Annotated in this window: 115 protein-coding genes, 1 tRNA gene and 1 pseudogene (1 of these 117 running past the window's edge); 60 read left to right on the top strand and 57 right to left on the bottom strand. The window is 72.2% G+C overall.

All coding sequences use genetic code 11. The annotated features are described in order from the left end of the window. From ACFYPH_RS01765 to ACFYPH_RS01805, 9 genes are all read left to right on the top strand, one after another. Nucleotides 1-129 carry the end of a WHG domain-containing protein gene (locus ACFYPH_RS01765; protein ID WP_355064523.1) on the top strand. It extends 447 nt beyond the left edge of the window, so only the last 129 of its 576 coding nucleotides appear in the window; its start codon lies beyond the left edge, outside the window; its stop codon occupies nucleotides 127-129. Nucleotides 130-190: 61 nt separating this feature from the next. Next, complete coding sequence (locus ACFYPH_RS01770; RefSeq protein ID WP_387178187.1) at nucleotides 191-1480, top strand: hypothetical protein; 1290 nt, start codon at nucleotides 191-193, stop codon at nucleotides 1478-1480. 34 nt (nucleotides 1481-1514) lie between these two features. Further along, a complete protein-coding gene (locus ACFYPH_RS01775; protein WP_387178190.1) occupies nucleotides 1515-2897 on the top strand; it encodes an efflux RND transporter periplasmic adaptor subunit in 1383 nt (460 codons plus the stop codon). Beyond that, nucleotides 2894-3766 carry an ABC transporter ATP-binding protein gene (locus ACFYPH_RS01780; protein WP_387178193.1) on the top strand — a complete coding sequence of 291 codons (873 nt, stop codon included), beginning with the start codon at nucleotides 2894-2896 and terminating at the stop codon, nucleotides 3764-3766. Before ACFYPH_RS01775 ends, ACFYPH_RS01780 begins: the two co-directional genes overlap by 4 nt. After that, the gene (locus ACFYPH_RS01785) at nucleotides 3763-4947 is read left to right on the top strand and encodes an ABC transporter permease (protein ID WP_354854513.1); all 1185 of its coding nucleotides are present in this window, start codon (nucleotides 3763-3765) and stop codon (nucleotides 4945-4947) included. Before ACFYPH_RS01780 ends, ACFYPH_RS01785 begins: the two co-directional genes overlap by 4 nt. A 212-nt stretch (nucleotides 4948-5159) precedes the next feature. Beyond that, entirely contained in the window at nucleotides 5160-5369 is a 210-nt protein-coding gene (locus ACFYPH_RS01790) for a helix-turn-helix domain-containing protein (RefSeq protein WP_007465625.1), read from the top strand. 214 nt (nucleotides 5370-5583) lie between these two features. Beyond that, nucleotides 5584-5685 carry a 30S ribosomal protein bS22 gene (locus ACFYPH_RS01795; RefSeq protein WP_007465623.1) on the top strand — a complete coding sequence of 34 codons (102 nt, stop codon included), beginning with the start codon at nucleotides 5584-5586 and terminating at the stop codon, nucleotides 5683-5685. 122 nt (nucleotides 5686-5807) lie between these two features. After that, the gene (locus ACFYPH_RS01800) at nucleotides 5808-6884 is read left to right on the top strand and encodes an NAD-dependent epimerase/dehydratase family protein (RefSeq protein WP_354854512.1); all 1077 of its coding nucleotides are present in this window, start codon (nucleotides 5808-5810) and stop codon (nucleotides 6882-6884) included. Nucleotides 6885-7224: 340 nt separating this feature from the next. Further along, entirely contained in the window at nucleotides 7225-8082 is an 858-nt protein-coding gene (locus tag ACFYPH_RS01805; RefSeq protein ID WP_354854568.1) for a lysophospholipid acyltransferase family protein, read from the top strand. 9 nt (nucleotides 8083-8091) lie between these two features. Here the strand turns inward: ACFYPH_RS01805 and ACFYPH_RS01810 are convergent, their stop codons facing one another. The 3 genes from ACFYPH_RS01810 to ACFYPH_RS01820 all read right to left on the bottom strand — a co-directional run bounded on the left by ACFYPH_RS01810 (nucleotide 8092) and on the right by ACFYPH_RS01820 (nucleotide 11234). After that, nucleotides 8092-8967 (bottom strand): HAD-IB family hydrolase, encoded by an 876-nt coding sequence (locus ACFYPH_RS01810; RefSeq protein ID WP_363935436.1) that lies wholly within the window; start codon nucleotides 8965-8967, stop codon nucleotides 8092-8094. A 135-nt stretch (nucleotides 8968-9102) separates the two neighbouring features. Next, nucleotides 9103-9990 (bottom strand): DUF5667 domain-containing protein, encoded by an 888-nt coding sequence (locus ACFYPH_RS01815; RefSeq protein ID WP_354854508.1) that lies wholly within the window; start codon nucleotides 9988-9990, stop codon nucleotides 9103-9105. Nucleotides 9991-10271: 281 nt separating this feature from the next. Continuing rightward, a complete protein-coding gene (locus ACFYPH_RS01820; RefSeq protein WP_354854506.1) occupies nucleotides 10272-11234 on the bottom strand; it encodes an ECF subfamily RNA polymerase sigma factor, BldN family in 963 nt (320 codons plus the stop codon). A 574-nt stretch (nucleotides 11235-11808) separates the two neighbouring features. On the opposite strand from ACFYPH_RS01820, the gene ACFYPH_RS01825 reads away from it, so the two are divergent. Genes ACFYPH_RS01825 through ACFYPH_RS01835 form a run of 3 tightly spaced genes read left to right on the top strand, consistent with a single transcriptional unit; the run spans nucleotide 11809 to nucleotide 14346 of the window. Continuing rightward, the gene (locus tag ACFYPH_RS01825; protein ID WP_387178199.1) at nucleotides 11809-13416 is read left to right on the top strand and encodes an AMP-binding protein; all 1608 of its coding nucleotides are present in this window, start codon (nucleotides 11809-11811) and stop codon (nucleotides 13414-13416) included. Beyond that, nucleotides 13406-13660, top strand: coding sequence for a glutaredoxin family protein (locus ACFYPH_RS01830; protein ID WP_354854503.1), 255 nt, complete (start codon nucleotides 13406-13408; stop codon nucleotides 13658-13660). Before ACFYPH_RS01825 ends, ACFYPH_RS01830 begins: the two co-directional genes overlap by 11 nt. A gap of 20 nt (nucleotides 13661-13680) precedes the next feature. Beyond that, nucleotides 13681-14346, top strand: coding sequence for an HAD hydrolase-like protein (locus tag ACFYPH_RS01835; RefSeq protein WP_354854501.1), 666 nt, complete (start codon nucleotides 13681-13683; stop codon nucleotides 14344-14346). Here the strand turns inward: ACFYPH_RS01835 and ACFYPH_RS01840 are convergent. Both ACFYPH_RS01840 and ACFYPH_RS01845 read right to left on the bottom strand, forming a co-directional pair. Continuing rightward, on the bottom strand, nucleotides 14327-14980 hold the full coding sequence (locus ACFYPH_RS01840) for a response regulator transcription factor (protein ID WP_354854500.1): 654 nt from the start codon (nucleotides 14978-14980) through the stop codon (nucleotides 14327-14329). The genes ACFYPH_RS01835 and ACFYPH_RS01840 overlap by 20 nt on opposite strands. Before the next feature lie 40 nt (nucleotides 14981-15020). Then, nucleotides 15021-16316, bottom strand: a complete 1296-nt coding sequence (locus ACFYPH_RS01845) for a sensor histidine kinase (protein WP_354854498.1) — start codon at nucleotides 16314-16316, stop codon at nucleotides 15021-15023. A 385-nt stretch (nucleotides 16317-16701) separates the two neighbouring features. On the opposite strand from ACFYPH_RS01845, the gene ACFYPH_RS01850 reads away from it, so the two are divergent. From ACFYPH_RS01850 to hemB, 5 genes are read left to right on the top strand one after another with little or no spacing between them, the layout of a single operon-like run. Further along, nucleotides 16702-17472 carry a redox-sensing transcriptional repressor Rex gene (locus tag ACFYPH_RS01850; RefSeq protein ID WP_234582375.1) on the top strand — a complete coding sequence of 257 codons (771 nt, stop codon included), beginning with the start codon at nucleotides 16702-16704 and terminating at the stop codon, nucleotides 17470-17472. Further along, entirely contained in the window at nucleotides 17469-18845 is a 1377-nt protein-coding gene (locus tag ACFYPH_RS01855) for a glutamyl-tRNA reductase (RefSeq protein ID WP_354854496.1), read from the top strand. The genes ACFYPH_RS01850 and ACFYPH_RS01855 overlap by 4 nt, the downstream gene beginning before the upstream one ends. Beyond that, a complete protein-coding gene (gene hemC / locus ACFYPH_RS01860) occupies nucleotides 18842-19810 on the top strand; it encodes a hydroxymethylbilane synthase (protein WP_354854494.1) in 969 nt (322 codons plus the stop codon). The genes ACFYPH_RS01855 and hemC overlap by 4 nt, the downstream gene beginning before the upstream one ends. Next, complete coding sequence (locus ACFYPH_RS01865; protein ID WP_354854492.1) at nucleotides 19807-21387, top strand: uroporphyrinogen-III synthase; 1581 nt, start codon at nucleotides 19807-19809, stop codon at nucleotides 21385-21387. Before hemC ends, ACFYPH_RS01865 begins: the two co-directional genes overlap by 4 nt. 22 nt (nucleotides 21388-21409) lie before the next feature. Continuing rightward, complete coding sequence (hemB, locus tag ACFYPH_RS01870; protein ID WP_354854490.1) at nucleotides 21410-22393, top strand: porphobilinogen synthase; 984 nt, start codon at nucleotides 21410-21412, stop codon at nucleotides 22391-22393. A 72-nt stretch (nucleotides 22394-22465) separates the two neighbouring features. On the opposite strand, the gene ACFYPH_RS01875 is transcribed toward hemB, so the two are convergent. The 3 genes from ACFYPH_RS01875 to ACFYPH_RS01885 are packed head-to-tail and all read right to left on the bottom strand — an operon-like array spanning nucleotide 22466 to nucleotide 23391. After that, nucleotides 22466-22633 carry an MFS transporter gene (locus tag ACFYPH_RS01875; protein ID WP_355064529.1) on the bottom strand — a complete coding sequence of 56 codons (168 nt, stop codon included), beginning with the start codon at nucleotides 22631-22633 and terminating at the stop codon, nucleotides 22466-22468. Continuing rightward, the gene (locus ACFYPH_RS01880) at nucleotides 22633-22806 is read right to left on the bottom strand and encodes a hypothetical protein (protein ID WP_355064530.1); all 174 of its coding nucleotides are present in this window, start codon (nucleotides 22804-22806) and stop codon (nucleotides 22633-22635) included. Before ACFYPH_RS01880 ends, ACFYPH_RS01875 begins: the two co-directional genes overlap by 1 nt. A 9-nt stretch (nucleotides 22807-22815) precedes the next feature. Then, a complete protein-coding gene (locus tag ACFYPH_RS01885; RefSeq protein WP_354854487.1) occupies nucleotides 22816-23391 on the bottom strand; it encodes an NAD(P)H-dependent oxidoreductase in 576 nt (191 codons plus the stop codon). 57 nt (nucleotides 23392-23448) lie between these two features. Here ACFYPH_RS01885 and ACFYPH_RS01890 point away from each other — a divergent pair, with 57 nt between their 5' ends. Both ACFYPH_RS01890 and ACFYPH_RS01895 read left to right on the top strand, forming a co-directional pair. Then, nucleotides 23449-23796, top strand: a complete 348-nt coding sequence (locus ACFYPH_RS01890; RefSeq protein WP_354854485.1) for a MerR family transcriptional regulator — start codon at nucleotides 23449-23451, stop codon at nucleotides 23794-23796. 321 nt (nucleotides 23797-24117) lie between these two features. Further along, nucleotides 24118-24621, top strand: coding sequence for a helix-turn-helix transcriptional regulator (locus ACFYPH_RS01895; RefSeq protein WP_354854483.1), 504 nt, complete (start codon nucleotides 24118-24120; stop codon nucleotides 24619-24621). A 57-nt stretch (nucleotides 24622-24678) separates the two neighbouring features. Here the strand turns inward: ACFYPH_RS01895 and ACFYPH_RS01900 are convergent, their stop codons facing one another. The 3 genes from ACFYPH_RS01900 to ACFYPH_RS01910 all read right to left on the bottom strand — a co-directional run bounded on the left by ACFYPH_RS01900 (nucleotide 24679) and on the right by ACFYPH_RS01910 (nucleotide 30665). Next, a complete protein-coding gene (locus ACFYPH_RS01900) occupies nucleotides 24679-27957 on the bottom strand; it encodes a lamin tail domain-containing protein (RefSeq protein WP_387178209.1) in 3279 nt (1092 codons plus the stop codon). Nucleotides 27958-28049: 92 nt separating this feature from the next. Next, nucleotides 28050-29066, bottom strand: a complete 1017-nt coding sequence (locus tag ACFYPH_RS01905) for a GNAT family N-acetyltransferase (protein ID WP_354854567.1) — start codon at nucleotides 29064-29066, stop codon at nucleotides 28050-28052. 72 nt (nucleotides 29067-29138) lie between these two features. After that, nucleotides 29139-30665 (bottom strand): lytic murein transglycosylase, encoded by a 1527-nt coding sequence (locus ACFYPH_RS01910; protein ID WP_387178212.1) that lies wholly within the window; start codon nucleotides 30663-30665, stop codon nucleotides 29139-29141. 38 nt (nucleotides 30666-30703) lie between these two features. Between ACFYPH_RS01910 and ACFYPH_RS01915 the strand changes: the two genes are divergently transcribed. After that, nucleotides 30704-30916 carry a zinc ribbon domain-containing protein gene (locus tag ACFYPH_RS01915; protein ID WP_354854477.1) on the top strand — a complete coding sequence of 71 codons (213 nt, stop codon included), beginning with the start codon at nucleotides 30704-30706 and terminating at the stop codon, nucleotides 30914-30916. Nucleotides 30917-31069: 153 nt separating this feature from the next. Further along, a complete protein-coding gene (locus tag ACFYPH_RS01920) occupies nucleotides 31070-33913 on the top strand; it encodes an ATP-binding protein (protein ID WP_387178215.1) in 2844 nt (947 codons plus the stop codon). Between the two features lie 109 nt (nucleotides 33914-34022). Here the strand turns inward: ACFYPH_RS01920 and ACFYPH_RS01925 are convergent, their stop codons facing one another. Both ACFYPH_RS01925 and ACFYPH_RS01930 read right to left on the bottom strand, forming a co-directional pair. Further along, complete coding sequence (locus ACFYPH_RS01925) at nucleotides 34023-34559, bottom strand: phospholipase (protein ID WP_387178218.1); 537 nt, start codon at nucleotides 34557-34559, stop codon at nucleotides 34023-34025. A gap of 178 nt (nucleotides 34560-34737) precedes the next feature. Next, the gene (locus tag ACFYPH_RS01930) at nucleotides 34738-36402 is read right to left on the bottom strand and encodes a family 10 glycosylhydrolase (RefSeq protein WP_387178221.1); all 1665 of its coding nucleotides are present in this window, start codon (nucleotides 36400-36402) and stop codon (nucleotides 34738-34740) included. A 317-nt stretch (nucleotides 36403-36719) separates the two neighbouring features. On the opposite strand from ACFYPH_RS01930, the gene ACFYPH_RS01935 reads away from it, so the two are divergent. Then, nucleotides 36720-38216, top strand: coding sequence for an amino acid permease (locus ACFYPH_RS01935; RefSeq protein WP_354854471.1), 1497 nt, complete (start codon nucleotides 36720-36722; stop codon nucleotides 38214-38216). A gap of 52 nt (nucleotides 38217-38268) precedes the next feature. On the opposite strand, the gene ACFYPH_RS01940 is transcribed toward ACFYPH_RS01935, so the two are convergent. The 5 genes from ACFYPH_RS01940 to ACFYPH_RS01960 are packed head-to-tail and all read right to left on the bottom strand — an operon-like array spanning nucleotide 38269 to nucleotide 44034. Continuing rightward, on the bottom strand, nucleotides 38269-39294 hold the full coding sequence (locus ACFYPH_RS01940) for a glycoside hydrolase family 43 protein (protein ID WP_387178224.1): 1026 nt from the start codon (nucleotides 39292-39294) through the stop codon (nucleotides 38269-38271). Continuing rightward, on the bottom strand, nucleotides 39291-40148 hold the full coding sequence (locus ACFYPH_RS01945) for a carbohydrate ABC transporter permease (protein WP_387178227.1): 858 nt from the start codon (nucleotides 40146-40148) through the stop codon (nucleotides 39291-39293). Before ACFYPH_RS01945 ends, ACFYPH_RS01940 begins: the two co-directional genes overlap by 4 nt. A 10-nt stretch (nucleotides 40149-40158) precedes the next feature. Next, on the bottom strand, nucleotides 40159-41124 hold the full coding sequence (locus ACFYPH_RS01950) for a carbohydrate ABC transporter permease (protein ID WP_387178230.1): 966 nt from the start codon (nucleotides 41122-41124) through the stop codon (nucleotides 40159-40161). A 6-nt stretch (nucleotides 41125-41130) separates the two neighbouring features. Further along, entirely contained in the window at nucleotides 41131-42459 is a 1329-nt protein-coding gene (locus tag ACFYPH_RS01955; RefSeq protein ID WP_355064543.1) for an ABC transporter substrate-binding protein, read from the bottom strand. Nucleotides 42460-42519: 60 nt separating this feature from the next. Continuing rightward, on the bottom strand, nucleotides 42520-44034 hold the full coding sequence (locus ACFYPH_RS01960; RefSeq protein WP_387178233.1) for an alpha-N-arabinofuranosidase: 1515 nt from the start codon (nucleotides 44032-44034) through the stop codon (nucleotides 42520-42522). Nucleotides 44035-44180: 146 nt separating this feature from the next. On the opposite strand from ACFYPH_RS01960, the gene ACFYPH_RS01965 reads away from it, so the two are divergent. Continuing rightward, on the top strand, nucleotides 44181-45185 hold the full coding sequence (locus ACFYPH_RS01965) for a LacI family DNA-binding transcriptional regulator (protein WP_355064545.1): 1005 nt from the start codon (nucleotides 44181-44183) through the stop codon (nucleotides 45183-45185). On the opposite strand, the gene ACFYPH_RS01970 is transcribed toward ACFYPH_RS01965, so the two are convergent. Together ACFYPH_RS01970 and ACFYPH_RS01975 are read right to left on the bottom strand one after the other, a co-directional pair. Continuing rightward, nucleotides 45182-45907: a methyltransferase domain-containing protein gene (locus tag ACFYPH_RS01970; protein WP_355064547.1), complete on the bottom strand. Its 726-nt coding sequence runs from the start codon at nucleotides 45905-45907 to the stop codon at nucleotides 45182-45184. The genes ACFYPH_RS01965 and ACFYPH_RS01970 overlap by 4 nt on opposite strands. A gap of 143 nt (nucleotides 45908-46050) precedes the next feature. Continuing rightward, a pseudogene (locus ACFYPH_RS01975) lies at nucleotides 46051-46296 on the bottom strand (hypothetical protein); the annotation flags it as partial. A gap of 54 nt (nucleotides 46297-46350) precedes the next feature. Between ACFYPH_RS01975 and ACFYPH_RS01980 the strand changes: the two are divergent. The 3 genes from ACFYPH_RS01980 (at nucleotide 46351) to ACFYPH_RS01990 (ending at nucleotide 47729) form a co-directional block, all read left to right on the top strand. Beyond that, entirely contained in the window at nucleotides 46351-46761 is a 411-nt protein-coding gene (locus ACFYPH_RS01980; RefSeq protein WP_354859549.1) for a hypothetical protein, read from the top strand. 14 nt (nucleotides 46762-46775) lie between these two features. Further along, complete coding sequence (locus tag ACFYPH_RS01985) at nucleotides 46776-47234, top strand: SitI3 family protein (protein ID WP_354859551.1); 459 nt, start codon at nucleotides 46776-46778, stop codon at nucleotides 47232-47234. A 422-nt stretch (nucleotides 47235-47656) separates the two neighbouring features. After that, nucleotides 47657-47729, top strand: a tRNA-Arg gene (locus tag ACFYPH_RS01990). Nucleotides 47730-47966: 237 nt separating this feature from the next. Here the strand turns inward: ACFYPH_RS01990 and ACFYPH_RS01995 are convergent. The 4 genes from ACFYPH_RS01995 to ACFYPH_RS02010 form a co-directional block, all read right to left on the bottom strand. Continuing rightward, on the bottom strand, nucleotides 47967-48536 hold the full coding sequence (locus tag ACFYPH_RS01995) for an Ltp family lipoprotein (protein WP_387178239.1): 570 nt from the start codon (nucleotides 48534-48536) through the stop codon (nucleotides 47967-47969). A gap of 476 nt (nucleotides 48537-49012) precedes the next feature. Beyond that, nucleotides 49013-49273: a hypothetical protein gene (locus tag ACFYPH_RS02000; RefSeq protein WP_354859554.1), complete on the bottom strand. Its 261-nt coding sequence runs from the start codon at nucleotides 49271-49273 to the stop codon at nucleotides 49013-49015. 273 nt (nucleotides 49274-49546) lie between these two features. Then, nucleotides 49547-50512, bottom strand: a complete 966-nt coding sequence (locus ACFYPH_RS02005) for an aminoglycoside phosphotransferase family protein (RefSeq protein ID WP_354859556.1) — start codon at nucleotides 50510-50512, stop codon at nucleotides 49547-49549. A 563-nt stretch (nucleotides 50513-51075) separates the two neighbouring features. After that, complete coding sequence (locus tag ACFYPH_RS02010) at nucleotides 51076-51978, bottom strand: NADP-dependent oxidoreductase (protein ID WP_387178242.1); 903 nt, start codon at nucleotides 51976-51978, stop codon at nucleotides 51076-51078. Between the two features lie 105 nt (nucleotides 51979-52083). On the opposite strand from ACFYPH_RS02010, the gene ACFYPH_RS02015 reads away from it, so the two are divergent. Further along, nucleotides 52084-52482, top strand: a complete 399-nt coding sequence (locus tag ACFYPH_RS02015) for a helix-turn-helix domain-containing protein (RefSeq protein WP_355066711.1) — start codon at nucleotides 52084-52086, stop codon at nucleotides 52480-52482. Between the two features lie 47 nt (nucleotides 52483-52529). Here ACFYPH_RS02015 and ACFYPH_RS02020 read toward each other — a convergent pair whose 3' ends face one another. From ACFYPH_RS02020 to ACFYPH_RS02040, 5 genes are all read right to left on the bottom strand, one after another. Further along, nucleotides 52530-52880, bottom strand: a complete 351-nt coding sequence (locus ACFYPH_RS02020; protein WP_354859563.1) for a DoxX family protein — start codon at nucleotides 52878-52880, stop codon at nucleotides 52530-52532. A gap of 125 nt (nucleotides 52881-53005) precedes the next feature. Continuing rightward, nucleotides 53006-53776, bottom strand: coding sequence for a hypothetical protein (locus ACFYPH_RS02025; protein WP_355066712.1), 771 nt, complete (start codon nucleotides 53774-53776; stop codon nucleotides 53006-53008). A gap of 55 nt (nucleotides 53777-53831) precedes the next feature. After that, complete coding sequence (locus tag ACFYPH_RS02030) at nucleotides 53832-54431, bottom strand: ATP-dependent Clp protease proteolytic subunit (RefSeq protein WP_354859568.1); 600 nt, start codon at nucleotides 54429-54431, stop codon at nucleotides 53832-53834. Between the two features lie 136 nt (nucleotides 54432-54567). Next, complete coding sequence (locus ACFYPH_RS02035; protein ID WP_354859569.1) at nucleotides 54568-55155, bottom strand: helix-turn-helix transcriptional regulator; 588 nt, start codon at nucleotides 55153-55155, stop codon at nucleotides 54568-54570. Next, nucleotides 55134-55637 carry an RNA polymerase sigma factor gene (locus tag ACFYPH_RS02040; RefSeq protein ID WP_387178248.1) on the bottom strand — a complete coding sequence of 168 codons (504 nt, stop codon included), beginning with the start codon at nucleotides 55635-55637 and terminating at the stop codon, nucleotides 55134-55136. The genes ACFYPH_RS02035 and ACFYPH_RS02040 overlap by 22 nt, the downstream gene beginning before the upstream one ends. Before the next feature lie 261 nt (nucleotides 55638-55898). Here ACFYPH_RS02040 and ACFYPH_RS02045 point away from each other — a divergent pair, with 261 nt between their 5' ends. Beyond that, entirely contained in the window at nucleotides 55899-56912 is a 1014-nt protein-coding gene (locus tag ACFYPH_RS02045) for a potassium channel family protein (RefSeq protein WP_354859575.1), read from the top strand. A gap of 10 nt (nucleotides 56913-56922) precedes the next feature. On the opposite strand, the gene ACFYPH_RS02050 is transcribed toward ACFYPH_RS02045, so the two are convergent. Beyond that, nucleotides 56923-57402 carry a MarR family winged helix-turn-helix transcriptional regulator gene (locus tag ACFYPH_RS02050; RefSeq protein ID WP_354859578.1) on the bottom strand — a complete coding sequence of 160 codons (480 nt, stop codon included), beginning with the start codon at nucleotides 57400-57402 and terminating at the stop codon, nucleotides 56923-56925. 82 nt (nucleotides 57403-57484) lie between these two features. Here ACFYPH_RS02050 and ACFYPH_RS02055 point away from each other — a divergent pair, with 82 nt between their 5' ends. Continuing rightward, on the top strand, nucleotides 57485-58129 hold the full coding sequence (locus tag ACFYPH_RS02055; protein ID WP_387178252.1) for an FMN-dependent NADH-azoreductase: 645 nt from the start codon (nucleotides 57485-57487) through the stop codon (nucleotides 58127-58129). Nucleotides 58130-58200: 71 nt separating this feature from the next. Here ACFYPH_RS02055 and ACFYPH_RS02060 read toward each other — a convergent pair whose 3' ends face one another. The 3 genes from ACFYPH_RS02060 to ACFYPH_RS02070 all read right to left on the bottom strand — a co-directional run bounded on the left by ACFYPH_RS02060 (nucleotide 58201) and on the right by ACFYPH_RS02070 (nucleotide 62840). Beyond that, nucleotides 58201-59235: a 2-oxoacid:ferredoxin oxidoreductase subunit beta gene (locus ACFYPH_RS02060; protein ID WP_354855969.1), complete on the bottom strand. Its 1035-nt coding sequence runs from the start codon at nucleotides 59233-59235 to the stop codon at nucleotides 58201-58203. Beyond that, the gene (locus tag ACFYPH_RS02065; RefSeq protein WP_355066715.1) at nucleotides 59228-61075 is read right to left on the bottom strand and encodes a 2-oxoacid:acceptor oxidoreductase subunit alpha; all 1848 of its coding nucleotides are present in this window, start codon (nucleotides 61073-61075) and stop codon (nucleotides 59228-59230) included. The genes ACFYPH_RS02060 and ACFYPH_RS02065 overlap by 8 nt, the downstream gene beginning before the upstream one ends. Before the next feature lie 313 nt (nucleotides 61076-61388). After that, complete coding sequence (locus ACFYPH_RS02070; RefSeq protein WP_387178255.1) at nucleotides 61389-62840, bottom strand: hypothetical protein; 1452 nt, start codon at nucleotides 62838-62840, stop codon at nucleotides 61389-61391. Nucleotides 62841-62967: 127 nt separating this feature from the next. On the opposite strand from ACFYPH_RS02070, the gene ndhC reads away from it, so the two are divergent. Then, nucleotides 62968-63345 (top strand): NADH-quinone oxidoreductase subunit A, encoded by a 378-nt coding sequence (gene ndhC / locus ACFYPH_RS02075; RefSeq protein ID WP_354855966.1) that lies wholly within the window; start codon nucleotides 62968-62970, stop codon nucleotides 63343-63345. Between the two features lie 70 nt (nucleotides 63346-63415). On the opposite strand, the gene folP is transcribed toward ndhC, so the two are convergent. Beyond that, on the bottom strand, nucleotides 63416-64285 hold the full coding sequence (gene folP, locus ACFYPH_RS02080; RefSeq protein WP_387178259.1) for a dihydropteroate synthase: 870 nt from the start codon (nucleotides 64283-64285) through the stop codon (nucleotides 63416-63418). A 151-nt stretch (nucleotides 64286-64436) separates the two neighbouring features. On the opposite strand from folP, the gene ACFYPH_RS02085 reads away from it, so the two are divergent. Both ACFYPH_RS02085 and ACFYPH_RS02090 read left to right on the top strand, forming a co-directional pair. Further along, nucleotides 64437-65087: a DivIVA domain-containing protein gene (locus tag ACFYPH_RS02085; protein WP_387178262.1), complete on the top strand. Its 651-nt coding sequence runs from the start codon at nucleotides 64437-64439 to the stop codon at nucleotides 65085-65087. Further along, nucleotides 65084-65581: an SRPBCC family protein gene (locus ACFYPH_RS02090; RefSeq protein ID WP_354855963.1), complete on the top strand. Its 498-nt coding sequence runs from the start codon at nucleotides 65084-65086 to the stop codon at nucleotides 65579-65581. Before ACFYPH_RS02085 ends, ACFYPH_RS02090 begins: the two co-directional genes overlap by 4 nt. Here the strand turns inward: ACFYPH_RS02090 and ACFYPH_RS02095 are convergent. Further along, entirely contained in the window at nucleotides 65526-66419 is an 894-nt protein-coding gene (locus tag ACFYPH_RS02095; protein WP_387178266.1) for a sterol desaturase family protein, read from the bottom strand. The two genes, ACFYPH_RS02090 and ACFYPH_RS02095, sit on opposite strands and share 56 nt — an antisense overlap. Nucleotides 66420-66557: 138 nt before the next feature. On the opposite strand from ACFYPH_RS02095, the gene ACFYPH_RS02100 reads away from it, so the two are divergent. Together ACFYPH_RS02100 and ACFYPH_RS02105 are read left to right on the top strand one after the other, a co-directional pair. After that, entirely contained in the window at nucleotides 66558-67127 is a 570-nt protein-coding gene (locus ACFYPH_RS02100; protein ID WP_355132629.1) for a DNA-3-methyladenine glycosylase I, read from the top strand. A gap of 25 nt (nucleotides 67128-67152) precedes the next feature. Next, a complete protein-coding gene (locus ACFYPH_RS02105; protein WP_354855960.1) occupies nucleotides 67153-67776 on the top strand; it encodes a hypothetical protein in 624 nt (207 codons plus the stop codon). Here ACFYPH_RS02105 and ACFYPH_RS02110 read toward each other — a convergent pair. From ACFYPH_RS02110 to ACFYPH_RS02125, 4 genes are read right to left on the bottom strand one after another with little or no spacing between them, the layout of a single operon-like run. Continuing rightward, nucleotides 67773-69014: a DUF1501 domain-containing protein gene (locus ACFYPH_RS02110; protein ID WP_355132633.1), complete on the bottom strand. Its 1242-nt coding sequence runs from the start codon at nucleotides 69012-69014 to the stop codon at nucleotides 67773-67775. The two genes, ACFYPH_RS02105 and ACFYPH_RS02110, sit on opposite strands and share 4 nt — an antisense overlap. A gap of 16 nt (nucleotides 69015-69030) precedes the next feature. Then, nucleotides 69031-70329 (bottom strand): DUF1800 family protein, encoded by a 1299-nt coding sequence (locus tag ACFYPH_RS02115; protein WP_387178270.1) that lies wholly within the window; start codon nucleotides 70327-70329, stop codon nucleotides 69031-69033. A 59-nt stretch (nucleotides 70330-70388) separates the two neighbouring features. Next, on the bottom strand, nucleotides 70389-71180 hold the full coding sequence (locus tag ACFYPH_RS02120) for an enoyl-CoA hydratase-related protein (RefSeq protein ID WP_354855957.1): 792 nt from the start codon (nucleotides 71178-71180) through the stop codon (nucleotides 70389-70391). 4 nt (nucleotides 71181-71184) lie between these two features. Continuing rightward, nucleotides 71185-72003 carry a PaaX family transcriptional regulator C-terminal domain-containing protein gene (locus ACFYPH_RS02125; RefSeq protein WP_007455243.1) on the bottom strand — a complete coding sequence of 273 codons (819 nt, stop codon included), beginning with the start codon at nucleotides 72001-72003 and terminating at the stop codon, nucleotides 71185-71187. Between the two features lie 190 nt (nucleotides 72004-72193). On the opposite strand from ACFYPH_RS02125, the gene ACFYPH_RS02130 reads away from it, so the two are divergent. Both ACFYPH_RS02130 and ACFYPH_RS02135 read left to right on the top strand, forming a co-directional pair. Then, nucleotides 72194-72361, top strand: coding sequence for a DUF3117 domain-containing protein (locus tag ACFYPH_RS02130; RefSeq protein WP_007455245.1), 168 nt, complete (start codon nucleotides 72194-72196; stop codon nucleotides 72359-72361). Between the two features lie 148 nt (nucleotides 72362-72509). Further along, nucleotides 72510-73997, top strand: coding sequence for a leucyl aminopeptidase family protein (locus ACFYPH_RS02135; RefSeq protein ID WP_363941402.1), 1488 nt, complete (start codon nucleotides 72510-72512; stop codon nucleotides 73995-73997). A gap of 3 nt (nucleotides 73998-74000) precedes the next feature. Here ACFYPH_RS02135 and ACFYPH_RS02140 read toward each other — a convergent pair whose 3' ends face one another. Beyond that, complete coding sequence (locus ACFYPH_RS02140; protein WP_354855955.1) at nucleotides 74001-74588, bottom strand: O-methyltransferase; 588 nt, start codon at nucleotides 74586-74588, stop codon at nucleotides 74001-74003. Nucleotides 74589-74884: 296 nt separating this feature from the next. Between ACFYPH_RS02140 and ACFYPH_RS02145 the strand changes: the two genes are divergently transcribed. Next, nucleotides 74885-76216: a S1C family serine protease gene (locus ACFYPH_RS02145; protein ID WP_387178275.1), complete on the top strand. Its 1332-nt coding sequence runs from the start codon at nucleotides 74885-74887 to the stop codon at nucleotides 76214-76216. A gap of 76 nt (nucleotides 76217-76292) precedes the next feature. After that, on the top strand, nucleotides 76293-76715 hold the full coding sequence (locus tag ACFYPH_RS02150; protein ID WP_354855954.1) for a preprotein translocase subunit TatB: 423 nt from the start codon (nucleotides 76293-76295) through the stop codon (nucleotides 76713-76715). A gap of 71 nt (nucleotides 76716-76786) precedes the next feature. On the opposite strand, the gene ACFYPH_RS02155 is transcribed toward ACFYPH_RS02150, so the two are convergent. The 3 genes from ACFYPH_RS02155 to ACFYPH_RS02165 all read right to left on the bottom strand — a co-directional run bounded on the left by ACFYPH_RS02155 (nucleotide 76787) and on the right by ACFYPH_RS02165 (nucleotide 79928). Then, a complete protein-coding gene (locus ACFYPH_RS02155) occupies nucleotides 76787-77935 on the bottom strand; it encodes an Mrp/NBP35 family ATP-binding protein (protein WP_355066724.1) in 1149 nt (382 codons plus the stop codon). An 87-nt stretch (nucleotides 77936-78022) separates the two neighbouring features. After that, complete coding sequence (locus tag ACFYPH_RS02160) at nucleotides 78023-78649, bottom strand: DUF1003 domain-containing protein (protein WP_234584336.1); 627 nt, start codon at nucleotides 78647-78649, stop codon at nucleotides 78023-78025. Beyond that, the gene (locus ACFYPH_RS02165; RefSeq protein WP_354855952.1) at nucleotides 78642-79928 is read right to left on the bottom strand and encodes a magnesium transporter MgtE N-terminal domain-containing protein; all 1287 of its coding nucleotides are present in this window, start codon (nucleotides 79926-79928) and stop codon (nucleotides 78642-78644) included. Before ACFYPH_RS02165 ends, ACFYPH_RS02160 begins: the two co-directional genes overlap by 8 nt. A 33-nt stretch (nucleotides 79929-79961) precedes the next feature. On the opposite strand from ACFYPH_RS02165, the gene ACFYPH_RS02170 reads away from it, so the two are divergent. Both ACFYPH_RS02170 and ACFYPH_RS02175 read left to right on the top strand, forming a co-directional pair. Then, entirely contained in the window at nucleotides 79962-80837 is an 876-nt protein-coding gene (locus ACFYPH_RS02170; protein WP_355066725.1) for a PhzF family phenazine biosynthesis protein, read from the top strand. A 12-nt stretch (nucleotides 80838-80849) separates the two neighbouring features. Next, nucleotides 80850-81380: a hypothetical protein gene (locus tag ACFYPH_RS02175; RefSeq protein WP_363936702.1), complete on the top strand. Its 531-nt coding sequence runs from the start codon at nucleotides 80850-80852 to the stop codon at nucleotides 81378-81380. Between the two features lie 15 nt (nucleotides 81381-81395). Here ACFYPH_RS02175 and ACFYPH_RS02180 read toward each other — a convergent pair whose 3' ends face one another. Then, entirely contained in the window at nucleotides 81396-82121 is a 726-nt protein-coding gene (locus ACFYPH_RS02180) for an HAD-IA family hydrolase (protein ID WP_363936700.1), read from the bottom strand. A gap of 106 nt (nucleotides 82122-82227) precedes the next feature. On the opposite strand from ACFYPH_RS02180, the gene ACFYPH_RS02185 reads away from it, so the two are divergent. The 3 genes from ACFYPH_RS02185 (at nucleotide 82228) to ACFYPH_RS02195 (ending at nucleotide 85179) form a co-directional block, all read left to right on the top strand. Then, nucleotides 82228-83169: a DMT family transporter gene (locus ACFYPH_RS02185; protein WP_387178282.1), complete on the top strand. Its 942-nt coding sequence runs from the start codon at nucleotides 82228-82230 to the stop codon at nucleotides 83167-83169. A 97-nt stretch (nucleotides 83170-83266) separates the two neighbouring features. Continuing rightward, a complete protein-coding gene (locus ACFYPH_RS02190; RefSeq protein ID WP_387178285.1) occupies nucleotides 83267-83791 on the top strand; it encodes a SigE family RNA polymerase sigma factor in 525 nt (174 codons plus the stop codon). Continuing rightward, nucleotides 83788-85179, top strand: coding sequence for a hypothetical protein (locus tag ACFYPH_RS02195; protein ID WP_387178288.1), 1392 nt, complete (start codon nucleotides 83788-83790; stop codon nucleotides 85177-85179). The genes ACFYPH_RS02190 and ACFYPH_RS02195 overlap by 4 nt, the downstream gene beginning before the upstream one ends. Here the strand turns inward: ACFYPH_RS02195 and ACFYPH_RS02200 are convergent. Next, the gene (locus ACFYPH_RS02200; RefSeq protein ID WP_354855927.1) at nucleotides 85157-85432 is read right to left on the bottom strand and encodes a hypothetical protein; all 276 of its coding nucleotides are present in this window, start codon (nucleotides 85430-85432) and stop codon (nucleotides 85157-85159) included. The two genes, ACFYPH_RS02195 and ACFYPH_RS02200, sit on opposite strands and share 23 nt — an antisense overlap. Before the next feature lie 9 nt (nucleotides 85433-85441). Continuing rightward, nucleotides 85442-86266, bottom strand: coding sequence for an SDR family NAD(P)-dependent oxidoreductase (locus tag ACFYPH_RS02205; protein WP_355132654.1), 825 nt, complete (start codon nucleotides 86264-86266; stop codon nucleotides 85442-85444). 127 nt (nucleotides 86267-86393) lie between these two features. On the opposite strand from ACFYPH_RS02205, the gene ACFYPH_RS02210 reads away from it, so the two are divergent. Next, nucleotides 86394-87350: a CoA ester lyase gene (locus ACFYPH_RS02210; protein WP_354855926.1), complete on the top strand. Its 957-nt coding sequence runs from the start codon at nucleotides 86394-86396 to the stop codon at nucleotides 87348-87350. 76 nt (nucleotides 87351-87426) lie between these two features. Here the strand turns inward: ACFYPH_RS02210 and ACFYPH_RS02215 are convergent, their stop codons facing one another. Beyond that, a complete protein-coding gene (locus ACFYPH_RS02215) occupies nucleotides 87427-87924 on the bottom strand; it encodes a DUF4190 domain-containing protein (RefSeq protein WP_354855925.1) in 498 nt (165 codons plus the stop codon). 117 nt (nucleotides 87925-88041) lie between these two features. Here ACFYPH_RS02215 and ACFYPH_RS02220 point away from each other — a divergent pair, with 117 nt between their 5' ends. Continuing rightward, entirely contained in the window at nucleotides 88042-88947 is a 906-nt protein-coding gene (locus ACFYPH_RS02220; protein ID WP_363936685.1) for an SDR family NAD(P)-dependent oxidoreductase, read from the top strand. A gap of 13 nt (nucleotides 88948-88960) precedes the next feature. Here the strand turns inward: ACFYPH_RS02220 and ACFYPH_RS02225 are convergent, their stop codons facing one another. Next, nucleotides 88961-89497, bottom strand: coding sequence for a DUF4190 domain-containing protein (locus ACFYPH_RS02225; protein ID WP_355066730.1), 537 nt, complete (start codon nucleotides 89495-89497; stop codon nucleotides 88961-88963). Between the two features lie 176 nt (nucleotides 89498-89673). Between ACFYPH_RS02225 and ACFYPH_RS02230 the strand changes: the two genes are divergently transcribed. Continuing rightward, nucleotides 89674-90870, top strand: a complete 1197-nt coding sequence (locus ACFYPH_RS02230; protein ID WP_354855922.1) for an acyl-CoA dehydrogenase family protein — start codon at nucleotides 89674-89676, stop codon at nucleotides 90868-90870. Here ACFYPH_RS02230 and ACFYPH_RS02235 read toward each other — a convergent pair. From ACFYPH_RS02235 to ACFYPH_RS02245, 3 genes are all read right to left on the bottom strand, one after another. After that, nucleotides 90851-91591, bottom strand: a complete 741-nt coding sequence (locus ACFYPH_RS02235; RefSeq protein WP_387178295.1) for a hypothetical protein — start codon at nucleotides 91589-91591, stop codon at nucleotides 90851-90853. The two genes, ACFYPH_RS02230 and ACFYPH_RS02235, sit on opposite strands and share 20 nt — an antisense overlap. A gap of 166 nt (nucleotides 91592-91757) precedes the next feature. Then, complete coding sequence (locus tag ACFYPH_RS02240) at nucleotides 91758-92165, bottom strand: CoA-binding protein (RefSeq protein WP_355066732.1); 408 nt, start codon at nucleotides 92163-92165, stop codon at nucleotides 91758-91760. A gap of 26 nt (nucleotides 92166-92191) precedes the next feature. After that, entirely contained in the window at nucleotides 92192-94258 is a 2067-nt protein-coding gene (locus tag ACFYPH_RS02245; protein ID WP_387178298.1) for an intein-containing Rv2578c family radical SAM protein, read from the bottom strand. A 92-nt stretch (nucleotides 94259-94350) separates the two neighbouring features. Between ACFYPH_RS02245 and ACFYPH_RS02250 the strand changes: the two genes are divergently transcribed. Continuing rightward, nucleotides 94351-94770, top strand: coding sequence for a thiol-disulfide oxidoreductase DCC family protein (locus tag ACFYPH_RS02250; protein WP_387178301.1), 420 nt, complete (start codon nucleotides 94351-94353; stop codon nucleotides 94768-94770). Here ACFYPH_RS02250 and ACFYPH_RS02255 read toward each other — a convergent pair. From ACFYPH_RS02255 to trxA, 3 genes are all read right to left on the bottom strand, one after another. Beyond that, nucleotides 94734-95705 carry an MFS transporter permease gene (locus ACFYPH_RS02255; protein WP_387178303.1) on the bottom strand — a complete coding sequence of 324 codons (972 nt, stop codon included), beginning with the start codon at nucleotides 95703-95705 and terminating at the stop codon, nucleotides 94734-94736. The two genes, ACFYPH_RS02250 and ACFYPH_RS02255, sit on opposite strands and share 37 nt — an antisense overlap. After that, nucleotides 95702-96142 carry a hypothetical protein gene (locus ACFYPH_RS02260; protein ID WP_354855916.1) on the bottom strand — a complete coding sequence of 147 codons (441 nt, stop codon included), beginning with the start codon at nucleotides 96140-96142 and terminating at the stop codon, nucleotides 95702-95704. The genes ACFYPH_RS02255 and ACFYPH_RS02260 overlap by 4 nt, the downstream gene beginning before the upstream one ends. A gap of 153 nt (nucleotides 96143-96295) precedes the next feature. After that, entirely contained in the window at nucleotides 96296-96658 is a 363-nt protein-coding gene (trxA, locus tag ACFYPH_RS02265) for a thioredoxin (RefSeq protein WP_030329190.1), read from the bottom strand. Between the two features lie 548 nt (nucleotides 96659-97206). On the opposite strand from trxA, the gene ACFYPH_RS02270 reads away from it, so the two are divergent. The 11 genes from ACFYPH_RS02270 (at nucleotide 97207) to ACFYPH_RS02320 (ending at nucleotide 105934) form a co-directional block, all read left to right on the top strand. Further along, a complete protein-coding gene (locus ACFYPH_RS02270) occupies nucleotides 97207-97722 on the top strand; it encodes a MaoC family dehydratase (protein WP_387178306.1) in 516 nt (171 codons plus the stop codon). A gap of 104 nt (nucleotides 97723-97826) precedes the next feature. Further along, nucleotides 97827-98351, top strand: a complete 525-nt coding sequence (locus tag ACFYPH_RS02275; protein ID WP_354855914.1) for a hypothetical protein — start codon at nucleotides 97827-97829, stop codon at nucleotides 98349-98351. A 53-nt stretch (nucleotides 98352-98404) separates the two neighbouring features. Continuing rightward, nucleotides 98405-99028 (top strand): RNA methyltransferase, encoded by a 624-nt coding sequence (locus ACFYPH_RS02280; RefSeq protein ID WP_354855972.1) that lies wholly within the window; start codon nucleotides 98405-98407, stop codon nucleotides 99026-99028. A gap of 49 nt (nucleotides 99029-99077) precedes the next feature. Beyond that, entirely contained in the window at nucleotides 99078-99788 is a 711-nt protein-coding gene (locus ACFYPH_RS02285) for a DUF6758 family protein (RefSeq protein ID WP_354855913.1), read from the top strand. Nucleotides 99789-99904: 116 nt separating this feature from the next. Further along, on the top strand, nucleotides 99905-100063 hold the full coding sequence (locus ACFYPH_RS02290) for a hypothetical protein (RefSeq protein WP_007455302.1): 159 nt from the start codon (nucleotides 99905-99907) through the stop codon (nucleotides 100061-100063). Between the two features lie 6 nt (nucleotides 100064-100069). Then, the gene (locus ACFYPH_RS02295; protein WP_354855912.1) at nucleotides 100070-100945 is read left to right on the top strand and encodes a PH domain-containing protein; all 876 of its coding nucleotides are present in this window, start codon (nucleotides 100070-100072) and stop codon (nucleotides 100943-100945) included. Between the two features lie 103 nt (nucleotides 100946-101048). Next, nucleotides 101049-101939 (top strand): SigE family RNA polymerase sigma factor, encoded by an 891-nt coding sequence (locus ACFYPH_RS02300; protein ID WP_387178311.1) that lies wholly within the window; start codon nucleotides 101049-101051, stop codon nucleotides 101937-101939. A gap of 56 nt (nucleotides 101940-101995) precedes the next feature. Then, a complete protein-coding gene (locus ACFYPH_RS02305; protein ID WP_355066737.1) occupies nucleotides 101996-103198 on the top strand; it encodes a hypothetical protein in 1203 nt (400 codons plus the stop codon). A gap of 242 nt (nucleotides 103199-103440) precedes the next feature. After that, entirely contained in the window at nucleotides 103441-104313 is an 873-nt protein-coding gene (locus ACFYPH_RS02310; protein ID WP_387178314.1) for a PHP domain-containing protein, read from the top strand. 41 nt (nucleotides 104314-104354) lie between these two features. Beyond that, nucleotides 104355-104969, top strand: a complete 615-nt coding sequence (locus ACFYPH_RS02315; protein ID WP_354855908.1) for a MarC family protein — start codon at nucleotides 104355-104357, stop codon at nucleotides 104967-104969. Between the two features lie 137 nt (nucleotides 104970-105106). Then, complete coding sequence (locus ACFYPH_RS02320; RefSeq protein ID WP_354855971.1) at nucleotides 105107-105934, top strand: PD-(D/E)XK nuclease family protein; 828 nt, start codon at nucleotides 105107-105109, stop codon at nucleotides 105932-105934. Between the two features lie 95 nt (nucleotides 105935-106029). On the opposite strand, the gene ACFYPH_RS02325 is transcribed toward ACFYPH_RS02320, so the two are convergent. Together ACFYPH_RS02325 and ACFYPH_RS02330 are read right to left on the bottom strand one after the other, a co-directional pair. Then, nucleotides 106030-106893 carry an oxygenase MpaB family protein gene (locus ACFYPH_RS02325; protein ID WP_354855907.1) on the bottom strand — a complete coding sequence of 288 codons (864 nt, stop codon included), beginning with the start codon at nucleotides 106891-106893 and terminating at the stop codon, nucleotides 106030-106032. Between the two features lie 50 nt (nucleotides 106894-106943). Continuing rightward, nucleotides 106944-107372, bottom strand: a complete 429-nt coding sequence (locus ACFYPH_RS02330) for a Fur family transcriptional regulator (RefSeq protein ID WP_354855906.1) — start codon at nucleotides 107370-107372, stop codon at nucleotides 106944-106946. A gap of 203 nt (nucleotides 107373-107575) precedes the next feature. On the opposite strand from ACFYPH_RS02330, the gene ACFYPH_RS02335 reads away from it, so the two are divergent. Continuing rightward, complete coding sequence (locus tag ACFYPH_RS02335) at nucleotides 107576-108058, top strand: DUF2231 domain-containing protein (protein WP_354855970.1); 483 nt, start codon at nucleotides 107576-107578, stop codon at nucleotides 108056-108058. Between the two features lie 33 nt (nucleotides 108059-108091). Here ACFYPH_RS02335 and ACFYPH_RS02340 read toward each other — a convergent pair whose 3' ends face one another. Further along, nucleotides 108092-108421: a hypothetical protein gene (locus tag ACFYPH_RS02340; RefSeq protein WP_354855905.1), complete on the bottom strand. Its 330-nt coding sequence runs from the start codon at nucleotides 108419-108421 to the stop codon at nucleotides 108092-108094. Nucleotides 108422-108516: 95 nt separating this feature from the next. Between ACFYPH_RS02340 and ACFYPH_RS02345 the strand changes: the two genes are divergently transcribed. Further along, nucleotides 108517-108699, top strand: coding sequence for a hypothetical protein (locus ACFYPH_RS02345; RefSeq protein WP_354855904.1), 183 nt, complete (start codon nucleotides 108517-108519; stop codon nucleotides 108697-108699). Nucleotides 108700-108960: the final 261 nt, after the last annotated feature.

The raw sequence follows: 108960 nt of genomic DNA on the forward strand, positions 1-108960 counted from the left end.
CTGCACGGGTTCGTCGCCCTGGAGGCCGCCGGTGGCTTCGGCCTGCCGCGCGAGGTCGACCGCTCGTACCACCAGTTGGTCGCCGGCCTGGACGTGGCATTCCGCTCCTGGCCGGCTCGCGGAGCCTGACCCGGTCCGATCGGCCGGGTCGGCCTCGCCCGATCCGGTCTTTGGTCGTACCCTTCGGCGGGTGACTGACGGGGTGCAGCAGCCAGCACCGCGGCGGCTCTGGCCGCTGTGGACCGTGCTCGTCGTGGTGGTCCTGCTGCTGGGCTGCGGCCTTCCGGCGGCGTTGGTCGTCGGTGCGGTACGCGAGGCCGGCGGCCGGGCCACGGTCAGCCGGGCCGGCGCCACCGCGACCGACGACCCGGCCACCGCCGTCGCCCGTGCTCTGTCCGACCGGATGACCGCGCAGCTCCAGCGGCAGTCCACGGCGCTGCTCGGCGGCGACCGGCCCGCCTTCCTCGCCGTCGCGGACCCCGCCGCGCATCCCGACCTGCGCCGTCGTTTCGCCGCACTGCGCGCCCTGAAGGTGACGGTGTGGCGGGCCGAGCCGAGCGGCCTGCCCGTACCGGTCGTCGGCAGGCCGGGCGAGTGGCGGCTGCTGGTGCGCTTCCAGTACTGCTTCGTGGCGCCCGGCTGCCGACCGAGCCCGGTGCTGATCGGCACCCGCTGGCGGGAGAACGGCGACCAGCCGCGACTGGTCGCCCTGGAGGAGTCCAAGTCCGCCGAGACCGGCACCCGACCGTGGGAGATCAGCGAGCTGACCGTGGCGGTCGGCGCGCGGACCATCGTCGCCACCACGCCGGCGCTGCGCGGTAAGCTGCCCGGCCTGCTGACCCAGGCGGAGGCGGCCGCCGCCGTCGCCGACACGTACGCCGTGACCGGCTCGCCGCCGGACCGCTACCGGATCTTCTACGCCGGTCGGACGGAGTGGCAGCGCTGGTACGGCGGCGGACGCCCACAGTGGACCGGCGGCTACGCGGTGACCGTGGGCGGCGGCCACCACGAGGTGGTGCTCAACGCCGACGGGCTGTCCAGCAGCAGCACCGACGACCTGCTCCGGCACGAGCTGACCCACGCCGCCTCGCTGCCGGAGCGCGGTTACCCGGGCAAGACGACCTGGTGGCTCGTCGAAGGGCTTGCCGAGTTCGCCGGCTCGGGCGGTCAGCCGGTCGACCGGTACGAGGGGCTCGCGGAGGTGCGCAAGCTGGTCCGGGGCGGTTGGGACGGCCGGCTGGAGGGCGTCACGCCCGCCGACGACGCCCCCGCCGAGCGGGTCGGCGGCAGCTACGGCGTCGGCTACCTCGCCGTCCGGCACCTCGTCGACCGGTTCGGGCCGGAGCGGCTGCTGACCTTCTTCAAGGCCGTGGTGCACGAGCGCAAGACCCCCGCCGCCGCCGCCGAGCAGGCGTTCGGCGAGCAGTGGTCGACGTTGCACGACGAGTGCGTGGCGTACGTCCGCGCGACCTCCGCCTGACGGTCGGCGCGACGGTGCGCCGTACGATCGATGGGTGCGCCGCCCCCAGTTGCCGCGGCCCGCAAGCGCCACGCGGCCCCGCCTGCTCATCGCCCTGACCGCCGTCGCCGTCCTCACCGCCACCACCGCCGCCTCGTGCGGCGACGACCAGCCGCCGGTCGCGCTCGCCTCGGCCGCCCGCAACCCGGTCAGCGAGGTGATCGACGCCCCGGCGACGGTGACGGCCCGCGCCGCCGCCACCCTCACCGCGCCCGCCGACGGCACCCTGGCCAGCCTGCGCGTCCAACCTGGACAGCGGGTGAAGCGCGGTCAGGTGCTCGCCGTGGTCGCGTCCCCGTCGGCTCAGGCCCGGCTGCGCCAGGCGAAGGAGGCGCTGGACGCCGCCAAGCGCGCTGGCCGGGGTGTCTCCACCGGCAACCTGAGCAGCAGCCGGCGGGGCACCGACAAGGCGGCCGAGGAGGCGTTCGACGCCGCCCGCGAGGCCGCCGAGAAGATCGCCGACCCCCAGCTGCGCGACGCGCTGCTGACCCAGGTGACGTCCGCCCAGCGGCAGTACGCCGCCGCCGCGCGCAGCGCCGATGCGGCGGTCCGCGCGGTGCAGCGGGGGATCAGCGGGCTGAACTCCGCCGTCGGCTCGCTCTCCGCGGCGCAGCGGCTCCAGGCTCAGCAGGCGTACGACCTGGCGAAGGCGACAGTCGACGCGCTGACCCTGCGTGCCACGGTCGCCGGGGTGGTGCAGCCCGGCGGCACCCGGGCCGGCAGCGGTGCCAACGGCGGACTGGCCGGGCTGTTGGAGCAGGCCGGTGGGGCCGGGCTCGACCCGTCCGCGCTGGCCCCCGCCCAGGGCGGGCCGCCCGCCGGGGTCGACGACGCCGTCGCGGTCGGCGGTCAGGTCACCGCCGGCACGCCCGTGCTGACCGTGGTGGACACCGGGCAGTTGGGGCTGCTCGCCGAGGTGGACGAGACCGACGTGCTGCTGGTCAAGGCCGGGGTCGGCGCCACAGTCGAGTTGGACGCCGTCACCGGCGCCAGCTACGACGCCACGGTCCGCTCGGTCGACGTGCTCCCCACCAGCTCCGCGCAGGGCGGCGTCACCTATCGGGTACGCCTCACGCTGGGTCCCGGGAAGCTGGCCGAGGACGCGCCGGCCCCGACGCCCCGCCCCGGCATGAACGCGATCGTGCACCTGCGCGTACGCGAGGCCGCCGACGCGGTGACCGTCCCCGCCTCGGCGGTGTTCTCCGCCGACGGCCGGGACGCGGTCTGGGTGGTCCGCGACGGCAAGGCCGACCGGGCGCCGGTGACCGTGGGCGTCCAGGGGGCCGACCTGGTGCAGATCCTCAACGGGGTCCAGGCCGGCGACCGGGTCGTGGTGCGCGGCACCGACCAGGTGCGCGACGGCCAGGAGGTCCGGTGACCGACACCCCGCCGGCCATCGAGGCGGTGGACGTGTCGCGGACGTACCACCTTGACGGGGTGTCGGTGGAGGCGCTGCGCGGGGTGTCGCTGACCGTGCAGCCCGGTGACTACGTGGCGCTGGTGGGGCCGTCCGGCTCGGGCAAGTCCACGCTCATGCACCTGTTGGGCGGGCTCGACCGACCGACCGGTGGCCGGTTGGTGATCGGCGGGCGGGACGTCAACGCCCTCTCCCCGCCGGAGATGGCCGCCCTGCGCAACGAGACGATCGGGTTCGTCTTCCAGGCGTTCCACCTGCTGCCGCGTACGTCGGCGGTGGAGAACGTGGCGTTGCCCCTGGTCTACCGGGGTGTGTCGGCCCGGCAGCGCCGGGAGCGGGCGGCGGCGATGCTGGGCCGGGTGGGTCTCGGGCACCGGCTGGACCACCGGCCCAACCAGATGTCCGGTGGCGAGCAGCAGCGCGTCGCCATCGCCCGCGCCCTGGTCACCGAGCCGACGGTGCTGCTGGCCGACGAGCCGACCGGCAACCTGGACAGCGTCACCGGCGCGGCGGTCCTGGAGCTGCTGGAGCGGTTGAACGCGGAATCCGGGGTGGCGCTGGTGATGGTCACCCACGACCAGGAGGTGGCGGCTCGGGCCGCCCGTCGGATCACCATGCGCGACGGTGTGGTGGTGGCGGACAGCGCCACCGCACCTCATGATCGACCGCTGTCCGTCGATCACGGTCGACCTGAGACACTGGTCCCCGCTCCCAGCGCGGAGCCCCGGTCCGTGTCCGGAAGCGGCCCGGGGCACCCGTCCGGTGGCTCTGGTGGCGCCGCCGGAGCCACCGGGCGCCTTCCGCGCGAGCCCGGGGACGGTGCGGCGTGAGGGTCGCCGAGGCGTGGCGGGTCGCGCTGGACGCGCTCCGGGCCAACCGGCTGCGCAGCTCGCTCACCATGCTCGGCGTGATCATCGGGGTGGCCTCGGTGGTGCTGCTGGTCGCCATCGGCACCGGCACCAAGCAGAAGGTGGAGCAGCAGGTCGAAGGGCTCGGCTCCAACCTGCTGCTGGTCGTCCCCGGCAAGATCGAGGTGGGCACCGCGCCGGTCGTGTCGCCGTTGACGCTCAAGGACGTGGACGCGGTCTCCCGGGTCGTCGGCGATCCCGATCGGGTCGCGGTCACCGTCGCCTCCGGGGCGACCGCACGGGCCGGCGCCCGCTCCGACTTCACCACTGTCCAGGGCGTGCTGGAGACCACCCCGACGGTGTTCACCCGGTCGCTGGCCCGGGGCCGCTACCTCACCGGCACGGACGTCGACACCAGCCGGCGGGTCGCGGTCCTCGGTGACTCGGTGGCCCGCGCGTTGTTCCCCGACCGAGATCCCCTGGGTCAGCAGGTGACCCTCGCCGGGGTGCGGTTCCGGGTCATCGGCGTCTTCGCGCCCCTCGGGCAGAGCCTCGGCGTCGACCGGGACGACGAGGTGCACGTGCCGGTCACCGCGGCGCAGCGCCTGTGGGGCACCCAGCGGGTGGACGGCATCGCGGTGAAGGCGCCCGACCGGGAGCGCATCGACGAGCTGGGCGAGCGCATCGTCGCCGAGCTGAACCGCCGCCACCCCGACACCGAGTTCAGCGCGGTCACGCAGCAGCAGATCCTCGGTGTGCTCGGCGACATTCTCGGTGTCCTCACCGGCGTGCTCGCCGCCATCGCCGGCATCTCGCTGCTCGTCGGCGGCGTCGGCGTCTCCAACATCATGCTGGTCAGCGTTCGGGAACGGACCCGGGAGATCGGGCTGCGCAAGGCCGTCGGCGCTCGGCCCCGCGACATCGGCGTGCAGTTCCTGCTGGAGGCGGTGTTGCTCACCACGATCGGCGGGTTGACCGGGATGGCGCTGGGCGTGGGCACCGCCCTGCTGGTGGACGCGTTGTCACCGATCCCGGCGGCGATCACCTGGTGGTCGTTGGCGCTGGCCTTCGGTGTGTCGGCGGCGGTGGGGATCGTCTTCGGGGTGGTTCCCGCGCAGCGCGCCGGCCGGCTCGACCCGGTGGTGGCGCTGCGCGCCGAGTGAGATCGGGCCGGGCCAATCGGACGACCGGCGCAGGCGGGGGGATAGCGGGAGCGCGGATCGGGTGAACCGACGATCTGGGCATGATCAGTTGTACGAAGGGATCGCGCCGGTCACAGCCGCCCCGCTACCGTACTGGTAACACGCGCGTCGCCGCCCGGCCCGGAGCATCCGTCGGGTTGGCACGCGCCGGGCATGGGATGGGTCGGTGAGCCATGGCCGGGTCGCAGTCCGATGGACGGCTGTCGGAGGTCAAGTTCCTGACCGTCGCGGAGGTGGCGACGGTCATGCGGGTGTCAAAGATGACTGTCTATCGCCTCGTGCACAGCGGTGAGCTCACCGCCGTCCGGGTGGGGCGGTCGTTCCGGGTGCCCGAGCACGCGGTGCACGAATACCTGCGGGGCGCGTTTCAGGAAACCGCCTGAGCCACCGGTCCGCCGATCGAGTGCCACGTAGGCGGCATGGACGGGGGCGCGTTGGTCCTGCTGACGCTCTCCGGCTACCCTGGAGCCCGACCGAGACCCCACCGGTGCGCCCTGCCGCCCAGACCGGTCCGGTCCGTTGTCCGCATGCGGTCGCCGTCGCCACCTGCGTGGTGTCATCCGGTCCGCCCCGCACGTTGTATCGAAAGGCTGTCGTATGGGCTCGGTGGTCAAGAAGCGCCGTAAGCGCATGGCTAAGAAGAAGCACCGCAAGCTGCTGCGCAAGACCCGCGTCCAGCGTCGCCGTCTCGGCAAGTGATCGTCGCCGGGCACAGCGCCCGGCATAAGGCCTCACTTGCCAAACTGTCGACCCCCGGAGGCTCAGGTGATCAGGCCGTGGTCGTCCCGGCTCGATCCCTCCTGTCGGCGTAGGTGCGTCAGATGACCCCCGGAAGCACCTCAGGTGCTCCGGGGGTCGTCGTCGTCACCGGGGTCGGTCGGTACCTGGGCGCGCACGTGGCTGCCCGGCTGGCCGCCGACCCCCGCATCGAGCGGGTCATCGGCGTGGACGCGCCGGAGCCGGGCGCCGAGTTCACCGATCTGCTGGACCGGGTCGAGCGGATTCGCGTCGACCCGGGGTCGCTCGTCGGGCTCCTCGCCGACCTGGAGGTCGACGCGGTGGTGCACCTCGCGTTGGTCAGCGCCCCCGACCAGCAGCACGGCGGCCGGTCGGCCATGAAGGACCAGAACGTCATCGGCACCATGCAACTGCTCGCCGCCTGCCAACGGGCGCCCCGTCTGCGCAAGCTCGTGGTCCGCTCGTCGACCGCCGCGTACGGGGTGTCGTTCCGCGATCCGGCGGTGTTCACCGAGGAGACCGAGCCGCGCGAGGTGCCGCGCGGCGGTTTCGGCCGCGACATCCTCGACGTCGAGGGGTACGTTCGCGGCTTCCGCCGCCGCCGGGCCGACGTGACCGCCACGGTGCTGCGTTTCGCTCCGTTCATCGGTTCGACCGCCGACACGACGTTGACGCGCTACTTCGCGCAGCCGTTCGTGCCGACGGTCTTCGGCCGCGATCCCCGGTTGCAGTTCCTGCACTTCGACGACGCGTTGGAGGTGCTGCACCGGTCGATCGTGGAGGATCACCCCGGCACCTACAACGTCGCCGGTCCGGGGGTGCTGTCGCTGTCCCAGGCGATCCGGCGGGCCGGTCGGGTGGCCGTGCCGGTGCTGGAGCCGGGTCTCTCGGGCGCCGCTGCGCTGGCCCGCACCATGGGGTTCGGCCGCTACGGCCTGGACCAGGTCGATCTTTTCGTGCACGGGCGGGTCGTCGACACCACGCGCCTTGAACAGGAGTACGGCTTCACACCCCGCTCCACCGCCGCCGCGTTCGACGACTTCATCCGCGCCCACAACGGTGGGGTGGTGCTCAGCCGGGGTCAGTTGGCCGCCGCCGAGCAGTTGGTCCTGGACGGCATCCGGCAGGTCCGTGCCGCGGTGCGGGAGCGGTCGTCATGAGCGCGCGGCGTGCGCCGGTTGGGCGAGCCCCGCGGTCGCGAACCGAGGTGGCGTCATGACCGGGCCGACGCAGGGGCGCGAGCCGGCGGGCATGGGGCCGTTCGACGTACCGCCGGGGCCACCCGTGCCGGACGCGGAGCCGGCGCGGCGCAACGGCCACCGGCCGGCGAGCCGGCTCACGCCGGCCGGGACGCCGCGCGACGAGGTCGACACCGCGACCGACGAGCCGGCGGTGGCGGGCGGCGACCCGGCCGCCGACGAGGTCGACACGACGACCGACGAGCCGGCGGGCGGGGGCGTCCCGCCCACCGCGGGCGGGGCGGGCGGCACCGGTCCGGCGGTGCCGGATCGGCCCGGCGACCAGTGGGACCGCCGGGTCGCGAACGGGCTGGCGTTCCTGCGTCGGCGGCTGGCCGGTGACTACGAGGTCGACGAGTTCGGGTTCGACCCGGACCTGACCGACGCGGTCTTCCACCCGCTGCTGCGGCTGCTCTATCGGGACTGGTTCCGTACCGAGGTCAGCGGGGTCGAGCACGTCCCCGTCGACGGGCCCGCGCTGGTGGTCGGCAACCACTCGGGCACCGTGGCCCTGGACGCGCTGATCCTCTCGGCGGCGTTGCACGACAAGCACCCCGCTCACCGCTACCTGCGCCTGCTCGGCGCCGACCTGGTCTTCCGGATGCCGGTGGTGTCGGAGATCGCCCGCAAGACCGGCGGCACGGTGGCCTGCAACCCGGACGCCGAGCGGCTGCTCGGTGGTGGTGACCTGGTCGGTGTGTTCCCGGAGGGGTTCAAGGGCGTCGGCAAGCTCTACGCCGACCGGTACAAGCTGCAACGGTTCGGTCGGGGCGGCTTCGTCTCGGCGGCGCTGCGCACCGGCACGCCGATCGTTCCGGTCGCCATCGTCGGCGGCGAGGAGATCTACCCGATGCTCGCCGACATCAAGCCCGTGGCTCGGCTGCTCAAGCTGCCGTATTTCCCGGTCACGCCGACCTTCCCCTGGCTCGGGCCGCTGGGCATGGTGCCGTTGCCCAGCAAATGGCTGATCGAGTTCTGCCCGCCGATCCCCACCGCGCACCTGACCGACTCGGCGGACGACCCGCTGGTGGTCTTCAACCTCGCCGACCAGGTGCGGGAGACCATCCAGCAGACCCTGCACTCGCTGCTGGAACGGCGACCCGACCCCTTCGGGCCGTAGGGCCGACGGTCAGCTGGCGCGGCGGCGGCGCTGCAACGCCAGGCCGGCGGTGACCGCGCCGGCGACCAGACCGGCCGCCGCCGTCGACGGTACGGCGATCTTGACCGCCCGACGGCCGGTGCGGAAGTCCCGCACCTCCCAGCCGTGCTGCCGGGCCTGCCGCAGCAGGGTGCCGTCCGGGTTGACCGCCACCGCCCGGCCCACCGAGCGGAGCAGCGGCAGGTCGTTGGCCGAGTCGCTGTAGGCCGCGCAGCGGCTCAGGTCCAGCCCTTCCACGGCGGCGAGCTGGGTGACCGCCTCGGCCTTCGCCGGCCCGTGCATGAGGTCGCCCACCAACCGCCCGGTGTACGCCCCGGCCCGCACCTCGGCCACCGTGCCGATCGCGCCGGTCAGGCCAAGTCGGGTGGCGATCACCCGGCCGATCTCCACCGGGGCGGCGCTGACCAGCCACACGCGCTGACCGGCGTCCAGGTGGCGCTGGGCGAGCTGCCGGGTGCCGGCCCAGATCCGAGGGGCCATCAGCTCGTCGAAGATCTCCTCCGAGAGGCGTTCGACGTCGTCCACCCGCCACCCCTCGACGAAGGCGAGCGCGGCGTCCTTCGCCTGGGACATGTCCCCGGCGTGCTCGCGGGCGAGCAGCCGGAACCGGAGCTGCTGCCAGGCGAAGCGGGCCAGGTCGGCGGTCGTGAAGTAGTTCCGGGCGGCGAGCCCGCGGGCGAACCAGTAGATCGACGCGCCCTGCATCATCGTGTTGTCGACGTCGAAGAACGCCGCGGCGGCCGGGTCCGGTGCGGGTGGGGTCACCGGCGCCAGCGCGGTCTCCGCCCACCCGGCGGTGTGACCGTGAGCGTCGGTGCTGACCGTCACCTTGCGGCTGCGCGCCACGCGACTCCTCTCCTGACCAGGTACGACGGATGCCTCCAGCGAGGGTAGCCGGAGCGCACGGTCGACCGGCCGGACCACAGGGAACTGTGGCCCGGCCGGTCAGACGTGCGGTATGGCGGTCCCGGGGCTGGCGGGTCAGCGCTCGCCGGGGCAGGTGGTCGGAGTGGGTCCGAGCGCGTCGCTGCCGGTCGGTGCCGGCAGGCCGCAGGCGATCGCCGCGCGTACCGAGTCCGAGCGCTCACGGATGCTGTCCAGCAGGGCCAGCGACCTCCGGGTCCGTTCGCGGTCGGCCCGGCTGGCGCCGTCGAGCAGGTTGGTCACCGCCCGGCGCTGGCTGGCGACGAACGTGTTGACGGTGTCCAGGCTGGCCGGCTCGGCCCGCTGCACGGCGGCGGCGGTGAGCAGGCGGATACCCTGCCGGGTGTCGGCGTCCATGTCGTCGAGGACGGCGCTGTAGCCGATGCGGTCGCCGCGCAGTTCGGCTGCTTCGCCGAGCCTGGTCCGGGCGAAGTCCAGGAACAGCTGGCCGCGGCTGACGTCCGAGCTGGCCAGGGCGAGCTGGGCCCGCTCGGTGGAACGCTTCATGCCGTACAGCGCGTCGCCGGGAACGGCGTTCTCGCTGGCGGCGGAGATCCCGGAGACGGCGATGGCGCCGGCGGCGATGCCGACCAGGATCGCGCCCCGGGCGCGGGCCCGCCGGGCGGTGACCGCGGGTAGCAGAGAGCCGCGGCTCGTGGCCGCGGCCCGCGGGGCAGCCGGCTCGGCCGTCGCCGGTGGGGTGCCCATTCCCTCGCGCTCGGCGGTGGCGAGCAACATCGCTCGCAGGCCGGTGCGGAACTCGGGGTCCACCTCGGCCGTGGGGGGATCGACGCTGAGCCGCTGACCCACTGCGACGAGCGGGGCCAGTTGGCTGTCCACCCGGGACCGCACGTGGTGCCGCCGGCCGCCGTTGGCCTCGTCGAGAAGCTGCGCGAAGCGCTCGGCGCGCCGGCGGGAGAAGAGGATGTCGTCCACCGCAGGCACCTCCTCTCGCTGGTCACGGCCGGTCGGCCGCCATAATTGCCAGCGACCGGGCGGCGGTGTGACACCACGGAGGTGAGGTGCCGTCCGGCGTGCCGGTCGGACCTCGGTGCCCCGGGCCTGCCGGGACAACCACCGGTCGCACCCGGAGAAACGCGGCGGACCGGGCACGGGTTACGGGCCTGGCGGGGCGGAAATCACAGAAAGTGATCGCCGTCACCGGGTGCGACCGGGCCTGAGCTGCCGAGACATTGATCGACGCTCGTCGGCCCCGCCGCCGAGAATCACGGCTGGAAGCCGTCGGGCAGAAGCCGTGCCAGGGCGCGAACGGCCCGGTACTGCAGGGCCTTGATGGCACCCTCGTTCTTGCCCATCGCGCGGGCTGTCTCGGCGACCGAGAAGCCCTGGAGGAACCGGAGCACGATGCACTCCTGCTGCTCCGGGTTGAGCTGCTTGACGGCGGTGAGCAGGGCGACGTTGGTGATGTGTTCGACCACCGCGGCTTCCGGGCTGCCCTCCGGGCCCCGGTCCTCGCGGTCGGCGTCGAGCACGTCGCCGGTGGTGACCTCCAGCCGGTACCGGCCGGACTTGAAGTGGTCCGCGACCAGGTTGCGGGCGATCGTCACCAGCCAGGCGCCGAGGTCGCGGCCCTGCCAGGTGAAGCTGCCGATCCGCTTGAGAGCGCGCAGGAACGTGTCCGAGGTGAGGTCCTCGGCGAGTTGGCGGTTGCCGACCCGGAAGTAGACGAACCGGAAGACGGTGTCGACGTACCGGTCGTAGATGAGGCCGAACGCCTCGGACTCGCCAGCCTGCGCCCGCTCGACAAGCGTCCAGACCTCGGTGGCCGGGTCGGACGGGTCCGGGCGGCTGGGGAAGCCGGTCGGGGTGGTCGGGGTGGTCGGAGTGGCGGCCGGGACCGCCGGGATCACCGCCGTCTCGCCCGCCGTCGGATCGGTGGCCGCCGTCGGCGCGTCGCCGACCCGACGGCCCTGGGAGGGCATGGTCGGTCGGGCCGGTGCGGCGACACGGCCACCGGTCGGCATCGCGTTGCCACCCGGGACCGCCGGTCTCGGTGGTGGCTCGTTGGTGTGTGGGCGGTTGCGGGTCCGCTGGGCGGCGTTGTCGCCACGCATCGCGGCGTGCGGGTCGCCCAGCGGCGCGCGGGCCGCCGGTCGTTCGTTGACCGGGGAGCGGGTCGTCTGGCCAGTCAGGCCGACCGGGCGTTCCGCGTATCCGAAGGTGGTCACCGCGCGGCCCCCGTCCCGTTGGTGGCCGGCCGGGCTGGTTTACGGGTCGTCGGTGCGGACCGACCGGGCAACCGGTCGGGCAGGACGGTTCCGGGGTGTGCCGACGGGCGGCAGTTCCCCTTGAGGTGCTGGTCCAATGCGCTCACAGGCACGGGGGCCTCCTCGGGCTGAGGGGTGTCGACTCACGGCAAATGGGGTGAGCCGACCCGAGTGATAATAGGGCCAACGTCACCCGCGCGTGGCAAGTCCGTTACACAGGGCGGAAGTATTTCCCGCTGTGTCGCACCGGTGGCGGACCGGTTGTCCGTCGTGTGCGTTTGACTTTGACCCGGGCCGGTGGTCCTGGATGGATCCCCAGGTCGGGGGCAGTTTGGCCGATCGGCCGCGCCGTCCCGGCCGGCCGCCGCGTGGGCCGGGCCGAAGCGTCGGCCGGCCCACCACCCGTCCCATCGGCCGGACTCGATCGGAGTGTCGACGACACCGCGACTGTCCCATTGACGGGACGCCGGGCAGCCCTGGCGGCCCGACCGTCGGGCGTGGCCTGTCGACCGCCGCTGTGCCAGACTCGACCACCGTGCAGGACTTCTCGGCAGACCCCGCGCCGAACCTCGCCGACCGGGTCCATCGGGCGGCTCTCGACCACGGTGACCGGCCCGCGCTGTACTGGCGGGAGGGGCGCGTCACCTGGTCCGAACTGGACGCCGCCGTGACCGCCGCCGCGCACGGCCTCGCCGCCGCCGTGCCACCCACCGACCCGGGTGGCCCGCCGCCGCGGGTCGCGATCGGGCTGCACAACACCCCCGACTTCGTGATCGGCTGGCTCGGCGCACTGCGAGCCGGCCTGGTCGCGGTCCCGGTCAACCCCGGCTTCACCGCCCCGGAGCTGCGGCACGTACTGGCCGACTCCGGCGCGTCCGTGCTCATCGGCACCGAGCGGGTCCGCCGCCTGGTCGCCGAGGTGGCCGCCGACCTGCCCGCGCTCACCGCCGTGCACGACACACCGCCGACCGCCGACGCGCCCGATCCGCGCCCCCGTCCGCGCCGAGGCGCCGACGACCTGGCCGTACTGCTCTACACGTCCGGCACCGAGGGCCGTCCGAAGGGCGCGATGCTCTCGCACCGTGCGCTGCTGGCCAACCACGAACAGGTCGCGGAGATCGAGCCGCCGGTCGTCGGGCCGACGGACACCGTTCTCCTGGCGTTGCCGCTGTTCCACGCGTACGGGCTCAACTCGGTGCTCGGCGCCGTCGTCCACCACGGGGCCACCGGCGTGCTGCTCGACGAGCCGGGGCCTACGGCGGGGCTCGCCGAGATCGCCAGGCACCGGGTCAGCGTGCTGGTCGGCGTACCGTCGATCTTCCTGGCCTGGGCCGACGCCGACGCGGTCCGCGCGGCGACCGTGTCGGTGCGCGTGGCGGTGTGCGGCGCGGCGCCGCTGGATCCCGCGGTCGCGGCGCGCTTCACCGAGGTCACCGGTCATCAGGTGCACGTCGGGTACGGCCTCACCGAGACCGCGCCGGTGCTCACCTCCACCCTGGTCGGTCCGGTGGTCAAGCCCGGCTCGATCGGCCGGCCGCTGCCCGGCGTGGAGCTGCGCCTGGTCGGCCCGACCGGGGAGGACCTGTGGCGCGACGGCCAGGCGGTCCCCGACGACGACCCGGACGAGCTGGACATCTCCGATGTCGCCCCGGGCACCGACCCGGGGCAGATCGTCGTTCGCGGGCGCAACCTCTTCGGCGGCTACTGGCCCGACGGCCGCGACGGCCCGGACGACGACGGCTGGTGGGGCACCGGTGACATCGCGTACGCCGACGAGGACGGTGACCTCTTCCTGGTCGACCGGCTCGGGGAGTTGATCCTGGTCAACGGGTTCAACGTGTATCCCCACGAGGTCGAGCTGGTGCTCGCCGGGCACCCCGGGGTGGTCGAGTCGGCGGTACTGGGTGTGCCGCACCCGCGGACCGGCGAGACTGTGCGGGCGTACGTGGTGCCGGTGCAGGGCCGACCGGTGACCAGCGAGGAGCTGCTCGCCCACTGCGCACGCAACCTGGCCCGGTTCAAGTGCCCGACCGCTGTCGAGTTCGTCGACGCCCTGCCGCACTCGGCGATCGGCAAGGTACGCAAGACCCAGCTCCGGTCGGCGACGCCGACCGACCGCACGGAGGTAACCGATGGCCACTGACGCCCGACTCGCCCTGATCACCCGACCCGGCTGCCACCTGTGCGACGACGCCAAGGTGGCGCTCGACCGGGTGGTCGCGGTGACCGGCGACAAGTGGGTCGAGTGGGACGTCACCGGCGACGAGGAGCTGGAACGGGAGTACGGCGACCGCCTGCCGGTGGTGCTGCTCGACGGCAAGGAGCACGGCTACTGGCGGGTGGAGGAGGAGCGGCTGCTGCGGGACCTGACCACCCCGCAGCTCTGAGCGGTGCCTATGGTGCTCTGATGACCCCTGCGCAACCCCACCTGGTCTGGGACTGGAACGGCACCCTGCTCAACGACCTCAGCCTGGTGGTGGCCGCCACCAACGCCGCGTTCGCCAGCGTGGGCGGGCCGACGGTCACCCTCGACGAGCACCGGACGCGGTTCCGCCGGCCGATCGCCGACTACTACGCCGAGGTGCTCGGTCAGGCCGTCGACGACGACGCGTTCGGCCGCCTCGACCGGATCTTCCACGACGCGTACCGCAGCGGCCTGACGACCTGCGAGCTGGCTGCCGACGCGCAGTCCGCGATGGCCGCCTGGGAGGGCAGCCAGAGCCTGCTGTCCATGTGGTTCCACGAGGAGCTGGTGCCCACCGTGCACACCTACGGGCTGACCGGCCACTTCACCCGCGTCGACGGCCTGCGGGCCACGGTCGGCGGCGACCGCAAGGCCGAGTCGCTCCGGCGGCACCTGGCCGAGCTGGGCGTGGACGGCAGCGCGGTGGTGCTGATCGGCGACTCCATCGACGACGCGGACGCGGCCCTCGCGGTGGGCGGCCGGGCGGTGCTCTACACCGGCGGCTTCACCGACCCGGCCCGGCTGCGCGCCTCCGGCCACCCGGTCGCCGACACCCTCACCGACGCGGTGGCCCTGGCCGCCCGGGAGGTCAGTTCCGCAGGTAGGTGAGGACGGCCAGCACCCGCCGGTGCTGCTCGGTGTCCGGCGGGAGCGTGAGCTTGGTGAAGATGTTGCGCACGTGCTTCTCCACCGCGCCGTCGCTGACCACCAGGGCGCGGGCGATGGCCGTGTTCGACCGGCCCTCGGCCATCAGGGCGAGCACCTCCCGCTCGCGCGGGGTCAACTCGCGCAACGGGTCGTCGCGGCGGCGTCGGGCGAAGAGCTGGCCGACCACGTCCGGGTCGAGCACCGTGCCGCCGCCGGCCACCCGACGCAGCGCGTCCAGGAACTCGTCGATCGCGGCCACCCGGTCCTTGAGCAGGTAGCCGATGCCACCGCCGGCGCCGCCGGTGGTGGCCAGCAGATCATCGGCGTACGAGACCTCGACGTACTGGGAGAGCACCAGGATCGGCGTACGCGGCACCAGCCGACGCGCCTCCACCGCGGCCCGCAGCCCCTCGTCGGTGTGCGACGGCGGCATCCGGACGTCGACGATCGACACGTCCGGCCGGTGCTCCACCACCGCCTCGACCAGCGCGTCACCGTCCCCGACGGCGGCCACCACCTGGTGCCCGCTCTCGGTCAGCAGCCGCACCAGCCCCTCCCGGAGCAGGACGGCGTCGTCCGCGATCACGATGCGCATGGCTGTGGTGTCTACCACGTCCGGCCCGGCTCTCGTTGGTTCACAGCGGAAGTTCCGCACGGATCTCGGTGGGCCCGCCGCTCGGGCTCACCACGGCCAGCTCCCCGCCGGCCGCCCGGACCCGGTCGGCGATGCCGGCCAGCCCGTGGCCCTTGGCGAGGTGGGCGCCACCCTGCCCGTCGTCGCCCACCCGCACCTGGAGCTGGGCTTCCTGGCGGGCCACGGCGACCACGGCCTCGGTGGCCCGACTGTGCTTGGCGATGTTGGTCAACGCCTCGGCCACCACGAAGTACGCGGTGTTCTCCACCGCCGGATCGAGCCGGCCGCCAGGCGTGCCGAGCTGCCGGTCCACCTGGAGCTCGATGGGGATGAGCCCGCGGCCGGCGAGCGCGGCCAGGGCGCTGGGCAGACCCCGGTCGACCAGGATCGGCGGGGCGATGCCCCGGGACAGCGCCCGCAGCTCGGCCAGCGTCTCCCGGGTCTGGGTCACCGCCTCGTCGATCGTCCGGCCGGCGGCCTCCGGGTCGGAGGCGAGCTGCATCCGGGCCCGGCTGAGGTCCATCGCGAGCCGGACCAGGCGCTGCTGGGGGCCGTCGTGGATGTCGCGTTCGAGCCGGCGCAGCGCGGACGCCTCGGCGGACACGGCGGCCCGCTTCTGCTCCTCCAGCACGGTGATCCGGTCCCGCATCTCGGCCACCCCGGTCAGCAGGGCCTTGGCGAAGCTGGCCTGGAGCAGCGCGCAGCCCCGGACCACGATCGGCAGCGTGATCAGGAAGAACACCCCGATCGCGGTGGTCACCCCGATCCGGGCCGTGGTCGACTCGCCCAGGCCGAGCAGCTGGGCCAGGTCGCCGTCGCCCTCGCCGCGCGGCAGCGCCCAGTCGTACACCCAGTAGAGGGAGCCGGCAGCCGCGGCGATCCACCAGGCAAGCGTCAGCACGAAGGTGACCAGCGCCACGATCACCCGCAGGATGCCGTGCGCCAGATCGAGCCAGGACTGGGCGTCGCGCATCGGCAGGAAGATCCGCCGCCAGGCGTTCGCGCCCGCCTCGGGCAGTCGGTAGTGCGGGCGGATCCGGGGTTGCCGCAGCACGGCGGGCAGCCGCAGCCGCTCGATGTCGGCCAGCCCTCGGGCCGCGTACAGGGTGCCGCTGAGGATCGGCAGGCCGATCACGGTGACCACCAGGCCGACGCCGGCCACGAGGCCCGCGAGGAGGACGACGAAGCTGGCCACCGCCAGCGGGAGGCCGAGCAGCACGTACCCGGAGTCGACGAAGAGCTGGCGGGGGATGCTCGGTGCCAGCGTCGGATGGTCGCTGGCGGCAACGGCGGTCATAGCCCAAAGGCTAGGCACCTGGGCTCGGTGTCCCCATCCCGAAGCCCCGCCTCTCCCTCGTAGTGCTGTCCCTACCGTCGCCCGTGACCAGGGGCCCTACCGCCGTCGGGACCGGCCGACGCGGGATTGGTCAGAGAAGTCGGGATTGAGCAATAATCGCCCAGGTGGCGGGCGCGCAGGGCCGGTCAATCGATCTTGTGGAATGGAGGTGCTGGTGGGGTCGCGTCCCGGAGCGACAAGATCGCGATTTGTGCACGTCTTCACAAGCGCCTACTCTCTAGTTCCGACGCGCCCTGCTAGCACAGCCGGCAACCTCGGTCGCCAGCGGGAGTCCATAAGCGGCCGACCAGCGGAGTTGGCCGAGGATCGCACCGCACGGAGTCTCATGAGTCAGCACCGTCACCCAGGTGCGCCCGGCCGCGCCGGTGCCGTACCGGCGCTCCCGGACCTTCCCGAGGCGACCGTCGCTCGGCTCCCGGAATACCTGCGCGCGCTGCACAACCTCGCCGACGCCGGGCACGAGACGATCTCCAGCGAGGGCCTCTCGGCCGCCGCCGGGGTGAACTCCGCCAAGCTCCGCAAGGACCTCTCCCACCTCGGCTCGTACGGCACCCGGGGCGTCGGCTACGACGTCGCGTTGCTGATCGAGCAGATCGAGTACGTGCTCGGGCTCACTCAGCGTCGCGCGGTCGCCTTGGTCGGCGTGGGTAATCTCGGTCACGCTCTGGCCGGCTACGACGGCTTCGCCAGCCGGGGCTTCCGGATCGCCGCACTGCTCGACGCCGATCCCTCCCGGGTCGGCGAGGAGATCAACGGCCTGGTTGTCCGGCATGTCGACGAGCTGCCGGCGGTCGCCACGGAGGAATCCATCGCGATCGGCGTGATCGCCACCCCGGCCGCCGCGGCCCAGCGGGTCGCCGATCAGCTGGTCGCGGTCGGCGTGACGAGCATCCTCAACTTCGCGCCGTGCGTACTCTCTGTTCCGGAGGGGGTCGACGTGCGCAAGGTCGACCTCGCCATCGAGCTGCAGATTCTGTCCTTCCACGAGCACCGCAAGGCGTCGCTGACCGCGCTGCCCGCCACCGGCGGGTCCGCTCTCACGGCCCTGCCCGGCGGGCTCGCGGCCACCGACACCCAGGAGGCGATCGGCACGTGAAACTGCTCGTCGTCGGCGCGTCCTACCGGACCGCCCCGGTCGCCACGCTGGAGCAGCTGGCCGTGCCCCCCGCCGACCTCACCCGCACCCTGGACCGCCTGGTCGCCCAGCCGTACGTGAGCGAGGCGGTACTCGTCTCCACCTGCAACCGGGTGGAGGTCTACGCCGCCGTGTCCGGATTTCACGGCGGGCTCGGCGACATCTGCGCCGTCCTGGCCGAGCAGGCCGGCAGCTCGCCGGCGGCGCTCGCCAGCCACCTCTACGTGCACTACGACACCGCCGCCGTGGACCACGTCTTCCGGGTCGCCACCGGGCTGGACTCGATGGTCGTGGGCGAGGCGCAGATCCTCGGCCAGCTGCGTGACGCGTACCACTGGGCCACCGGCGCCGACTCGGCCGGCCGCCTGCTGCACGAGCTGATGCAGCAGGCGCTGCGCGTCGGCAAGCGGGCGCACGCCGAGACCGGCATCGACCGGGCCGGCCAGAGCGTGGTCACCGCTGCTCTGGAGCTGGCCGCCGGGCACCTCGACGGCAGCCTCGCCGGCCACCCGGCCCTGGTGATCGGGGCCGGCGCGATGGGGTCGCTCGGGGTGGCCACGCTGTCCCGGCAGGGCGCCGGGCCGCTCACGGTCACCAACCGGGGCGCCGACCGGGCCGTCCGGCTCGCCGAGTCGTACGGGGCGGACGCCGCGCCGATGACCGAGCTGGCCGCCACGCTCTCCACAGTGGACATCGTAGTGGCCGCCACCGCGTCGACTGAACCGGTCCTCACCCGGGCGGTGGTCAGCGCCGCGCTCGCCGAGCGGGGCCCCGCGCGGGGTCCGCTGGTCCTGCTCGACCTGGCCGTCCCCCGCGACGTCGAGGAGGGCGTCGCCGACCTGCCCGGCGTCGAGGTGATCGACATCGACCGGATGGCGGCGCTGCTCGCCGACGGCCCGGCCGCGGCGGACGCCGCCGCCGTCGAGCGGATCGTGCTCGGCGAGGTGGAGAGCTTCCTCACCTGGCTGCGCGGCGCCGACGTGGCGCCCACCGTGGCGGCGCTGCGCGGTCGCGCCGACGACGTCGTCACCGCCGAGCTGCGTCGTCTGGCCCAGCGCCGCCCCGACCTCGGCGACGACCTGCGGGCCGAGGTGGCCCGTACGGTGCACCGCGTGGTGCAGCGACTGCTGCACCAGCCCACCGTCAAGGTCCGCCAACTGGCGGCCGAGCCCGGTGGCGACCAGTACGCGGCGCTGCTGCGCGAGCTGTTCGACCTCCAGGTGCCGCAGACCTCGCCGGTGGACACCGTCCCCGACGTGCTGACTCCCGCCAACTACCCGGTGACCGGCGCCGACGCCACCGAGCAGATCCCGCCCACCGGAGGTGCGCGATGACCGCCCCCCTGCGCCTCGGCACCCGGGGCAGCGCTCTGGCGCTGGCCCAGTCCGGCCAGGTCGCCGAGGCGTTGACCGTCGCCACCGGCCGCCCGGTCGAGCTGGTCGAGGTGGTCACCGCCGGCGATCGCTCCAGCGCGCCGGTGCACCGGCTCGGCGTCGGGGTGTTCGTCTCGGCGCTGCGTGACGCGCTGACCGCCCGGACGATCGACTTCGCCGTGCACTCCTACAAGGATCTGCCCACGGCCGGTGCCGCCGGGCTGCACATCGCGGCCGTGCCGGCCCGACAGGACCCGCGCGACGCGCTGATCGCCCAGGGCGGGCGGACGCTCGCCGAGCTGCCGCCCGGCGCCACCGTGGGCACCGGCGCGCTGCGCCGCATCGCCCAGCTGCACGCTCTCGGGCTGCAACTGGAGGTCACCCCGATCCGCGGCAACATCGACACCCGCCTGGCGCGGGTGCTCGGCCCCGAGGCCGACCTCGACGCGGTCGTGCTGGCCCGGGCCGGACTGGCCCGGATCGGCCGGACCGACGCGATCACCGAGACGCTCGACCCGATGCTCATGCTGCCCGCGCCCGCCCAGGGCGCGCTGGCCGTGGAGTGCCGGGTCGACGACCAGGAGCTGGTCGAGCTGCTCGGGACGCTCGACCACGCACCGTCGCGCGCCGCGGTCACCGCGGAGCGCGCGTTGCTGGCAACCCTGGAGGCCGGGTGCAGCGCACCCGTCGCCGCCTATGCCGAACTCGCCGAAGGCGAGACCGGCGATGAGATCTACCTGCGCGGGGCGGTGATCAGCCCGGACGGCACTCGTGACCTCCGGCTGTCCCGCACCGGAACGCCCGCCGACGCGGCGGAGATCGGTAAGGCACTCGCCGCCGAACTCCTCGAACTCGGCGCCGACTCGATCCTCGGCCACGAAGGACACACCGGCCCGGGGACCCAGCAATTTGGGAGCACAGAATGACCCGCACCCGTAAGCCCGTCGGCCGTATCGCGTTCGTCGGGGCTGGCCCCGGTGACCCGGGCCTGCTGACCCGTCGGGCGCACGACGCCCTGGTCGACGCCGACCAGGTGATCTACGACCGGGGAGTCCCCGAGTCGCTGCTCGCCGTCGTCCGCGCCGAGGCCAGAGACGACGCCGAGTTCACCCCGGCCGAAGGCGCGCCGGGGGACGTGGCGAAGGTGCTGATCTCCGCGGCCCGGTCCGGGCTGAACGCGGTGCACCTGGTTGCCGGTGACCCGTTCGGCCACGACTCGGTGGTCAAGGAGGTGCAGGCGGTGGCCCGCACCGCCGCCCACTTCGAGGTGGTGCCGGGCGTCGGCCAGGCCGAGGGCGTCGCCACCTACGCGGGGGTCCCGCTGCCGGGTGTGCGTACCGCCGCCGACGTCGAGGACGTCAGCACGCTGGACTTCGAGGCGCTGGCCGCGGCCGTCGGCCGGGGTTCGCTCGCGCTCGCGGTGGACGCCGGTGACCTCGCCGCCGTCCGGGACGGCCTGCTGGCCGCCGGGGTCGACGGCACCACCGGTGTCGGGGTGACCGGCGACGGCACCGGCGAGACCCAGTACACGACCACGTCGACCGTGGACAGCTTCGTGGCCGCCGCGCTCGGCTTCACCGGCCGGGTGGTGCTCACCGTCGGCGCGGGTGTGGGCCAGCGCGACAAGATGAGCTGGTGGGAGAACCGCCCGCTGTACGGCTGGAAGGTGCTGGTGCCCCGCACCAAGGAGCAGGCTGGCGCGATGAGCGCCCGACTGCGGGCGTACGGGGCGATCCCGTGCGAGGTGCCGACCATCGCGGTCGAGCCGCCGCGCACCCCGGCGCAGATGGAGCGGGCCGTCAAGGGCCTGGTCGACGGCCGGTACGCCTGGGTGATCTTCACTTCGGTGAATGCGGTCCGCGCGGTCTGGGAGAAGTTCGCCGAGCACGGTCTGGACGCCCGGCACTTCGGCGGCGTCAAGATCGCCTGCATCGGCGAGGCGACCGCGGACGCGGTCCGCGCGTTCGGCATCCAGCCGGAGCTGATCCCCGCCGGGGAGCAGTCCTCCGAGGGGCTGCTGGCCGAGTTCTCGCCGCACGACGAGATCCTCGACCCGGTCGGCCGGGTGCTGCTGCCGCGCGCCGACATCGCCACCGAGACGCTCGCCGCCGGGCTCACCGAGCGCGGCTGGGAGGTCGACGACGTGACCGCGTACCGGACGGTGCGGGCCGCGCCGCCGCCCGCCGAGATCCGGGACGCGATCAAGTCGGGCGGGTTCGACGCGGTCCTCTTCACGTCTTCTTCCACTGTGCGGAACCTGGTCGGCATCGCCGGGAAGCCGCACGCGCGGACCGTTGTTGCCGTGATTGGGCCCAAGACGGCGGAGACCGCGACGGAGTTCGGCCTTCGGGTCGACGTTCAGCCACCGCACGCCTCGGTGCCCGACCTGGTGGAGGCGCTCGCCGCCTACGCCGTCGAGCTGCGCGAGAAGCTGGCCGCCATGCCGGCCAAGCAGCGCCGTGGCTCGAAGGTGCAGGGGCCGACCGCCCTCCGCTTCCGGTAGTCGTCTTCAGGAGGGCCCTCCCATGTCGTACCCCGAGATCCGGCCCCGCCGCCTGCGCCGCTCCCCGGCGATCCGTCGGCTGGTGTCCGAGACCCGGGTCGACCCGGCCGAGCTGGTCGTGCCGATGTTCGTCAAGGAAGGGCTGACCGAGCCCCGGGCCATCGGGTCGCTCCCGGGGGTGCTCCAGCACTCCCGGGACTCCCTGCGCAAGGCGGCCACCGAGGCGGTCCAGGCCGGCGTCGGCGGGATCATGCTCTTCGGGGTGCCCGAGCGGCGTGACCCGACCGGGTCCGGCGGCATCGACCCGAACGGCATCCTGAACGTCGCCATCCGCGACGTGGTGTCCGAGGTGGGTGACAGCACGGTCGTGATGAGCGACCTGTGCCTGGACGAGTTCACCTCACACGGGCACTGCGGCGTGCTCACCGCGGACGGTGCGGTGGACAACGACGCCACCCTGGCCGCGTACGCCGAGATGGCGGTCGCCCAGGCCGAAGCCGGGGTCCACATGGTCGGGCCGTCCGGGATGATGGACGGCCAGGTCGGCGTGGTCCGCCGGGCGCTCGACGCCGCCGGCCACCAGGATGTGGCGGTGCTGGCGTACGCGGTGAAGTACGCTTCGGCGTTCTTCGGCCCGTTCCGGGAGGCGGTGGAGTCGGCGCTGGAGGGCGACCGACGCGCCTACCAGCAGGATCCGGCCAATCTGCGCGAGTCGCTGCGCGAGGTGGCGCTCGACGTCGCCGAGGGCGCCGACCTGGTGATGGTCAAGCCGGCGCTGCCCTACCTCGACGTGGTGTCGGCGGTGCGGGCCGCGGTGGACGTCCCGGTCGCCGCCTACCAGGTCTCCGGGGAGTACGCGATGGTCGAGGCGGCTGCCGCGAACGGTTGGATCGACCGGGAGCGGGTCATGCTGGAGACGCTCACCTCGATCAAGCGGGCCGGCGCGCAGATCATCCTCACCTACTGGGCGGTCGAAGCCGCCGGTCTGCTCCGCCAGCGCTACTGACCGACTCCATGGGTCCCGCCGGGGTGGCCACCTCGTCGGCGCCCGCGACGGCGGCCGGAAGTCGCCGGCTGGTCAGCCAGGCGAGCGCCAACCGAGCCCCTGGAGCACCCGGAACGCGATCAGCGACCCGACGCCCCAGGCGGCCCCGGCCAACACGGAGCCGACCGTGAACATCAGCAGCGCGGTCAGGTAGGTGCGGCGGGCGCCGAAGCGGCCGATCGCCCAGGCGGCGGTCGGCATCACCGCGACCAGGGCGAGCGCATAGCCGCTGGTGACCCAGCCGATGTGGTGAGGTTGGTGTCGAGGTCGTCGACCAGCCTCGGCAGGGCCACCACGGTGACCGTGGTGTCGATCACCGCGAGCAGACCACCCAGGGTCAGGTACCAGCCGAGCCGTCGCGCGGAGGCGTCCATGTCGTCGGCTCAGGGCCGGACCCGGCGGGCGGTGCGCAGCGCCTCGGCCCACCAGGCCAGCTCGCTCAGCGTGGCGTCGGCGGCCTGCCGCAGCGGCTCGTCGTCGACCAGCCGACCGGCGACGTCGAGTCGCTCCCAGGGAGCCCGAAGCACCACCCCGGAGCGGGTCGTGGCGGCCTGCACCTCGGCGAAGACCAGCCGGAGCTGCTCGACCGCGCGGATGCCGCCGGAACCGGCGCCGTACGACACGAAGGCCACCGGCTTGCGGGCCCACTCCCGGTAGTGCCAGTCGATGGCGTTCTTCAGGGCGGCCGGGAAGCTGTGGTTGTACTCGGGTGTCACCACCACGAACGCGTCGGCGGCGGCCAACCGGGCACTGATCGGGCTGGCCGAATTGCCCCCGGGAGGGGTGTCGGCGAATGGCAGCGCCACCTCGGCGAGGTCGACGAGGTCCAGGTCGAGGTCCCGGCGGCGGCTCCCGTGGGCGACGAACCAGTCGGCGATCGAGCGGCCCACCCGAGGTTGCCGGACGCTCCCGACGAGCACGGCGACGGTCGGCGGTGCGGTGTCCTCTTGCGTAGTCATGCCTCGGACGCTAGGACTTGAACTAATGGTGAAGTCAATGGCGGCGGGGGAGTGGCGATGGGCACGTTGACGGTCGGCGAGGTGGCCCGGGAGAGCGGGGTCAGCGGCTCCGCGGTGCGGTTCTACGAGCGGCAGGGCCTGATCACGGCTGCCCGTACCGGCGGCAACCAGCGGCGCTTCGACGCCGACGCGGCCTGCCGGATCAGGGTGGCGCGGGTGGCCCAGCGCGTCGGCCTGACCGTCAACGAGATCCGTGACCTGCTCGCGGCCCTGCCACCCGACCCCCAGCTGGCCGACTGGCAGAGTCTGCACGATCGGCTGACCGCCGAGGCCGAGCGGCGCATCCGCGACCTGCACGCGGCACTGGACGACATCGGCTCCGGTCGCCGCCTCTGCGAGCTGTGACCTCGACCGGTCCGCGGTCCGCTGATCGTCGCCCGCGCGCCCTGACGATCAGGGCAGGTGCCCCGGCTGGTCAACCACGGCCATCCGGACGACGGCGGCGAGCAGCTCACCGGCATGGGCCCAAGGCCCAAGGCCCAAGGGCCACCTTGACGTCCTTTGCTCTGCTTCAGCGGAGGCAACACTAAGAGCCTCACACTGTCGCCTCCGTTGAAGCAGAGCAAAGGATGCGTGGGGGGTGCGGCGAGTCCCTGAGCCGGCCAGCTTTCCACAGGGTTATCCACAGGGGTTGAGAGGCGGGTCTCAGCCGAGAATGGTTGTCGGATGGCTTCCGCACTCGTTCCTCCTCCGCCACCCGGCCCGACCGTCGGGCGGTTTCCCATCACCGGCCTGGTCCGGCGGGCCCGTCGGATGAAGGGTTTGGGTCAACGCCAGATGGCCCGCTTCGCCAAGGTCTCACCGTCGACCGTGGGCAAGGTCGAGGCCGGCAGTCTGACACCGAGTCTGGCGGTGCTGGAGCGCCTACTCGGCGCGGCCGGGCTCTATCTGGTGGTGGTGGACCAGGAGGGCCGGGTGATTCGACCGATGGCCGACCGCGACGACGTTCACGACGGCGCCGGACGCCGCTACCCCGCCCACCTCGATACGATCCTCGATCCTGAGCCGGGGGAGTGGTGGGGGGACATCTACGGCCTGGCACGGCCGCCGGAGACCTACCACCGCAGCTCGGCGGACCGCGAGGCGCGGCGCCGACGCAGCCAGTGGGAGGTGCGGGTCGCGCAGTATCGGCACCTGCCACCGCCCCCGATCATCGACGAATACTACTGACACCGCGAACGGCCCACCCTCCGGGGAAACCGGACGGTGGGCCGTCAGCGCCGTCGTTCAGTCGTCGTTGGTGATCGTTCCGGTCGCCAGGGGGTCGGCCAGCCGCAGGCCGGGCACCCCGGCCACCAGCAGGGTCAACTTCTCGTCCGACTCGCGCCGCCGGTCACCCCGCACGGTGACCGGGAAAGCCACCGAGGTGTCACCGGCGGCCAGCACCTTGCAGCCGGCGTATGGCTCGAAGTCCGAACCGGCCTGCGCCGTGAGGCCGACGGTCGCGGCGCAGAGCAGCACCGGCTGGGACAACGGACGGGACACGGTCGCCGTGAAGGTGAGCTGACGGGTGCCCTGGTCGCCCTCGACCACAGACGTGTCGGTGACGGTCAACGACGCCCGGGACCGGAAACGGGCCACCTGCGGGTCGTGGTCGCTGGAGCCCCGCGACCCGTCCCCGGTGAACTCCGCCGGCCAGTCGGCGTTGACGTGCGCCGCCCGCACCTGCACCAGGTCACCGTATAGCGCGTCGTTGACGAACAGGTGGTCCAGCGTCTGCGCCTGCCCCTCGAAGCTGTACGAGTAGGCCGATGCCGGCACCTGCGCGACGAGGGTGTCCCACAGGTTGTGCAGGCCGGCCTCGTAGAGCGGGGCGAGTTGGTCCGACGGCGCCGGCTGAGCGCCGGTGGCGATGGGGTCGTCCGGGCGGGGGAAGACGTTCAGGTCCCCGCCGTAGACCACCCGGGCGCTCTGATCAGCCGCCTCGATCGCGGTGACGATCGCCGCGCCGTACGCCGCCTGCTCCCGCCGCTGCCCGATCCGGCTGTCCGGGCCGGAGGAGTAGTGGTTGCTCAGCGCGTACAGGGTGAACCGCTCGGCCGCGCCGGGCGCCGCGGCCACCGTGAACTTGCCCAGCTGGGGTGCCCGGGTGAAGACGTTGTTGCCGTCCTTCCCGGTCGACGTGTCCACATCGGCCGGCAGCACCGCGTTGAGGGCCTTCGGGTTCTGCACGTCGGCGTTGCCGGGCAGTCCGGGGGCCCGGTACTGGACGGTCGGCGCCGAGCCGAGCAGCGGGTCGTTCGCCGTCGCGGCCGCCAACGACAGCCGGTCGGTGCGGTACAGGAACGCGGCGGTGATACCGCGGGCGTCCGCGCCGGTCCGGTCATAGGTGGCGGCGTACGCCGGCCCGCCGGCCGCCGCCACCGCGAGCGCCAACTCCTGGATGCTGTCCGGAGCGCCGTCGGCGTTGTTGGTGTCGCCGCAGGCCAGCGCCGCCCCGGAGACCGTGCAGATGTCCTGGTCCTCGGCCTCCTGCACCAGGATCAGATCGGGCGCGTGCAGGTCCTTGACGATCTGGTCGGCGAGCGACGTCAGATGCTCCCGGTAGTCCGCCTCGCTGCTCGGCACGTAGTCGAACGGCGGGGCGACGCCCGGGCAGCCGGCGTTACCGGCGAAGTCGCAGCCGTCGAACGGGTCGTCGCGGTAGTCGTACAGGTTCTCCACGTTGTACGTGGCGACCGCGACCTCCTGGGAACGGTCGGCCGGCTTCGGCGGGTTGTTCTTCGACGGGTCGGCCCCGGCGTCGAACTCGGCCCGCTCGACCTGCACGCCGTACTTCTCGAACGAGTAGTAGACGCCGCCCACCGCGTCCGCGCGCAGCGTGTCGAAGGTGTGCGCCGGCGGGAGCAGCGCCGTGCTGTCCCCGGCGGTGCCCTTCACACCCATGCTGCCGAGCAGCACGCGCTGACCGTTGCCGTCGTCGAAGCGCCGGCTCGGGTCATTGTCCAGCGGGTGGGAGTCCCTGAAGACCCGCCGGGCGTACGGGTCGGCGCGGTCGAGCAGCGGGTCGTCCCGGTCGACGACCCACAGCTCCGCGTCCGCCGTGGAGGAGAAGACGTCGCGACCGCTCACCGCGCCGCTGCCCGCGCGTACGCGCAGCCGGGCGCCCTCGTGTCGCTCCCACCAGCGCTGCGCGTCGGTCAGCTCGACCGGCGGCACCGCGTCGGTCACCGTGACCGCCGTGTCCACGTCCAGGCCGGTGGCGATCCGGCGGACCAGCGACGCGCCGGAGAGCTGGGTGAGGTTGTAGTACTCCGACACCCGGGCCCGGAGCACCACCTCGTCGCCGACCGTCGGCACGTAGCCGCCGATCAGCGAGGTGAACGTGCCCATGAACACGAAGATGCCGTCGGAGCTGGTCGGGTCACCGTCGGTGTCACCGCTGCGGCTCTGCAGGAAGAACCCGTTCTGCTCCGCACCGGCCGCCGTACGGGCAAGCGTCAACTGGGTGATCACGCCACGGACGTCGTACATCGTGCTGCTCGTGCCGTTGCCGCTCGCCGGTGCGAGCGGTGACCGGTCGGCGGGGCCGGACTCGGTGTCGGTGGTCGGACCCTGCACCTCGCCGACGGTCAGCTCCCGGGTGACCTGCACGGCCAGCGTGCAGGTGGCGGTGCCACCGCCCGCGTCGGTCGTGGTCACGGTGACGGTGTACGCCCCGGCGGTGAGGTCGGCGCTCGCGCTGATCGTGGCGCGGGCGGTGCCGCCCACCCCGTCGGCCGGGGTGAACGCGGTACGGGTGATTGAGCCGGAGGTCGGGCTCGGGCTGACCGCGGTCACCGCCAGGTCGACGATCGTGTCGTCGGGGTCGGCGGCGGTCACCTCGCGGCTCGCGGCCGTTCCGGCGGCGGTGACCAGCGGCCCACCACAGGTCAGCGTGGCCGGCGCGTCGACCGGGCCACCGCCGTCCACGGTGTGCGAGCCGAGCCCGTCGAAGGTGTCGATCGGCAGACCGGTCCACTGTGCGGCGGGGTCGAACGCGTCCGACGGGTCGGTGTCGCCCGCCGTCACCGTGGGCAGCCGGCGCAGTGTGTTGTCCGCCGTGCTGGTCGCGCCGGCGCCCCACTCGGTGCCCGGGTCGACGCCCACCTGGCCGATCGAGTCGAGCACCGTGGTGCCCCGGCGCAGCACTATCGCGTCGTCGCCGTTGAACAGGCTCGCCCCGGTGGTCTGGTCGGCCTGGGCGAGGATGGCCGCCCCGGCCGAGGCGCTGGCGAACACGAACACGTCCCCGGCAGCGACGTTCCCGGCCAGCGCGATGGTGGTCGGGGTGGTGGAGCCGTTGAAGTAGAGCTGGAGCTGGTAGCCGCCCGCGGTGAGGTCCACGGCGGTGCCGGTGCCGTTGAACAGCTCGATCGCCTTGTTGTTCGACGAGCCTTCGACGTACTCCGAGATGAACAGGTCGGTAGGCGCGGCGCTGGCCGCGGTGGGTGTGACGCCGAGGGCCGTGACGGTCACTGCGGCGGTGGCGATCGCGAGCGCGGCTGTCGTGCGGCGCGGGCGCATAGGGCCTCCACGATGGGTGGATGGGGGTCAACGCACGTTAAGGTGCGTAACCGTCCATCGTCCATCCCCCACCGGACAGTTTCGTGAATTCCTCAGCGCGGCTGGTCGAGGCGGTGCACCAGCTCGGCGACGTCGACGCTGTATTCGCACCAGTCCCGGTCGGGCCGGTAGCCCAGCTCCGCGTTGACCTTGAGCATCGCCTCGTTGGCCTGGGCGTTCCAGGTCTGCACCTCGGCCAGCTCCGGCTCGGCGGAGCGCAGCTCCAGCAGCATCCGCGCCTTGATCGCCCGGTCGATGCCGTAACCCCGGTGGTCCTGCGCGACGATCGTGTCGTACTGATCGGCGCGGGTCGGGTGCTGCGCCGGCACCACGACCTCGGTCAGGCCGGCCACCTCGCCACTCTGCTCGTGCTGGGCCAGGACGATGTACGGCTTCATGCCCCGCCGGTGCAGGGTGTCCAGGCTGTCCCGCAGCCGCTCCGGGTCATACGAGCTGGGACGCAACTCGCCGTCGTCGACGTCGCGCACCTCGGCCTTGGCCCGCGCGTACGACTCGATCAGGTCGTCCGGTGGCCCACCGGGGTAGAACTCCAGGTGGTAGCCCGCGCCGATCCCGATGGCCATCTCGGCCAGCTCGGCCCAGTCCACCGAGGTCAGGTCGAGCACGCTGCGCGTCTCCACGTACTCCCGGGTGAAGCCGAGCGACTCGTAGAAGCCCACCGCAGGCGTGTCGCCGACCACCTCGACCCCGATCGACTGGAAACCCTCCTGGTAGACGCGGCGGGCGGCGCGTAGCACCAGCTCACGGCCGAGGCCGTTGCGTCGGACGGAGGGATGCACCAGCACCTCGAGCACCCCGATGTCGCCGAGGAGCAGCACGTGGACCTGCCCGAGGACGGCGCCGGTCTCGCCGGGAGCGCTCGGTTCGGCCTGGGCGAGCCAGGAGATCCGTCGCTCACCGGGCATCACCTCGCCGAGATACTCCCGCAGGGAGGTCTCCCGCCACGGCGGGTCCTGCGGCAGATCGGCCGCCAGCACCGCGTTCAGCGTTGTCAGCAGCGACGCGATCTCGGCGGACGACGCGGTCCTGGGGTCCCACTCGCGCACCATCACCCGTCTAGCTTGCCGCTAACGGCTGCTCGGGGGAAGTGTCCAGTTCTCCAATGTACGCGGACGATCACATCACGTACGGCTGGCCCGTCCGTACCGGTCAGCGGTGTCGTAGACGGCCTGGGCGTACCGCCGCACGTCGTTGTACGACAGGATCGCGTTCCACCAGTCGCCCGGAATGCTCAGGTTGCGGCCGCCCTTGCACAGGTAGTTGCCGGCCGCCAGGGCGGCGTCGTCCAGGTCGTGAGGGTCCTTCACGCCGTCGGCGTCGGCGTCCGCGCCGATCTCCTGCCACGTGGTCGGGATGAACTGCATCGGCCCGATCGCCCGGTCGTAGGTGCTGTCCTTGTCGAGCAACCCACGGTCGGTGTCGATGATCCGCATCCGGCCGCCGTTCCCGTCCAGCGGCAGCCCGATGATCTGGGGCAGCGCCTTGCCGTCCGTCCCCAACCGCGCGCCGTTGGCCGAGCCGTGGCCGGACTCGACCTGGCCGATCGCGGCCAACGTCGTCCAGCTCAACGCGCAGCTGCGGTTGGTCTGGGCGAGCATCAGCTCGGCGTACCCGTACGCCTGCATCGCGGTCGCGGGAATGTTGACCTTGGCCCCGACCTGCTGCGCCCAGGCGGCCAGGGAGTCCGACGGACGGCCGCCGGTCGTCGGACCGACGGCCGGCCCGGTCGGCATGCCGCCGCTCGGGAACGCTCCGGTGGGCAGCGGCGCGGTCGGCATCGGCCCGGTGGGCAGAGGGCCGGTGGGCCGCGGGTCGAGCGGCACCGCCGGCGGCACGGCCACGGTCGGCGCGGCAGTGACGTCGACCGCCACCGGTCGGGACCCACGGATCGTGGCCGGGACGAGCAACGCCCCCGCCGCGGCGGTCGCGGCCACCAGGACCAGCAGGAAGACCCCCGGGACCGTGAGTCGACCGCTGGGCCGGCGGGCCCAGGCGCGGGTCGCCCGGGCGGCGGTCACCGCGGCCTGACGTGGCGGTGGCACCCGTACGGCGTGCGCGAACGGCACCCGCCGCCGGCGGCCGCGCTCGGGCGTCGGCACCACTGCGACACCGTCCACCTTGGTCGCCGTCAGGTCGGTGGCGGTGGCGCCCGCCGCGACCGTGACTGCCCCGTCGTCGGCCTTCGCGTCGTCGGCCTTCGCGTCGTCGGCCTTCGCGCCGTCGGTCTTCGCGTTGGCGCTGTCGGCGTTGGCGGCGTCGGTGTCCGCGTCGGCGGTTGGGGCGTCGTCGGCGGTTGGGGCGGCGGCTGGGACGTCGGCGTCGGCGTCGGCGTCGGCGTCGGCGGCGGTGGTGTCCGAAGTGGGCTTCGCCGCGGTGATGTCGCCGGTGGCGGTGTCCCCCAGCTGGTCGCCGGTCGCGGCATCGACGCTCGGGGGTAGGGGTGCGGTCACGGGCGTCGCGGGGGTCTTGGCCTTCGCGTCGGTCGTGCGGCCGCTGAGCCAGGGCCGGCGGGGGCGGGGCACGGCCGCGGGCACCGGATCCGGCGCGGCGCCCGACTCGGCCAGCGGCCCGTCCAGCGGCGCGGCCGGCCGAAGCGGTTGCACACGCGTCTTGTCCTCGCCGTCCACCACCCGTCGAGTATCACTCATGTCCCCGGCGACCGTCAGGCCCACGTACCCTGATCGCCATGCCCCGGTACGAGTTCCGCTGCCGCGCCTGCGGCGACACTTTCGAGGTCAACCGTCCGATGGCGGAGGCCGGCGCGCCGGCCACCTGCCCGCAGGGCCATGTCGACACGGTCAAGCTGCTCTCGGCGGTGTCGGTCACCGGTCGGGGCGCTGGTGGCGCGCAAGCTCCCGCTGGTGGCGGTGGCTGCTGCGGGGGTGCCTGCGGCTGCTGAGCCGGGCGTTCCGGTGACCGGCCGGTGGGCTGGCCTTGCCGGGAGCGGGTTCGAGTGGCACCTTGAGGCGGCACGTGCCCGGCCGTTCTCACGATGCGTGACCGCTCGGAGTCAGGCAGCATGAACCCGACGTCACGGGCGGAGGTTCCACGCATGTCGCCACGGATCCAGCTCCCGAGCGGTTGGGTGACCTTCGTGTTCACCGACATCGAGGGCTCGACCCGGCTGGCCCAACTGCTCGGCGCGGACTACCGCCCGGTGCTCGCCGAGCACCGCCGGTTGCTGCGTCGCACCCTGGCCGCCACCGGTGGCGCGGAGCTGCTGACCGAGGGCGACTCGTTCTTCCTGGCCTTCGACGACGCGGCGGCGGCGCTGACCGCCTGCCTGACCGCCCAGCGGGCGTTGGCGAGCCACGACTGGCCGACCGAGGAGGCCGCGCCCCGGGTGCGGATGGGCTTGCACACCGGTTACGCCGAGCCCCGCGACGGGGAGTACGCGAGCCCCGAGGTGCATCGGGCCGCCCGGGTGGCCGCGGCCGCGCACGGCGGACAGGTGCTCTGTTCGGCGTCCACGGCCCGCCGGGCCGAGCCGCTGCCCCCGGGCGCCACCCTGCTGGACCTGGGCCTGCACCGGCTGCGTGGCTTCGACGACCGGGAGCGGTTGTTCCAACTGGTCGCGCCCGGCCTGGAGCGGCAGTTCCCCCGCCCCCGCACCGCCGACGCGGTGGCGCACAACCTGCCGACCCAGGTGACCTCGTTCGTCGGGCGGGAGGTCGAGCGGGCCGAGCTGGGCCGGTTGGTGGAGCGGCACCGACTGGTCACCGTGCTGGGCGCGGGCGGCGCGGGGAAGACCCGGCTCGCCGTGGAGTTGGCCGGTGGCGTCGTCGAGGCGTACCCGGACGGGGTCTGGTTCGTCGACATCGCCGCGGTGACCGACCCGGGGTTGGTGGCGTTCGCCATCGCCGCGGTGCTCGGGCTGCGGCCCGAGCCGGGCCGTCCGATGCTGGACACCCTCGTCGAGTACGCGGCCGCCCGCCGGATGCTGGTCGTGCTGGACACCTGCGACACGCAACCGGCGGCCTGCGGCGAGGTCATTTCGCGGCTGCTCTCCGGCGGGGGTGGCGTGCGGGTGCTGGCGACCAGCCGCGAGTCGTTCAGCCTGCCCGGCGAGGTGGTCTGGCGGATCCCGCCGCTCTCGGTCGATCCCCGCCCGGACGGCGCGGAGAGCGACGCGGTCGCGCTGCTGCTGGACCGTACGGCGGCGGCCCGCGGCGGTCGGCGGCCCGACCCGTCCGAGTCGGCCGACCTGCGCCGGGTGGTGCAGCGGCTGGACGGGCTGCCCCTCGCCATCGAGTTGGCGGCCGCCCGGCTGCGGGTGCTCTCCGTGGGTCAGCTGGCCGAGCGGTTGGACGACGTCCTCGGCACGCTGGACGCCGGCCGGGAGGATCCGGATCCACCGCCGGTCGAGCGGGGCTGGTCCGGCAACCAGCAGGACACCGTGGACCTGGTGGCCGCGGCGATCGGGACACCGCCGCCGACCCCGGCGAGCAGGGCCGTGCAGCGCTCGGCCACCGAACGGCACCTGACCATGCAGGCGACCGTCACGTGGTCGTACCGCACGTTGGGGCCGCGGGCCGCGCGGCTGTTGCGCTGGTTGGCGGTCTTCGCGGGGCCGGTGGATCTGCCGACTGTGGAGTGGCTGCTGGGCGACGATCCGCTGGATCCACTGTCGGTGCTGGTGGACAAGTCGATGGTGTTGGCCGAGCCGCGCGCCGCCGGCAGTTCGTACCGGATGCTCGACCCGATTCGGGCGTACGCGGCACGGCGGTTGGCCGAGGCGGGTGAGGAGCAGGCTGCCCGGGACCGGCACGTGGCCTGGTCGGCGCACGCGCTGGAGCGGGCCCACCTGGGGCCGGACGGCCGGCCGGTGACGTTGTCGCTCTACACCCTCGACCCGCTGGCCGACGAGCTGCGGGCCGCGCTGCGCTGGTGCGCCACCGGCGGCAGCGCCCGTGCCGGTCTCCGCCTGGCCGGTGGGCTGGACCAGTGGTGGCGCGAGCGCGGGCTGGCCCGGGAGGGTCGACTCTGGCTGTTCCGGCTGTACGGACGGATCGCCGAGACCGGCGAGCGGATCCCCGACGCGGAGCTGGCGGCGGCGTACCACATGCACTCGCTGCACGCCGGCGCCGACGGCGAGTTCGCCGAGGAGCTGCGCTACTCGCAGCGGGCGGAGGCAGCCGCCCGACAGGCCGGCGACGCCGGGCTGCTGGCCCGGGTGCTCGCCGGCAGGGCCGCGCCGTTGGTGGACATGGGCCAGTTCTTCGAGGCCGAGCGGGTCTGTCGGGAGGTCATCGACTGGGCCCACGGGCAGGACGTGGTCGGCGAGGCGCTGTTCGCGGTGTTCAGCCTGGCCGAGCTGCTGTGGCGGCGCGGCGCGTTGGAGGAGGCGGCGGAGCTGCTGGGAGCGGCGCGTCCGGTGGAGGCCGCCCGGCCGGTCGAGCGGGGCCGGCGTTCGGTGGACATGCTGCTCGGGATGGTCGCGCTGGCCCGGGGCGACGTGATCGCCGCGCACGAGCACCTGCTGGTGGCGCTGCGCTCACGGATGGGTCACGGCTACCACGGCCGGGCCTGCGACACGCTGAACGCGATCGCGGTGCGCTGCGCTCTCGGTGGAGACCGGTTGACGGCCGCGCGGCTGTTCGGGGCGGCCCAGGCCACCCGGGCGAGCATGCGGGCGACGCCGGGTATCTACGGCGGCTACTGGGCCGACCAGCAGGCGGAGCTGCGGTCGATGGCGGGTGACGCGGCGTTCGACGACGCGTACGGGGAGGGTGCCGAGATGGGCCTGGACGAGGCCGTGGCACTGGCGCTCGACGTGGAACACCCGGACCTGGCAGCGGATTCGACCCGATTCAGCACCGACCTGTCCCAACACGCGCCGCCCCCGCGCCCCGCCGGCCCCAACCGGCACCCCGCAACCCGAACGGAACGCGCCTGACCCCTGCTTGTTGATCATGAAGTTATTGCCACGACACGCCGGGCGGACGGGCAATAACTTCATGATCACCGCGACGGGGGTGGGTGGGCCGGGTGGGGGTGGGGTGGGGTTAGTGGGTTGCGGCCTTGGCTTCGGCTTGGGCCTTCATGTGGGCGGCTCGGTCGATGTCGGCCTGCTGGACGGCGGCCACCGAGCCGAAGATGTGGACCGCCTGGTAGTACGTCCAGGCCAGGCTGTAGCAGGCCGGGCGGACGACCGAGTTGTACGTGGCGCAGACCCGCTTCAGGTCCTCGTAGAAGGCGCTGTCCAGGCGGGACTTGTTGGCGGAGAACTGGCCGACCGCCTTGTAGTTGCGGTAGCCGAAGTCGTGTCGGTAGCAGCTCAGGTTGAAGGTGAACCCGAGCGGGTTGTCCGGGCTGGACGAGCAGTAGTCGGTGGACCAGTCGAAGTTGTACTCGGCCCAGGGGGCCCGGTTGACGCGGGCGCTGTTCCAGGAGTTGTAGCTGGACGCGCTGGTCTGGGTCCAGCTCGACAGCACGGACAGTCGCTCCGCGGGGGTGACGGCGGCGGCGGGGGAGGCGACGGCGAGGGTGGCGAGCAGCGCTAGCGCGCCCGAGGCGAACAGGGTGGCGAGACGTCGGGGCACGGTTTACCTCCGCGGGGTGAGCGGTGGGACGGAAGTTACCGGCGGGTTACCGGATGTCGATGAGTGTCGATCAGCTGATCAACTGGGCGGTATGTGCGCCGCCAACTATTGGTGACATACGTTCAAACAGACGAATGCCCCGGGTGCGCGAGGCACCCGGGGCATTCCGCGGAACGGGTCAGTGCAGCAGGAACGCCGGCGGGCTGGCCGGGCTCTCGTTGGCGGTACGGTCCAGCGCGGTCACCCGGTAGGTGTAGCGCCGGCCGGGCTCGGCCGACGTGTCCACCCAGGACTGGGTGCCGCCGGCGGTGGCCCGGACGGTGTCGACCAGGTGCGTGGCGTCCGCCGTGGCGCACCGCCCGGGCAGCGTGGTGCCGTCGAACCGGTAGATCGCGTACGACGTGGCCGTGCCCAGCGGGCCCACGCCGTCGGCGGGCTGGCGCCAGGTCAGCCGCACCCCGTCGGCCTCCCGGGCGACCCTGGTGACCACCGGGAGGAGCAACGGCTTCGACGGCAGGTGCGGCATGGCCGGCACGAGGGCTGGGCGGGAGTAGTGCTCGGCCGCGTAGATGTCGGTGGCGCCGAGCCGGTTGGCCCGCACCTGGACGGCCGAGAAGTGCACGTTGCCCTGCACCTCGGGGTACGACCGGTTGAGCGTCAGGTGGTCGGACAGCTCACGCGGGTTCTGCCAGTACGGCCCGTACGCCGGATCGCCGCTCTTGTAGTCGGCCTGGCCGATGTAGAGCTGGACACGGGTGCCGCGCACGGTCTCGGCCCACCACGGGACCAGCCGCGCGTAGTCGGCCGCCGGGTACTGGCCGATGTACCAGTAGAGCTGCGGCACCACGTAGTCGATCCACTCCTGCTTGACCCACTTGCGGGTGTCGGCGGAGATGATGTCGTACGACTGGCTGCCGGTGGTGTCCGAGCCGAGCGGGTCGGCGCTCTTGTTGCGCCAGATGCCGAACGGGCTGACGCCGAACTTCACCCACGGCTTCGCCGCCTTGATCTTGCCGTTCATCTCCTGGATCAGCAGGTTGATGTTGTCCCGCCGCCAGTCTGCCCGGTCCGTGAAGCCCCGGTTGTACGCCGCGAAGGCGGCATCGTCGGGCACCTGGTAGGTGCCGCTGGGGTAGGGGTAGAAGTAGTCGTCGAAGTGCACGCCGTCGATGTCGTACCGCTTGACCGCGTCCATCATCGCGGTCTGGACGAACTCGCGGACCTCGGGAATGCCGGGGTTGTAGTAGAGCCGGCTGCCGGCAACGCCGGCCGGCGGGTAGGCGAAGGTCCAGTCCGGGTGCGCCCGGGCCGGGTGGCCGGGGGCGAGCAGGTTGAGGTCGGCGCCGGCGCCGCCGGGGGCCGGCATGGAGACGCGGTACGGGTTGAACCAGGCGTGGAACTCCAGGTTGCGCTTGTGCGACTCGTCGACCAGAAAGGCCAGCGGGTCCCAGCCCGGGTCCTGGCCGCGTACGCCGGTCAGGTACTCCGACCACGGCTCGTACGGCGAGGGCCAGAGCGCGTCGGCGGTCGGTCGGACCTGCACGACGACGGCGTTGTGGTGCAGCCGTTCGGCGAGGTCGAGCAGTTCCCGGTACTCGGCCTGCTGGGCCGCGATCCGGTCCGGGCTGGTCTGGGACGCCTTGCTGGGCCAGTCGATGTTGACCACCGACGAGATCCACATCGCCCGGAACTGTCGTTTCGGCGTGGCCGGGTCGGTGACGCAGGTGGTGGTGGTGGTGGCGGCATCGGTCGCGGCGCTCGCGGGGTGGGCGGGGGTGGCGGCGACCAGCGTGCCGAGCAGGGCTGCGACCAGCCCGGCCGCTCCGAGTCGAGGTGCCTTCATGCGGTGTGTCCCTTCGTTGGGGCTCCCGTGTCAGGGGTTCTCGCGGCGTCCCGGCAAGATTCGCCGTGGGCAATGTGCCGCTGGTAGGAAATTTTCACACTCGGCACGGTCCCGCAAGGGGCCGGGCCTGATCGATTCCCCGGTCACCGGATCGGACGATTCGCGCCGAGCGCCCGATTGCGGGTAGTGATCGGGACCGCACGCCGCGTCGTGACCTGATCGGCATGATCCGTGGCGGTTGGCCGGGATCCGGGGTGGGTAGCAACGCCGGTCACCGGCCGCCATGGTGGTGGTCGCACGGTGGGAGGGGTGAGCGCATGTCGGTGCTGCGAACCAAACCAATCAAGGACGTCATAGCCCAGGGCGATGCCGACGGCACCGACGGCCGACTGGGGCTCAAGCGGCGGCTCGGCGCGATCGACCTCACCGGCTTCGGCATCGGCATCGTGATCGGCACGGGCATCTTCACGCTCACCGGGATCGAGGCCCGCGACAGCGCCGGTCCGGGCGTGGTGATCTCCTTCGCCATCGCCGGCGTGGTCGCCCTGCTCGCCGCCCTCTGCTACGCCGAGCTGGCCTCCAGCGTGCCGACGGCCGGCAGCGCCTACACCTACGCGTACGCCACGATGGGCGAGATCGTCGCCTGGATCATCGGGTGGGACCTGCTGCTGGAGTTCGCGCTCGGCGCGGCGGTGGTGGCCCGCGGCTGGTCGGGCTACCTCGCCGAGCTGCTCGACCTGCCGACCCGGTGGTTCGGCGAGGAGGGCAGCACGGTCAACATCGGCGCGATCGCCATCGTGCTGATCCTCGGCATCGTGGCGATCGTCGGCATCCGGGAGTCCGCCCGGATCACCAACCTGCTGGTGCTGGTCAAGGTGTCGATCTGCGTCTTCGTGGTGGTCGCTGGCCTGTTCTTCGTCAAGGCCGCCAACCTCACCCCGTTCATCCCGCCGGCCGAGCCCGCCGGCAGTGGCGACGATGGCATCAAGCAGCCGGTGACGCAGGCGCTGTTCGGGTTGGAGCCGTCGGTCTTCGGTTTCGTGGGGGTGCTCAGCGCCGCCGCGGTGGTCTTCTTCGCGTACACCGGCTTCGAGGCCGTCGCCAACCTGGGCGAGGAGACGCGCAAGCCCAAGCGGGACCTCACCCTGGGCCTGCTCGGCACGCTGCTGATCTCCACCGTGCTCTACATCGGCGTCTCGCTGGTGCTCGTCGGCATGGTGCCGTACACCGAGATCGACCGGGGCGCCCCGATCGCCTCGGCGTTCGAGTCGGTGGGCGCCGGCTGGGCGGCGACGCTCGTCTCCATCGCCGCGGTTGCCGGCCTGACCAGCGTCATCCTGGTCGACCTGGTGGCGATGGGCCGGATCGGCTTCGCCATCGCCCGGGACGGCCTGATCCCGCCCTCGATCGCGGCCGTGCACCCGCGCTGGGGCACCCCGTACCGGATCTCGGCGATCATGACGGTGGCGGTCGCGCTGCTGGCCGGCTTCCTGCCGCTCTCCGCCCTGGCCGACCTGGTCAGCATCGGCGCGCTCTGCGCGTTCGTGCTGGTCTCGATCGCGGTGCCGATCCTGCGCCGCAAGCGCCCCGACCTGGAGCGGCCGTTCCGGGTGCCGTTCTCCCCGGTGCTGCCGGTCGTCTCGGCGCTGGCCTGCTTCTACCTGATGCTCAACCTGTCGGTGGAGACCTGGCTGCGGTTCCTGGCCTGGATGCTGCTCGGCGCGGTCATCTACTTCGGCTACGGCTACCGCCGCAACCGGCTGGCCCGGCACGAACCCGCCGTCGCCCCGGCGCCGCGCGAACCGAGCGCCTGACCCACGAACGCCGGAAGGGCCCCCGATCCGGGGGCCCTTCCGTCTGACCAGGTCAGGGGCGGGTCTGCGGCGTGGCCGTCGGACCCTTGACGACCGGCTTGCCGTCGACCCAGGTCACCTCGTCGAGCCACACCTGACGACCGGGGTCGGTGCTGCCCTCCTGGCCCGGAGGCCAGGCGTGGTACAGCAGCCAGGTGCGGCCGTCCTTGACCACCATCGAGGCGTGGCCCGGGCCGGAGGCGGCCTCGTTGCTCTTCAGGATCGGGTTCTCGGCGGCCTTCACGCACGGCCCGCTCGGGCTCTCGCAGACCGCGTAGCCCTCGGCGTACTCGGCCCGGTCATAGGCGTTGGCGGCGAAGAACAGCAGCAGCCGACCGTCCTGGCGGTGGAAGAACGGCCCCTCGATCAGGGTGCCCTCCCACGGCTCGGTCTGCTTGAGCAGCTTCGTCGGCTCACCGACGAGGGTCAGGCCGTCGTCGGCGAGGCGCTGCGACCAGAGCCAGGTGTCCACCCCGATGGCGTTGCCGTCGTTCTTCCACAGCAGCCAGAGGCTGCCGTCGGTGTCCCGGTACGGGCTGGCGTCGATCGCCCCGCCCAACTCGGCCTGGCAGATCAGCGGGCCGGTCGCGTCGTCGGAGTACGGCCCCTGCGGCGCGCTGGCCACCGCCCGCCCGACGCACTGCCGGCCCGACTCCCGGCCCGCGACGGTGTAGTAGAGCAGGAACTTCTCCGGTGCCAGCTCGATCGCCTCCGGCGCCCAGGTCTTGCCGGGGTCCGCCCAGTCCGGCAGCGTCGGCAGGGCGTCCTCCGCCTCGGTCCAGTCGATCAGATTCGTCGAGGTGCGCACCGGGACGTTGCGGCCCTGCGAGTTGGTGTGGAACAGGTACCAGGTGTCGCCCACCTGGATCGCCTGCGGGTCCGGGGCGTCGGTGCTGACGACGGGGTTGGTGAACATCCTGGTGCCGCTCCCGTTGCTCGTGTAGGTGGGTTCGTCGCCGTCGGAACAGCCCGTGGCGAGCAGCGCGGCGGCGAGGGTGATCGCCGCCGCGCCGACTCGCCGAGTTGTCGCCCGCGTCATCCCTTCAGACCGCTGCGGGAGACGCCCTGGATGATGTGCCGCTGCGCGAGCACGAAGAGGATCAGCACCGGCAGGCTGGCCAGCACCGCACCCGCCATGATCACCGGGTAGTCGGTGACGTACGAGCCCTGGAGCAGGCCCAGGCCCGGAGGCAGCGTCAGCTTCTCCGGGCTGAAGAGCACGAAGATCGGCCACAGGAAGTCGTTCCAGTTGGTCAGGAACGACAGCACGGCAAGGGTGGCCAGCGCCGGCTTGGACAGCGGCAGCACCACCTTGAAGAAGATCTGCCACTGGTTGGCGCCGTCGAGAGTGGCGGCCTCCTCCAGCTCGCTCGGCAGCGACAGGAAGAACTGCCGCAGGAAGAACACCCCGAACGCGCTGGCCGCGCCGGGCACCACCACCACGGCGAGGGTGTCGATCCAGTTGAGCTGGTCGACGATCAGGAAGTTCGGGATGATCAGCGAGGTCGGCGGGATGAACAGCGTCCCGACGATCAGCGCGAAGCTCACCCCGCGTCCCCGGAACTTCAGCCGGGCCAGCGCGTACGCGGCCATCGAGGCGGTGACCAGCACCAGCAGCGAGTGCAGCGTGGCGGCCAGCATGCTGTTGAGGAACCAGCGCAGCACCGGGTTCGCCGAGTTGTTGATGATCTGCTCGTAGCCGTACCCCGCCAGCGGGTTCGGCAGCCAGCTCGGCGGGATCTGCTGGGCGGCGGTGTAGGTCTTCAGCGAGGTGATGACCATCCACACCAGCGGGGTCAGGAAGATCAGGGTGAGCGCGACCAGAGTGGCGTAGAAGACGACCCGGCGCAGCCCGGGGGCGGAGCCGTTGGTGGTCGGCGTGGGCGTCGTCATGGCGGTCCCCTCAGTCTTCCCGGTAGCGGAAGAGGCGGAAGTTGGCGATGCTCACGATCGCCAGCAGCAGGGCGAACACGATGCTCATCGCGGCGGCGCGACCGGCGTCGTTGTCCCGCAGGCCCTCCTCGACGATGAACCACACCACAGTGCGGGTCTCCGTGCCCGGCGCTCCCTGGGTGATCAGGAACGACTGGCCGAACATGTTCGCCGAGGCGAGCACCGTCGTGGTGATCACGAAGAGCAGCACCGGCCGCAGCCCGGGCAGGGTGACGTTGCGGAACCGCTGCCACGCGTTGGCGCCGTCCATCCGGGCCGCCTCGTACAGCTCCGGCGAGATGTCCTGCAGACCGGCCAGGTAGATCACCGCGTTGAAGCCGGAGGTCCACCAGACGGTCACCCCGACCAGGGAGATCCACGCCCACGGCATGTTGGTCACCCACGGGGTGTCCGACGGCAGGCCGACGACTCCGAGGAGCCGGTTGACCAGGCCCAGGTTGGCGTCGAGCAGGAACCGCCAGAGCAGGCCGATCACCGCCACGCCCAGCACGTACGGGGCGAAGTAGACCGCCCGGAAGAAGGTGCGGCCCGGGAAGGAGCGGTTCAACAGCAGCGCCAGCCCGAGCGGTACGACCACCAGCAGCGGCACCGACAACACCGTGAAGATCGCGGTGGCCCGGACGCTCTGCCACCAGTCGCCGTAGACGGCGGAGTCGCTGGAGAACAGCTGCTTGTAGTTGTCCAACCCGACGAAGGGTCGGTTGGGGAGCTGGAAGTCCCACTGGTGCACGCTCAGCCAGAGGCCGAGGATGATCGGCAGCAGGCCGAAGACCCCGAACAGGACCAGGTACGGGGCGAGGAACAGGTATGGCGTCGCCCGTCCGGTCCGGCGCGCCGAGGCGCCCCGGCGGGCTGCGGTGGCCGCCGGGGGCGGCGCGTCACCGCGCGCCGCCCCGACCTCGATCACGTCCGCCACGGGTTATCAGCTCCCGTACTTCTTGCGGTTGTCCTCAAGCTGCTTGTTGGCCTTGGACACGCCGTCGTCGAGCGCCTGCTTGGGCGACTTCTTGCCCAGCGCGGCCTCGTTGAACGAGTTGTAGAAGGTCGTCATGACCTCGCCCAGCCCCGGGGCCGCCGGCGGGAAGGCCGCGTACTCCAGCTCGGGAGCGAGCGACGAGATCTCCGGCAGCGCCTTGAACTCGGCGCCGTCACGGACCTCCTTGCGGGCCGGGATCTGCCCGCCCTTGGCCCAGTCCAGCGAGTGCTGGCTCAGCCAGTTGATGAAGACCTTCGCCCCGGAGACCTTGTTGGCGTCGTTGGCCCGCTGCTTCACGATCGTGAAGTTGTGCGAGTTGGCCCAGGCCGACGGCTTGCTGCCGATCTGGGGGAGCGGGGCGACGCCCCACTGGACCTCGGGGCTCTTCTTGAGGTCGTTGATCTGCCAGATGCCGTTCCAGGTGAAGGCGTTCTTGCCGCTCTTGAACGCCAGGTAGTCGGCGTCCTGTCCGACGTTGGCCGGCGAGTAGCCCTGCTTGATCACGTCGACCAGCCAGGTGCACGCCTCGACCGCCGGGTCGGAGTTGAACGTCGCCTTGGCCACCTCGGCGTCGAAGAGGGTGGCACCCCACTGGTTGAGCAGCGAGTAGAACGTCATGCCGCCGGTGAACTGGAACGGGCTGACCCAGAAGCCCTGCACACCGGCCTTCTTCAGCTCGACCAGGGCCGCCGTGTAGTCGTCCTTCGTCGTCGGCGGCTTGTTCGGGTCGAGGCCGGCCTTCTGCATGACGGCCTTGTTGTAGTAGAAGCCCAGCGGGTGCATGTCCAGCGGGATGCCGTACCGCTTGTTGTTGTAGATCCCGCCCTTCCAGACGGTCGGAGCGAAGTCGCCCTCGGAGAGCTCCAGGTTCTTGGCCACGTCGTCCAGCTCGGTGATCACGCCACGAGCGGCGAAGGTGGCGAGCTGGTCCATGTGCATGACCGCGATGTCCGGGCCGTTGCCGCTGGAGGCCGCACCGGGGAGCTTGTTGTAGTAGTCCTCCCACTGGTACGTGGCCACCGACACCGCGATGTTCTTGTGCTCGGTGTTGAACTGGTTGACAAGCGCCTTGAAGATGTCGCCGTCGCCGCCGGTGAACCCGTTCCACAGCTTCAGGTCGACCTTCGGGCCGGTGTACTCCTTGCCGCCGTTACCGACGGCCGGCCCGGAGGTGCTGTCGTCGCCGCCGCAGCCGGCGAGGGTCAGCGAGGCCGCGGCACCGATTCCGAGACCGAGGCCGAGCAGGCGTCGCCGGCTCATGTCGTTCTGGATCATGCTGTATCTCTCCTTGGAGGGGGACGGGATGAATTGTGCCTGCGCAGAACCGTTACGACTTCAGACGCCGGTCGGGCCGAAGCGCAGCACGCTCCACGACACGGCGGGCAGGCGCACGGTGCACCGGCCGCCGTCGGGGGTGGGGGTGGGCAGTTCCCGCGGCGTCACCCGGTCGGGCTCGGCCTCGGTGTTCGTCGCCGACGGGTCGGACCCGGCAGCGATGCTCTGGAAAGAATGACCGGATAGTCCCGGCAGGCCGCGCAGGTCGATGTCCAATGCGAGGTCCGTCGTGTCACGATTCGTCGCGAAGATGGTCAGCTCGCCGGTCTCCTCGTCGTGCACGGCGACCGTGTCGAGCACCGGCACGTCCCCGTACTTCTTCGTGTCGTAGCGCGGCGACACCGGCTCGGTGCGCAGCACGGTGCCCCGGGCGTACCGGGCGGTCAGCGCGAACGGGTGGAAGATGCTCTGCCGCCAGGCCGGGCCGCCGTTGCGGGTGCGGATCGGCGCGATCACGTTGGCCAACTGGGCCTGGGCGGCGACCCCGACCCGGTCGGCGTGCCGGAGCAGGGTGATCAGCAGGTCGCCGACCACCACCGCGTCCACCGCCGTGAAGTCGTCCTCGATCAGCGCGGGCGCATCGACCCAGCCACGCCGGTCCACGTCGGCCTGGAGGCGGGACTCGTACCAGACGTTCCACTCGTCGAACGAGATCTTCAGCTTGCGCTTCTGCCGCTGCTTGGCAGCCACGTGGTCGGCGGTCGCCACGACCTCGGTGATGAAGTTGTCCATGTCGACGGCCGACGCCAGGATGCTGGCCTGGTCGCCGTCGGACGGGTCGTAGTAGGTGTGCGCCGAGATGTAGTCGACGTGCTCGTAGGTGTGCTCCAGCACGGTCGCCTCCCACGCGGCGAACGTGGGCATCCGCCGGTTGGAGCTGCCGCAGGCGACCAGGCTGATCGACGGGTCGATCATCTTCATCGCGCGGGCCGCCTCGGCGGCCAGCCGCCCGTACTCGTCGGCGGTCTTGTGGCCGACCTGCCACGGGCCGTCCATCTCGTTGCCCAGGCACCACAGCTGCACGCCGTACGGGTCCTCCGCGCCGTGCTTGCGGCGCAGGTCGGACAGCTCGGTGCCGCCCGGGTGGTTCGCGTACTCCAGCAGGTCGAGCGCCTCCTGGACGCCCCGGGTGCCCAGGTTGACCGCCATCATCGGCTCGACACCGGCCTCGGCGGCCCAGGTCATGAACTCGTCCAGCCCGAACGCGTTGGTCTCGATCGTCTTCCACGCCAGGTCGAGCCGGCGCGGCCGGTTCCCGACCGGGCCGACGCCGTCCTCCCAGCGGTAGCCGGAGACGAAGTTGCCGCCCGGGTAGCGGACCACCGAGACGCCCAGCTCGCGGGTCAGGTCCAGCACGTCGCGGCGCAGGCCGCGGGAGTCGGCGTTGGGGTGGCCGGGCTCGTAGATGCCGCCGTAGACGCACCGCCCCATGTGCTCGACGAACGAGCCGAAGAGACGTCGGTCGGCCGGCCCGATCGAGAAGGCCGGGTCGATCGTGAGCTGCGCGGTCCGCAAAGGATGCCACCTTTCCTCAGTGCCGGAACCGGGTGACCGCAGTCACCGCCCACCCGGCGTCCCTCGTTTCTACAACGTTGTAGTCAACGTTGTAAAGAGCTGATGACGAGGTATGGTGCGCTGGGTTGCATCGGGGAGGTTGCGGCGTGCGAAACAGGCTCAAGGACGTGGCCGAACGGGCGGGCGTCTCGGTGAAGACCGTCTCCAACGTGGTGAACGGCTACGTGCACGTACGTCCGGACACCCGCGCCCGGGTCGAGGAGGCCATCGCCGAACTCAACTACCGGCCCAACCTCTCCGCCCGCCACCTGCGCAAGGGACGTACCGGGGTGATCGCCCTGGCGGTGCCGGAACTGGACATCCCGTACTTCGCGGAACTCGCCCGCTACGTGGTCACCGCCGCCGCCGACTACGGCTGGACGGTGCTCATCGACCAGACCGGCGGCCGGCGCGAGCAGGAACGGGTGGTCGCCTCCGGCATCACCGACCACCTGATCGACGGGCTGATCTTCAGCCCGCTGGCGCTCACCGCCGAGGACCTGGCCGGTCTGGACGGCACCCCGATGGTGCTGCTCGGCGAGCGGGTCGACCACGGCCCCGCCGATCGCGTGGTGATCGACAACGTGACCGCCGCCCGCGAGATCACCGACCACCTGATCCAGCTCGGCCACCGCCGGATCGCGGCGATCGGCTCGCAGCGCACCGACGAGGGCGCCAGCGCCCGCCTGCGCCTGGCCGGCTACGCCGAGGCGCTGCGCGCCGCCGGTCTGGCCTACGACGAAGCCCTCGTGGCGCCCGCGCCGGCCTGGCACCGCGCCGACGGCGCGGCCGCGATGCGCGGCCTGCTCACCGCGGGGGTACGCCCCGACGCCGTCTTCTGCTTCAACGACACGCTCGCCCTGGGCGCCCTGCGCGCCCTGCACGAGGCCGGCCTGCGGGTGCCCGAGGACGTGGCGGTGGTCGGCTTCGACGACATCGAGGACGGCCGGTTCTCGATCCCGACACTGAGCACGGTCGCCCCGGACAAGGAGCGGATCGCCCAACTGGCCGTCGAACTCCTGGCCCACCGCCTGGACGGCGATCGCGCCGCCCCGGCAAAGGAGCTCTCCGCCCCGTACCGCCTAGAGATCCGCGAGTCCACCAGGCCCTAGTCGAAGAAGCGGGCCAGGTGGGGTCGGGGTGCCGGGTCGGCCTCTGGGGGGAGGGGGGTCAGATCGGCGAAGATCGAGGCGCCGTCGCAGCCCGCGTGCAGCGGGTACCACCGCGGGGTGCCCGGCGGCCGGAGCTGGCAGATCCCCTTGAACGTCTGCACATCCATCAGCCGGACGTGAGTCGGGTCGGCAACCGCGTTCACGTGCCCCCACCAGGGGCTCATCACGTGCAGCACGCCACCCGGACGGAGGACCCGATGGCACTCGTCCACTAGCGGCAGGAAGTCGATCAGGTGCTCCAGGATGTGCACCGCGAAGAGGACGTCCACCGAATCGTCGGCGAGCGGCAGCGAGCCGGACAGATCCGCGACCGCGTCCACCCCCGGCGCCGGGTAGATGTCCAGCCCGAGGTTGCCCGACCACTGCTTGGTCGGACCGCAACCGAGGTCCACCACCACCGGTGCCCGCCCGCCGACGCCGACCCGGCACCAGACGCCGTAGACGCCGGCCAGCCGTCCCACCAGGTCCCGTACCAGCCGCAGCTCGGCCGGCTCGGCCACCTCCCCGGTGAGATGGGCGACCCCCCGGTCGAACCGCACCTCGACCGCCAGAGCACGCAGCCGGTCGTCGTGCCGGGCCTGGTCCGCCCACGCCTGCGCGAGGGATTCGTCGATCAACCGCAGCCGGTCGGCCGAGGGCGGAGTCTGTGCCAAAGCGACCATTCGGGCCACCTCCCGCCGCGCGTTACCCGCATTCGCGCCCGGTATGCCCCGCTCGTCCACCACGCCGTAGGGCCGCCGCCTCGTCGCAGGCGTGTCGCAGCCCACGGCGGCCACCAGGGCCATCGGCCCGGCGGACGGCCGGGTCAGCCGGACAGGGTGCGCCGGCTGCCGCGCATCCGCTGGCGGGGTTGCGGGGCGGCGGCCCTCGGCCGCTTCAGGTGATAGCGGTGCAACTCGTTGTGGCCGGGCAGGGACGGGTCCTCGCTCATCGCGACCAGTTCCCAGCCCTGGTCGCCGGCCCGGTTCAGGTGAGCCAGCGCCGTGTCGCCGTACGGCGTCACGTCGACCATCGAGCCGTCCGGGCCGTACCAGACGAAGACGACCTCCCAGCCGAGGTCGTTGGTCGCCGCCTGACAGGTCCGAAAACCAGAATTCCACCCCGGTTGGACGACGACGGGCGGCGTCCGTTGGAGCTCGAGAACGAATGCGCCGATATAGTCGCCAGCAAGAGCTACCGGGTCCACCAGAACCCCACCAGGCAGGAGATCGCCGAGGCCCGGCTCCGCACCGGTGACTCGGGCAACCCGAACAAGGATCCGGATTACCTGATCGAAGGTCACGTGTTCGACTGCTATTCGCCCACTGTCGGCAAGTCGCTGCGGGGCGTGTGGAGCGAGGTCCGCGCCAAGGTCGACAAGGAGCAGACCCAGCGAGTGGTGCTGAACCTGCACGACTGGCACGGAGACCTCGCGGCCCTGCGGACACAGTTCGACACCTGGCCCGTCGGGAGGCTGAAAGAACTCGTCGCGGTAACGCCGAGTGGCGCGATCGTGCAGATCGTCCGTCGAGACTGAGGAGAGGCGCGGAGATGGCTGTCGAGTTCAGGTTGACCCTGGCGGGTGACCTGCCCCTGGACCACGTGGCTGATCTCGTGGCGGTGGACGCCGCCGAGAAGCCCAGGCCGAGCGGCACCAACCCGCGGCTGCTCAGCGCTCGCCTCTACGACACCCGCGGGTACGCGCTGACCGTCTCCTCAGGCAGCCAGGGCTATTTCGATGCCGAGGCCGACGACGGTGCCCGCTGGGAGTGGGAGCCGGAGACGTACGTCGACATCGACTTCTCCATGCGGGCAGACGACCTGGTCGACAAGGGGATTCCGAACATGATGAAGGCCGTGGCCCGTGTGTTGGCCGCCCGGCAGGAGGACGCGGCGCTGGTCCAGAACGGCAACTGGCTTCTGCTGACCCGCGTCGGGGGCGAACTCCGCAGACATCGGCCTACCTGGTGGAGCCACTACGGCATAGACGACCTCATCATTACCCAATGAACCAGCCGAGCGCGGGTGACCCGCCGACGAACGACGCGGCTTCGACCCATCGTCCGTGGGCGATGTCGACGTCTTCTTCCTTGACCCGGCGGACCTGACTCGCGACAACGACGACCCGGCCGCCGCGCGGCTGATCGCGACCTTTCCGGAATCCCCCGTGGGAGGCGGTGCCCAGCCGGGGGAGCGGCTAGCCCGGCATGATCTTCGATGACGTGCGCGGTGTGTGCTCTCCAGCGGATGCCAACCGGGGTGAACCGGTGCCAACGTGGGTCACCATGAGCGACCGCCGGTCGCAACCCGGGGTTCGTGTGCTCCGGGTGTGCTCCTGGGCTGGGCGAACGCGGGTCCGGGTGACGTGGGTGAACGTGGGCCACTCCCTGCCACCCCAGGTGAACGCCCAGGTCGCTAGACTGGGCCCTCGCGCCCTCGTAGCTCAGGGGATAGAGCATCGGTTTCCTAAACCGTGTGTCGCAGGTTCGAATCCTGCCGGGGGCACCTCGCTACGCAGCCGAGACACCATCCGAGCTGGCAACACATGCGCTGCTCAATTAGAGCAGGTGTGCGGCTGTAGGTCACCGGAAGCCGTCGTTGGTCGCAGGTCGCGGAACAGGCGCGGGATGACCTTGAACTTATCCGCACTGGCCGGCAGCCGGCGGTACGTGGTGCGGCCAGTCGTGCTACGGCCCGCCACCCGCCATGGACAAAGCCGCACCAGGAACTCGGATGCCCTTCTCACATCACCTGATCGACACCGTAGACGGCCTGTGCGTGCGTGTACCCCTCGAATTCCAACTGCTTGATCAGGCCCGAACGGGAGAACGCCTGGGTGTCGAGGTAATTCTTCGCCATCTTGGCAGCCTGTTTTCTGTAGTCGACCTTCAGAGAATCCACGGCCCTGGTTGCGATCTTCCTCGGGTAGCCCTCGAACTCCAACTGCTTGATCAGGCCGGAGCGGGAGAACGCTTGATATTGCAGGTAATCGGAGGCGGCGCTGATGGCGTTCTGCTGCTCTACGGACAGCTTCGGCTCGGCCGGTGCCTTGGTGGTGGTCTTCGTCTTCGGCTTCGTTGCTGCTGTGGTAGGCGCTGCGGTGGTGGGTGTTGCGGTGGTAGGTGCTGCGGTGGTGATCTCCACCGCCGGTGCTGCGGGGCTTTCTGCCGGGACGGACGCTGCGGCGGCCGTCTCCGCGGTGGCGCTCCTTGCGGGAGGCGAGTCGGCACCGCCGACCGCCGCAGCGATGGTCACTCCGCCGCAGCAGAGCACCAAGACACCGCCGACGGCCGCTCCGATGATGAGCTTCATGGGGCGCTTCTTCGGAGGCTGCTGCGACTGCATAGCTGGATGACCGGGGGGCGGCGGAGCGCTGTAGCTCACTGATAGGACCCTTCGGGAGACTGTGCGTAACCGCGTACACGGCGAGTCTGCTCAGCCGGACCATCAAGAACCATCCCCGCTTCAGCCGATGATCGCCTCAGCCGTTGCTGGTGGAATGTCGGCCGACCGCTCGCACGTTCTGCTGCATGAGTTAGCCGGAGCGGGACATGTGGTTGCGAGCGCCGTACGTCACTTCGTCTCCGGAGGGGACGGCAGCGTCCACCGTGCAGAGGACGCGCAAAGGGTTCCGACTCGAAAACCGCTCCTGGTGAGTGCAGAAGCAGGTGAACGCCCTGCCGGAGGCACCTGCATTCACTCATTCCCCGACCGTTCGTCGCGGGTTCTAATCCTGGCCGGGGATACCGGGTCACACCCTTGGTCGGCTGCTATTCGGCCGTCCGGGTTCACGTGCTCACCCGGGCTTCCAGCGGCCAGTAGGCGACCTCTCCGCAGTCACAAACGAGCAAGGCGACCGTGCCCGTCGCGAGCTGCCAGGTGAGGTGGGCGGCCAGATCGCCGACGCGCACATGGTCGAGCACGGCCCCGGCGTACGCACCGGGCACGTCGTGGCGGGCGACGTGCTTGACGCCGGACACCGTGTTCACCAGGCTCACGTCGTCGACGTGCGGCACCAACTCGCCCGCCGCGTCGGGTCGTCGCTCCACTGTCGATTCGAAGCGGACCGTGCGGATAAGCGGATGAGTCGGCACGAGGGTCCGCGTGTGTCACTCCCGGACCGCCCGGCCGACCCGGCTCACCTCATCTTGGCGACGATCTCGACGAGGTTGCCGTCCGGGTCGCGGAGCAGCGCGTTGCGGTTGCCGTTCCGGAGTCGTGCGGGGCCTGCACCACCGGCACGCCGGCGGTGAGCCGCGCGAAGGCCGCGTCGACATCGGTACGGGCCGCTTGTGCCGGCGCGCTGGCCAATCGGGAGGAGATCAGGGCGCGTAGGTGGGGTCGACGACGGTCTCGGCGATGCGGGTCAGCCAGTGCAGGTCGTTGGCTTGAGATTCTGGACTGGAATCGGGGTTGAGGACGCTGCGTAAAAATAGGGCCACGTCGTCGAGGTGCCGCTCAGCGCGGTAGTAGCTCAGCATGGTCTGGTCCGGTTCCAGCGGCCCATAGCCTCGGCGGAAGAGCCTGGCGCGGTGCGCGTTGACCGGGTGGTCGCCGAAGTCTTGGCTGTAGACGAACATCAGGTCCCGCTCGCGCGGCGCCAGGATCGGCGCATCCCAGTCCACGACGTGCAGTGGACCGTCGCCGTCAGCGAGCAGGTTGCCGGGGTGGATGTCGGCGTGGCAGATCACGTGTTGAGATTGCGTCACTCGGGAGGCGAGGTGATCCACCGTTGCCGACAACCGTTGCAGCGCTGCACCGTACCGGTCCCAGAAAGTGCCGAGGGCCTCGCTCGCTGCGGCCTGCTCCCCGAGGATTCGCAGCCGCTCGCCCGCGCTCGATCGGTAGGTCTCGACCGGCAAGACCGCGGCGAGGTCGGCGCTCGGCTTAACCGCGTGCAGCCGACCCAGGAACTCACCGTACTCGACCCACTGACGGTCGGTGAGGCCGCGGCCCCACAGACTGCCGCCGGCGTGGAACGGATAGAGCAGCAGCTGGTAGTCCCCGAAGCCGCGAATGACTCTGCCCCCTGGAAGGTCGATCGGCGCTACGACCTGCCTGACGCCCTGCGCTCGAAGAAAGCGAGGCAGCAGGACGGCCGCCTGAGTGAACTCACCGCGGCGCATCTTCAGGAAGTAGCGCTCGCCGTCAAACGTGTCTACCCGGTACGCCCATGCCTGCCCGTCGAGCCCGACCGGCATGAACACGAGATCGGCCACGTCCACGGCCCAGGCGGCGGCCACCTCAGCCGCGAGCAACCGCTCGTCAACGCCAGGCTTGTCGAACATCGACGGAGCGTTGCAGCTCGCAGTCCGTCGAGCAAGGGATTTGCCACCTGTAGGCGGAGTCAGCAGCGAACCCCGAGCAGCCTCCCCGGGGTGGTCTGGCTCGCGGGCGAAACGGCTGTCGACAGTAACGATGACAGCAACGTCACCGGATGGCACCCTGACGAGCGTTGGCACGGACGACGCTTGCAGCGTGCAGTCGGTTCCGGACGCGTGCGGACGAGGCGCACAGAGCTTGTAAGCGAGACGTCAGATCGGTGCCGATTCGACCGGGCGCTGCTCGCGTTGCATTACTGCTCAGGCAACCCTGCTGGCGACCCGGACCGATGGCGCCAAGCGAGAGTCGCGGCCGTCAGCTGATCGTGGAAGCCAGTCCCGCGCTCGAGTGGACGATCGAGGATGCCCCGGCCGAACGGCCGGGGCAATCCTCGTGTGGCTCGATGTGCAGGCGTCGATCGCGGCAGATCCGCGAACGCGGCACGCAGTCAGTGTCGCGCCACTTCCCTGGTCGGTGGGGCGCGGGAAGGCGTGGCGCGTCAGCCGAGTGCGGATCGCCGGGCCGCCGGTCAGGGGACGATGACCACGCCGCCGCGTACGCCGCCCTGGGCAAGCCGTTCGTGGGCGGCGGCCGCGTCGGCGAAGGGGTACACGCCGGCGACCCGCAGCGGGATGTCGCCGCTGGTGACGAGTTTGACCAGTTCTGCCAGGCGGGATCCGTCCGACTCCACCTCCAGCGCGAAGGTCCGGATGCCCCGCACCGGCTCCGGGCGCAGCGGAGGTGACGCGGCCACGTAGCCGCCGCCGTCCCGGACGTGGTCCAGCAGCGAGGAACCGATCACCGCCAGGTCGATGACCGCGTCGTACGTCCCCGTCGGTTCGTCGGAGCGCGACAGGAACGCCGCGCCCAGCGACTCGATGAACTGGCGGTCGTCGGCTCCGGCGAGTCCGGTGGCGTGCAGGCCGGCTGCCCGTGCCAGGGCCAGGACGAACCCTCCGACCTGCCCGGCGGCGCCGGTGACGAGCACGGTCGAGCCGGCCGGGAGCGCGAGCAGGTCGAGGGCCTGGGCGGCGGCGAGGCCGTTGGTCGGCAGGGTCGCCGCCTCGGTGGCGGGGACGCCGGTGGGTGCGGCGGTCAGCGAGGTGGCGTCGAGCACCACGTACTCCGCGTGGGCCCCGGCAGTGGTTTGCAGCCATGGCGAGAAGCCGATGACCTCATCGCCGATCGCGTACTCACCGACCGATGGCCCGACGGCGTCGACGGTGCCGACCACGTCCCAGCCGGGCGTGTACGGCAGGCCGGTCGGCAGCGGCGCCGGGAACCGGCCGGAGCGGACCATGAGGTCGACCGGGTGGACGACGGACGCGGCGACCCGTACCCGCACCTGTCCCGGTCCGGCTTCGGGCGTCGGCACGTCGGCCACGTGCAGGACCTCCGGCCCTCCGAACTCTTCGTAACGAACTGCGCGCATCGTCGTCTCCCTCGTAGCCGTCGTGATCCCCACGACCGTACGAAGCGACGGGCACCGTGAGAAGGTAGGTACCTTGAAGTGCGTAGGGCACCGCACGAGGGCAAGATGACGACGACAACCGCAGCGCAACGCCGCGAGCAGGCAAAACGTGATTACGACGCGTTCCTGGAGCGCTGCCCGACCCGGGAGCTGCTGAGCAGGCTCACCGACAAGTGGGTGGCGCTGGTGATCCCGGCGCTTGCGGACGGTCCGCAGCGGCACGGCGAACTCGCCCGCCGCATCGCCGGCATCAGTCAGAAGATGCTCACGCAAACCCTGCGGACGCTGGAGCGCGACGGCCTGGTCACCCGTACGGTCACCGCGTCGGTGCCGGTCCGCGTCGACTACGAGCTCACCCCGTTGGGCCATGAACTGTTCCCAGTCATGATCTCCATCAAGGACTGGGCGGAGTCACACATGGACCGTGTGTTCGAAGCCCGAGCCCGATTCGACGCACTCCCCTGAGGGGGCTCCGGAGGCGCGATTCTGGTCCAGCACCGACCGAACGGCAGTCACCAGCGGTAGGCCAGGTTCACGGCGAGTGCGGCCAGCACGGTGACGAAGAAGACGGCCCATCCCACGAGATGACGTGACCCCACCCGCAGGTGCGCGATGAGCGCGCCGACGAAGTACAGCACCAGCCCCGCCGCGGCGAGGGTCCCCAGCAGCGGTACGGCGAAACCGGCCAGCAGTCCCACGGAGCCGGCCGCCAACAGCAGGCCCAGCACCGGTAGCCAGGACCGTGGCACCCGCTTCATGTCCGCCTGGGCCTTGGGATAGTCGTGGCCGATGAGGTAGGTGACCGCGGCGATGCCGGTGAACACCGAGGCGAGGATGGTGACTGTCACGTAAGCGGCGAACATGGACCCTCCCTGTGGTTTTGTCACCTCAGGGACGGGGCAGCTCCGCGAAACGTTACGGGCGTGGCGCGCTCAGCAGAACCCGGTGCCCTCCGGGGCATCCCGGAGGGCACCGCGTCGTCGCAGGGTCAGAGGAACTTGTACATCTCGGCGGAGGCCGGCTCGGTGTCGCCGGCGGGCGGCGCGGTCACCGAGACCTGCTCGCCGAAGCCGCTCATCTTCATGTCGGTGACGAGATCACCGACGCTCTTCGTGGCGATCGTGTAGGACAGCGCGGTGAGCCGGCCGTCGGCGTCGACGGTCGCCTCGAAGGGGACCGCCGTGGGGTCCTTCGCCAGCTTGGCGGTGGACTTGAGGCCGTCGCGCATTCCACCGTCGGCGCCGGCGGCCTCCGCGGCCTTGTTCAGGTCGGCGGTGCCGCTGTAGCGGCCGGGGCTCACCTCCTGGGCGGTCACGATGCCGCCGATGATGCCGGTCTGCGCCTTGAGGTCGAACGACTGGCGCAACGAGCTGGTCGGCCGGAGCTTGTTGAGGTCGATCTTCATCCAGGGCTTCTCGCCCTCGAGCGAGTCGGACTTGATGTAGGCGGCATCGCCGATCAGCCGGGCCTCGATCGGCTCCGGGGCGTTCCCGGTGACGTGGATCGCCTTGGCGGCGGGGTCCATCTTGCCGCTGAGGGTGATCGACTGGTTGCCGGCCTTGACCGAGGCGTCCATGGTGACCGTGCCGGCGAGGCTGCGGTCCATGGCCTGCCGGACGGCGGCGACCGGTTCGACCTTGGTCGTGGCGGGGGCGGCGGAGGGGCCGGCCCCTCCGGTGTTGTCGCCGGAGGTGGTGCCGCAGCCGGCCACGAGGGCGGCGGCGAGGGCAATCGAAAGGGTAGGGATCAGTCGACGCATAGACGCGACCCTAACCAATGGGCACCACCCCCGGTGCACGACGGCCACCCGCAGGTCAGTCCGCCGGCAGTTGATCGGCCCGGGTGAGCACCCGGTCGACGAGGCCGTACTCCCGGGCCTGCTCGGCGGTGAACCAGCGGTCACGGTCCCAGTCCCGCTGGATCTCGTCGAGTGTCCGTCCACTGTGCTGGGCGATCAGCTCCTGCATGGTCCGCTTCACGTGCAGCATGTTCTCCGCCTGGATGGTGATGTCCGAGGCGGTGCCGCCCATCCCGCCGGAGGGCTGGTGCATCATGACCCGCGAGTGCGGCAGCGCGTACCGCTTGCCGGCCGCGCCGGCGCAGAGCAGGAACTGCCCCATCGAGCCGGCGAACCCGAGCGCCAGTGTGGCCACGTCGTTGCGGACGTAGCGCATCGTGTCGTAGACCGCCATTCCGGCGCTCACCGAGCCGCCCGGCGAGTTGATGTAGAGGTAGATGTCCCGGTCGGCGTCCTCGGCGGCGAGCAGCAGGATCTGCCCGCAGATCTGGTTGGCCGACTCCTCGGTCACCTCGGTGCCGAGGAAGACGATCCGCTCCCGCAGCAGCCGCTCGAACACCTGGTCACCGAAGGTCGGTTGCCCGCTGTCCCGCATCTGCACGCCGTACCCGATCATGTGTCGCCGCCTTCCGCCGTGCCGGCGGGCGGCGGGACCGCCCGGGGAGCCGGCTCCTCCAGCGTGCGCGTGGCGGCGGTCGCGGCCCAGGGATTCTGCCGGCGGCAGATCCGCCCAGGGCAGAACCCCGGCCGGCCTACACGAGGGTCAGTCGCCGCCGGCCCGCCCGGGCCCGGCGGCAGGCCAGCATCTTGGAGGTACGCGGACCGGGGCGCCCGGCCGACGTGGAGGCGATCAGCCGAACCCGCAGCCCCGCTCCTTGGACGGTCGACCCGACGGGCGAGGCTGGACCGCCGACGTGCAGGATCGGCCCGCCCAGCCGCAGCACCGGCCCGGCCGGCTGCCCTACGGGGGCCGGGGCGGCGGCCACGGGTGGCGTCGCCCCACCCGGCTGGAAGCCGATCCGCAACGCGGGGCCGGTCTCGTTGCGTGCCGAGGGCGCCTGCTCCAGCCGGGCCAGGGCGGCCCGGGGCGCGGCGGGAATGCGACGCTCGACCCGGCGCAGGTCGTCGCGGGCCTGTTCGAGCAGGTCGGAAAGGCGGATGCCGAGTGCCCGGCAGATCGCCGCGAGCACCTCCGACGAGGCTTCCTTGCGGCCCCGCTCGACCTCGGACAGGTAGGGCACGGAGACCCCGGCGGACGCGGCCACCTCGCGCAGCGTGCGGCCCTGGCTCTGGCGCAGCCGGCGCAGCACCCCGCCGATCACTCGTCGCAGCAACGACATGCGGACCTCACTTTCGCGGTCGTCGTCGGAGGAACACCCCCCATCATGCCGGTTGTCGGACCCGTCGGCGGTCCCGAGCAGGCCCGCGCCGCCGTCCAGCGCGGGCCCGGCTCGTCACTGACCGTCTGGCTCTTGACGGTCCCCGTCGAGCAACTCATGGCCCGGGCGGTCTCCTCGACGCTCAGATCCTGGAAGTACCGCAGGACCAGCACCGCGCGTTGGCGCGGCGGTACCTGCCGCAACGCACCGACCAGGGTGATCCGGTCGGTCGGGTCGACCGTGGTCGTCGACACCTCGGGCAGGGCGGCGCCGAGCCGGACCCGCGCCCAGCGCGACCGCCGCTCGTCGATCAGCCGCCGCAGCAGCATGGTGCGGACGAGCGCATCCAGGTGGTCGGCCTGCCGCGCTCGCGCCCAGGAGCGGTACAACTCGGTGAGCACGCGTTGCAGGATGTCGTCGCCCCGGTCCCAGTCCCCGCACATCAGGTAGGCGGTCCTTCGCCACTGGACCATCCTGGACTGGACATACTCGGTGTATTCGTCGTCGGCCTCGGTTCGCCGTCTGCCGCTCGTCACGAGGGTTGCGCCCCCTCCGTCTGCCGGCCTGCACCGGTTCGTTGTTGTCGCCCGATAGTCGTGTGCGGGGGCCGGTGCGGTTGTCCGCTGCGCGACCCGGGCGTGCGACGTGCGGCGTACCCGCTATGTTGTGGTCGTGCAGGCGACGGCGGCGGAGCAGGTTCGACGGTGATCCATTTTCCCGCGCAGCGCCGGGGCCCGCTGAGCGCGCTGAGCCTCCGGCTCGCGGCCGCCCTGGGCCTGGTCTTCGCCGTGGTGGCGGCGGTCTACCTGGACCGGGACGGCTACCGCGACGTCAACGAGGACGGCCTCACCCTGCTCGACTGCTTCTACTACGCGGTCGTCTCGCTCTCCACGACCGGCTACGGGGACATCACCCCGGCCGCGCCGTCGGCCCGGCTGGTCAACGTCCTGTTCGTCACCCCAGCCCGGATTGTCTTCCTGATCATCCTGGTCGGCACCACCCTGGAAGTTCTGACCGAGCAGTACCGGACCGGCCGTCGCCTGTCGCGGTGGAGGAGAACCGTGAAGGACCACGTCATCATCTGCGGCTACGGCACCAAGGGCCGCAGTGCGGTCAACGCCCTGATGGAGAACGGCCTGGACCGGTCGAGGATCGTGGTGGTGGAGCGCAGCAGCGCCGCCCTGCGGCAGGCCACGTCGGCCGGGCTGGTGGCGATCGAGGGGTCGGCGACCCGGTCGTCCGTGCTGAACGAGGCGCACGTGCGCAACGCGAAGGCAGTGATCATCGCGACCGACAGTGACGATGCCTCGGTGCTTGTGGCGCTGACCGTACGGCAGCTCACCGCCGGGCAGGTCCGGATCATCGCGGCGGCGCGGGAGGCGGAGAACGCCCCGCTGCTCAAGCAGAGCGGCGCGCACCATGTGATCGTCTCCTCGGCGACCGCTGGCCGCCTGCTCGGCCTGTCCACCTCGGCGCCGCCGCTGATCGACGTGGTGGAGGACCTGCTCACGCCGGGGCAGGGCATGGCGCTGGCGATGCGCTCGGCGGAGCGGGACGAGGTCGGTCGCTCACCGCGTGAGCTGGACTCACTGGTGATCGCCCTGGTCCGGCGGGGCAAGGTGGTCACCCTGGCCGACCGGGCCGGTGCGGTGATCGAGACCGGCGACATGCTGGTGCACGTCCGCGACGACCGCCCGCAGTCCACGGCGACGGTCTGACGCTGCTGCGTCAGCAGGCGTCGGGCTCGTCGATGAGCGCTGCGCCGCAGCTGACCGGTGTCGTGGTGGCGGCCCGCCTGAGCAGCTCGTAGAGCGTCTCCCGCTCGGCTGGCTCCAGCGCCCCCAGCACCTCGTCTTCGGCGCCCGCGAGAGCGCACTCCGCCTCGTTGAGGCGTTTCGCACCATCTTCGGTGAGCTCGACGACATGTCGTCGGCGGTCCTGCGGTGACCGTCGGCGCTCGACCAGGTCTCTCGCTTCGAGGTCGTTGAGCAGCCCGACGATGTTGGTGCTGTCCATCTCGAGGGTGGTGGCGAGCGCCTGCTGACTGGTGCCGCCGCCCGCGCGCAACACCGTGAGCGCGACCAGGTGTCGGGGCCGCAGGCCCAGGGGAGCGAGCACCGACTCCGCCCGCAGTCGCATCCGCCGCGCCAGGTGGTCCAGCAGGGGGCCCGAGCGGTGCTCCGTCGGATCCAGCGGCAGGGCGGACATGTGACCCAGTCTACCGACGCGCCGCAATATCTGCCTGCTATAAATAGTTGGTGTCTCACAGACGATCCTTGGAGGATGAATCATGAACCTGCTGCATATCGATTCGAGTATCCGGGGTGACTGGTCGGTCAGTCGGCGGCTCACCGCCCGTGCCGCCGCGGCCTGGCGCGCGGCACACCCCGACGGCATGGTGACCTACCGTGACCTGGGTGCCGAGCCGCTGCCGCACCTGGACTCGGCGGGCGGGCTGGCGCGGATGACGCCGCCGGACCAGCACACTCCGGCCCAGCGCGAGTCGTGGGAGCTCAGCGAGCGGCTGATCGACGAGGTGAAGCAGGCCGACGTGGTGCTGCTCGGGCTGCCGCTCTACAACTACGGCGCGCCGAGCAGCGTGAAGTCCTGGGTCGATCACCTGATCGTTGCCGGCCTCACCTACGACCCGACGACGCAGGAGGGCCTGCTCGGTGGCCGCGAGTTCGTGGTGCTGGCCACCCGGGGTGGCGGCTACGGCGAGGGCACCCCGCGGCACGGCTGGGACCACGCGGAGCAGTGGCTCCCGCATGGTCTGTCGATGACCGGTCTGGAGCCGCGTTTCATCAGCACCGAGCTGACCCTGGCACCGTCGGTGCCGGCGATGGCCGAGCTGATCCCGCTGCACGAGGCGAGCCTCGCGGCGACTGAGAAGGAGATCGACAACCTCTGGCTGCCGGCCTCCGCCCAGCGCTGAGGCGGCACCGGTAAGAACGAGAGCGGCCGTCCCCGTATCGGGGACGGCCGCTCTCGTTCAGCTAGGACGGGTCAGAGGATCGTCCAGGTGTCGCCGCTGCCCAACAGGCCGGCGAGCTGCTTCTCGGGGGTCTCGGTGACCGTCGCCTTGGCTGCCGCGAGCTGGCCCTGGACCACGCTGTCGTAGGACGGCCGGTCCACGGACCGGAACACCCCGATCGGGGTGTTGCGCAGGTCCAGGCCGGGCAGCCGGGACAGCGCGAAGGCGTACGCCGGGTCGGTCACCGTGGCGTCGTGCACGACGATCTCCTCCGGGCGGACCGAGCCGGTCTCCCGGACCTCCAGGCCGAACGCGCCCGGCGGATGCACCACGCAGAACTGCCCGTCCGCGCCGAAGGTGATCGGCTGCCCGTGCTCCAGGCGGATCAGGTAGTCGTCGCGGGTGGATGGGTCCTTGAGCTGGTCGAACGCCCCGTCGTTGAAGATGTTGCAGTTCTGGTAGATCTCCACGAACGCCGAACCCTCGTGCTCGGCGGCGGCGCGCAGCACCGACTGCAGGTGCTTGCGGTCGGAGTCGATGGTGCGACCGACGAAGCTGGCCTCCGCGCCGAGGGCGAGCGAGAGCGGGTTGAACGGCGCGTCGGCCGAGCCGGCCGGCGTCGACTTGGTGACCTTGCCGACCTCGGAGGTGGGCGAGTACTGGCCCTTGGTCAGGCCGTAGATCCGGTTGTTGAACAGCAGGATCTTGAGGTTGACGTTGCGTCGCAGCGCGTGGATCAGGTGGTTGCCGCCGATGGACAGCGCGTCACCGTCACCGGTGACCACCCACACCGACAGGTCCGGCCGCGACACCGACAGGCCGGTCGCGATCGCCGGGGCCCGACCATGGATCGAGTGCATCCCGTAGGTGTTCATGTAGTACGGGAAACGCGACGAGCAGCCGATCCCCGAGACGAACACGGTCCGCTCGCGGGGGATGTTCAACTCCGGCATGAACTGCTGGATGGCCGCCAGGATCGCGTAGTCACCACACCCGGGGCACCAGCGCACCTCCTGGTCGGACTTGAAGTCCTTCGCGGTGAGCTTCAGGGCGACAGGCTCAGACATTCTTCAGGACCTCTTCCAGCGTCGTCTCCAGCTCGGCGGCCGTGAACGGCAGACCGCGGACCTGGTTGTAGCTGATCGCGTCGACCAGGTAGCGGGCCCGGATGACGTGGGCCAGCTGACCCAGGTTCATCTCCGGGATGACGACCTTGTCGTAGGAGCGCAGCACCTCGCCGAGGTTGGCCGGCATCGGGGCGAGGTGCCGCAGGTGCGCCTGGGCGATGGACAGCCCGCGCTGGCGAACCCCGCGGCAGGCGGCGCCGATCGGCCCGTACGTCGAGCCCCAGCCCAGGACCAGCACCCGGGCGTCGCCGTCCGGGTCCTCCACCTCGATGTCCGGCACCGGGATGGTCTCGATGCGGGCCGCCCGGGTGCGCACCATGAAGTCGTGGTTCGCCGGGTCGTACGAGATGTCACCGGTCTTGTCGGCCTTCTCCAGCCCACCGATGCGGTGCTCCAGCCCCGCAGTGCCGGGAATCGCCCACGGCCGGGCCAGGGTCTCCGGATCGCGCAGGTACGGCAGGAAGGTGGTGCCGTCCTCGCCGTTGGGCTTGGTGGCGAACTCGACCCGCAGGTCGGGCAGCGACTCGACGTCGGGCAGCAGCCACGGCTCGGAGCCGTTGGCCACGTAGTTGTCCGACAACAGGATCACCGGCGTGCGGTAGGTCAACGCGATCCGCGCCGCCTCCAACGCCGCGAAGAAACAGTCCGACGGCGACTTCGGCGCGATCACCGCGACCGGCGCCTCGCCGTGCCGACCGAACAACGCCATGTTGAGGTCGGCCTGTTCGGTCTTGGTCGGCATGCCCGTCGACGGCCCGGCGCGCTGCACGTCCACGATCACCAGCGGCAGCTCCAGCGCCACCGCCAGGGAGATCGTCTCGCTCTTGAGCGCCACACCCGGACCGCTGGTGGTGGTGACGCCCAGCGACCCACCGTACGACGCGCCCAGCGCCGCGCCGACCGCCGCGATCTCGTCCTCCGCCTGCATGGTCAGCACGCCGAAGCGCTTGTGCTTGCTCAGCTCGTGCAGGATGTCCGACGCCGGAGTGATCGGGTACGCCCCGAGGAAGACCGGCAGCCCGGAGCGGACCCCGGCGGCGACCAGGCCCAGCGAGAGCGCGGCGTTGCCGGTGATGTTGCGGTACGTGCCCGGCTGCATCTTCGCCGGCTTGACCTCGTAGCGGACCGCGAAATCCTCGGTGGTCTCGCCGAAGTTCCAGCCGGCCTTGAAGGCGGCCACGTTCGCGGCGACCAGCTCGGGGCGGGCCGCGAACTTGCGCTCCAGGAAGCGCAGTGTCGACTCGTACGGCCGGGAGTACATCCAGGAGAGCAGACCGAGGGCGAACATGTTCTTCGAACGCTCGGCGTCCTTCTTGGACACCTCGTGCGCGGCGAGCGCCCCGACCGTCATCGACGTCAGCGCCACCGGGTGCACCACGTAGCCGGCCAACGAGTCGTCGTCCAGCGGGCTGGTCTGGTAGCCGACCTTGGCCAGGTTGCGCCGGGTGAACTCGTCGGTGTTGACGATGATGTCCGCGCCGCGCGGCAGGTCGGCCAGGTTGGCCTTGAGCGCGGCCGGGTTCATCGCCACCAGCACGTTGGGCGCGTCGCCCGGCGTGAGGATGTCGTAGTCGGCGAAGTGCACCTGGAAGCTCGACACACCGGGCAGGGTGCCGGCGGGAGCCCGGATCTCGGCGGGGAAGTTCGGCAGCGTGGAGATGTCGTTGCCGAGCTGCGCCGTCTCCGAGGTGAACCGGTCGCCGGTCAACTGCATGCCGTCGCCGGAGTCACCGGCGAACCGGATGACCACCCGGTCGAGTTGACGGATCTGCTTGGTCACTGTGCCACCTTCGTTCGCTGCGCGCGGTCGCGCGGCCGGCTGAACATCATGGTGACCTCGCCTTGCCCGGCCACGGGACCTCCTTGACGCAACGCTGCACCGCACCGCCCCAGGCTGGTCCGGTCCGCTGTCGTTCCTCACCGAGAGCCTACGTCGAACGGACCCCCGACCCTCCCCGGAGGTCCGCCGACTGAGACCCGATCAACGTGATATTCGCCCGTGATTGCGGGGTTTCGCCCCGCCCGCCGTAATTCAGATCACCGTCCCCGGCCGGCCGCGACCCCGGTCGGGGACGGCCAGGGTCGTCGATCGGTCAGTCGGTGGGCGGAGCCGTGGGCTCGGCCGTCGGCTCGCCGAGGCGGCGGCGCAGCGAGGTGGTCGCCAGCGTGAGGGCCAGCACCACCAGCAGCGCGGAGACCGCGATCAGGATGACCGCGGTGCGCTGCACCGAGGTCATGCCGCCGTCGTCGTCGGTGGTGGCGCCCGCCGGGAGTACGCCCTGGGAGCCGGTCGGCGCGGGCGGCGAGACGACCGGCGTGGCCAGCGCGGCCGCCGCGGTGATGCGGAAGCTCATCTGCACCCGCCGGGTCGCGCCGTTGCGCGGGTCGAGTTGACCGATCACCGCTCCGGACAGCGGCGCCTCCCGCTGGGCCTGCGGGGTCGCCTCCACCGGCAGCCGCAGCTCGCGGGTCTCGCCGGCCGACAGCAGACCCCCGTCGCACCGGGTGCGGGACGCCTCGACCGGCAGGCAACCCGCCGGTGGGGTCGGCACGCTCACCCCGGCCGGCAGGATCACCTCCACCAGGCCGGCGGCGTCGACCGTGCCGGTGTTGACCAGCCGCACCGCGAGGGTGCTCGCCGCGCCGCTGATGTCGAACGCGACCTCGTCGGCGGCCAGCGAGATCCCGGGCACCGGCGGGCCGGGCGGGAACAGCACCGCGAAGCCCTGGTCGTCGGCCACCTCGCCGGACACCCCCGGCGCGTCCGCGACGACCTGCACGGAGCCGCTGAGCGGCATCCGCTCCCAGGCGTTGCCGGCGACCCGCAGCCGGATCAGGCTGCTGAACCGGACGCCCGCCTCGGCCGTCCAGGCCCCGCAGTGGTACGCGCCACCGCCCGCGGCGACGCACCCCTTCGTCCCGGCGTCGGTCAGCCCGGCCGGCAGGGTGTACGAGAGCCGGACCCGCTGCGCGGCGGTGCCGGTGTTCGCCACGGTGACCCGCAGCGTGGTGGTGGTGCTGGCGGCGTTCCAGTATGCCTCGGGCAGGGTGACGTCCTCGGTGGTCACCTGCACGCCGAGCGGGCTCGGCGCCGCCGGCGGGGTGCCACCCGGCGCGGGCGGGCGAACCGGGGGCACCGGGGGAGCCGGCGGCCCGGGCGTCGGCGGCCGGGTGCTGCCCCCCGGCGCGGGAGCGGTGGTGGTCGGCGGCGGCACGTTCGGCGCGGTGGTCTGCGGAGGCGCCGGCGGCGTCGTCGCCGGCGGTGGCGCGGTGGTCTCCGGGGCCGGGTTGGTCGGCACGGGATCGCCGCCCGGATCCTGGGTCGGGGTGGGCTCCTGGGCCGGAGTGGTCTCCGGGTCCGGATCGGGTTCGGGCGCCGACTCCGTCACGGCGGCGATCGGGTGGATGCGCGGCACCTCCGCGCTGGCGAGGGCCGGAGCGGCCGCGAGCGCCGCGAGCAGCCCGAGCGCGAGCGAGGCCGCCAGCAGGGGCGTGGGAGGCCGCCCCACAACCCGGCGTTCGGGCGATACCTTCACGCGGGCCATCTGTCCTCCGGTGCCATGGGTGGAAGTCCAATGTTGGTAACAGTTGCCACAGTGCACTAGTCCCACCTGGAAACAAATCCGTAACGTGTTTGGGACGGCCTGTCCGGGTGGGCGGTAGGCTCCCGATGTGACCGGTTACCTGGGCTCGTACGCGACGCTCGGGCTCTTGCTGCTCGCCAGTGTCCTGTTCTTTGTGACGGCGTTCTCGGCCAACCGGGTGTTACGTCCCGCCCGTCCGGCTGAGCCGTTCGGCAAGCGGACCAGCTACGAGTGCGGGCTCGACCCGGTCGGCGCCGACTGGGCGCAGATGCAGATCCGCTACTACGTGTACGCCTATCTGTACGTACTGTTCGCGGTCGAGGCGGTGTTCCTCTTCCCGTGGGCGGTGGTCTTCGACCGACCGGGCTTCGGCCTGGTCACGGTGGTGGAGATGGCGGTGTTCGTGGCGGTGCTCGCCCTCGGCATCCTCTACGCCTGGCGTAGGAACATCCTGCGCTGGACCTGAGCGCCCCGACCTCCGGCGATCGTGCCGCTCCGCCGACCGTTCACGTCGGTTGCCGCACCGACCGGGCGACTCAGGCCAGACCCCGCCGGGTCGCCGCGGGCGGACGGTCGCCGCGGATCGAGGCGACCATGTCCAGCACCCGACGCGTGGGCCCGACCTGGTGGGCCCGGAACACCCGAGCGCCCAACCAGGCGGAGACCGCCGTCGCGGCGAGCGTGCCCTCCAGCCGCTCGGCCACCGGCAGGTCCAGCGTCTCGCCGACGAAGTCCTTGTTGGAGAGCGCCACCAGCACCGGCCAGCCGGTCGCGGTCAGCTCGTCCAGCCGGCGGGTGATCTCCAGGGAGTGCCGGGTGTTCTTGCCGAAGTCGTGCGCCGGGTCGATGAGGATGCCGTCGGGGCGTACCCCGGCCGCCACCGCGCGCTCGGCGAGCCCGGTCACCGTCTCGACCACGTCGGCGACCACGTCGTCGAAGGCTGCCCGGTGCGGCCGGGTCCGGGGGACCAGCCCGCCGGCGTGCGAGCAGACCAGGCCGGCGCCGGTGCTCGCCGCGACCCGGGCGAGCGCCGGGTCGGCGCCCGACCAGGTGTCGTTGAGCAGGTCCGCACCCGCCGCCACGGCCTCCGTCGCCACCTCGGCACGCCAGGTGTCGATGGAGATCACCACCTCCGGGAACGCGGCCCGTACGGCGGCGATGGTGTCCACCGTGCGCCGGATCTCCTCGGCCACGTCCACCTCGGTGCCCGGCCCCGCCTTGACCCCGCCGATGTCGACGATCGCCGCGCCCTCGTCGACCGCCCGCTCGACGGCGCGCAGCGCGCTGTCGGCGGCAAAGGTGGCGCCCCGGTCGAAGAACGAGTCCGGTGTGCGGTTGACGATGGCCATCACCACCAGCTCACCCGGGGCGAACGTCCGCCCACCAAGCCGAAGTGCCCCGGCCATGACGCCTCCCGACTGTCCGCACCGTCGCCGCCGTTCCGGCCGCTACCGACGCTAGCCGGTCGGTCGGCCGACGCGCGGGGCGGGCGTGGGCGTGGATCGCGATCGGGGTGGTGGGGTCGCTCCCAGCCGGCTGTCGTGCCACGATCAGTGCATGGGTCAGCTTCTGCTCCTCCTGGTCGTGGCGTTGACCGTCGCGGCGGTGGTTTTCGGCGTGACGGTGTTGGTCAGTGGCCGGGATCCCGGCCTCGCGCCGACCGAACCGGATTCGCAGGCCATCCCGCTGCCGGGCACCCGGCCACTGCGGGAATCCGATGTGGGCGCGGTCCGTTTCGACACCGGGTTGCGCGGGTACCGGATGGCCCAGGTCGACCAGGCGATGCGCCGTGCGGCCTACGACATCGGCTACAAGTCCGAGCTGATCGGCGTCCTGGAGGCGGAGGTCATCGCGTTGCGCGAGGGCCGCACCGACGACGCGGACGTGCTGCGCCAGGCCCGCGAGCAAGCCGCCGGGGCGGTGCCGGGCGCGACCACGGCGGAGTCGGATGCGGAGGTGTCGCCGGCCGACGACCTGCCCGCTCCCACCTCCTCGGCGGCCGACGCCGACGGCGTGGCACCGGCCGACGGCGAGCCGACCGCCCACAAGCCGACCGACAGCAAGCCGACCGCGCACAAGCCGGTAGACGGCGATTCGAGCGACCGCACGCCGACCGACGGCGATCGGACGGCTGACGAGCCGGCCGAGGACGAGCCGGCTGGTGGGGTCGGGCAGCACGGCGCGGTGGTCCGGTCGGAGTCGGCGTGACCGGTCCGGAGGGCGCCGACGATCTTCAGGAGGCGGCGCAACCCGGCGCCGGTGAGGTGACCGCCACGGTCATCGTCAACGCCCCGGCGGCCCGGGTCTTCGCCGCGTTGCTCGCCTGGGAACGGCAGTCGGACTGGATCCCGTTCACCCAGGTGCGGGTCGTCGAGGGCGACGGGCGCGAGGGCAGCCGGATCGAGGCGGTGACCGCGCTCGGCCGGGCGACGCTGCGCGACGAGATGCGGGTGGTCCGGGTCGACGAGCCGTACGAGATCGGCGTGGTGCACCACGGCCAGGTGCTGCGCGGCCCGGGTGTCCTGCGCTGCACCGCACTTGGCCAGGCTCGCACCCAGGTCGTCTGGCACGAGTGGTTCCATCTACCGGGCGGCCGGGCCGGCCGGCTGGCGTGGCCGGTGCTCTGGCCCGGCTCCAAGCTGGGTCTCACCCAGGCGCTGAAGAGGTTCGGCCGTCTGGTCGAGCAGGGCCGACTGCCCTGACCACGCCCGGCGCCGGCTGCCAGCCCGGCGCTCGGAGGAGATGCCCCACGCGGTGCCGCCACGTCACGGCGGCGCGCAGGTCCCGGGCGATCGAGAGGTACTCGTGGAAGGCCACCCGCACCGGGTTGTAGCTGCCCACGTTCTTGGTCAGACCGTAGACGCAGCGCTCCCGTTCGGCCGCGAACGAGCCGAACAGCCGGTCCCAGACGATCAGGATGCCCCCGAAGTTGCGGTCCAGGTAGCCGCCCTGGGAAGCGTGGTGGACCCGATGGTGCGACGGGGTGTTGAAGACGAACTCGTACCAGGGCGGCATCTTCTCGATGCGCTCGGTGTGGATCCAGAACTGGTAGAGCAGGTTGACCGAGCCGCAGAACGCGACGACCGCCGGGTGTACGCCGGCCAGGATCAGCGGGATGTAGAAAACCCAGCTGGTCAGCCCGGTCCACGGCTGCCGGAGCGCGGTGGAGAGGTTGAACCGCTGCGACGAGTGGTGCACCACGTGCGAGGCCCAGAGGATCCGGATGACGTGGTGGCCCCGGTGTGACCAGTAGTAGCAGAAGTCCTGCGCCAGCAGGATCAGCGGCCAACTCCACCAGATTTCGGCGATCCGCAGCGGGGTGAGCGCGTAGAGCAGCGCGTACGCGGCGGCGATCGGCACCTTCCAGAGCAGGTCCGTGAAGACGCTGCCGAGCCCCATCGCCAGGCTCGTCGCGGTGTCCGCGCCGCCGTAGCCGACCTCGTCGTCGTCGCGGTGCAGCAGGTAGGAGACCCGTTCCAGCACGATGAGCAGCAGGAAGGCCGGGATCGACCAGGCGATGACGTCCGGAAATTCCTTCATCGCGCCGCCTCCACTCGCCGTCGTCGGCCGGGGACGCCCCGCTGGGTGACCCTGACCTACCGGTCGGTAACAAGCACGATAGGCAGCGAAGTGGCCGGTGGCAATGGGCTGTCGGTGCGATGGCCTAGCGTGTGCGACGTGAGTGACCTGGTGATCGGCGCCGACGGGCTGGCCCGCTGCGCCTGGGGGGCGAGCACCCCGGACTACGTCGTCTACCACGACACCGAGTGGGGGCGGCCGCTGCGCGGCGACGACGCGCTCTACGAGCGGATGACCCTGGAGGCGTTCCAGTCAGGCCTGTCCTGGCTGACCATCCTGCGCAAACGCCCGGCGTTCCGGTTGGCCTTCGACGAGTTCCACATCGCCACCGTGGCCGACTACGGCGAGGCCGACGTGACCCGGCTGCTCGCCGACGCCGGCATCGTCCGCAACCGGGCCAAGATCGAGGCGGCGATCGCCAACGCCCGCGCCGCGCTGGAGCTGCCCGAGGGGCTCTCCACGCTGCTCTGGTCATTCGCGCCGGAGCGCCGGCCGGCCCGCCCCGCCTCGTTCGCCGAGCTGGCGCCGATCACTGGGGAGTCGACGGCGATGGCCAAGGCACTCAAGAAGCGCGGCTTCCGGTTCGTCGGCCCGACCACCGCGTACGCCCTCATGCAGGCCACCGGGATGGTCGACGATCACATCGTCGGCTGTCACGTCACCCGCTGAACGGCGGCGTGATGGGATGGCAGGCATGACGACCGAGACCGCGTACCGGGCCGGTGCGGCCGGCAACGCCGACGGGCCGGGCACCTGGGCCGTGCTGCTGCCCCCGGAGCGTTACGAGGCCGAGCGGCTCGTGCACCACGACTCGCTGGAGCTGACCGGGCTGACCGACGTCGGGCGTCCCGGCCCCGGCGACCGGGTGGCGGTGCTGGCCGACGCGCCGCCGCGACTGGTGGCCCTCGGCCGGGTCACGGCGCCGACGCAGCGGCACTCCGAGGATCCGGACGATCCGCAGTCCGACGTCGAGCCGGAAACGCTCGTCGTGACGTACACCCGACGGGCCTTCGACGAGCCGGTGCCGACCGACCTGCTCACCCTCGACGGGCCGGTCACCGCACTGGAGCCGGCCGCCTTCCGGGCGTTGGCCGACCAGCTCGGCCCGCCCCCGGCGCGGCGCACCTGGCTGGTCAGCCTCGACCTGCCGATCGAGGCCGGCACACCGGCCGAGGCGGTGCGCCTGTTCTGGTCGTACGTGCAGGAGTTGGGGCCGCGCGAGTTGCCGGCCTTCGTGTCACCGGCCGGCGACGAACTGGCCATGCAGGCGTTCGTGCTGGGCGCGGAGGCCAACCAGGACCCGGAAGAAGACGACTAGAACAGCTTGTCGAGTCGCCCCCGCCAGTCGGCCAGCACCGGGCCCGGGTCGGTGTCCAGCACCCGCTCCAGCAGCGTGGCGTAGACGTCCCGGAAGTCGGTGGTGTATTTCAGGTCGCCGTCGTCGAGGTCGGTGAGGCTGGGCGCGTCCCCGTGCCAGCCGCCGCGCACCCCCGCGCCGAGCAGCAGCATGTCGGAGGCGGTGCCGTGGTCGGTGCCGTCCGAGGCGTTGGCCCGGACCCGACGGCCGAACTCGGAGTAGACCGCCACCACCACCTTCCGGCCCGCCTCGCTGCGACTCATCCGGTCGGCGAACGCGGTCAACGCCCGGTCCAGCTGCCCCAGCAGGACGGCCTGCAACTGCTTCTCGTCGGCGTGCGTGTCGAAGCCGCCCAGCGACACCGAGAAGACCCGGGTGGACACGTTCGCCTCCACACACTGCGCGACCAGGTCCAGTTGCGCGTCCAGCGGGGTTCGTGCCCCGCCGGTGGCCGTGGCGGGCGCCTGCTCGCCGTCCGGGTCGTCCGCCTCCGCGGCGGCGGAGTCGCGTACCTGGCGGATCATCTCGTCCACCGACCGCAGGTCGGCGAAGCAGGCGGCGGCACGGCCCCGGGCCGCCGACTCGCCCGCCTCGGCGGCGGAGAACGCCTTCAGCGTCTCCGCCGACAGCCCCTTGGCGGCCTTGCGGTCGGTCACCGGCACGGCGGCGCCCGCGCTGTGCGCCCCGGCCAGCAGCGGCGGCAGCGCCGGCTCGAACGAGACGGCCAGCCGGGGGTCGCCGCCCGCCCCGTCCAGCCAGCGGCCGAGCCAACCGGTGTTGCCCGGCCGGTCCGGCTGCGCCGTGTGCCAGATGTCCATCGACCGGAAGTGGCTGCGGTCCGGCTTCGGGTAGCCGACCCCGCGCACGATCGCGAGCCCGCCGCCCGACCAGCGCTGGTGCAGCCCGGCCAGCGCCGGGTTGAGGGCGAAATCGTCGTCCAGCCGCCGCACTTCGCCGTCGGGGTACGCCAGCTCCGGGCGGGCCGCCCGGTAGGCCGGGTCGCCGTACGGGATGACGGTGTTCAGGCCGTCGTTGCCGCCGTAGAGGGTGACCAGCACCAGCGTGCGCGACTGCGGATCACGGTCTCCGGCGGTGTCCAGCAGGTCCCGCAGGCCGTACGCGCCGGCGCCGGCGGCCAGCGCGCCCGCGCCGACCACCCCGCTGGTGAGCAGGAACTTGCGTCGGGTCAGGGTGTCCACTTCTCGACTCCTCCGCTCAGCTGACGGTGTATTCGGGGCTGACCAGGCCGGCGGCCAGCAGCTTGCGCGGCTCGCCGGCCAACGGTGTGAGGGCGGCCCGGGTCCGGGCGCCCCAGCCGTCGACGACCAGCAGCCGGGCCAGAGCGTCCGGCCGGCCGGCGACGGGCGCGGCGGTCAGCCGGGCCAGCACCGCCGGGGTGGCCGCGGTGGCCAGCATCCCGGCCATCCGGAGCCGGGCCTGCAACGACGAGGTGGTCAGCCACGCGGCGCCGGCCGGCCAGCCGCCCACGCTGGGCGGCCGCAGCGGCACCTGGTCCAGCGCGTTCAGGCCGGAGAGCAGTTGTTTGCGCTGCTGCTCCGGCAGGGCGGAGGGCCGGACGCCGAGCTGTCGCAGCGCGCCGACCATCCACTCCACCGGCTGCTTCACGAGGGTGCCCCGGGTCTGGGCGAAGGCCGGCGACGAGAACAGCGTGCGCAGGGTGGCGACGGTGTCCGCGCCGGCCAGGCCGTCCGGGGCCGGGACGTCGGTGCCGGCGTAGCGGAACCAGAGCCGCCCGGCCACGAACGTCGCCGCCGCCGGCTGGGCGGCCAGCAGCCCGGCGTACGCCTCGGCGTCGAAGCGGCCGGTCTGTCCCAGGATCGTCTTCTCCCCGGGGTCGTGCCGTTTGGCCTCGAGACGGGCGACGCCGGTGCGCCGGTCCACCACCCAGCCGGTCAACGCCCGCGCGCCGGCCTTCACGTCGGCCTCGGTGTAGGCGCCGATGCCGAGGGTGAACAGCTCCATCAGCTCGCGCGCCAGGTTCTCGTTCGGCGCCTTGCGGGTGTTCTTCTGCCCGTCCAGCCAGATGATCAGGGCCTGGTCGCGCACCATCGCGGCGACCAGCGGGGCCAGCGGCCCGCGCCCGTGGCGGCGCAGTGTCTCCAACTGGCCCAGCATCACCCGCGCCGACTTGACCTTCTGCGCGCTGGTCGCCCAGTGCCCGTGCCAGAAGAAGAGCAGCTTCTCGGTCAGCCCGTCCTCGGCGGCGACCATCCGGTCCAGCCACCAGAGGGTCAGCTGCTGGAGCTGCTCCCGGCGCTGGGCGTTGGCCTTCTGCCGCTGCTCGCGAGTGGATTCCTTGGTCAGCGCGGCGTACGGGTCCGCCGGCAGCGTCGGCTGCGGGGTGGCCGCGGCGCCCCGGTCGGCTCGCCCGGGGGCGAGCAGGTTGTCCAGGGTCGCCGCCGGCCCGGCCCGCTCGGCCGCGTCCACCTCGTCGGCGGTCGGCCCGAAGGTGGCCCGACGCAGCAGGTGCGCCACCGCTTCACGATCGCTCATGCGGTCCGACGCTAGGCGGCCCGCGTACGAGGACGGTAAGGGCGGGGTGCGAATCGCGTTCAGTGTCCCTCGAAGACCGGTTTCTGCTTGGCGACGAACGCGAGGGTGGCCGCCCGGTGGTCGGCGGTGGCACCGCAGATCGCCTGAGCCTGCGCCTCGGCCGAGAGAGCGTCGGCGAGCGTGCCGGCGTCGGCGATCGAGAGCTGCCGCTTGATGGCCCCGTACGCGACGGTGGGGCCGGCGGCGAGCCGGGCCGCCAGGTCCTGCGCGACAGGCAGCACCTGCTCGTCGTCGTCCGTCAGGCGGGTGATCAGCCCCAGCCGGCAGGCCTCCTCGGCGCGGACCGGCTCGGCCAGCATCAGCAGCTCCACGGCCTTGGCGTGGCCGACCAGTCGGGGCAGCGTCCAGGAGGCGCCGGTGTCGGCGGCGAGGCCGACCTTGGCGAAGGCCATCAGGAAGCTGGTGCTCGGGCCGCCGATCCGGATGTCGGCGAGGAAGGACAGCGACGCGCCGGCGCCGGCGGCCATCCCGCGAACCGCGGCCACCACCGGCTTGGGCAGGTTGGCCAGCCGGGCGGCGATCGGGTTGTAGTGCGCCCGCACGGTGTCCAGCGGCGGCGCGGAGGAGTTGCCCAGGGTGGCCACGTGCTCGCGCAGGTCCTGCCCGGCGCTGAACGCTCCACCGGCCCCGGCCAGCACGACCGCCCGGCAGGACCGGTCGGTCTCCAGCTCGGCCAGCGTGTCCCGCAGCGCCTCCTTCAGCGCCAGGTCGAGCGCGTTCATCGCCTGCGGCCGGTTCAGGGTGAGGGTGACGACGGCGTCGGTCCGGTCGACGAGCAACGGCTCGGTCACGTGTCTAACGACCCTTCTGTCGAACGATGCGGTTGCCGGCGTCGAGGCACTGCTCGACGTACCGGTCGGCGGCCGGACGCAGGCGGGCCGCGTGCCGGTCGAAGAAGCTGGCGGCGGCGGTGCCGGGCCAGCGCTCGGGCAGCAGCGCCGGGGGCAGCTGCGGGTCCCGGAACAGGAAGGTACGCCACGCGTGCACCAGCCGGAAGCGGGCCGCGTACGCCTCCTCGTCGCTGCTGCGCACGGTGACCGCGCCGAGGAGGGGGCGCTGGTCGGCGACGAACCGCTCGTACGCGCGGCCGATCTCGGCCAGGTCCCAGGCGCGGCGGACGACGCCCATCGCGCCGGGGGTGCCGGAGAAGTGCGAGGCCGTGAACCGCTCGAACCGGATGCCGGCCTCGGCCAGCAACAGGTCGACGTCCTCGGCGGGCCGGGTCGCCACCCAGGTCTGCTCGTCGAGCGTGCCGTAGCCGAGGAAGCTGAGGGTGGCGGCGAGTCGCTGCCGGTCCCGCCTGGAACCCGGGGCGTCGAGCACGAGCAGATCGAACCGGCCGTCCCAGGTGACCCGACCGGTTCGGTAGATCCGGGCCGCCGCCTCGTCGAGTCGTCGGGCGGCTTTTGGTGTGATCGAATATCCCGGTCCGGAGGCCAGCCGGAGCGGGTCGAGCCAGCCTTGACGCACCATCCGGGACACGGCGGTGCGAACGGCGGGCGGCGCGATTCCCAACGGCGCCAGTAGCTTGACCAGGGCGGCGACCGGTGCCCGGCCACCCCTCGGTCGGAGGTGGTCGCCGTACAGGTCGAAGAGAGCCGACCGTGCCTGCATGACCGCACATTGTGACAGGCCTTCTCAAGATAAGCTAGATGCTGTTACATCAATGCTGCTCCGGTTTGGGTCCGGCGGTGTTCATCAGGGAAAATCGTCTGTCGACACCCCCGCGAGAGTTGCGGGAGGTCGTGACGAAGTGGCTGTGGGGCAACCCACCGACCCTGGTGTAGGTCTGAGGGGAGACAACATGGCGGCGATGAAGCCGCGGACGGGCGACGGTCCGCTGGAAGTCACCAAGGAGGGTCGGGGCATCGTCATGCGGGTCCCGCTGGAGGGCGGTGGCCGGCTCGTCGTCGAGATGACTCCCGACGAGGCCAACGCGCTCGGTGACGCGTTGAAGGCAGCCGCCGGCTGAGTGAGGAGCGACCCGGACGGCGTACGCCGCTCGGAGCGTTCCTTGGACCCTGAGCCACCGGATTCGCCGGTGGCTCAGGGTCTTCATCGGCGTGGGCGGGCGATGGCTCGGTCCCACTCTGCGACATTTCCTGGAGGTACGGTTCCGCGTGCTCGCCATCCGTCCGCTCGCCGAGCCCGACAGGCTCGACGTCCTCGTCCTGCCCGTCCGCCCCACCGATCCGGCGGCGGGAGGTGCGGCGGGAGGTGACGCCCCGGCGGAGCTGGCGCCCACCGCCGTGACGCCGCCGGACGGCACCGCCGAGGAGGCTGCCGCGCTGGTGCCGGTCGCCCGACTGAGCGGCCGGGCCGGCGAGATCCGTACCCACCTGCGTCCCGGGCGCAGCCCTGGTCGGCTGGTGCTGCTCGGTATCGGCGACGGCGGGGAGTCGTCCTGGCGGGCTGCCGGCGCTGCTCTGGCCCGCTCGGCGGCAGATGAGACGCAGATCACTATCGCGCTGCCGGCCGAGGTGACCCCCGACGCGGTCCGTGGGTTGACCGAGGGGCTGCTGCTCGCCTCGTACCGGTTCCGGCTGACCGACGCCGACGACCCGCCCGCGCTTGCCGGCGTCGATCTGCTGCTCGCCGACCCGACGGCGTACGAGAGCACCGTGGCCACGGCGCGGACCACCGCCGCGATGACCCGCCTCGCCCGCGATCTGACCAACACCCCCTCCTCGGTGAAGACCCCGCAGTGGTTCGCCGACCAGGTGGCCTCCGCCGCCGCCGACCTGCCGGACCTGCGCCTGACGGTGCGTGGCCCGGCCGAGCTGGCCGCGGAGGGCTTCGGTGGAATCCTCGCCGTGGGCGGCGGATCGGCCAGTGGCCCCCGGTTGGTCGAGGTGGACTGGCATCCCGCGAACGCGCGCACCCACGTGGTGCTGATCGGCAAGGGCATCACCTTCGACACCGGCGGCATCTCGATCAAACCGGTGCCGGCGATGAAGCTGATGCGCAAGGACATGGCCGGCGCGGCGGCGGTCGTCGCCGCCACCCTCGGCGCGGCGGCGCTGCGCCTGCCGGTCCGCGTCACCACCCTGGCCCCGCTCGCCGAGAACATGGTCAGCGGCTCGGCGTTCCGCCCCGGCGATGTCATCCGGCACTACGGCGGGACGACCAGCGAGACGACCAACTCCGACGCCGAGGGCCGGCTGGTCCTCGCCGACGCCCTGGCGTACGCGGTGCGGCAGCTCAAGCCCGATCTGCTGATCGACCTGGCCACCCTCACCGGCGCCAACGCCGTGGCGCTGGGCAAGCGCACCGCGGCCCTCTACAGCGAGAACGACGAGCTCGCCGCCGACCTGCTGGCCGCGATCGGGGCGGCCGGCGAGGCGGCCTGGCGGATGCCGCTGCACACCGACTACGTCGAGTACCTGGGCAGCGAGATCGCCGATCTCTACAGCGCGCCCGCGCAGGGCGCCGGATCGGTGACGGCCGCGCTCTACCTGCGCGAGTTCACCGGCGACCTCCGGGATCGCTGGCTGCACCTGGACATGTCCGCCCCGTCCTGGGCGGATGGCGACCAGGCCGAGCTCACCCGCGGTGCGACCGGCTGGGGTGTCCGCTCCCTGCTGCGCTGGCTGGCCGGCGTCGACTGACCATCAGCACTTCACGGCGGCGAGCACCCCGTGCCCGACCGGGAGCAGCGCGGGAATCCAGTGCTCCGACTCCCGGACCGCCTTGATCGTTTCGCGGACCGTCACCGTCTCCGCGTCCCGGGCGGATGGGTCAGCGATCCGACCGTGCGCCAGCATGCCGTTGAGCGCGAGCACGCCGCCCGGGCGCAGCAACCGCAGCGCCGCTTCCACGCAGGCGTGGAATCCGGTCGCCTCGGCGTCGACGAAGACCAGGTCGTACGCCCCGTCGGCGAGCCGCGGCAGCACGTCCAGGGCACGACCGGTGATGATCCGGGTACGGCCGGCGGCGAAGCCCGCCTCGGTGAAGATCCGCCGGGCGATCCGCTGGTGCTCCACCTCCACGTCGATGGTGGTGAGCACGCCGTCGGCGCGCATGCCACGCAGCAGCCAGACACCGCTCACGCCCGTGCCGGTGCCGATCTCCACCACCGCGCGGGCGTTACCGGCCGCGGCCAGCAGCCGCAGCGCCGCACCCGCTCCGGGGGTGACCGCGTCGAGGCCCACCTCGTGGGCCAGGCTGCGGGCGGTCCGTAGGACGAGATCCTCGGTCACGTACGACTCGGCGAACTGCTGAGCCTGGGTCGTCGAACTGCCGGAACCGGCGACCGTGGCGATGGGGCACCTCCGGGCGGTGCGTGGTGCGGGGGCGGGTTGGCACTGTGAGCGTAGAGGCGACCGGCGGGAGGCGCAGCCGCGCCTCCGTCCCCTCGCGATCGCCGGAGGCAACCGCTGACTCCACCGCGCGTATCCGTGCAATCCTGGAAGCGGTATTCCGTCAGCCTCGACCGCGCCGAACCGTGGCCGGGCGACGCCGCGCGGGATCCGGGGACGGACTGGGAGGCACCGACGTGACCGACGGCTGGGATTGGCGCCGGGGCGGTGAGACTCCGGCTCCGGCGAGCCCGCCCGGGGCAGGGGCCCCACCGACGGGGCCGCCGACCACGCCGGGGAGCGACACCGCGCCTGCGGCTGCGGCCGGTGCGTCGCCCTGGTGGTCCGACGCGCTCGGCGACCCGTGGCGTGACCCGGCGGCGCCCGCCGCGGTGGTGGTGCCCGGGGTGGTGGCGGCCGGCACCGAGCCCGAGCCGGTCACCGACCCGGACGCGCCGGGCCGACCGACGCTGCGTCACCTGCTGCTCATTCCGGTGATCACCGCGCTGCTGGCGGGCACCCTCGGTGGCGCGCTGGGCTACGCGTTCGCGGTGCGTGGTGGCGCCGCCGGCACGGTGCTCGGCGCGCAGGCCGCGGAGCCGCCGGTGCTGGCCCAGCGCAAGCCGGAGTCGCTGGCCGGAGTCGCCGAACGTGTCCTGCCCAGCGTGGTCACCGTCCGGGTGAGCAGCCTGGGCGGGACCAGCGAGGGCTCCGGCTTCATCGCCAGCGCCGACGGTCACGTGATCACCAATGACCACGTGGTGGCCGGCAGCAACGGCAAGGCTTCGGTGATCTTCAACGACGGCACCTCCGCTCCGGCGACAGTCGTCGGTCAGGACCCGGAGTCCGACATCGCGGTGATCAAGGTGAACCGGACAGGGCTGCGACCGGTGGAGTTCGGCGACTCCGACGCGCTGGCCGTCGGCGACCCGGTGCTCGCTATCGGCTCACCCCTGTCGCTGGCCAACACGGTCACCGCCGGCATCGTGAGCGCCCTGGACCGGACGATGCAGGCCGGCGAGCCGGGTGGCCCGGTGCGCTACTACGCGGCCATCCAGACCGACGCCGCGGTCAACCACGGCAACTCCGGCGGCCCGCTGGTCGACGGCGCCGGGCGGGTGGTCGGGGTCAACTCCACCATCAAGTCGCTGGTGGCCGAGGGGCAGGAGGCCGGCAACATCGGGCTCGCCTTCGCCATCCCGATCAACCAGGCCAAGCGGGTCACCCAGGACATCATCGGCACCGGCAAGGCCCGGCGTACGGTCATCGGCGCCCAGGTCGGCGGCCCGGGCGCGGGTGCCAACGGCGGCGTACGGCTGGCCGCCGTGGAGCCCTCCGGGCCGGCGGCCGGGGCGGGGCTGAAGGTCGGCGACGTGATCCTGAAGCTCAACGGCCGGCCGATGACCGAGCCGACCGACCTGATCGCCCTGGTCCGCAAGTTCGCTCCGGGTTCGGTGGTGACCGTCGAGTTCCGGCGGGGGGCCGCTCGGCAGAACACGTCGGTGACCCTCGCCGCGGATGCCAAGTGAACAGCGGGTCACCCCCTGCCGGAAAACCGTCCGACGTGCGTAGTCTTGCTGCTGACGCCGAGAGGAGGCCCGCGGGATGTTCGAGAACCTGAACATGTGGGAAGTCGGGGCGCTGCTGCTCCTGGCGCTGTTGATCTTTGGTGACCGGCTGCCTGCCGTGATCAACGACGGCCTGCGGATGGTGCGCAATCTGCGCAACATGGCCCGCAACGCCACCGGCGACCTCAGTCGCGAGCTGGGCACCGACATCCAGCTCGAGGATCTGCACCCGAAGGCCTTCATCCGCAAGCACCTCCTCAGCGAGGAGGACGAGGCGGCGATCCGCAAGCCCATGCAGGGCGTCTACGACAACCTGCGCGCGGACGTCAGCGGCGTGCACGACGAGCTGAAGGACGTGGCCAACGCCGCGGACCCGCGGTCGAACGGTTCCCGGTCCGGCACGGCCACCGGCGCCTCGCCGGCACCGGCTCCGCGGGCCAGCTACGACGACGCCACCTGAGCGGGTACGGCACCGAGACGAAAGCGCCCCGCAGGCCCGAGTGGGCCGGCGGGGCGTCGTCGATCGGGGGGTCAGCGCCCGGCCGGCTTGAGGCCGAGCGGCTTGCCGAGCAGCGACTCGCGGCGCAGCGCGAGCCGGTCGGCGATCGTGCCGAGCGCCTGCGCGGCCGGGGACTCCGGCTCGGCCAGCACGATCGGGGTGCCGGCGTCGCCGGCCTCGCGGACCCGGGTGTCCAGCGGGATCTGACCGAGCAGCGGCACCTGGGCGCCGATGGTCCGGCTCAGCGACTCGGCGACAGCCGTGCCACCGCCGGCGCCGAAGATCTCCATCCGGGAGCCGTCCGGCAGCTCCAGCCAGGACATGTTCTCGATGACACCGACCACCCGCTGGTGGGTCTGCAGGGCGATCGCACCCGCCCGCTCCGCCACCTCGGCGGCGGCGGTCTGCGGGGTGGTCACGATCAGGATCTCCGAGTTGGGCAGCAACTGGGCCAGCGAGATGGCCACGTCGCCGGTGCCCGGGGGCAGGTCGAGCAAAAGCACGTCCAGGTCGCCCCAGTAGACGTCGGCCAGGAACTGCTGCAACGCCCGGTGCAGCATCGGGCCGCGCCACACCACGGCCGCGTTGCCCGAGGTGAACATGCCGATCGAGATGACCTTCACGCCGTGCGACTGCGGCGGCATGATCATGTCTTCGACGCGGGTCGGTCGGCCGTCCGCGCCGAGCATCCGGGGCACCGAGTGGCCGTAGATGTCCGCGTCGACCACGCCCACGGAGAGCCCACGGGCGGCGAGCGCCGCCGCCAGGTTGACCGTCACGCTGGACTTGCCGACACCACCCTTGCCGCTGGCCACCGCGTACACCCGGGTGCGCGAGCCGGGCTGGGCGAACGGGATCACCGGCTCCTCGCTGGCGCCACCGCCGCGCAGCTGCGACTGCAGCGACTGCCGCTGCTCGGGGCTCATCACACCGAAGTCGATCTCCACGCCGGTCACGCTGGGCACCGCCGCGACGGCGGCGGTGATGTCCGTGCGCAGCTTGTCCTTGAGCGGGCAGCCGGCGACGGTGAGCAGCAGCTCGACGCGTACGACGCCGTCGGCGCCGACCGTGGCGGAGCGGACCATGCCCAGCTCGGTGATGGGCCGGCGGATCTCCGGGTCGTTGACGGTGGCCAGGGCGGCCTGGATCGCGTCCTCGACCGTGCTCACGGGTGCTGACATGCCCGCAATGCTACGTCGCGGGGCATCCGATCCGACCGCTGGCCGACAGTGGTGTGAGCCAAACGATGAGCGAACCCGAACCGCTGATCAGCGGTCGGGCCGGGCGTCGCGGGCGAAGTCCCCGTCCAGGTCGTCGCGCGGCTCGTCCAGACCCAGGCCGTCGGTCGCCCGCTGCGCGCGCCGCTCCTGCTGGCTGTCCTTCTCCTGCTGCCGGCGCTCCAGGCGTTGCCGGCGCTGCCCCGCCTCGTCCAGCTCCTCGGCCAGCCGGGTCAGCTCGGAACGGAGGAAGTCGCGGGTGGCCACCTCGCCGAGGGCGATCCGCAGCGCGGCGATCTCCCGTGCCAGGTACTCGGTGTCCGCCTTCTGGGCGGTGGCCCGCCGCCGGTCCTCCTCCAGCGCCAACCGGTCCCGGTCGGCCTGCCGGTTCTGGGCCAGCAGGATCAGCGGCGCGGCGTAGCTGGCCTGCAACGACAACACAAGCGTGAGAAACGTGAAGGTGTACGGGTCGAAGCGCAGCTCGGCCGGGGCGAGGGTGTTCCAGCCGAACCAGATCGCGATCACCACCGTCATGACGACGATGAAGTTCGCGGTGCCCATGCCCCGGGCGATGCCCTCCGACCAGCGACCGAACGCCTCCGCGTCGAACCGGGGGAGTTTGATGCCCCGGGGCTCGCGGGGCTGGTCGAGCCGCTCCGTGCGCCGCTGCTCAGCCACCGTCGCCGTCCAGCGCCGCGTCGGAGGTGCCCGGGGCGGCCAGGGCGTCCCGGTCGCGCCAGTCCCGGGGCAGCGAGTGGTCCAGTACGTCGTCGACCGTCACGGCGCCGACCAGCCGGTTGCTGCGGTCGATCACCGGCATGGCGACCAGGTCGTAGGTGGCCATCCGGCGGGTGATCTCCGGTAGTGGGGTGGTGGGACGCAGCGGGTCGATGTCGTTGACCACCACCTTGCCCAGCAGGTCGGCCGGCGGTTCACGCAGCAACGCCTGGAAGTGCACCATGCCCAGGTAGCGGCCGGTCGGGGTGTTCTGCGGGGCCCGGGTCACGAAGACCTGGGCGGCGACGGCGGGGGAGAGCTGCGGTTCCCGGATCCGCGCCAGCGCCTCGGCGACTGTGGCGTCCGGCGGCAGGATGACCGGCTCCGAGGTCATCACGCTGCCCGCCGTGCCCGGGGTGTACTTGAGCAGCTGCCGTACCGGGTCGGCCTCGTCCGGCTCCATCAGGTCCAGCAGCACGTCCTGCTCCGGTGGGGGCAGCTCGTTGAGCAGGTCCGCCGCGTCGTCCGGATCCATCTCCTCCAGCACGTCCGCGGCCCGTTCCCGGTCCAGCGCGGCGAGGATCTCGACCTGGTCGTGCTCCGGCAGCTCGCTGAGCACGTCGGCCAGCCGCTCGTCGTTCAACGCCGCCGCGACCTCGTTGCGCCGCGCGTCGGGCAGGTCCTGTAGCGCGTTGGCCAGGTCGGCCGGGCGCATGTCCTCCAGGACGGCGAGCAGGTTCGCCGTACCCCGGTTGTCGGCGATGCCGCTGAGCCCGCGCACCCGGTCCCACTCGACCTGGTGCAGGTGGCCGCGGCGGGTGAGCCGGCCGGTCTGCTCGCGGACCGCGACCCGGCTGAGCGACCATTCGCCGCCGCGCGTGCACTCCATCGCGACGTCCACCACCGAGCCGGGCTGGCCGCCCGGTTCGAGCTGTACGCGCCGGTCCAGCAGCTCCTGGAGCACCAGCAGCTCGTTCGGGCGCTTCTCGAAGCGCCGCAGGTTGAGAGTGCCGGAGCCGAGGACCACCGCGTCCGCGTCGATCGAGGTGATGCGGTTGATGGACAGGAAGATCCGTCGGCGCATCGGCATCTCGGCGACCAGACCCACCACCTCGGGGGGCCGCTTGGTCGCCCGCAGCCGTGCCACGGCGTCACGGACCCGCCCCACCTGGTCGCCGTTCGGATCGAAGACGGCGACTCCGGCGAGGCGGGCGATGTAGACCCGGGTCGGCGTGCTCACGGGCACCAGCCTAAGCGCCTAGTGTTTATCAACATGTCGACCCTGGCCTACGAGATCGTGGACGTCTTCACCGACCGCCCGTTCGCCGGCAACCCGCTGGCCGTGGTGTTCGGCGCGGAGGCATTGGCCACCGAGCAGATGCAGGCGCTCGCGCTGGAGTTCAACCTCTCCGAGACGGTGTTCGTGCTGCCACCGACCCAGGTGGGGGCCACCTACCGGGCCCGCATCTTCACTCCGGCCGAAGAGTTGCCGTTCGCCGGGCACCCGAGTGTCGGCGCGGCGGTCACCGCGAGTCGGCGCGGAATGTTCGGTGTGGGGCAGGTCACCCAGGAGTGCGGCGCGGGTGTGCTGCCGGTCGAGGTCACCGCGACCGGGGCGACGCTCACCGGAGGCAGCCCCACCCTCGGCCCCGAGCTGGACCCGGAGCCGTTGCTGGAGATCGCCGGGCTGGTCGCGGACGACCATGACCATGCCGGGCCCGCCCCTCGGGTGGCCGGCTGCGGGCTGGAGTTTCCCTACCTGCCGGTCCGTCCGGATGCGGTGGCCAGGGCGCGGGTGAACCCGGCGGCAGCGGAACGGTACGGGGTGGCGCACGTCAGCGTCTTCTCCTGGGACGCCGGCACGCAAACCGCGCACGCCCGGGTCTTCGTGCCGGGGCTCGGCGTTCCGGAGGACCCGGCGACCGGCTCGGCGGCGCTCGGGCTCGGAGTCTGGCTGGTGGCGACCGGCCTGCTGCCGGGCGAGGGTCTGGCGCACTACGCGGTGCGCCAGGGCATCGAGATGAACCGCCCATCCGCGCTCGCCTGCACGGTGACCGCGGCGAACGGTGTGGCCGTCGGCGCGACAGTCGCCGGTCAGGTGATGCCGGTGGCCCGGGGCGAGATCGCCGTGCCGCCGTTCGTGGGCTGAGTGACGGTGCCGATGCGGGAGAATGCGGGTGTGACGGACGAGGATGCCTCCGGTGGCACGCCGCTGGTCGACGAGGCGATGAAGAAGGCCGCGGTGGCCTGGGTCAGCGTGTCCGGTGGCCCGGCGCTCGCGCTCTGGTGCGCGCCGCTGGAGGGCGCGCTCTTCGTGGTGAGCGGGCCGGGCGAGCAGGCCGCGCCGGGGCTGGCCGACGCGACCGAGGCGCAGGTCACCCTGCGCGGCGACCACGGAGGACGGATCGTCACCTGGCCGGCCCGGGTGACCCGGCTGGCACCGGGCACCGACGCGTGGGACACCACCGCGCCGCTGGTGGCGGCCAAGCGCCTGAACGCGCCCGGCCCGACCGCCGATCTGGTGGCCCGCTGGGCCGCCGAGGGTTGCGCGGTGAACCGACTCGTCCAGGCCGGCGAGCCGCTGACCGGCGCCGGCCTGCCGTCCGACTCGCAGGCCGAGCAGCCTCGGGAGACTCCGGCGGTCCGCGCCACCCGCAAGCCGTTCCGCCTGCACCGGGTCCGCCGCCGCTGACCGCCGCCCGGCCGGTCAGCCCGTCGGACCACCCACCCCGACGGCAGCGACCCCCACGGCGCTGCCCGCGAGGTCGAGCACCTCGCGCAGGGTGCCGAGCGTGCGGCCGCGCCAGTCCCGGTCCGCGTTGAACACCATGTGCTCGGCCAGGTCGGGCGCGGCCAGCCGCACGGCGGTCATCCCGGCCCGTTCGGCGCCGGTCAGCTCCTGGCTGCCGCCGTCGCCGACGTACAGGCACTCGTCCGGCGCGAGCCCGAGCCGACGGCACGCGGTCAGGTAGAGCGCCGCGTCCGGCTTGCAGCGTCCGACCTGCACGGAGAAGACCCGCACGTCGAGCAGGGGCGCGATCGCGAGCTGCGGCAGGAAGGCCGGCAGTTCGTGCGTACAGTCGCTGACCACGCCGGTGCGCAGGCCGCGCTGGCGCAGCGCCGCCAGGACGGGCACCGCGTCGGCCCGCAGCCGGGTGTCCGCGCGGATCGCCCGGTGCCGGGACGCCACCGCCGCCCGCAGCGCACGGTCACTGGGGTGTACGCCGGCCTGGGCGCACACCCACCGCAGGGTCGCCTCCGCGTTGCCGAGTCGGCCGCTGGCCCGTTCGTAGTAGGTGCGATTCAACACCTCGGTCAGTGTCTCGGTGGGGCAGCCGAGCAGTTCCGCGGTGCCGAGGTGCGCGGCACCGCGCTGTACCGAACGGGTCAGGGTGCCGAAGAAGTCGAACAGCACCGCCTGGTAGCTGGACATGGGGGAACGCCTCCGGGCGGTCGAGGTTCGCCGGCGCGGAACCGCGTGATCGTAACGGAGTGATGACCCTCGGTGCTGACCGTCATACGTGTGAGGATTACGTCCCGTGCCCCCACCTTCACATCGGCCGACCCTGGATCCGCTGACCACCGGCGCGGTCGGGCTGGCCGTGGTCGCCGTGTCGTCGTCCGCGCCACTGATCGCGTACGCCGCCGCTCCCGCGTTGGCCATCGCGTTCTGGCGCAACCTGCTCGCGGTGGCCGTGCTGAGCCCCTTCTCGCTGGCCCGGCGGCGCGCCGAGTTCCGCAGGCTGACCGTGGGCGCGGGCCGGCGGGAGGGGCTGTTCTGCGTACTGTCCGGGGTCGCGTTGGCCGGGCACTTCGCGACCTGGGTGCCGAGCGCCCAGCTCACCTCGGTCGCCACGTCCACCGCCCTGGTCGCCACCCAGCCGGTCTGGCAGGGGTTGATCGCCCGCGCCCAGGGGCGTCCGCTGCCCCGGGTGGTCTGGATCGGCATCGCGGTGGCGGTCGGCGGCGCGGCGGTCGCCACCGGGGTGGACGTGGGCGTCTCCGGCCGGGCCGTCCTCGGCGACGTGTTGGCGTTGGTCGGCGCCCTGTTCGCCGCCGTCTACACCGCCTTCGGCGAGCGCGCGCGGACCAGCATCAGCACCACCACCTACACCACCATCTGCTACGGGATCTGCGCGCTGATCCTGCTGGCCATCTGCCTGGTCGGCGGCGTCCGGCTGACCGGGTTCGACGGGCGTACGTGGTTGGCCATCCTGGCCCTGGTGGCCGGCGCCCAACTGCTCGGGCACTCGATGTTCAACTACGCCCTGCAGAAGATCCCGGCGACCACGGTGAGCGTGCTGATCCTGCTGGAGGCGCCCGGCGCGGCCCTGCTCGGATGGGCCTGGCTGGGTCAACTGCCCCGCCCGTACGCGCTGCTCGGGATGGCGCTGCTGCTGGTCGGGGTCGCGGTGGTGCTCGGCGGCCGGCGCAGCGAACCCACCGCGCTGCCGGCCGACCCGACACCGCTGGCCGGCTGATCCCCGACACCGTGCCGCGACGACGTGAGGAACATGGACACGGGTTCCCTCCGCGGCGGGGTCGCCCGGCGTCTGCCCGGGTGAGGAGGGCGATCCGTTGACGACTGAGGACCGCGCCCGGGACGGCTTCGCCGACTTCGTCCGGGCCGAGACCGCCGGGCTGACCCGGTTCGCATACCTGCTGACCGGTGACCGGCACCATGCGGAGGACCTGGTCCAGGTGGCGCTGGCTCGCGTCGTGGTGCGCTGGGAGCGGATCGAGGATCCGCCCGCCTATCTGCGCCGGGTGCTCTGCACCCAGGCCGCCAGTTGGTGGCGCTGGCGGCGGGCCCGTCCGGCGGAGCGGCTGGGCGGGGCGTTGCCGGAACGATCCGGTCCGGGTGACGACGCCGATCTACGGCTGGTGCTGTCGGCGGCGTCGGCTCGGCTGACCGTGCGGCAGCGCGCGGTCCTCGTGTTGCGCTACTACGAGGACCGCACCGAGTCGGAGACGGCTGAACTGCTCGGCTGCCGGGTCGGCACCGTGAAGAGCCAGACCCGCCACGCCCTCGGCCGACTCCGCGTACTCGCCCCCGAACTGGCCGAACTTGTCGGCCGTGACCCGCAGGAGGTGGCACGATGACCGCCCGGCTCTCGGAAGCGCTGCGGCGCCTCGCCGACGACGTGCCGCCCGCGCGCGTACCGGCGGGGTTCTTCGACGCGGCGCGGACCCGGCACCGCCGTCGCCGGGCCGCCGTCGCGGGCGCGCTCGCCGTCCTGGTCCTGCTCCTGGGCACCGGGTACGCGCTGCGCCCGGTCGCCCTGCCGATCCCCGCCGGCCCGAGGCACGACGCCCCTGGCCTGCCCACCAGACTCGTCGACCCGCCGCTGCGAACCGCCTCGGTGCGGGCCTCGGCACCTGGCTCGGCGGCGATGCTCTTCGGCGGTCCCGCCGTGCGCACCGATTGGTTCGAGACCCGGATGGGTGTGCTCGCCGCGGACGCCGACCGCTACCGGGTGCTGGACGCCGGTTCGGCCGTCGCGGGCTTCGAGGCGATGCTGTCCCCGGACGGCCGGTACGCCTCGATCGGTGCGACACTGCTCGACCTGCGGACCGGGAAGCTCACCCCGGATCGCACGGGCGGCTACCCGCTCGCGTTCGCGCCGAACGGGGAGCGTCTCGTCTACGCCGAGGACGACACGACGTTCACCCCGCCCAACAGCTACGGCACCCCGTACGTCGGTGTCTACGACCGCAAACTCGGCGCGGATGTGCTGCGGGTGCGGGTCGGGACGGCCTGGATTCCGCCCGGACGCACGGCCGCGCTCTCGCCCGACGGCGGGGAGTTGGCCCTCCAGGTCCGCGACGAGGTCTGGCTCACTCGGGTGGCCGACGCGGGCGCCGATCGGGTCGCCGAGCCGTACCGGAAGCTGCCGCTCGCCGGCGGCCGGCTCGCCGGGGCCGGGTCCTGGTCGCCGGGCGGCGGATCGGTGGCGGTCCTGGATCGGTCCACCTGCGACGACTGCCCGGTGCCGTCCTTCCGGCGCACCTGGACGCTGGCGTTGCGATCCACCGTCGACGGTTCGCCCGTGGCCGGTGCCGCGTTCCCCCCGCTGCCTTCCCGCACGTTCGTGCAACTGCTCGGCTGGCGCTCGGCGGAGGAGGCGGTCGCGTTGGTCGGGGTGCCGGGTCCGGCGGCGGTGGACCGCCCGGACGACCACGACGTGGCCTGGGAGCCGTATCACGAGCCCGGAACGGAGGCGGTGGAACTCGTGGCGCTGCGCCGGGGCGCGCTCGCGCCGGAGGTGCTCTTCCGCACCCCGGAGGGCATCACTGAGCTGTCGGTCGCCGCCGACCTGGCGATCGACGGGGCGGTACGCGAATCCGGTCGCCCCGACTACGGGCCGCTGCCGTTCTGGGCGCTCGCGGCGGGGTTCGTGCTGGTGGTCCTGGTGGCGCTGCCCGTGCTGGGGTGGCTGCGGCGGTGGCGCGGCCGCCGTCGCCGGCCTAGCCCTCGTGCACCTCGATGACGCGGGTGGTCGGGGCGGCCTCGCCGAGGGCGGTGCGCAGGGCCGCCCGCTCCGGGTCGACCAGGAACGACTCGTAGCCGGCCCGCCCGTCGAAGGTGATCACGTGCACCTCGGCCCGCCCGTCCGTGCCGCGCAGCCGTCGTTCCAGCCGGCCACCGTGCCGGTCGAGCAGCGCCAGCACGGTGTCCTCGTAGCGCTGCCCGGCGGCCTCGGCCCCGGCCGGATACTCGACGACTGCGACAAGGGTCAGCATGACGCCACGCTATCGGTCGATGCCGACGGCCGTGGCGCTGGCTTCCCAGAGCCGGGCCGCGAGCTGCGGGTCGGCTGCCTTGCGGTACGGCCGGCGTGGCCGGCGGTTGTAGTAGTACGCCCCGTTGATGAGCCGGGCCGGATCCTGGTTGGCCAGCCAGACCAGCGTTTCGGCGCCCTTCTCGGGGCTGCGGAACGGCAGGAACCGCATGCCGAACGCGACCATCCGGCTGTCGTTGGCGAACCTCGTACGCACCACGCCGGGGTGGAAGCTGTGCGTGGGGATGTGCGGCCAGCGGCGGGCCGCCTCGGCGGCGAACAGAATGTTGGCCTGCTTGCTGGTGCCGTACGCGGCCATCGACCGGTAACGGCGCAGCGGCTTGTTGAGGTCGGCCGGGTCGAGCCCGCCGTAGCGGTGCGCGCCCGAGGCGGTCACCACTATCCGGCCCACCCGGTCGGCGAGCAGGTTGGTCAGCAGGAAGGGGGCCAGGTGGTTGGCCTGGATCGACAGCTCGAAGCCGTCGACGGTGGTGAGCGGTTGGAGCGCGATGGCCCCGGCGTTGTTGGCCAGCACGTCGATCCGGTCGTACGCGTCGCGCAGCCGCTCGGCGAGCCCGCGTACGTCGTCGAGCACCGCGAAGTCGGCCCGGAACAGCTCGGGACGCTCGCCCGAGGTCTCCCGTACCCGTTCCGCCGCGGCCTGCAGGCGGGCCGGATCCCGTCCGACCAGCACCACCTGGTCTCCGCGGCACGCGAAGCTCACCGCGGCGGCCAACCCGATGCCGGAGCTGGCTCCGGTCACCACCACCAGCCGACGCCCAGTGAGATCTTCCACAGGTCCATTCACCCCGGTCATGGCGCGAGGTTACCGTGACGTCACCACGCCCTTTGGGATCGTTAAGTTTTTTTCGGAGTCAGGTGGCGTCGGCGTGCTCGCCGATCGCTGGAAGAGGAGCGCATTCATGGCCGCAGTCGGTCGTCCCCGCCGGTCCTGCCTCGCCGTGCCGGGTTCCAGCGTCAAGATGCTCGGCAAGGCCCAGGGTCTCCCCGCCGACCAGGTCTTCCTCGATCTGGAGGACGCCGTGGCGCCGCTGGCCAAGCCGGATGCGCGCAAGAACATCGTGGCCGCCCTCAACGACGGTGACTGGGCCGGCAAGACCCGGGTGGTCCGGGTCAACGACCTGACGACCCCGTGGACCTACCGGGACGTCATCGAGGTGGTAGAGGGCGCCGGCGCGAACCTGGACTGCATCATGCTGCCGAAGGTGCAGAACGCCGCCCAGGTGCAGTGGCTGGACCTGACGCTCACCCAGATCGAGAAGACGATCGGCCTTGAGGTAGGCCGGATCGGCATCGAGGCGCAGATCGAGAACGCGGCGGGTCTGGTCAACGTGGACGCCATCGCGGCCGCCTCGCCGCGCGTGGAGACCATCATCTTCGGCCCGGCCGACTTCATGGCGTCGATCAACATGAGGTCGCTGGTGGTCGGCGGCCTGATCCCGGACTACCCGGGCGACCCGTACCACTACATCCTCATGCGGATCCTGATGGCCGCGCGGATGCACGACAAGCAGGCCATCGACGGCCCCTTCCTGCAGATCCGCGACGTCGACGCGTTCCGCGAGGTGGCCAAGCGGTCGGCGGCGCTGGGCTTCGACGGCAAGTGGGTGCTGCACCCGGGCCAGATCGACGCCGCCAACGAGATCTACCAGCCGGCCCAGGCCGACTACGACCACGCCGAGCTGATCCTCGACGCGTACGAGCACTACACCTCGGAGGCCGGCGGCAAGCTCGGTGCGGTGATGCTCGGCGACGAGATGATCGACGAAGCGTCCCGCAAGATGGCGCTGGTCATCGCCGCCAAGGGCCGCGCCGCCGGGATGAGCCGTACCTCGTCGTTCACCCCACCGGCGCAGTGACGCCTCGGGCCGGGTCGGTCGCCGCCGGCTGCCGACCCGGCCTACCAGCCGGCGGTACGCGGGTCCGACGACCGAGTCAGTAGCTGCTGTCGCTGCCGGCGCCCGTCGTGACCGCGAAGACGATCGCGACGACGTAGAACGCGATCGCCAGCACCATCAGCGCGGTGACGATCCAGCCGACGATGATGCCGGCCTTCGCCATTCCCTCGCCGCCCTCGCCGCTGACCCGGATCTGCTTTTGCGCCACATGGCCGAGGATCGCCCCGATCGGCGCGGTGATGCCGCAGGTGGTCAGGCCGGCCAGGGCCAGCACGAGCGCCGCGATGGCCAGCCCGTTGGTCTTCGGCGGTGGCGGGTACCCGTAACCGGGGTGCGGCGGGTAGCCGGGCGGCGCGTACGCGCCCGGCGGCAGCTGCCCACCCGCGTACGGGTCGACCGGCGCGTACGGGTTTGCGGGGCCGGGTTGGGTCGGTATCGGCTGGCCGGCCACCAGGGTCGGGTCCGGCGGCGCGCTCGACGGTTGAGCCGACCAGGTGGGGTCGGTCCAACCGCCGGGGGGTGGGGGATTGGTCATGCGAACTCTCCGTCGGCTCGGGTGCGCCGTCAGAGTAGCCAGGGGTGCCTAAACCCGATGGCCCCGCTCCCGGGTGCCGCGTTGCTCGGGCCGGTCGTAACGGGCAGGATCCCAGGCATGGCAATAGACGCGCGCGCCGCGGACCGTTCCGGCAGCCGACCGCGACGGGACGTGAGCCGTCCGGGTGCGGGCCGCCGCGGTCGGGCGGCCACGCCGGCCGGCGCACCCGGCCCCGACGAACCGGTCGCACTCGCGGACCCGGTGACCATGCGGCTCGACGGTCGGGTCGCCCTGGTGACCGGGGCCGGCAGCCCGGACGGCATCGGCTACGCCACCGCCCGGCGGCTGGCCGACCTGGGGGCGCGGGTGGCCATCGTCAGCACCACCCGGCGCATCCACGAGCGGGCCGGTGAGCTGGGGGCGACCGGGTTCGTCGCGGACCTGACCGACGAGTCCGAGGTCGGCGCGCTGGCGGACGCGGTCGCCGAGCAGTTGGGTGACGTCGAGGTGCTGGTCAACAACGCCGGTCTGGCCAGCCGGGCCAGCCAGGGAGTGCTGCGTCCCGTCGCGCAGCTGACCTACGACGAGTGGCGCGGCGAGATCGACCGCAACCTGTCCACCGCGTTCCTGTGCAGTCGCGCGTTCATCGGCGGGATGGCCGAGCGGGGCTGGGGGCGGATCGTCAACCTGGCGGCCACCGCTGGGCCGGTCAACGCTCTGCCCACCGAGGCCGCGTACGCCGCCGCGAAGGCCGGTGTCGTCGGGCTGACCCGTGCGCTGGCCATGGAGATGATCGCCGACGGGGTGACCGTGAACGCGGTGGCGCCCGGCACCATCTACACGGCGGCGTCCACGATGGCCGAGATCAAGCAGGGCCTGGGCACACCGGTCGGTCGACCGGGCACCCCGGACGAGGTAGCCGCGGCCATCAGCTTCCTCTGCTCGCCGGCCGCCTCGTACATCACCGGCCAGATGCTTGTGGTGGACGGCGGCAACAGCGTCCGGGAGGCGCGCTTCCGCTGATCGGCCGGGCGGGTCAGTAGCCGCCGCTGTCGCCGGTGTTGCTGAAAATGACCAGCGCCAGCCAGCCGCAGCAGGCCAGCAGGGTCAGCGCGGTGAAGGCGTAGCCGAGGATCAGCCCCCAGGTGGCGAGCTGGTCGCCGTCCTCACCGCTGGTGCGGATCTGTCGCTTGGCCACGTGGCCGAGCACGGCGCCCGCCGGGGGGAACACGAAGGCGAACACCAGCGACAGGATCGCCAGCACGTTGGTGCCCCGACCGGGTCCGGACGGCGGCGGGCCGTACTGGCCGTAGGGGCCCTGCGGCGGGTACGGCGGCTGCTGCCCCCAGTGCGCCGGCTGGTGCGGCTTCTGCTGCTCGTACGGCGACGGCTCGTCGGCGGGGGGCCCGTACGGCGAGCGTTCCGGCGACCCGAACGACGACTGGTCCGGCGGCGGCGGGTACGGCGACTGGCCGGCCGGCGGTGGCGCGTACGGCGACTGGTCCCGGGGTGGCTCGTAGGGTGACGGCGGCGGCTCGTCCCCCGGGGGGCCCGACGGTGGCGGGTAGCTCACGGCTGTCCTCCTCCTGCCGGTGCCGGAAAAGTCCTTCTTGCCGGACGGTACCCGCAGCGGTGAACCTTTTCACAGCGGTTGTGTGGACTGGTCACCTTGGCCTTGCCGACCCGGAGGCCGATACTGACCGAGCGTTCAGTTACCCATGAGTAGTGCGCTGATCCCCGGAGGCTGAGATGGCCCGACTCGCCCAGACGCCCGGCCTGACCGATGTGCAGCGATCGATCCTGGAGACCGTCCGGGAGTTCGCCGACAAGGAGATCATCCCGCACGCCCAGCGGCTGGAGCACGCCGACGAGTACCCCACCGACATCCTCGACGGGATGCGCGAGATGGGGCTGTTCGGCCTCACCATCGACGAGGAGTACGGCGGGCTCGGCGAGTCGCTGCTCACGTACGCCCTCGTGGTGGAGCAGCTGTCCCGGGGCTGGATGTCGATCTCCGGCATCGTCAACACCCACTTCATCGTGGCGTACCTGATCTCCCAGCACGGCTCGGCCGAGCAGAAGGCCCGACTCCTGCCGAAGATGGCCACCGGCGAGGTGCGCGGCGCGTTCTCGATGTCCGAGCCGGAGACCGGCTCCGACGTCTCGGCGATCAAGTCCCGGGCCGTTCGCGACGGCGACAGCTACGTGCTCAACGGGCAGAAGATGTGGCTGACCAACGGGGCGTACTCCTCGGTGGTGGCCACCCTGGTCAAGACCGACACCGGCGCCGAGTCGGTGTACGGCAACATGAGCACCTTCCTGCTGGAGAAGGAACCGGGCTTCGGCGAGACAGCCCCCGGCCTCACCATCCCCGGCAAGATCGAGAAAATGGGTTACAAGGGCGTCGAGACCACTGAGATGGTGCTCGACGGGGTGACCGTGCCCGACTCGGCCATCCTCGGCGGCGCCGACAAGGTGGGCCGCGGTTTCTACCAGATGATGGACGGCATCGAGGTGGGCCGCGTCAACGTGGCCGCCCGCGCCTGCGGCATCTCCATCCGCGCCTTCGAGTTGGCCGTCGCGTACGCCCAGCAGCGCAAGACCTTCGGCCAGCCGCTCGCCAGGCACCAGGCGATCGCATTCAAGCTCGCCGAGATGGGCACGAAGATTGAGGCCGCGCACGCCCTCATGGTCAACGCCGCCCGCCTCAAGGACGCCGGCCAGCGCAACGACGTCGAGGCCGGGATGGCCAAGCTGCTCGCTTCGGAGTACTGCGCGGAGGTCGTGCAGGAGGCGTTCCGCATCCACGGCGGCTACGGCTACTCCAAGGAGTACGAGATCGAGCGGCTGATGCGCGAGGCCCCGTTCCTGCTCATCGGCGAGGGCACCTCGGAGATCCAGAAGACCATCATCTCCCGTGGCCTGCTCAAGGAGTACAAGCTCTGAGCTGCCCCTGGTCCGGCTCGATGGCCAGCTCCCGCGATCGGAACCGGTAGTCCTCGAGCGCGGCGATCAGCCGATCCTCCGGCACCGCCGTGTCCCGGCCGCCGACCACCGGCGCCGGCCGCAGCGACTGCCAGACCGCCGGCCGCAGCCGCACCCCGTTCAGCCGGCCGTCGCGCCGGTGCGGGCTGACCCGGTCGATGTTCGTCCAGTCCACGATCTGGCGGCCGTGCCGGATCGCGCTGGCGGTCAGCGCCAGCCTTCCGGTGAAGCGCGTCTCCTCGTAGACCCCACGACCGAGCCAGGCCGCGACCCCGACGGCGAGCACCGGCCGCGTCAGGTCGACCCACCGGCCGTGCGGGGGCAGGCTGGTGATCAGCCACCCTCCGATCGCGAGCAGCGTGGTCGCACCGGCCGCCAGGTCGACCCACCCGGCGAGCGACCGGCGTGCCACCAGGCCCGGTTCGACGGCGTCCAGGCCGGAGACACGCTCCCGCCAGCGCAGATGCCCGGTCCGCCGTGGCCACCACCGCCCGGTCAGCCACCGCATGCCGATGGCCGACCAGACCGCCAGGCTGGCGGTGGACGGGTTGATCCGAGGGAGCGCAAGCAGCCCACCGGCGACCCCGGCCGTCACCACCAACCCGGCCGTCAGAGCCAGGATCCGGCGCGGCCAGAGCCCGTCGCCCAGCGCCGGTACGCGGCCGCGCCGCGGGATGACCATGCCCGCAGCGTACGACCACCGGGAAACCAGTGAAGCGGGTCAGGCCGGCGGCGCGCTCGACGACGAGATGTTCGTGCCAATGCCGGCCGCTCACGTCGTGCCCACCGGCCTGTCGACGGCTTCCGGTCCGTCCGGCCGTCGGCCAGCCCGTCGGACCGACGCGGGATCAGCCGAGCCGGGTCAGGCCGGCGGCGGCGCGCTCGACGATGAGGCAGCGGTCCTCGACGTAGTCCATCCCGGCCGCCTCGGCGATCCGTCGCGCCTCGGCCGAGACGATGCCCAGTTGCAGCCAGACGGCCGGAGCGCCGATCGCCGCCGCGTCCCGCACGACCTGCACGGCGTCGGCCGCCGGCCGGAACACGTCCACCAGATCCACCGGGTGCGGGATGTCGGCCAGCGTCGGGTACGCCCGCTCGCCGAAGAGTTCGTCGACTGTCGGGTTGACCGGGATGATCCGCCAGCCGTACTGCTGCATCTGCAACGGCACGCCGTGCGCGGCCTTGCGCGGGTCGCGCGACGCGCCGACGACGGCGATGACGGCGGAGTCGGCGAGGATCTGCTGAGCGGTGCGCACCCGCCGACTGTAGCGCCGCCTGCTGGCTAGAGCAGGGTCAGCTGCTCGGCGGCCGGCGGTGGGGGCGGCTCGGGCAGCCGACGGTTGTCACCCACTTCGCCCCGGTGCAGCCCGTGGCGGCGGGCCGCGATCCGCACCCGGGCGGTCAGCTCCCGCTGGTACGCCTGCGGGGCGTACGCGCCGGCCCGGTAGAGCTCGCGGTAGCGGGGCGCGAGGTGCGGGTGCTCCCGAGCGAGCCACTGCGCGTACCACTCCCGGGCGCCCGGGCGCAGGTGCAGCGCCAGTGGAGTCACGCTGGTCGCCCCGGCGGCCGCGATCGCCGACACGGTGGCGTCGATCGACTCGTCGCCGTCGCTCAGCCCGGGCAGGATCGGCGCCATCAGCACCCCGACCTCGAAGCCGGCGTCGGTGAGTCGGCGGACCGCGTCGAGCCGGCGGCTCGGGTGCGGCGTGCCCGGCTCGACGCCACGCCAGAGCTGCTCGTCGACGAAGCCCACCGAGTAGGAGATGCCGACTCTGGTCACCTCGGCGGCCTGGCGCAGCAGCGGCAGGTCTCGCAGGATCAGCGTGCCCTTGGTCAGGATCGAGAACGGGTTGGCGAAGTCGCGCAGCGCCGCGATGATCTGCGGCATCAGCCGGTAACGGCCCTCGGCCCTCTGGTAGCAGTCCACGTTGGTGCCCATGGCCACGTGCGCGCCCCGCCACTTCGGCGCGGCCAGCTCCCGCCGTACCAGCTCACCGGCGTTGACCTTCACGATCACCTGCCGGTCGAAGTCCGCACCGGCATCAAGATCGAGATAGGTGTGGGTGTTTCTGGCGAAGCAGTTGTGGCTCACGACTCCGTCGGCGATGAAGTCGCCGGTGCCGGTGGTGATGTCCCACAGCGGCAACTCCAGCCCGAGCGCTTGAATGTCGACAACCCTGAGTGCGGCCTTGCATTTCAGAGCGGCACCCGCGATCGAACGCTTGCGAGTGATGGCCGGGTCGGTCAGGTGGAAGAAGCGCAACCGCGCCGGGAGACCGCCGGTCAGCCGTACATAGCGCAGGCGGTTCGTCCGCCTCCGGTCCTCGAGGACGGTGGCGAATCCAAAGGCGCGCAGTGCTTCCGTCGTGTGGCTGAGGACCTGATCGTCGCAGTTGGCGATTCTCAGGATGCCCTGGCTGCAACTGCCTTCGGCATCGAAGATGCCAGCAAGGAACCCTCGTTGCCAGTCAGGAGTCGAATGCTGCGGCCATTGGACGATCTCCCTGATTGCATCGACCTTCTGCTTTCCCGAGGCGCGGATCGCCTCCATCGGCCGCCGGTCGGGCCTGGCCTGGCCAAAGGAGGTGCGGCTTGTGTCGACGCCCTCTTCCTTCAGATACCGCTCGGTACGATCGAGGGCCTCGCTGTCCGCGAGCGCCAAGCGGAACCGGTGACTCCAGCTCCTGCCTGTGGCGTAGGTGCCTATGGTTCCGTCGCCGCGCACCATGCCGCAGAGATAGCCGCGACGGTAGTCGTGGGAGGCCTTCGGAGTTGTCTCGAACGCCCCAGTGCCGATCAGGCGATTGTTGGTGGTGAGGTAGGGCCGTTGATCGGCGCCGAACATGCCGCCGGTGATGTGTTTCCAGCCTCGCTCCGTCAGGAAGCGGTGGTCCCCGCTGGCGACGAGCGTCGTGCCGTCCTCCAGGGTGACGCGATAAGCCGGTTTCACGGTGGACCACTTGTCGAGGACGGTGGTGACGACGTATCGGCGGTAGGCGCCGCGTCGCTCGGTCCCGTAGATGCGGTCGCCCGACTCCAGCTCGCTGATCGGTTTCGTGCGTCCGTCCGCCATCAGAATGGGGGTGTCGCCCGATACGCAGTAAACACAAGCATGACTGCATCCTCGGTACGGGTTGATCGTCCACTCGAAGGGCACGCGGGACTGGCCGGGCACCCGGTTGAGGATGGACTTGGCCTGCACCTCGTGAAAGGTCATCCCGGCGAACTCAGGGGTGTCGAAGGTGCGCACGATGGCGCCGGGCAGCGCCAGCGGCAGGGGTGGCGTCGCTGGCGCTGCCCGCTCGGGGTCTCCCTCAACCGGGGGAGCGGTGAGGTTGTCCCAGCGCATGGCAACTATTCGAACACGTGTACGAGGCCCACGCAAGTGACTCGCCGGACACCGGAGCCCACCGGGCGGTCGCGCGGGGGAGGATGGACACCATGGAGAGGTCGACCTTCGTCTACGACGGGGACTGCGCGTTCTGCACGAGTTGCGCGGAGTTCATCGAACGCCGCATCCCCACCGCCACCCGGGTGGTGCCCTGGCAGTTCGCCGATCTGGACGCGCTCGGCCTCACGGCCGCCCAGTGCGAGGAGGCCGTGCAGTGGGTCGGCGCGGATGGCTCACGCGCCGCCGGGCCGGACGCCATCGCGAAGCTGCTCGCCGCGAGTGGTCCGCTCTGGCGGGTCGCCGGAGCGGGGCTGCGGTTTCCGCCGGCACGCGCCGTGGCCTGGCCCGCGTACCGCTGGGTGGCGCGCAACCGGCACCGGCTCCCGGGCGGCACGGCGGCGTGCTCGCTGCCGCAGGAGGCCCGGGAGCGGCTCTACGGGCCGGCCGGCCGCCCGAGCGCCGGGGCCTGATCCCCGAGCCGCGCCGGCTCCGTGCCGGCGTCCGCTGGGGTTCGATCGCGTGGTTCGGGGTCGGCGTTCGGTGGGGCCGGCTCCGGCGCGTCCGTCGGTGCGCCGGGGGTCTCGCGGCCGGTCAACCGGCGGGCCCAGACCAGCGGGCGGACCCGCTCCAGCGGCAGGAAGCTCGTCATCGCGGCGAGGTGGGGTGCGAACGAGATCGTGATGGTCGCGATGGTCACCACGTGGAACGAGTAGAAGAAGCCGACCATGGCCAGTCGCCAGCGGGCCGGCAGCAGGAACACCACGGGGCTGAACAGTTCGAAGGCCACGATGCCGAACTGGGCGACGATCAGCAGGTACGGCACCTGGGCGATGAGGTCCGCCAGGTCGGTGCCACGTCGGATGATGGCCCGCGCCAGCACCGAGCCGGTCAGCCAGTCCAGGCCGCCGAAGCGCAGCTTGGCCCAGGCCGCCAGGAAGTACGTGCAGATCACCGCGATCTGGGTGACCCGCAGCGCCCAGCCGCCGGCCTCGGTGCGGGTGGTGTCGCCGTGGCGGGCCCGGCCGGCGGTGGGCAGCACGGCCAGTGCGACGAGGAGCCCGAACCGGTCGTGGTCGACCTTTCCGTAGCTCATCGCGATGATCATCCACTCGAGGTAGAGCGCGCAGACCGACCAGCCGAGCAGCCGGGGCGCCCGGCCGGTCGCGGCGAGCAGGGTGAGCAGCAGCAGCGCCCAGAAGATCACCGCCACCACCGTCGGCGTCGGCGTCGGCAGCGGGAGCAGCCGGCCGATCAGCAGGGGCTGGTACAGCTCGCCGGGCACGCTGGCCCTGGTGCGTACCCATGGGGTGAAGACCACCAGGTCGGCGGCGACGAAGAGGTAGATCAGGGTGCGGAAGGCGGCGATCCGGCCGCGCGGCACCGCCTCGGTCAGCCAGCCGCTCATCGGGAAACCTGCCAGCGGACCACGGTCTCGTCGGTGTGCTGCCCGGTGGGTCGGCCGGCGCGGATGCCGTGCCAGCGGATGACGATGCGGACCTCGACCAGCGCCGGGGCGTCCGGGTGGCGTTCGGCGTACGCGTCGGCCACCTCGGCGAGCAGCGTCGGGTCGGCTGCGTACCGGTCCTGCTGGCCCTCGATCTCGGCGCGGCGGATGCCGGTGGCGCCCTGGTCGAGGTCGACCACCGCGCCGGCGCTGTTCACCCCCTCCACGCGGGTGTCCGGGGCGGGGGCGTTCGGCGGGTTGGAGGTGGCGTACATCCGGAACGGGCCGAACGGGAAGTCGTCGTCGCTGCCCCAGAAGGTGCCGAGCAGCAGCAGGACGAGACCGAGGGCGGTCGCGCCCAGCCGGGTCGCGCGCCCGCGGGTGGTCAGGGTCTCCATCGGGTCGTGACGATACGGGATGTACCGGCCGTGCGGGGTCCCACCGATGGCCAGTTCCGCCTGCCCAGGTCGATGATCACGCGCCGGTGCCCGGGTACGACGAAGGGCCGGACCCGACCGGGCCCGGCCCTCGCGCGCCGTCACGGGGACGGCTCAGTGGTTGTGCTCGGCCAGCTGCTTGCGGACGTCGTCCATGTCCAGCGCCTCGACCTGCTCGATCAGGTTCTCCAGCGCGGACTCGGGAAGCGCGCCCGGCTGGGCGAAGACGATGACGCCGTCGCGGATCGCCATGATCGTCGGGATCGACCGGATGTCGAACTTCGCACCCAGCTCCTGCTGGGCCTCGGTGTCGACCTTGCCGAAGACGATGTTCTGGTGCTTCTCCGAGGAGCGCTCGTAGACCGGGGCGAACCGCTTGCACGGACCACACCAGTCGGCCCAGAAGTCGACCAGGACGATGCCGTCGTTGCCGGTCACCTCGTCGAAGTTCGCCGAGGTCAGCTCAACGGTTGCCATTGCACTCTCCGATCACCGCGGTTTGTCTGCGTCCCGTAGAACCAGGGCTGACCGTATCGAATTCCCGGGCCGTCCAGCACGAAACGTGCGCAGGGCTGCCCGGGGCCCTCGGCGGCCATCGAACTGCGTCAGTTCATCCCGTCCTGCGGAACGCAAGTGCATGACGCACTTGCGTGACCTGCGGTGATGGGAGCGGTTCCAAGGAGATCCACCCGATCGAGCGCTACGAATCGGTAACTTGAGCCCTGACGAGGAGGTATCCGGCCTGCGGAGATCGCTGATCACCCCGCTCTCCGTCACGCAGAGTAGTGTTACAAAAAGATAAATGTGACCTCGATCTCTGTCGAACCTACGCCGTCGTAGGGCAGAATTCCTCACATCAGAGCGTGGGCGGCGGGTGCCGGGGAGGGCCCCGCCGCTCATTGCGTCTCCCCTCGGGTGAGTGACCGGTGTGACATTTCCGCCGGGGTCCGGCCCCGACCGTCGCCTTAACCATCGGTAAGGCATGCTGTGCCGAACTCCATCGCCGCCCGTCGAAGGGGACCAGGATGCAGTTCGGCCGCTACTACGAGGAGTTCGAGGTCGGCGCGGTCTACCGGCACTGGCCGGGCAAGACCGTCACCGAGTACGACGACCACCTCTTCTGCCTGCTCACCATGAACCACCACCCGCTGCACATGGACGCGCACTACGCCGCGACGGCCAGCCAGTTCAAGCGCAACGTGGTGGTCGGCAACTACATCTACTCGCTGCTGCTCGGCATGTCGGTGCCGGACGTCAGCGGCAAGGCCATCGCCAACCTGGAGGTCGAGTCGCTGCGGCACGTGGCGCCCACCTTCCACGGCGACACCATCTACGGCGAGACGACGGTGCTGGACAAGCGCGAGTCCGGCTCCAAGCCAGACCGTGGCGTCGTGTCCGTGGAGACCCGGGGCTACAACCAGGAGGGCACCATGGTCTGCGTGTTCCGCCGCAAGGTCATGGTCCCCAAGCGGGAGTACGCGGCCTTCGCCGTCGCCGAGGGAGTGGACCCGGAGCGGCCCAGCTTCCCGAACCCGCGCTGAACCCCCGGCGGCGCTGAGCAGGAGTCGCCGCCGCCGAGGCACGGGCCTCCATCCCGCACAGCAGGTTCTGTCGGGGAGGGGGCCCGTCGCCCGTTTCGGGGCTTATGCTGGCGCCGGAGGTTCCGATGAGCCACTCCGTCGCCGGAGAGCCGCCCTCTGCCGGCCGCCGCGCCGCACCCTTGACCACCGCCGTCTACTCCGCCGCCGAGTGGGACCTGCTCACCAGCCTGCCCGCTCGGGTGCTCGTGGCCGCCGCAGCGCCAGGCGCCGGCCGCCCGGAGCGGGGGGTGATGGCGGGCCTCGCGGGTCTGGACGCGGTGGCTGCCGGCCGCGGGTTCGACAGTGATCTGGTCCGTGCCGTGGTCGCCGCGATCTACGCCCGCCACGACGGCGCCCCGGCGCCCGTCGAGCGACTCACCGACCTGGTGGACCTGCTGGTCGCGTGCCGGGCGGCGGTTCGGGTCCTGCGCCGGCGCGCTGATCCCGCCGACTCGGCCGCGTACCGCCAGTGGGTGCAGTCGGTCGCGGCCCGCGTCTGCCGGGCGGTGCCCGGCCCCGGCGGACGTCCGGCCAGCCCCGCCGACCAACGGTTCCTGGACCGGCTGGGTGACGCGCTCGGCCTCGGCTGAGGTCGGCGGGCCGTCGCGGCGGACGCCGAGGTGGCCCGTACCCTCTGATGACCGTGACCGACGACCAGCTTGAGGTGGGCGTGGGCCCCTGGCCGGGGGACCCGCCCGAGGACCCGCGCTACGACCCGGAGTTGCTGGCCGAGGGGGACCGGCGCAACGTGGTCGACCGCTACCGCTACTGGCGACACGACGCGATCGTCGCCGACCTGGACCGACGCCGGCACGGCTTCCACGTCGCCATCGAGAACTGGCAGCACGATTTCAACATCGGCACGGTGGTGCGCAACGCCAACGCCTTCAACGCCGCCGAGGTGCACATCGTCGGACGGCGACGGTGGAACCGGCGCGGCGCGATGGTCACCGACCGCTACCAGCACGTCCGGCACCACGCGACGATCGAGGAGTTCGTCGACTGGGCGGCGGGGCGGCGGCTGCCCGTGCTCGGCATCGACAACCTGCCCGGCTCCCGCCCGCTGGAGACCGGCGTCCTGCCGCGGGACTGCGTGCTGCTCTTCGGCCAGGAGGGGCCCGGCCTGTCCGAGCCCGCGCGCGCCGCCTGCGCTGCGCTCTACTCCATCGCCCAGTACGGCTCCACCCGGTCCATCAACGCGGGTGTGGCCAGCGGCATCGCCATGCACGCGTGGATCCGCACGCACGCCGGCCCGCCACCGGACTGACCCTCGCCCCGTCGGCGCAATCGGGCGTTTCCGGCTTGACGTGCCAGCGATGCCGGGTGACGGTGGGGTTGTGAGTGTCGCGGTGAGTTGTCCGAGATGCGGGGGCCCGGTACGGGCGCCGGATCTGATGCACACCGAGTCGAGGTGCCTGCGCTGCGGTCCCGTGCCGCCGCTGCACGTGCCCGAACACATCGGAGCGGAGATCGTCGCGAGCGTGGTGGAGCGGATCGCCGCGACCGCGGGTCCACCGGGGACGCCGCTGTGGTGCCCGTGGCCGCTGCCACCAGGTTGGACCCTCACCGGCGTGGCGTACGCCGGTGACGACCGCACCGGGGTGCGGGCGACGGCGGTGGCCTGCGCGGGGCCGGCGCCGCTCGACGACGGTCCGGCGGATCTGGTCTTCGTGGCCGAGGAGCCGGGCGTCGGCCTGGGCACCCGGCTCGCCGGCCTGGCCGGCCCGGATCCCGGACCGGAACTCGTCGACGCGCTGACGGACCCCGGACCGGGGCATCCCGAGCACGTGGGGCAGGCCAGGATCCGCGTCGGCGGGCACCCGACTCCACTGTGGCTGGTGAATTCTCCGACGGATCGAAGCGCGTACGCCGGCGAGGCTCGGGGAATGTGGCTGCATGCGATAGCCTGGCCGGCGAGTGCGGGTCACCTCCTCGCGGAAGACGTCGTGTTGCACGACCTCACCGAGTGGACTCCGCCCGAGCTCGTGTACGGCGCACCATCCCCGTACCTGTCCGGGAGGGCTTGACAACCTTCCGGGTTTGACGGAGAACGGACGCAGATCTTCACTGTACGACACCACACTGATACTCTGGGTGCCGCTGCGGTAATGGGACCCGGCGCCGCGCGAGAGGATGGCCCGCCATGGTCAAGAAGGTCCTCACCTGGGCCGGAATCGCATTCTTGATCTTCTTCGTCGCCTATCGGCCAAACTCTGCGGCTGATGTTTTCAAGTCGCTGGGCGGCGGGATCATGGACATCGCCCAGGGGTTCGGCGACTTCTTCACCAGCCTCGTCGCCTAACCGTCGATGGGCAGCCCCTCCGGTCCACCCTTCGACCCGGACGACCCCGACCGGGAACGTCGCGAGCGCGACACCGAGCCGATACCGCGGATCGGGCCGGATGACGGCCCGGGCTACGGAGCCGGTCCCGGCCTGTCCGACGGGCCGTCCCTTTCGGACGACGTCGGCTACGGCGAAGGGCCCGGCTACGCCGGCGAAGGGCGGTCCGGCCGGGGCTGGATCCGTGATCCCGAGGCCGCCTACCAGCCACCGCAGATCTCCGAGGACGAGCTCGCGGGGCTGCGTGCCGACGCGACGGGGGCGACTCCCCGGCGGGTGCTTCCGTTGGAAGACGAGCCCAGCTCGCTGGTCGCCCGCTACCTCTTCCCCACCGAGCGCTACCGGGGCGAGTGGAAGCGGCACTGGATCCACCTCACCAACCCGATCTTGATCGGCATCGCGGCGACGTTCGTGCTCGGCTACCTGTCCGGTTTCCTCGCCGGCAACAACGTGGGCGCGCTGACGACCATCGCGGTGCTGCTCTGGTTCGCCGTCATGGGCTGGGTGGCCTGGAGAGTCGCCGACTGGTGGTATGACCGGTTCATCCTGACCAACAAGCGGGTCATGGTGGTCAACGGCATCGTCACCCGCAAGGTGGCCATGATGCCCCTGGTCCGGGTCACCGACATGAAGTACGAGCAGACGCCGACCGGCCGCGCACTCAACTACGGCACCTTCGTCCTGGAGTCCGCCGGCCAGGAGCAGGCGCTGCGCGAGATCAAGAATCTGCCCAACCCGAACGAGCTGTACCTGCGAGTCGTGGAAGAGATGTACGAGCCGCAGGCGGTCGAGGCGCGGTTGGGCAAGGAGGCCGACGAGGCCAAGGCCGACGACGGGGCGTGAAAGTTTTCGTCCGAACATCGGAGCAAGTGCGCACCTTTCGTCATGGACCGACACGCCTCTGACGTGGCACTCTGCCAGGACGGTGTGGGTGCGGAGGTGTGCGGTGGCGAGCAGGGGCCCGTTGGAGGAGGAGTTTCGCGAGTTCGTCGCGGCTCGCTCCGCCGCTCTGCTCCGTACCGCCTATCTGCTCGCCGGCGACTGGGCGACAGCCGAGGATCTGCTCCAGACGGCGCTGACCAAGACCTACCTCGCCTGGAAGCGGCTCGGCGGGATCGAGGCGGTCGAGCCCTACGCCCGTCGTGTCATGGTCAACACCTCGACGAGCTGGTGGCGGCGACGCTGGCACGGTGAGCGCCCCACCGAGGTGCTGCCCGAGCGGCCCGGTGTCGACGAGATCGAGCAGCAGCTCGACCGCGACCTGCTCTGGCGGCACCTCAGGGAGCTGCCCAACCGGCAACGGGCGGTGCTCGTCCTGCGCTACTACGAGGACATGTCGGAAGCACAGACGGCAGCGCTGCTGGACATCTCGCCGGGCACGGTGAAGAGCCAGGCCTCCCGGGCACTGGCCACGCTGCGCCGACGGATGGGCGCCGCCACCCCGGACCTGGCCGACGCCCCCGGGACGGACCGGAGCGCCAACCCCGCTTCCTCCGGCCGGGGCCGCGACGCCGGCCTCTCCGCCGGGAGCCGCGACGCCACTCTCTCCGGTCGGGACCGTGGGGCTGCCCTCTCGGGTCGGGACCGTGGCGCTGCCCTCTCCGGCCGGGGCGACGCCGCGCGAGCTGGCCGAAGTGTCGACGCTGCCCGACCTGGTCCGGACGGGAGGGATGCGGGGGGCCGTGCCGCGGTGACGCCGCGTCCGGCGGCCGGCCGGGCCGGGCCGGGCGCGGTCGCACCCCGCCCGTCCGTGCCCCGCCCGATCGCACCGGCGGTCGAGCTGCCCACCGCTCCGGCGGTCGTGCCCGTCGGCACCGGCGCCGGGGACCAGCAGTGAGCGCATTCCCCCGGCGGCCCGACAACCTGACGGGCGGTCCGCAGCGTCCTAACCAGGTGCGACGTGACCAGCTGGAAGGTGCGGTGCGGGAGACTCTCTCGCACCAGGTCGCCGTCGCCCGTCCACTGACCGCCGACCCGGCCGGTCAGGCCATCCGCCGGGCCAAGCGGATCCGACGGCGGCGTGCCGGTGTCGGTGTCGCGCTCGGAATGGTCACCACCGTGCTGATCGGCGCCGGCATGACGCAGCTCGCCGACGAGACCGGCCGGCAGGGCCCGCCCATCGTCGTGATCGGCGATCCGGATCTGTCCGTCCGGCCGCTCCCCTCGGCCGCCGTCGCCCCACCCGCGCCGTCGCCCGGAACGCCCGCCGGTCTGCTCCTCGACGGCACCCTGATCAACGCCGACGGCAAGCGGCTGGCGCTGCCCAGCGTCGGCCCCGCCGAGCGCGCCCACAGCCTGCCCAGCGGCGCCGGTCTGCTGGTGGTCGGTGCCCCGACCACCGCCGGCCGTTCCCTCTGGGTCGCGCAGGACGACGGCCTGGTGCAGGTGCTGCTGGCCGGCGCGGGCCAGATCGTTCTCGCGCCGGACGCCAGCCAGGTCGCCTGGCGCGACGGCAAGGACCTGCTCGTGGCGGGGGTGGTCGGGAGCCAGCTCATCGGCACGGTACGCATTCCGGTCCCGGACGGCGCGGAACCCGTCCGGTTCGTCGGAAACAGCGTGCTGGTCCGGCTCGACCGGGACGGGCCGGCCCACGCCCTGTGGCGGCCCGGCGCGGGGGAGCTGACCGCGGTGTCCGAGCGGGGCACCCTGAACGTCTACGGTGCGCTGCCCGACGGGCGGCTGATCGGTCAGGTGTCCGCGAGCGGGCCGGGTGGGACCTGCCTGGCGGCGCTCGACCCGAAGCGGGCTCTGAAACCGGTACGCACCGCCTGCGGCGCACAGTTGAGCCTGGACGGCGCGGGCGGCGTGTCCGACGACGGGCGGTGGCTTCTGGTGAACGGGAAGGTCGGCGCGAGCGACCGGGCCCTCCTGGTCGATCTGCAGCGGCTCGGGACGACGCTGAACGCCATGCCGGCCGGCCCGGCGCTGAGTGGCGCTGTCGCCTGGACGACCCGGACGGACGTCTCCTACGTCGACAGCGCCGGCAAGCTGGTTCAGGTCGACGTCGAACGGGTGCGTGCCGGGCAACCGGCCGAGCCGGTGCCCGTGGCCGGCCTCCAGCCCGGTGACCGGCCGGTCCTGGTCACCGGCTCCTGATCCGCACCCGGGTCGCTCCCCGGAGTGGTCGCGGCGTCCCGCGCTGCGATCGATCGCCTCGGCTCGCTGGCCGGCGTTCCCGTCCCTGCGCCGCGGGGGCCTGGCCCACGGGCGGGCCCACGGCCTGGCGCACGGGCGGGCCCACGGCCTGGCGCACGGGCCGGCGCGCGCTGAGGGCCGCGCTCTACGGCTGGCCGGCACCTACGCGAGCCGGATTCGGGTCTGCTGGGTAGCGTCGGGAGGTGACCTCGCGTACCGGCCCCGCGCCGCGGATCGACCTGCACGCCCACTCGACCGCCAGCGACGGCACGCTGAGCCCGGCCGACCTGGTCCGCGCCGGCGCCGACGCGGGTCTGGACGTGCTGGCCATCACCGACCACGACACCACCGCCGGTTGGGCGCCGGCCGTACGGGCGCTGCCGCCGGGTCTGCGCCTGATCCGAGGCGCCGAGCTGTCCTGCCACTGGTCGGGCGCGCAGCCGCCGGTGCCGCTGCACCTGCTGGCGTACCTGTTCGACCCGGACCACCCGGAGCTGGTCGCCGAGCTGACCCGGGTGCGGGCCGCCCGCGAGGCACGCGGCGAACGGATCGTGGCGCTGCTGCGCGCCGACGACATCGACGTGAACTGGCCGGACATCCTCTCCGGGGCGGGCGGCGGCACGGTGGGTCGCCCGCACATCGCGCAGGCGCTGATCCGCGCCGGTCTGGTCGCCAGCACCCGGGAGGCGTTCGGCCCGGACTGGCTGGGCGAGCGGTACCGGCTGCCGAAGGACGACATCGACGTCTTCCGTGCGGTCCGGCTGGTCTGGGCCGCCGGGGGCGTACCGGTCTTCGCCCATCCCCGCGCCACCCGACGCGGCCGGGTGGTGCCCGACGAGCTGATCGCCGAGCTGGCCGCCGCCGGGCTGGCCGGCCTGGAGGCCGACCACGAGGACCACAGCCCGGCCGAGCAGGCCCACGTACGCGCGCTCGCCGCCGAGTTGGGCCTGCTGGTCACCGGCTCCTCCGACTTTCACGGCACCCACAAGAGCGTCCAGCTCGGCGCGTTCACCACCGGCGTCGAGGCGTACGAGCGGATCGTCGCCGCCGGGGTGACCGAGGTCGCTTCGGGCTGATCCGGGTATTTCGCCCACCAGGGCGCGGCTAGGTTGATCACGTGGATCTGAAGCTGTTCGGCGAGGTTTTCGTGACCCTGCTGGTGATCACCGACCCGCCGGGCATGATGCCGATCTTCCTGGCGCTGACCGGGCCGTTGCCCGCACGGGACCGCAACCGGGCGGCCTGGCAGGCCGTCGCGCTGGCTCTCGGCGTAATCGTGATCTTCGCGGTGGCCGGGCAGACCCTGCTCGACTACCTGCACGTGGACCTGCCCGCGTTGCAGGCCGCCGGTGGGCTGCTGCTCGTCCTGGTCGCCCTGGAGCTGCTGACCGGCAAGGCCGACGATCCCAGCCAGCAGGTCACCTCGAACATCGCGCTGGTGCCGCTGGGCACCCCGTTGCTGGCCGGTCCGGGCGCCATCGTGGCGACCATGCTCTTCGTTCAGCAGGCCGACGGGCTGGGTGACTTCACCGCCATCGCCGCGGCCATCCTCGCCGTCATGGTCGCGGTCTGGATCGTGCTGCGCTTCTCCGGCGGCATCGTGAAGATCCTGCGCCCCGGCGGCATCGAGGTGTTGACCCGGATCGCCGGCCTGCTCCTGGCCGCGATCGCCGTACAGCTCATCGCCGACGCGGTGGCGGCCTTCGTGACCCAGTACGTGAACATGGCCTGACCGGCACACCCGGAATGTCGGCGGTGGATGGCAGGATCGCAGGCGTGCGACGAGCCTCTTCAGCCGGACGACCCGCCGCAGGCGGTCGGGCCCCTCAGCAGCGCCCCGGTGGCGCCGAGCAGCTCGGCTTCGAGGGGATGCCGGAACGGCTGTTCGTCTGCACCCCGAGCAAGCTCGGCGCGTACGCGGACTGCCCCCGCCGCTACCGCTACTCCTACGTCGACCGGCCCGCACCGCCGAAGGGCCCGCCGTGGGCACACAACTCGCTCGGCGCCAGCGTGCACACCGCCCTCAAGAATTGGTACGCGCTGCCCGCCGACCGACGCCGCCCCGAGGCGCTGGCCACCCTGCTCAAGGGCACCTGGGTCCGTGAGGGCTACCGCGACGACGAGCAGGAGCGGGCCGCCTACCGGCGAGCGTTGAGCTGGCTGGAGGCGTACGTCGAGACGCTGGATCCGGAGTCCGACCCGCTCGGTGTCGAGCGGGTGGTGGCGGTCAAGACCGCGGTGCTGGCCTTCAACGGCCGGGCCGACCGCATCGACTCGCGCCCCGGGCCGGAGGGCCCGGAGCTGGTCATCGTCGACTACAAGACGGGTCGCACCGGGCTGGACACCGACGACGCTCGGGGCTCGCAGGCGCTGGCGCTCTACGCGTACGCGGCCGAGCGGGTGTTCCGTCGGCCGTGTCGCCGGGTGGAGCTGCACCACCTGCCGACGGGCACGGTCGCCGGCCACGACCACACCGTCGAGTCGCTGAACCGCCAGTTGACCCGGGCCGAGGACACGGCCCGCGACATCATGGCCGCCGAGCGGGCCGTCGCCGACGGCGGCGATGCCGACGAGGCGTTCCCGGTGGCGCCCGGCCCGCGGTGCGGTTGGTGCGACTTCCGGCGGCACTGCCCGACCGGGGCACAGACGCCGGGCAAGGAGCCGTGGGCGGCCGTGGACCGGTCCGCCGACGCCTGACCCCGTGCGGCCTGCCCGCACCTGACTCCGTGCGGCCTGTCCGCACCTGACACTGTGCGGCGTGTCCGCACCTCGCCCCGAGCGGGTCCGGCTGGTCAGCCGGCCAGCGGGGTCGCCGTGTGACGTTCGGCCCGCTCCTTGGCGGCCTGCATCAACGGCCCCTCCCGATAGCGGCGCGGTACCGCGGCGAGCGCCAGGCGCAGGGCGCGCACGGTGAGGTCCGCCGACAGCTCGGTGGTGGGCAGCCCCAACCCGCCGTACATCCGTCGGGCCCACGGAGGCAGCAGCGCGAGCGCGGTGCCAGCGATGCCCAGGTACGCCCAGCGCGGCGGGCCGAGGGTGAGGCCCAGCCGAGCCGGCAGGCTGAGCTTCCACGGCAGCGGTGGGGCGGTGAGGAAGATCGCCGTCTCGGCGGCCTCCCGGGTCATCCGCAGCTCCGGCCGCACCGCGCGGTAGTACGCCGCCACCTCGGCGGCGGTGCCCGGCACCGTGGCCGGGTCCAGCCCGACGAGGCCGGCCGACCGACGCTGCTCGGTGTAGTAGCCGTCCACCTCGTCGTCGGTGAGCGGCAGACCCGCCCGCCGGGCCGTGCTGAGGAACGATTCGACCTCGGTGACGTGCACCCAGCGCAGCAGGTCCGGGTCGTCGATCCGGAAGTCCTCGCCGGTGTCGGGGTCGGTGGCCCGCAGCCGGGCGTGCAGGCGACGCAGTCGCGCCCCGGCCTGCTCGGCTTCAGCCGTGGTGCCGTAGACGGTGGTCGCCACGTAGGTGGCGGTACGCACCAGTCGCCCCCACGCGTCGGTGCGGTAGTTGCTGTTTTGCGCGACCCCGGCCATGGCCCGGGGGTGCAACGCCTGGAGGTAGAGCGAGCGCAGGCCCGCGACGATCAGGATCGGCTCCTCGTGCACCTTCCACGTGACCGAACCCGGACCGAAGAGGCCGAGGTCATCGGAGTCCACCGACCAAGCGTGCCACGGCCCACCGGTCGGTGTCGGTGGTGCGGGCCGGGTCAGCTGTCGGCGGCGCGGCGCGACTGGCAGCTCGGGCAGAGGCCCCAGAAGGTCACCTCTGCCTCGTCCACCTCGAAGCCGTGCGCGGTGCCCGGTTCCAGGCACGGGGCACTGCCGACGGTGCAGTCGACGTCGGCGATCTCGCCGCAGCCCCGGCAGACCACGTGGTGGTGGTTGTCGCCGGCGCGCGCCTCGTACCGGGCGGGACTGCCGGCCGGCTCGATCCGGCGGGACAAGCCGGCCCGGCTCAACGCCCCCAGCACGTCGTAGATCGCCTGCGTGGAGACCGAGTCGAGGCGTTCGCGGACCCGGCGGGTGATCTCGTCGACCTCCAGGTGACCGCCGTCGGCGAGAACGTCGAGCACCGCGAGGCGCGGTCGGGTGACGCGCAGGCCCCTCGACCGCAACAGCTCCTCGCCACCGGACATGCGCCAATGACAGCACGTACGACCAGCAGCGACAACCGTCGCCCGCTGGGGGTGGCCACGGACACAGCCCGCAGGACCGACCTGCGGGGTCGCGCCGTGCTGAACCTGATCGCCGGCGCGCGCGTGTCTCCGGGCGAGAGCTCGGGGACGACCGGCGGCCCGTACGCTGGCGATCCCTCACCGTGATCCACCTGGAGGTGTCGATGTTCGAGGAGATCCTGGGTCTACCGGTACACGTCCTCGTGGTCCACGCGGTGGTCGTCATGGTCCCACTGCTGGCGGTGCTGGCCATCGGATACGTGGGGCTGCCGCGCTGGCGGCACCGACTGGACTGGGCGCTGGCCATCCTCGCCGTGGTCGCGCCGGTGACCGCGTTCGTGGCCGTGGAATCCGGTGAAGCCTTCACCGACGCCCTGGTCGCCAGCGGCTACCAGGGCCAGATCCTCGACCAGATCTTCGAGCACTCCCGCTACGGCGACATCCTGTTCCGGATCGTGGTGCCCCTGGGGATCGTGGCCATCGCGCTGCTCGTGGCGACCAGTGGGCACCCGCGGGTGCCGCGGCTGCCGGCACTGGTGACGCCGGTGCTCGCGGTGGCGACCGTCGCGCTGGCCATCGCCGCCCTGATCTACGTCTACCTGACCGGTCACTCCGGCGCCGAGGCCGTCTGGGGCACCACCCTCTGAGCGGCCGGTCGGGGTGGGCGCCACCGACGCCGCTCAGAAGATGAGGCGCGAGCAGAGCAGGCAGACAAGAGCCACCAGCACCACGGCGGCTGCGGCGCCGAAGCCGTAGGTGACCCGCTGGGAACGCTGCTCGGCCGCATCCAGGACGGCCATGTCCTGTGGCGGAAGCTGTCGGGGCGGGGCCGGTTCCAGGTGCACCGGGGGACGCCAGCCGGCCGGGGGCGGCACGCTCGGGGGTGGCCCCGCGTACCCGCTCGTGGGTGGGGTGGCGGGTGGGGGTTGGTCCGCCATCCCGCCGTCGCCGGTCCCGGGCCGGCGCCAGTAGTCGTCGTCCGGGGTGCTGCCACCGCTGGGGGTCGTCACGGCGTCCGACGCTACCAACGGAGCCGGCGGCCCGGTCGCTTCTGGTCGATGTGCCAACCGTCGGCGAGCGGTCGCCTGCGCTAGTCTTGCCGCTCGTGAGCACCGAGGACCCCGGCACGCAGGGCGCGCGCGGCGATGATGACCGCACCGTCGACCTGAGCGACGACTTCGTGGTGCTGCCCGAGCAGACCACGGACGACACCGACCACGGCTGGGGCGAGCGGAGCAGCGGCAACGACGACTGGCTCCTCGCCCAACGCCCCCCACACTGGGACTGACCCCGACGCCGCGCCTGCGGGGCGGGCCACCGGCAGCGCGGCGGGTCGGGCAAGCCAGGCCCACACCCCGACCGCGACTCTAGGGCGGACAACCGTCAGCACGGCGGGTCGGGCTAGCCGGACCGGCGCCCCGGCCGCGCCGTTGGTCGCCGGGCAGCCGGTCGCGGTGTGCTGGCCGGACGGGGTGTCCATCCCGGTTGGGGTGTGCAGAATCGCGGCGGCGAGGCCGAGCAGCGCGGCGACCAGCCCGGCCCGCAGCAG

The organism is Micromonospora sp. NPDC005252 (assembly GCF_042872475.1).
Taxonomy (GTDB): domain Bacteria; phylum Actinomycetota; class Actinomycetes; order Mycobacteriales; family Micromonosporaceae; genus Micromonospora.

Excerpts from the sequence above, each read along its gene's own strand:
- ACFYPH_RS01790 (WP_007465625.1), top strand. The coding sequence starts at position 5,160 with ATGGCCGGGTCGCAGTCCGATGGACGGCTGTCGGAGGTCAAGTTCCTG.
- ACFYPH_RS01795 (WP_007465623.1), top strand. The coding sequence starts at position 5,584 with ATGGGCTCGGTGGTCAAGAAGCGCCGTAAGCGCATGGCTAAGAAGAAG.
- ACFYPH_RS01800 (WP_354854512.1), top strand. The coding sequence starts at position 5,808 with ATGACCCCCGGAAGCACCTCAGGTGCTCCGGGGGTCGTCGTCGTCACC.
- ACFYPH_RS01830 (WP_354854503.1), top strand. The coding sequence starts at position 13,406 with ATGGCCACTGACGCCCGACTCGCCCTGATCACCCGACCCGGCTGCCAC.
- ACFYPH_RS01835 (WP_354854501.1), top strand. The coding sequence starts at position 13,681 with ATGACCCCTGCGCAACCCCACCTGGTCTGGGACTGGAACGGCACCCTG.
- ACFYPH_RS01840 (WP_354854500.1), bottom strand. The coding sequence starts at position 14,980 with ATGCGCATCGTGATCGCGGACGACGCCGTCCTGCTCCGGGAGGGGCTG.
- ACFYPH_RS01845 (WP_354854498.1), bottom strand. The coding sequence starts at position 16,316 with ATGACCGCCGTTGCCGCCAGCGACCATCCGACGCTGGCACCGAGCATC.
- ACFYPH_RS01850 (WP_234582375.1), top strand. The coding sequence starts at position 16,702 with ATGAGTCAGCACCGTCACCCAGGTGCGCCCGGCCGCGCCGGTGCCGTA.
- hemC (WP_354854494.1), top strand. The coding sequence starts at position 18,842 with ATGACCGCCCCCCTGCGCCTCGGCACCCGGGGCAGCGCTCTGGCGCTG.
- ACFYPH_RS01865 (WP_354854492.1), top strand. The coding sequence starts at position 19,807 with ATGACCCGCACCCGTAAGCCCGTCGGCCGTATCGCGTTCGTCGGGGCT.
- hemB (WP_354854490.1), top strand. The coding sequence starts at position 21,410 with ATGTCGTACCCCGAGATCCGGCCCCGCCGCCTGCGCCGCTCCCCGGCG.
- ACFYPH_RS01875 (WP_355064529.1), bottom strand. The coding sequence starts at position 22,633 with ATGCCGACCGCCGCCTGGGCGATCGGCCGCTTCGGCGCCCGCCGCACC.
- ACFYPH_RS01880 (WP_355064530.1), bottom strand. The coding sequence starts at position 22,806 with ATGGACGCCTCCGCGCGACGGCTCGGCTGGTACCTGACCCTGGGTGGT.
- ACFYPH_RS01885 (WP_354854487.1), bottom strand. The coding sequence starts at position 23,391 with ATGACTACGCAAGAGGACACCGCACCGCCGACCGTCGCCGTGCTCGTC.
- ACFYPH_RS01890 (WP_354854485.1), top strand. The coding sequence starts at position 23,449 with ATGGGCACGTTGACGGTCGGCGAGGTGGCCCGGGAGAGCGGGGTCAGC.
- ACFYPH_RS01895 (WP_354854483.1), top strand. The coding sequence starts at position 24,118 with ATGGCTTCCGCACTCGTTCCTCCTCCGCCACCCGGCCCGACCGTCGGG.
- ACFYPH_RS01900 (WP_387178209.1), bottom strand. The coding sequence starts at position 27,957 with ATGCGCCCGCGCCGCACGACAGCCGCGCTCGCGATCGCCACCGCCGCA.
- ACFYPH_RS01905 (WP_354854567.1), bottom strand. The coding sequence starts at position 29,066 with ATGGTGCGCGAGTGGGACCCCAGGACCGCGTCGTCCGCCGAGATCGCG.
- ACFYPH_RS01910 (WP_387178212.1), bottom strand. The coding sequence starts at position 30,665 with ATGAGTGATACTCGACGGGTGGTGGACGGCGAGGACAAGACGCGTGTG.
- ACFYPH_RS01915 (WP_354854477.1), top strand. The coding sequence starts at position 30,704 with ATGCCCCGGTACGAGTTCCGCTGCCGCGCCTGCGGCGACACTTTCGAG.
- ACFYPH_RS01920 (WP_387178215.1), top strand. The coding sequence starts at position 31,070 with ATGTCGCCACGGATCCAGCTCCCGAGCGGTTGGGTGACCTTCGTGTTC.
- ACFYPH_RS01930 (WP_387178221.1), bottom strand. The coding sequence starts at position 36,402 with ATGAAGGCACCTCGACTCGGAGCGGCCGGGCTGGTCGCAGCCCTGCTC.
- ACFYPH_RS01935 (WP_354854471.1), top strand. The coding sequence starts at position 36,720 with ATGTCGGTGCTGCGAACCAAACCAATCAAGGACGTCATAGCCCAGGGC.
- ACFYPH_RS01940 (WP_387178224.1), bottom strand. The coding sequence starts at position 39,294 with ATGACGCGGGCGACAACTCGGCGAGTCGGCGCGGCGGCGATCACCCTC.
- ACFYPH_RS01945 (WP_387178227.1), bottom strand. The coding sequence starts at position 40,148 with ATGACGACGCCCACGCCGACCACCAACGGCTCCGCCCCCGGGCTGCGC.
- ACFYPH_RS01955 (WP_355064543.1), bottom strand. The coding sequence starts at position 42,459 with ATGATCCAGAACGACATGAGCCGGCGACGCCTGCTCGGCCTCGGTCTC.
- ACFYPH_RS01970 (WP_355064547.1), bottom strand. The coding sequence starts at position 45,907 with ATGGTCGCTTTGGCACAGACTCCGCCCTCGGCCGACCGGCTGCGGTTG.
- ACFYPH_RS01985 (WP_354859551.1), top strand. The coding sequence starts at position 46,776 with ATGGCTGTCGAGTTCAGGTTGACCCTGGCGGGTGACCTGCCCCTGGAC.
- ACFYPH_RS01995 (WP_387178239.1), bottom strand. The coding sequence starts at position 48,536 with ATGAAGCTCATCATCGGAGCGGCCGTCGGCGGTGTCTTGGTGCTCTGC.
- ACFYPH_RS02005 (WP_354859556.1), bottom strand. The coding sequence starts at position 50,512 with ATGTTCGACAAGCCTGGCGTTGACGAGCGGTTGCTCGCGGCTGAGGTG.
- ACFYPH_RS02010 (WP_387178242.1), bottom strand. The coding sequence starts at position 51,978 with ATGCGCGCAGTTCGTTACGAAGAGTTCGGAGGGCCGGAGGTCCTGCAC.
- ACFYPH_RS02015 (WP_355066711.1), top strand. The coding sequence starts at position 52,084 with ATGACGACGACAACCGCAGCGCAACGCCGCGAGCAGGCAAAACGTGAT.
- ACFYPH_RS02020 (WP_354859563.1), bottom strand. The coding sequence starts at position 52,880 with ATGTTCGCCGCTTACGTGACAGTCACCATCCTCGCCTCGGTGTTCACC.
- ACFYPH_RS02025 (WP_355066712.1), bottom strand. The coding sequence starts at position 53,776 with ATGCGTCGACTGATCCCTACCCTTTCGATTGCCCTCGCCGCCGCCCTC.
- ACFYPH_RS02030 (WP_354859568.1), bottom strand. The coding sequence starts at position 54,431 with ATGATCGGGTACGGCGTGCAGATGCGGGACAGCGGGCAACCGACCTTC.
- ACFYPH_RS02035 (WP_354859569.1), bottom strand. The coding sequence starts at position 55,155 with ATGTCGTTGCTGCGACGAGTGATCGGCGGGGTGCTGCGCCGGCTGCGC.
- ACFYPH_RS02040 (WP_387178248.1), bottom strand. The coding sequence starts at position 55,637 with ATGTGCGGGGACTGGGACCGGGGCGACGACATCCTGCAACGCGTGCTC.
- ACFYPH_RS02050 (WP_354859578.1), bottom strand. The coding sequence starts at position 57,402 with ATGTCCGCCCTGCCGCTGGATCCGACGGAGCACCGCTCGGGCCCCCTG.
- ACFYPH_RS02055 (WP_387178252.1), top strand. The coding sequence starts at position 57,485 with ATGAACCTGCTGCATATCGATTCGAGTATCCGGGGTGACTGGTCGGTC.
- ACFYPH_RS02060 (WP_354855969.1), bottom strand. The coding sequence starts at position 59,235 with ATGTCTGAGCCTGTCGCCCTGAAGCTCACCGCGAAGGACTTCAAGTCC.
- ACFYPH_RS02070 (WP_387178255.1), bottom strand. The coding sequence starts at position 62,840 with ATGGCCCGCGTGAAGGTATCGCCCGAACGCCGGGTTGTGGGGCGGCCT.
- folP (WP_387178259.1), bottom strand. The coding sequence starts at position 64,285 with ATGGCCGGGGCACTTCGGCTTGGTGGGCGGACGTTCGCCCCGGGTGAG.
- ACFYPH_RS02085 (WP_387178262.1), top strand. The coding sequence starts at position 64,437 with ATGGGTCAGCTTCTGCTCCTCCTGGTCGTGGCGTTGACCGTCGCGGCG.
- ACFYPH_RS02095 (WP_387178266.1), bottom strand. The coding sequence starts at position 66,419 with ATGAAGGAATTTCCGGACGTCATCGCCTGGTCGATCCCGGCCTTCCTG.
- ACFYPH_RS02105 (WP_354855960.1), top strand. The coding sequence starts at position 67,153 with ATGACGACCGAGACCGCGTACCGGGCCGGTGCGGCCGGCAACGCCGAC.
- ACFYPH_RS02115 (WP_387178270.1), bottom strand. The coding sequence starts at position 70,329 with ATGAGCGATCGTGAAGCGGTGGCGCACCTGCTGCGTCGGGCCACCTTC.
- ACFYPH_RS02125 (WP_007455243.1), bottom strand. The coding sequence starts at position 72,003 with ATGCAGGCACGGTCGGCTCTCTTCGACCTGTACGGCGACCACCTCCGA.
- ACFYPH_RS02130 (WP_007455245.1), top strand. The coding sequence starts at position 72,194 with ATGGCGGCGATGAAGCCGCGGACGGGCGACGGTCCGCTGGAAGTCACC.
- ACFYPH_RS02150 (WP_354855954.1), top strand. The coding sequence starts at position 76,293 with ATGTTCGAGAACCTGAACATGTGGGAAGTCGGGGCGCTGCTGCTCCTG.
- ACFYPH_RS02155 (WP_355066724.1), bottom strand. The coding sequence starts at position 77,935 with ATGTCAGCACCCGTGAGCACGGTCGAGGACGCGATCCAGGCCGCCCTG.
- ACFYPH_RS02170 (WP_355066725.1), top strand. The coding sequence starts at position 79,962 with ATGTCGACCCTGGCCTACGAGATCGTGGACGTCTTCACCGACCGCCCG.
- ACFYPH_RS02175 (WP_363936702.1), top strand. The coding sequence starts at position 80,850 with ATGCGGGAGAATGCGGGTGTGACGGACGAGGATGCCTCCGGTGGCACG.
- ACFYPH_RS02180 (WP_363936700.1), bottom strand. The coding sequence starts at position 82,121 with ATGTCCAGCTACCAGGCGGTGCTGTTCGACTTCTTCGGCACCCTGACC.
- ACFYPH_RS02195 (WP_387178288.1), top strand. The coding sequence starts at position 83,788 with ATGACCGCCCGGCTCTCGGAAGCGCTGCGGCGCCTCGCCGACGACGTG.
- ACFYPH_RS02200 (WP_354855927.1), bottom strand. The coding sequence starts at position 85,432 with ATGCTGACCCTTGTCGCAGTCGTCGAGTATCCGGCCGGGGCCGAGGCC.
- ACFYPH_RS02210 (WP_354855926.1), top strand. The coding sequence starts at position 86,394 with ATGGCCGCAGTCGGTCGTCCCCGCCGGTCCTGCCTCGCCGTGCCGGGT.
- ACFYPH_RS02215 (WP_354855925.1), bottom strand. The coding sequence starts at position 87,924 with ATGACCAATCCCCCACCCCCCGGCGGTTGGACCGACCCCACCTGGTCG.
- ACFYPH_RS02220 (WP_363936685.1), top strand. The coding sequence starts at position 88,042 with ATGGCAATAGACGCGCGCGCCGCGGACCGTTCCGGCAGCCGACCGCGA.
- ACFYPH_RS02230 (WP_354855922.1), top strand. The coding sequence starts at position 89,674 with ATGGCCCGACTCGCCCAGACGCCCGGCCTGACCGATGTGCAGCGATCG.
- ACFYPH_RS02235 (WP_387178295.1), bottom strand. The coding sequence starts at position 91,591 with ATGGTCATCCCGCGGCGCGGCCGCGTACCGGCGCTGGGCGACGGGCTC.
- ACFYPH_RS02245 (WP_387178298.1), bottom strand. The coding sequence starts at position 94,258 with ATGCGCTGGGACAACCTCACCGCTCCCCCGGTTGAGGGAGACCCCGAG.
- ACFYPH_RS02250 (WP_387178301.1), top strand. The coding sequence starts at position 94,351 with ATGGAGAGGTCGACCTTCGTCTACGACGGGGACTGCGCGTTCTGCACG.
- ACFYPH_RS02255 (WP_387178303.1), bottom strand. The coding sequence starts at position 95,705 with ATGAGCGGCTGGCTGACCGAGGCGGTGCCGCGCGGCCGGATCGCCGCC.
- ACFYPH_RS02260 (WP_354855916.1), bottom strand. The coding sequence starts at position 96,142 with ATGGAGACCCTGACCACCCGCGGGCGCGCGACCCGGCTGGGCGCGACC.
- trxA (WP_030329190.1), bottom strand. The coding sequence starts at position 96,658 with ATGGCAACCGTTGAGCTGACCTCGGCGAACTTCGACGAGGTGACCGGC.
- ACFYPH_RS02270 (WP_387178306.1), top strand. The coding sequence starts at position 97,207 with ATGCAGTTCGGCCGCTACTACGAGGAGTTCGAGGTCGGCGCGGTCTAC.
- ACFYPH_RS02275 (WP_354855914.1), top strand. The coding sequence starts at position 97,827 with ATGCTGGCGCCGGAGGTTCCGATGAGCCACTCCGTCGCCGGAGAGCCG.
- ACFYPH_RS02285 (WP_354855913.1), top strand. The coding sequence starts at position 99,078 with ATGCCGGGTGACGGTGGGGTTGTGAGTGTCGCGGTGAGTTGTCCGAGA.
- ACFYPH_RS02290 (WP_007455302.1), top strand. The coding sequence starts at position 99,905 with ATGGTCAAGAAGGTCCTCACCTGGGCCGGAATCGCATTCTTGATCTTC.
- ACFYPH_RS02295 (WP_354855912.1), top strand. The coding sequence starts at position 100,070 with ATGGGCAGCCCCTCCGGTCCACCCTTCGACCCGGACGACCCCGACCGG.
- ACFYPH_RS02320 (WP_354855971.1), top strand. The coding sequence starts at position 105,107 with ATGCCGGAACGGCTGTTCGTCTGCACCCCGAGCAAGCTCGGCGCGTAC.
- ACFYPH_RS02330 (WP_354855906.1), bottom strand. The coding sequence starts at position 107,372 with ATGTCCGGTGGCGAGGAGCTGTTGCGGTCGAGGGGCCTGCGCGTCACC.
- ACFYPH_RS02335 (WP_354855970.1), top strand. The coding sequence starts at position 107,576 with ATGTTCGAGGAGATCCTGGGTCTACCGGTACACGTCCTCGTGGTCCAC.